The organism is Mycobacterium sp. 852014-52450_SCH5900713, assembly GCF_001667075.1.
Lineage (GTDB): Bacteria > Actinomycetota > Actinomycetes > Mycobacteriales > Mycobacteriaceae > Mycobacterium.
On sequence record NZ_LZIL01000009.1, the window covers coordinates 55,735 to 170,582 of the forward strand.

Below are 114,848 nucleotides of genomic sequence, written 5' to 3' on the forward strand. Positions count from 1 at the left end.
CCGACGGTCACGAAACGTCGTGGGGTGTTACCGGCTTGCGCGGCAGAAATGCGGCCGGGATGATCGTGAACGCCACCAGGACGACGGCCAGCACGAACACCAGGGTGTAGACCTGGGAGAGGTTATGCGTGACATGGCTGGCGAAATCCGGGGACAGGGCCTGGCGTGGGATTGCCGCCGGATCAACCGGCAGCCCGCGTCTGTCGGCCTCCTCCTGCAGCGAGGCCATTTTGCTCGCGGCGGCCAAGGTTTCATCGCTGGTGAACTGGTTGGTCAAGACCACCGCCATCAGGGCGGCACCAATCGAGCCGCCCAGCTGCTGGTTGACGCTTACCAGCGTCGTACCGCGGGCGATCTGATGCGGCGCGAGTGACTGCATGAGGGCTGCAGAGAGCGGCGTCGTGGTGCAACCCACACCCAGGCCTGTGATCGTCAGACCGGCGAGCAGGATCGGCGAATAATGAGCCTGCCTCGCCACGCCCAGCGTGAAGATCCCAAGGCCTATGGCCATTACCGGGAGGCCAAGCAGCACTATTTTGCCCGCCCCGTATCTGTCCATGTACACCCCCGCGATCGGCAGGGTTATCAGGGCGCCGAGTCCCACCGGCGCGAGGTGCAGGCCCGCCTGCATGGGCGTCTCATGCAATACGAGCTGGAAGTAGCTGGGTATGAGCAGCGTGGCGCCGACTGAGGCGGCGGCGAATACCAGCAGCGTCACGTTGACCTCGGTGACCACCGGGTTCTTGAACAGCCGAAGGTCGATGAGCGGATGATCCGTGCGGAACCGGGCGTGCAAGACGAAAGCGGTGATGAGCGTCACGCCAATGACCATCGGTACCCACACGTAGGGGTCGGCAATCGTGTGTCGTCCGGGGATGGACGACACCCCGCATAGGAATATCGCCACCCCGGGAGACAGCAACAGCAGCCCGGTGACGTCGAGTGCTTCCGACGGGGACGGGCGGTCTTTCGAAAAGAGGATCGCGGCAAGGACGAACGTGGCCAGGCCTATCGGCAGGTTGACCAGGAAGATCCACTTCCACCCGTATGAGTCGATCAACCACCCGCCCAATATCGGTCCACCGATCGGCCCCAGCAGAATCGGAATTCCCCCGATTGCCATCAGGCGACCGACCCGCTTCGGGCCGGCCTCGCGAGTCAAGATCGTCCAGCTCAGCGGCAATAGCATGCCGCCGCCAATACCTTGCAGGACGCGGAAAATGATGAGAAGCAATATGTTTGGCGCTATCGCGCATAGTAGCGAGCCGACCGTGAACGACAGAATCGAACCCATGAAGAGCCGTTTGGTGCCGAATCGGTCGGCTGCCCACCCGGTTATCGGAATTACAGTAGCGAATGCCAACATGTAGCCGGCCATCGTCCACGAGACGATGGCTTGGGTCGAGCCGAATTGGTCGATAAAGGTGCGTTGCGCCACAGCGACGACGGTGTTGTCGAGAATCGCCATGATGCAGGCCAACCCGCAAACCCCGGCGATGCGAAGTAGTGCGGGGTCAAGCTTGTCGGGGTATTCACGTGCGGCGTCGTCGTCTAACTCTCCGGTGTCAGCGGTGGACACCAGAGCGTCGGACAAGCCGGAAGAGGCCTTCTGCATTGTGTCGCCGAGCATAGCGATATCGGTACCCGCAAGCGGACGCTTTTAGGCGTTTGGCTCGGCCGACGCCGCTAACCTGCTGCGTGCAGGCGTTTCGGTTGTCGTTCCCACAACGACAGCGCGCGCGCATCGACCCGGTCCGGTAAGACCTCCCACCATCGGAGCAGGTAGCCCGCGGAACGAGCGCGCGGGCACCCGTAACGGCCGCCGACGCCGGCCTTTCTCCTAGGTGCGATTTGCTGAGATAGCGAATTGCGCTAATTACCGACGGTTTGGCTCGCCGGCTTTTTCGGTAAAAAGGACGCCGGAATGATCGTAGAGACCACCAACACCACCGCGATCGCAAATACCGCCGTATAGGCGTGAGAAAGGTCGTGTACGACGTTGGCCCAAAAACCGGCGTCGAGCGTCTGACGCGGTATTGCGGACTGGTCTACCGGCACCCCGCTGACGGCGGCTTTCTGCTGTAACGCCGCAATCTTGTTCGCCGCGACGATGTTCTCACTGCGATTGAACTGATTGGTGAGGATCATCGACATCAGCGCGGTGCCCACCGACCCGCCCACTTGATGGCTGACGCTCATCAGCGTCGTGCCCCGGGCTATCTGGTGCGGGGCCAGCGCCTGCACCGCGGCGACCGACAGCGGCATCATGGTGCAGCCCATGCCGAGGCCCATGATCGCCAGGCCGATCAGCAGCGTGGGCAGGTAGTCCGCCTGCCTGGCCACGCCAACGGCGAACGTGCCGAGGCCGGCGGTGATCAGCGCGATACCGACCAGCACGATCTTGCCGGGCCCCCGTCGGTCCACCAATGGCCCGGTCAGGCGCATGGTCAGCATTGCGCCAAGTCCCTGGGGGATCATGCGCAGGCCCGCCTGCATCGGCGTCTGGTGCAGCACCTGCTGGAAGTAACTCGGCAGGAGTAGGCCGGCACCGAAGAAGGCGCCGGCGAATACCAGCATCGTCACGTTGGCGTGGGTGAGCACCGGATTACGGAACAACCGCAGATCGATGAGGGGGTGATCGGCGCGGTGCCACGCGTGGGCGACGAACCCCGCGATCAGGGTGAGGCCGACGATGGCCGGTATGAGCACGTGGCGGTCGGCCACGGTGCCGCATCGCGGGATCGACGACACCGCGAACAGGAACATGGCCAGGCCGGGTGACAGCAGCAGCACGCCGACGAGGTCAAAGGTTTCCGACCGCGACGGGTGGTCACGGGGAAAGATGATCGCCCCTAGCGCGATGGTGACGAGGCCGATCGGCAGGTTGATCAGGAAGATCCACCGCCAGCTCGAAGCGTCGATCAGCCAGCCGCCCAGGATTGGGCCACCGATCGGGGCGAGCAGCATCGGGATGCTCAGGATCGACATCAGGCGACCGAGCCGCCGCGGGCCCGCTTCACGTGTCAATATCATGAAACTCAGGGGCAGCAGCATGCCGCCGCCGATCCCTTGGGCCACCCGAAAGACAATGAGCTGCAGGATATTTGCGGCCAGCGCGCACAGGAGGGAGCCTAGCGTGAAGGCGAGCACGGAGCCCAGGAAAAGCCGTTTGGTGCCGAACCGGTCGGCCGCCCACCCGGTGATCGGTATGACCGTCGCCAATGCCAGTGTGTAGCCGGTCATCGTCCACGCGACGACGGCCTGTGAAGACCCGAATTGGTCGATGAAGGTGCGCTGCGCAACGCTGACGACGGTGACGTCCACGATCGCCATGACCGTGGCGAGGATGCACACGCCGGAAATCCGCAACAGGCCGGCGTCCAGCTTGTCGGGATAGTCCCGCTCGCCCGCGCCCGCGCCCGGCTGCGGGGCGGGGTCGTAAGGCAGCGGTATGTCGGCCGCTACATACGGGGCCTGATCCATGGCGTTGCTTAGCATATCGAACCGATTCCCCCGCCGTCCGCCCGCGGGACCCTTTCCGGCTGGCGCGCAGCCCGCCCGACCTGCGGTCCAGCGGTATCGATATACGCCTGCCGTCTGCGTGTCCTTCACCATTCCGAAACCTGAGATCGTCAAACTGCGGGTGTGGCTGGAAAATTGATCGTCTCGGTCTCGGGGATAGGCGAACGCACCCTGAGTGACGTCGAGGCGTTCTGCGCTCAAATGGATGCCCGAAATGTCCCAGTGTCCCTGTTGGTGGCACCGCGGCTCAGTGGTGACTACCGACTCGACCACGACCCGCGCACCGTCGAATGGTTGACCGACCGGCGGTCCGGCGGCGACGCCATCGTGCTGCACGGCTACGACGATGCGGCCACCAAGAAGCGCCGCGGTGAGTTCGCGATCCTTCGGGCGCACGAGGCAAACCTGCGGCTGATGGCCGCCGACCGGGTGCTCGAGCACCTCGGGCTGCGCACGCGGCTGTTCGCGGCACCCGGCTGGGTGGTTTCCCCAGGAGTCGTCAAGGCGTTGCCGGACAACGGTTTTCGTCTGCTTGCCGACCTGCATGGCATCACCGACCTGGTTCGGCACACCACCGTGCGCTCCCGGGTATTGGGTATCGGGGAAGGCTTCCTCACCGAACCGTGGTGGTGCCGGATGGTGGTGCTGTCGGCCGAGCGGATCGCTCGGCGCGGCGGGGTGGTTCGGGTTGCCGTCGCAGCTCGTCACCTGCGTAAACCCGGCCCGCTGCAGGCGATGGTGGACGCCGTCGATTTGTCGCTGATGCACGGCTGCGCGCCCGCGGTCTACCGCTGGCGGCGCGACAGGGCGATTCTCGACGCGGCCTGACCAAGCGTCCCCTCAATCCGCCCGGCGCGGGCACTACCCTGGTCCGACATGAGCGATTCTTCGGCCGCGGGGTTCGGCGCCGATGCCATCATCGTGGGGGCGGGACTCGCAGGGTTGGTGGCCGCCTGCGAATTGGTGGACCGCGGCATGCGGGTGCTGATCGTCGACCAGGAGAGCAGCGCCAACCTGGGTGGGCAGGCGTTCTGGTCGTTCGGCGGCCTGTTCTTCGTCGACAGTCCAGAGCAGCGCCGTTTGGGAATCCGCGACAGCCACGAACTCGCCTTGCAGGACTGGCTCGGCACCGCGGCGTTTGATCGGCCGGAGGACTACTGGCCACGCCAATGGGCGCACGCCTACGTCGATTTCGCCGCCGGGGAGAAGCGCCGTTGGCTGCGTGACCGGGGGCTCAAGCTCTTTCCGTTGGTGGGTTGGGCCGAACGTGGTGGGTATGACGCACGGGGCCACGGCAATTCGGTGCCCCGCTTCCACATCACCTGGGGCACCGGGCCCGCTTTGGTCGAGATCTTCGCCCGTCAGCTGCGGGACCGCTCGACGGTGCGCTTCGCGCACCGCCACCGGGTCGACGAGCTGATCGTCGAGGGCGGCGCGGTAACCGGCGTGCGGGGCACGGTGCTGGAGCCCTCGGCCGCACCCAGGGGTGTGGCGTCGTCACGAACGGCGTTGGGGCAATTCGAGTTCCGCGCACCGGCGGTGATCGTCACCAGCGGTGGAATCGGTGCAAACCACGAGTTGGTGCGCAAGAACTGGCCGAAGCGGATGGGCCGCATACCCGAGCAGTTACTCAGCGGCGTGCCCGCTCACGTTGATGGCAGGATGATCGGCATCTCCCAGCGGGCGGGAGCGCGGGTGATCAATCCGGACCGGATGTGGCACTACACCGAGGGCATCACCAACTACGATCCGATCTGGCCACTGCACGGCATCCGGATCATCCCCGGGCCGTCGTCGCTGTGGCTCGACGCGACCGGCAAGAGGTTGCCCGTGCCGCTGTATCCCGGTTTCGACACCCTCGGCACGCTGGAATACATCACCAAATCCGGGTACGACTACACGTGGTTTGTGTTGAACGCCAAAGTCATCGAGAAGGAATTCGCGCTGTCCGGTCAGGAGCAGAATCCCGATCTGACCGGGCAGAGCCTGCGCGAGCTGCTGCGTAACCGGGCACGCTCCGGCCCCCCGGGGCCGGTGCAGGCGTTCGTCGACCGGGGAGTGGACTTCGTCAGCGCAAACTCGTTGCGGGAATTGGTCACCGGGATGAACAAGTTGCCCGACGTGGCGCCCCTGGACTACGCCACGGTGGAGGGCGAGGTGACCGCCCGCGACCGCGAGGTGGCCAACAAGTTCAGCAAGGACGGCCAGATCACCGCGATCCGCGCCGCCCGCGGCTATCTCGGCGACCGGCTCGGCCGGGTGGTGGCACCGCACCGGCTGACCGATCCGAAGGCGGGGCCGATGATCGCGGTGAAGCTGCACATCCTGACCCGAAAGACGTTGGGCGGCATCGAAACCGATTTGGCCGCCCGCGTGCTGAAAGCCGACGGCACCCCCCTGAACGGCTTGTACGCCGCCGGTGAGGTGGCCGGCTTCGGCGGAGGTGGCGTGCACGGCTACCGCGCCCTGGAGGGCACCTTCCTGGGTGGCTGCATCTTCTCCGGCCGGGCCGCCGGCCGCGGCGTGGCCGACGACATCGCCTAGCGCGGTAGCGCATCGCCCAACGTCACGCGCGCGCAACCCTGGCACGCGAGCGTCACTCTGGCGCGACACTCGAGGTGAGTAGCGGTCAGAAGGTGACCGCGTCCTCCTCGGGCAGCACCTGAAAATCGGTCGTGGTCATCTCGGTGAGCCGGCCATAGTAGATGCCCCGCGCGTCCGGAGCGATGATCCCTTGGTGGATGGGCACCGCGCGCGCGGGTGCCACCGCGCGCAGGTAGTCGACGGCCTCGGAGATCTTCATCCACGGGGCGGCCGCCGGTGTCGCCAATACGTCCACGGGCTCGTCGGGCACGAACAGCGCATCGCCGGGGTGCATCAGTCTGGCGCGATGATCGCCGTCGCCCACCAGGAATGAAATGTTCTCTATCACAGGGATTTCGGGGTGAATGACGGCGTGTCTGCCGCCGACCGCGCGAACCGTCAGCTCACCGATGCTCAGCTCGTCACCGACGTGCACGGCCTGGCAGGGCGCGCCCAGCTGGGCGGTGGTTTGCGGATCGGCGAACAGCGCGGCATCCGGGTTGCCCTCGAGCAGCGCAGGCAGGCGGGTGCCGTCGACGTGGTCGGGGTGCTGATGGGTGATCAGGATGGCCGATAACCCCGTTATGCCCTCAAAACCGTGCGCAAACGTTCCAGGATCGAAGAGCACGCGGGTGTGGTCGAATTCTGCAAGTAGACAGGAATGGCCGAAATGCGTCAGCTGCATGACTACGATTGTGCCCCGACGGGGGTGATGCCGATGCGGGTGATCCTGGCGACCATGGTCGTGGTCGGCGGCCTCGCGGTGGCTCTCATCATCGCCGTGCCCGCACACGCCGAACCGCAGGCCTGTCCGCCCGTGTGTGACCAGATCCCCGACTCCGCGTGGATCCAGCGCCGAGCGGTGCCGCTGGATCCGGTTTACAGCTGGCCCCCGCTGGCTGGCCTGGCGGCGCAGGTGACCGGGTCGACACCCGGCCCTCGATTCCGGTTCGAGGAGGTGTGTTCCACGCCGCCGGTGCCGCGTGACCCCCGCGACTCGGCGGTCGTGGCACGCGCCACGGTCGCCCACCCGGATGGGCAGTGGCAGTTGCAGGCGCAGATCCTGCACTGGCGCGGCGATACGGCAAGCGGCGGCGCCATCGTCGGGTCGGTGTTCAGCAACGCCGTCGCCGCGCTGCGCTCCTGCCAGCAACGTGCGCCGTTGCAATCACCATCGATCACCAGCGACGAAACGAGCCGGATGGCCGCCGTGATCAGTGGTCCGGTCGTCATGCATACCTACCTGCTCGCCCACCCGGCCAGCAGCACGATCAGCGAGCTCACGCTCTGGTCGTCGGGCCCGCCGCAGGTCCCGTGGCCGGCAATGGCCGACGACCCCGTACTGAACGCCATGACCGCGCCCCTCTGCGAGGCCTACATTGCCTCGTGCCCGTAACGGCCGAGCCGCACCTACGCCGGTAGAGTTGGCGCGAAGACAGATCTGAGGAGGAGCGCCGGTGGGCCGGGTAGTCGTTCATGTGATGCCCAAAGCGGAGATTCTCGACCCGCAGGGTCAGGCCATCGTCGGCGCGTTGGGCCGACTCGGCCATCCGGGAATCTCAGATGTCAGACAGGGCAAGAGATTCGAACTCGAGGTGGACGACACCGTCGACGATTCGGTGCTGGCCGACATAGCGGAGACTTTGTTGGCGAACACGGTGATCGAGGACTGGACGATCAGCCGGGAGACCAAGTGACGGCAAGAATCGGCATCATCACCTTTCCGGGGACCCTGGACGACGTCGACGCCGCCCGGGCGGCGCGGAGTGTCGGGGCCGAGGCGGTCAGCCTGTGGCACGCCGACGCCGACCTCAAGGGCGTCGACGCCGTGGTGGTGCCGGGAGGGTTCTCCTATGGCGACTACCTGCGGGCGGGGGCGATCGCCCGGTTCGCCCCAGTGATGGGTGAAGTGGTGGCCGCCGCGAATCGCGGCATGCCAGTCTTGGGCATTTGCAACGGATTTCAGGTGCTCTGCGAGGCCGGGCTGCTTCCCGGGGCGCTGACCCGCAACATCGGGCTGCACTTCGTCTGCCGCGATGTGTGGTTGCGGGTGGCGTCGATCTCGACGGCCTGGACGTCGCGTTTCCAGTGGGGTGCTGAGCTGCTGGTGCCGCTGAAGTCCGGCGAGGGCCGCTACGTGGCCCCCGACGATGTGCTCGACGAGCTGGAAGGGGAGGGCCGGGTCGTATTCCGCTACCTCGACAACCCCAACGGCTCCCTGCACGACATCGCCGGAGTCAGCTCCGCCAACGGCCGTGTCGTCGGACTGATGCCGCACCCCGAGCACGCCATCGAAGCGTTGACTGGCCCCTCCGACGACGGCTTGGGCCTGTTCTATTCGGCGCTGGACGCGGTGCTTTCGGTCTAGGCGGAAATCCCTGCGGCTGACCGTAATTCGGCGAATGCTGCGCTGATGGCGTCGGTCGCTTCGTGTGGGTCGTCGAACGTCTGATCGTCGGTGAGCACGGCGACGCCGAGCTGGTCGACGTAGCTCCACACGGTGATATTGACCGGGGCGCCCGGCGACAAGACCCCGGTTGAGTAGATCTCGCTGACCGCCGCGCCGCCGAAGTGCCCGCGCTCACGCGGGCCCACCACGCTGGAGACAGCGACGTTCATCAGCTTGTTCGGCGCGTCGCGCCGCCCCAGCCACCGGAAAGCGGCCGGGGCAGCGGCGGTCGGCAGGTAGGCCATTAGTCGCCCGTAGAGCTGCGGGCCGAGGATCTCGTGGTCTTCCTTGGCAATTCGAGTTGCCAATGCCACCAGCCGCGCCCGGTCGGCGGCATCGGCAACGTGTACCGGCAACGAGATCATCAGGCCGCTGATCTCATTGCCGGTGATGCGGTCCGACTTGTCGGTCGCCGTCGGTACGGACGCGATGATCGGCCGGTCGGCCGCGCCGTCATACGCCAACAGCAGCGTGCGCAGGCCGCCGGCGGCGGTCGCAAGGATCAGGTCGTTGATGGTGATGCCCAGCGCCTTGGCCGTCGCCTTGGCGTCGGCCAGCGGCAGCGTCGTGCTGGCGAACCGCCGCTGAGGCGAGACGACGTGGTTCAAGAACGTCGGCGGGGCGTCGAACGCATCGGCCAGGTCCGGGTGGTCACCGCGTTGTTTGGACCGGCGGCGCACTCGCGTCAGCCCTACGGCGGCGTCCCTGACCAGCCCCGGCAGTTCGGCGATTTGCCGGGCATGGTCGCGGGCCGCGGCGCGCAGCAGGTCGGCGGTCGAAGCGGTGACGCCCGTTTCGTCGTTGTCGCGTTCGTCGGTTGGCCCGTCCTCGAGATCCATGGCGCGGGACAGCAGGTTGACGGACGCCACGCCGTCGGCCAGCGCGTGGTGAATCTTGCCGACGAGGGCGAATCGCCCACCGGCCAGCCCCTCGGCGAAGTGAAACTCCCACAGCGGCCGGCTGCGGTCCAGCGGCGTCGAGGCGACCTGGCCGATCACCTGGTCGAGCTCTCGCCGGCCGCCCGGCGGGGGCACCTGCACGCGCCGCAGGTGGTAATCGAGGTCGACCTCGCAGTTCTCCTGCCACATCGGGTGATGAAGCTGCCAGGGGATGTCGACGAGCTGGTAGCGCAACGGTTCCAGCAGGTGCAGCCGGCGACGAACGTGACGGCGGAACGCCTCGAAGCCGAACTCGGCTTCGGCGGGGTCGATGACCGCCACTTTCAACGTGTGGGTGTGCAGATTGGGCGTCTCGCTGTAGAGCAGCATGGCGTCCATGCCGTTGAGCCTCTTCAACCGCCACCCCGCCGTGGAATCAGCTTGTGCTGTCGCGACTTTCGCATGGCGTCTCGCCTTCAGTCATCGGACGTCAGCCGAGGATGGGGAGTCGGCGCTGACCGGCGAGTCGCTTGAGCGCCGATTCCATGACCGCGCGCACGTGCGCGTCGACCTCGTCGATGTCGGGGTCGTCGCCGAACTGGGCGGTGACGTCGATCGGTTCGAGCACCTCGGTGACGATCTTGGCGGGTAGCGGCAGGTTTGGTGGGAAGATCACGCTCAGCCCGAACGGGAACCCGAAGCTCACCGGGAAGATATCCATGCGCGCCTTCGTCAGCCCCAATTTGCGCGCCAGCCAGTTGCCGCGGGTCAAGAAGAGTTGGGTCTCCTGGCCTCCTATCGAGACGGTGGGCACGATCGGCACCCCGGCCTCGATGGCGGTCCGCACGTAGCCGGTGCGCCCGTTGAAGTCGATGGAGTTGGCGCTGAAGGTAGGCCGGTAGGAGTCGTAGTCACCGCCCGGAAACACCAACACCACCGCGCCCGAATGCAGTGCCGCGGCAGCGTTTTCGCGGCTCGCCTCGATAACCCCGAGGCGGCGCAGCCAGCCGTCCAGGGGGCCCATGAACAGGCCGTAGTGGCCCAGGGTGTAGACGGGCCGGTCGTAACCGAACTTCTGGTAGAACGCCGGGGAGAAGATCAACACGTCCGGGGTGAGCATGCCTCCCGAGTGGTTGGACACCACCAACGCTCCGCCGGACGGCGGGACGTTGTCGAGATTGCGCACCTCGGCCCGATACCACCGCTTGATGACCGGCCCGAGGGCATTGGCGACCTGCTCGGTAAAGGCCGGATCCCACTTGGCGGTTTCGTGGTTTTCGGCCGCCTCAACACCGCTGCCCTTCATGGCTTCCCCGTTGTCGTGTTCTTGCCGTTTGGTATTGATTGCCGGTGTGACGCAGATCTCAAACCTGAGTCCCGGATTGGCATGTCCTACTCTCCGTATAAGAGAATGCCATATTCGTTCGCTGACGACGCCGGACGGTATCCGAGAAAAGCCTGTGGCTCTCGCCCGCTGACAACGGGTGGCACCGGCGCGCGAGGATCAGCCGGCGTCGCGCAGCAGTGGATGCGCCGTCGGCAGGTCGCCGGCCGGGCTCAAGTCGTAAAAGAGGTCGGTCGCGTCCGCGATCGTGCGGTCGACGAAGGCGGCGAAGTCGTCGAAGGAAACGTTCTGCCGGATCCAGTGCGACCTGCGCGCCACCACACCGATTCGCTGTGGGTCGGACGAGCCGTGCACGATCGCGGTGACTTCGCGTTCCTGGCGGTTCCAGGTGTCAGAGAAGTGCACCAACCAGGAGCGCTCGGCGGCGGGGAAGAAGCACCCCGGAGTCACGCGAATGATCAGCACGTCGCCGTGCTCGGGCGAGATCTCGAGGTGGACGTGCAGGCGCCTCGCGACGGACGTGCGGGCGCTGGTGACGAAGAAGTATTCACCGTCGTGGTGGCCACGGAAATAGCGTCGCCCGCGGGTGCGCAGGTAATGTTCGACCAAGTTTGCGCACGTGGGCTCGTTCGTCATGAAAACATGCTGCGGCCAGTGGCTTTGCGGATGCTGGGAGACAAGCCATGGGCCACCGAAGAATCTGTTGAGAATTGGCTGAGTCGAGGCGGCCGTTCAGCGCCGCTCGACAATCCCCGCACCGGGCGCCGGCATGGTCCGGGGCAGCATTACCGAGAACCGGTACCGCTCGGGACGATAGTGGAACTCCACGACCTCCAGGGGCTTGTCGTCATTGCCGTAGCTGATGCGTTCAAGCACGAGCACTGGGGAGCCCAACGGCAGATTCAACGCGCCGGCCACCTCGACGGAGGCCCCCGCCGCGTGGATCTCATAGCCGGCCCGGGCGACGGGGATGCCCAGTCGCCGCTCCCACATCGTGTAGGTGCTTTCCATCGCCCGTGCGGGTTGCGTGTCCGACACGCTCGACAGCAGCGGTTCGACGGCCTTGCCCAGTCCCGGCGGCAAGTAGGCGATCATCAGCGCCAACGGCACGTCCCCGTCGCGAAAGCGCCGGTGGATGCAAAGGACTTTGGACAAGCCGAGCGTTTCGGCTATTCGTTGCGGGGGCTCATCGACGCGATGGGACAGCACGTCGACGTGTGGAGTGATCCCGGAGCTCGCCAAGACCTCGGTGATCGTCCGCACGCCGGAGCCCAATTCTTGTCTGACCGGGTTGGTCACGAAGGTGCCCAGACCCTGGCGCCGCACCAGCCAGCCCTGGCGCTCGAGCAGTCCGACTGCGGCTCGCACGGTTACCCGGCTCAGACCGGATCGATCGATGAGCTCCCGCTCGCTGGGCAGGCGTCCGCCGCGGGGCACGCGTTGCTTGATGATCGCGGCCTTGAGCGCTTCGGCGAGCTGAGTGCTCGCGGGCACGCTGCCGCGCCTGACTCGCAGATCGGCGGACTCGAGGTCGAGCGACCGGGTGGTCATAAGACGTATTAAAACGTCTGGTGGGTGGGGCGTAAAGGCCGCTTGCCGCGCCGTTGCCGCCCACAACCGACAACAGCCGTCGGATTACTCTGGCGCCGAGCGATTTTCGGCTGCACACCACAGGAGGCTGACCGTGGCATTCGCAGTGGAACGGATTGATCATGTCGTGCTGAACTGCACAGACGTCGAGGCCACCGCCGCGTGGTACGAGCGGGTTCTGGGCATGCGGCGAGAGACGTTTGGTCCCGCTGGCCGGATCGCCCTGCGCTTCGGGGAGCAGAAACTCAACCTGCGGCCGGTCGGGGCGCTGGCCGCCGACCCCGAGTGGATTACCGGGTCGGTCGAGGCGGCCGGTTCCGAGGACCTGTGCTTCATCACCCGCAGCGGCCCGGACGAGGTCCGCGCCCACCTCGCCGACTGCGGAGTTCAGATCGTTGCGGGACCGGTCGCCAGAACCGGAGCCTTGGGACCGATGACCTCACACTACTGCCGCGACGTTGACGGGAATCTCATCGAAATCGCGGTCTACTGAAGGGGATACAACGTCGGCAGATTCACCACGATCGCCTCTTGAGTGCTGCGCGCGATGACGACCTCCGCCGGTGCGTCTGGATCAGGGTTTTCCTCCCGGTGCGGCAAGTGTGGCGGGATGAAGACGTAGTCCCCGGGCGAAGTCGAGATGCGCACCTCTTGGGCGCCGTCGTGAAAGACGAATTCCGGGTGGCCGCTGCGAACGTAGATGGCGGTCTCCGAATCGCCGTGATGGTGATTGGACGACACGGTCGACGGCATTGCGTGTGTCTCGCCCATCCAGAGCTTCTCGGCTCCGACCGACGCGCCGCTGAGCGCTGCGAACCGACGGAGTCCCTCCGATTGCGCGGTGTCGGAAGTGATGTCCGATGCCCTGACGTGATGCACCCGGTTATGGGCGGCTTCCAATGTTGTCTCGTCGAAATCGGGATGGAATCCGTCTGCGGTGGCCATACGTCAATTATGGTCCGATGCATCCCGATACGCCTCGAGGAGCCGCAGCCACAGCTCGCTGACCGTTGGGAAGCAGGGCACGGCGTGCCACAACCGCTCGATGGGCACCTGGCCGGCGACCGCGATGGTGGCGGAGTGCAGCATCTCGGTGACCCCGGGCCCAACCAGCGTGACCCCGAGCAAGTGCCCGCGATCGAGGTCCACCACCATCCGCGCCCGGCCGCTGTACCCATCGGCATAAAGCTTGGCCCCCATCACCACATCGCCGATCTGCACGTCGACCGTGCGTACCCGGTGCCCGGCCCGCTCGGCCTGCCGGGCCGTAAGGCCGACCGCGGCGGCTTCGGGAGTGGTGAAGAAGGCCTGCGGCACGGCGTAATGGTCGGCGGTGGTTGCATGCCTGCCCCAGGGTGCGGTGTCCAACGGGCTACCCGCCGCGCGCGCTCCGATCGCCGCTCCAGCAACGCGGCCCTGGTACTTGCCCTGATGGGTCAGCAAGGCCCGGTGATTGACGTCGCCCGCGGCGTAGAGCCAGCCATCTTCTATCGCCCGCACTTGGCAGGTGTCGTCGACCTCCAGCCAGTCGCCGGGTGCCAGACCGACGGTGTGTAGACCGATGTCGTCGGTGAGCGGAGCGCGGCCCGTCGCGAAAAGCACTTCGCTGACTTCCAATTCGGAGCCATCGTCCAACTCGAGGGTCACCACTCCGCCGTTGGGCCGGTGCAGCGCGCGGACCGATACTCCAATGCGGACATCCACGCCGGCATCGGCGAGGCCGCGGCCGACGAGCTCGCCAACGAAGGATTCCATCCTCGGCAGAAGGCCCGAACCTCGCGCGAGGAGGGTCACCTGGGACCCCAATCCTTGCCATGCAGTTGCCATTTCAACGCCCACGCCGCCGGCGCCCACCACCGCGAGCCGCTCGGGGACGTTGCTGCTGTCGGTGGCTTGGCGGTTGGTCCACGGCCTGGCTTCGTCGATGCCGGGCAAGTCGGGCAGGACGGGCCGGCTTCCCGTGCAGATCACGACGGCGTGCCGTGCTGTCAACACGGACGTGGCTCCGTCGGACGCGGTGACCGCGACTCGTCGCGGGCCATCCAACCGGCCATGGCCGCGCACCAGGGTGGCGCCGATGCCGCCCACCCAGTCGGCCTGGCCGGTGTCGTCCCAGTCGCTGACGTAGCGGTTACGGCGGCGGAAAACTTTGGCGGCATTGATGGGGCCGCTGACCGCCTCGCGCGCGCCGTCGACGTGGCGGGCTTCCGAGACGGCAATCACCGGACGCAGCAGGGCTTTACTGGGCACGCAGGCCCAGTAGGAACACTCGCCGCCGACGAGTTCGCGCTCGACCAGCGCGACGCTCAGGCCCGCCGCCCGGGCGCCCTCTGCGGCGTTCTGCCCGATCGGCCCGGCCCCGAGCACAATGACGTCGTAGCCGCTTTCTTCGTGTGCTGCCATCGTTGTCGTCCTCCCCGTGATGCGTCAGCTGGCGACGAGCTTCGCGGCCAGCTGGCGCAGGTCTTTCGCCACCAGATCCGGTTGGGGCAGCCCGTCGACGGGCAGCGGCGGATTGCCGGGCCGGGTGATGAGCGCACCGCTGAAGCCGACCTTCTGGGCGCCGAGGGTATCCCACACGTGGGCGGCCACCATCATGCAGTCGGCCGGGGCCACTTCGAGCGTCTCGCACGCGTATCGGTAGACGGCGGGCGCCGGCTTGAAGGCGTGGCAGGCGTCGACGCTCAATTGCACTTCGAAGAATTCGGCCAGCCCGGAACTCTGCAGCGCCGTTGGCCCGTCCGGGTTGGGCGGTGAATTCGTCAAGGTGACCAGACGAAAACCGTTGTCACGTAGGGCGGCTAGCCCTGGCGCCGCGTCTGGGTGGGCGGGCATCGTGAGCAAGCCTGTCTTCAGGCGCTGCAGGTCATCGTCGGAGACGTCGACGTGGTGGATGACGCCCACCATGCGCAGCACGCCTTGGGCGAGGGTGGAGAAGTTCACATAGCTGTCCGCCAACGTGGCGGACATCGAGTACATGATCAGCTGGGCGAACCACTCGCGAAGCACCCGCTGATCAGCGAAAAGATCACTGAAAAGCGGTGCGAGGGAATCGATATCGACCAGTGTCTCGTTGACGTCGAAAACCAGGACTGACGGTACGCGCATGGTCACGGCTTGTCCTTTTTCAGAGTTGGAGCATCCGGCCGGAGATACCCGATCAAACACAAACAAATCAAAGCCATCCCCACAAAGGGCCACCAAAGCGCGGCCACGCCGGCCGTTGTGAAGACGCCGATCGTGATGAATGACCTCATCCGCAACAACCTGCGCATTCGATCCGTGACTTCTTCAGGAGCGGGCCGGTCGACCACTTCCCAGCACAGTGCGAGATACGTGATGTTTACGAGCACGAACACGAACGCATATGAGGCCACGGGGGCAGCGGCGAACCTACTGTCGGCGATCCACTCGGTGGTTATCGGGATGAGCGAGACCGAGAACAAATGCGCGAAGTTCGACCACACCAGCCGCGGCGTCGCCAGCTCCGCATAGCCGAACAGGTGATGATGGTTGACCCATACGATCGCGATGAACAAATAGCTGACCACATAGCTCAGGCCGGTGGGCCATAGCGGGATTAGGGCGCTGAAGCTGTGGGCGGTCGGAGGCTTGAGCTCCAGCACCAAGATCGTGATGAGCACCGCGAACACACCGTCGGAGAACGCTCCCACCCGGTCGGGACTGGATTTGCGCACAACCACTGCGCCCCCTTCAGGCTCGTTGATGGTTTCGTTCCTGCAACACCCACGCATTACCGTCGGGATCGCGGAAATCCGCAAAGCTCGCATAGTCAGTGCGGCCGCTAGCTGGGCCAGGAAGAAACCCGCCGCGCCAGCCACCGCACGTGTCCTTGTGCCGGGTGTCGCTGACCGTCACCCCGCGTCCCACAAGCTCCGCCCGGTAGCCTTCGATGTCGCAAACGACCAGGTAGAGACCTTGCAGCGAGCGATCGGGATCCGTAACAGGCACGACGACAACTTCGAGGGAAGCCTTCATGGGATCCCCGCGGTTGGTGTCTTCCCTAAGACCTCATCTGTGTCCAATCCGCGGTCGATGCCGTGGGGAATGACGGTCTGGCCTGGCTCGAGTTCAAGCTGTTCGCCGTCGAGGTAGACATCAATCTTATCCGGCTCGAAGGAAACCCAGTTCGCCACCCGCCTCACCTCGCGCCATGCGCTGAGGTAGGACCACGCCGCGCGTTTCCGGTCGCCGATATCGTAATAGGAGCAGATACCTTTGTAGGGGCAAAAGGTTTGCGTCTCAACAATTTCGAGAGCAGACTCGTCAATATCCTCGCGGGGCACATACCAGCGTGGCGCAAATCCTGACTCATAAAGCGCCAGCGGGTGCTGGGTATCGGCGATCACCCTGTCACCAGCACGAACAATCAGATGCCGTGCCGTGGAACGGATGTCGATGCGATGATAGGCGTCCGCGGCATGCCCGACGATGCGCTCGTCCTCTTCGTAAAAGGCGTCCATGGCGCGCCAGGCAAACGCGAGACGCCCGTCGAGGTCCGATGCATAGGGCGGCAGACAAGTATGCCGCCAAGCTGCGTGGCTGGCCTCCCGCTCCGCGACCTTGATGGTGAACCACTGCGTGCCACCAAGGTCCTGATGCTCTGTGACGCGATCCTCGGCCAACACGATGCCCGCCTCGATGTCGCCGAGCGGGAAGTAGGCGACCGGATAGCGACCCGGCTCGTGCAACAGAACCACGTTCTCGCTGTCAGCGATCCACCTGTCCGCGAATTGCACTCGCATTCGCCTTCGCAGCGGCTCGGCGTACAGCAGTCGTCGTGGTAACGGCTGCTCGGTCAGGAATCGTCCCGCTGATCCGGTCGCAAGCGGACCTTGCTGCCATGCCAGCCCCATCGTCTAGTCCCTTCCCCGCGAATTTCTTTGCTGGAACAGGCTTCTCTTATTGCATCACCACGACCATCTTGCCGCCGGCCTCCCCTGATTCCATCACGCGGTGCGCCTCGCGGATCTCGTCGAAGGCGAAGACGCGGGACGGCGTGGCCTCCAGCGTGCCGTCGGCGACCTGGCGTGCGATGTCTTGCAGGGGGACATCCGAGAGCGGAAAGCCGGGTGTCCCGAACACGAAGCTGCCGAAGAAGTTCCAGTTGACCCCGCTTGGCATGCGCAACAGCGGGTTGAAATTCCCGATCGGGTCCAGCCCGCCCAGCCATCCCGCCAGGCAGGCCGTTCCCTCGCGGCGCAGCATGTCGAGGGAATCCAGGATGGTGCTGTTGCCGACCAAGTCCAGGACGACATCGACCTGTTTGGCCTCCAGGAGATGGTCGGCCAGGTCGCGCCTTTCCAATTCGACGCGCGATGCGCCGAGCTCCTCGAGCATGGGAAACCGGCCGTGACTTCGCGCGGTGGCGATGACGCGCGAGCCGGCGGCGACGGCCATCTTGAGCGCGGCCTGCCCGAGCGACGAGGTCGCGCCGCGCAGGACCAGCGTCTGTCCCGACCTCAGGCCGAGGTTGCGGAAGAGGCATGTCCAAGCGACCGCGTAGGTTTCGGGCAGCGCGGCCAACTGTGCCCAGGGCAGCTCGGATTCGATGGCGGCGACGTTCGCCGCGCGCACGCGGGTGTACTGCGCGTAGCTGCCATTGATGGTTCGGCCGAGGCCGCCCATCAGCGCCGCCACTTTGCGCCCACGCGGAACTCACCGCTCGGGCACGAGTCGACGATGCCGACGCATTCGATGCCGCTGACCTCCGCGGCTTCGGCCCATTCGCCCCGGCGCATGTGCAGCTCGGCGTGATTGATGCCGAAGGCCTTGACTTCGATCACCACTTCGCCGTCCTTGGGCAACGGCTTTGGGATGTCGGTGTAGACCAGGCTGTCCAGGCCGCCGAATCCCTCCAGGATGATCGCCCGCATGGTTTCCCCGCCGGGCCGCTCACGGACTACGGCGGGTGCGGAGGGTAGCTCAGGTGCATTGGTGGTGGACACGTGGCGCTCCTCCCAAATATCCAGCGGGGGCGTGGGGATATCGGCGCGCCACCAGAACCGGTGAGCTGCCGCAGACCTCACTGGGCCAACCAACCCAATTATTATGGGCTAGCTATCCCATTCTGTCCAGAGAAGCGGTGCGCTTACTTGGATCGGGACGTGCCGCGGCGCCGCGTCGAGGTGGCTCGGCTCGCGCGCGTCTGCGCTGTGAAGGAGCGGACGTAGTCGACGCCGGCGTTGACGGCGGCCCGCAGTGGTTCCCCATCCCCGGTGGCGTACGTCAGCATGGCGCCGCCTTGGTGGGCGACAACCAACGACACCGCCAGGTGCCGCGGATCGGCGTCGGGGCGCAGGTCGCCGCGCCGGCGCATCGCCATAAGACCGGTCTCGAACAGCTCAATCCACTGGTCATAACCTCTGGAGAGATCGTCGTGAATTTCGTCGTCGGCGTCGATCAGCTCGCCCGCCAAGGAGCCGTAGACGCAACCGCCGACGCGGTAGACGGCGTCTATGTCGGCGACGCAGGCGTCGGCCCAGGCCTGCAGGGCGTCGACGCTGTCCAGGGCGCCGAGCGGTGGCTGGGTGTGAAATGCCCGCACGTCTTCGCGGCGGGCGGCAACGACCTGACGGGTCAGCTCGCGTTTGTCGCGGAAGTAGTGCGCGATCTGTGAGCCGCCCACTCCGGCCGCGCGCCGTACCTGGTCGATGCTGGTGTTGGCGACGCCACGCTCGAACGTGAGCCGCGCGGCTGCATCAACGATCCGTGCGCGCGTCGCCAGTCCCTTGCGGGTGAATCGTCCCGGGCTTTCGGCATTCACGTGGCGGCCCTCGCGCGGCGCCGGGTACGCCGCGCCGGTCGCGGGGTTCGCTCGTCCGGATCGGTTGCGAAGGTGCGCAGGTAGTTGATCGCGAAGCGCACCGCGTCGGCGTGCGGCCATTCCGCCCGGTAGGTGAATGCCAAAGTGCCTCCGCCCTGATGGGCGGCGACGATGACCATCGCCAATCGTCGAGGGTCGGCGTTCGCGACCAAGGCGCCGCCATCCTTCATCCGCTGGATCGCTGCCTGGAGCAGATCGACCCACTGCCAATAGCCCGCCGCCAGCGTTTCACGCGTCGCGTGGTCGGACTTCGCCAGCTGGGCGGCAAGCGCGTGGTAGGTGGGTGTGCCGAAATATCCGATGCGCCTGAGGTATCGCATGTTGAGGTCGATCCACCGCTCGAAGTCTCCGAAAGAAGCCAGGCCACCCAGCTGGGGCTGCCGGTGGAAGTCGAGCACCACGCCGATCTGACGCCTGAGGACCGCGCGAATGAGCGCGCTCTTGTCGGCGAAGTAGTGGGCCAGCTGCGAACCGCTGACCGATGCCGCCTTGCGGACGTTTTCCATGTTCGCCGCGGACAGGCCCTCGGTGACGATCAGCTGGGCGGCCGCTTCCACGATGCGGTCCCGGGTGGCGCGCCCCTTGGCGGTCAACCGTTGTTCGTCTTGAACATCGGAATGGGCCATTGCGTCAGGCTAACCCGCGAGCCTTGGGAACTATGGGATATCCAACCCATTGATCCCGGAACCGGTCAGGCGGTCATGTCAACCTTGGTTAGGAAGCCGCGAATCAGCGCGGCGACGTCGTCCAGTGCGGACTCCAGCAGGAAGTGGCCGCCCTCAAGCAGGCGGATCTCGGCATCCGGCAGGTCGTCGGCGAACGCCTCGGCGCCGGCGGGACCAAAGATCTCGTCGCCGCGGCCCCACACCGCCAGCAGCGGTATCTGGCTGGCGCGCAAGTATTCGTGCAAGACCGGGTAGAGCGGCGCGTTGGTTGCATAGTCCCGCAACAATTTCAGCTGCACCAGGTCGTTGCCCGGCCGCGATATGAGCGCGTAATCGTGGTGCCACGATTCGGGGTCGACGAGGGTCTCGTCGGCAACGCCGGTGACGTATTGCCATCGAGTGGCGTCCAGCGTGAGGAACTGCCGGACCGCGGCCTCCGTCTCCTGCGTTTGTTCGCGTTGGTATGCGCGCACGATCTTCCAGAAGCTGTCGACGAATCCCGCGTCGTAGCCGTTGCCGTTCTGGGTGATGATCGCGGTGATCGCCGACGGGTCGCGCAGCGCCAGCCGCCAGCCGATCGGCGCGCCGTAGTCCTGGACGTACATCGCGTACCGGTCGACGTCGACGGCGCGCAGCAATGCGGCAGTGAGGTCGGTCAGCGCGTCGAAGGTGTAGTCGAACTCCTGGACGGACGGCGCGTCGGAAAGCCCGAAGCCCAGGTGATCCGGTGCGATGACGTGGTAGCGGTCGGCGAGCATCGGGATCAGATGGCGGAACATGTAGGAGCTGGTGGGAAACCCGTGCAAAAGCACCAGGGCGGGATGGTTCGGGTCGCCCGCGTGCCGGAAGAACAGCCGGTGACCGTCGACGGTGGCGTAACGATGATGGACAGCCGGCATTGTTTTCCTCCTGGGATTCGCCCTCAAACAGCACGCGGCACCGGGCACACGTTCAGGAATCCACTGCCGCGCCGTTTTGGGTTGTGTCGCCCAGTATGCACCTGAGCGGGCACCGCGCAACAGTCCCACCTCCTGTTGCCCTCCGGCACGGAGCGGCATATTCTGGGCCGGCCGTCCCACTGGCGAAGCCCGGAGGTGAATAGTGGGCAAGCTGGTTTCGGTGAACGTCGGCCGCCCCAAGAACGTTCAGTGGCATCACAAGACCGTCTACACCGGGATCTGGAAAACTCCTGTCGAGGGGCCGGTCATGGTGCGTCGCCTGAACATCGACGGCGACGGTCAGGGTGATCTCGGCGGCCACGGCGGCGAGCAGCGCGCTGTCATGGTGTATCAGACCGAGTCATATGACTTCTGGAAGAAATACCTGGGCCGCGACGACCTCGTGCCGGGCCACTTCGGGGAGAACTTCACCATCACTGGGCTGCCCGACGACGAGGTGTGCATCGGTGACCGCTACCAAATCGGTGAAGCCGAGTTCGAGGTCACCCAGCCCCGCGTCACCTGCTTTCGGGTCGGAATGCGCCTCGACGAACCAAGGATGCCGAACCTCCTTGTCTCCCAACGCCGGCCGGGATTTTACTTTCGGGTGATTTCCGAAGGACAGGTGCGTGCCGGCGATGACGTCGTGCGTACGCGCCGTGGTCGCCACGAGCTCAGCGTCGCCGACGTCGATGCGCTGTTGTACTTGCCGGACCGCGACCTCGAGCTACTCCACAAGATTGTCGACGTCCCCGCGCTCAGCCCGGGCTGGCAGCAGTCGTTCCGGGACATGCTCGCCTCACCGCAGGGACCGGCGTCCGAGCCTCCGACCGTGATACCGGCGTGGGATGGGTTTCGGCCCTTACGGGTTAGGGGAGTGCGCCGGGAAAGCCCACAGGTGATGTCCATCGAACTGGAAGCCGAGGACCGTTCCGCGCTACCGGCGCCGCTGCCAGGGCAATATCTGACGGTGCGAATCCCCGGCGCGGGAGCCCCGGCGCCGCTGCGTAGTTACTCCCTCTCCGGGGACCCCGCCGCGGGGTACTACCGCATCAGCGTCAAGCGGGAAGAGCACGGACTGGTCAGCTCGTGGCTGCACTTGCACGTTCAGCCGGGCTCGGTCGTCGAGGCCGCCGCCCCGCGCGGAGAGTTCTGCCTCGCCGACGGCGGCGGCCCGGTGCTGCTGATGTCGGCGGGAATCGGCATCACACCCGTCTTGGCCATGCTGCACACGCTCGCCGAGGCCTGCAGCAGGCGCGACATCTGGTGGCTGCACACCACCCGTAACCGCGAAATGCAAGCTTTCGCAACCGAAGTCGCCAGCTTGATCAAATCTCTGCCGAGTGCTCGGCAGTCGGTGTTCTACACACAGACCCAAGGCCGTTTGGACCGCCCGGCCATCGCGGCGCTAGGTATCCCGGCCAATGCCACGGCATACCTGTGCGGCCCAACCCAGTTCATGAGCGACATGCGCGACGCACTCACCGCGGAGGGCCTGGCTCCTGAGCGGATCCACAGCGAGCTATTCGGCGCCCTGCCGTCGATCAATCCGGGTATCGTCGACGGCGCTCCTCGCACGCCGCCGCACCCGCCGGCCGGACTTGCGGGAACGGGCCCGTCGATCACCTTCGCGCGCAGCGGCCTAACGGTCAACTGGTCATCCCAGTTCGGGAGCATCCTCGAGTTGGCCGAAGCTTGCGACGTGCCCACCCGGTTCTCCTGCCGCAGCGGCGTGTGTCATGTGTGCGTCACCGGAGTTGTCGCCGGCAGGGCCAGTTACGTGCAGCCGCCGCTGGAGCCGCCCGAGCAGGGGACCATACTCATCTGCTCGGCGGCCCCGGAGACCGAGCTGGTGCTGGACCTGTAGCGAAAACCGTTGCGTCAGGCGGTGATCGCGCGTTGACCGCCGCTCACGGGCACCACAGCGCCGTTGACATAACTGGCGTCGGGAGAGCTGAGAAAGACGATTGCGCTCGCGATTTCACTCGGCTCGGCGGGCCGGCCGATCGCGGTGCTGGCCGCCACCGCCTCCAGCATGCCGGGTGTCGCGGTGGTGCCGGGGGTGTCGGTTGGTCCCGGCGCGATCGCGTTCACCCGCACTCCGGACCGGCCGAACTCGTCCGCCCAGACACGCGTCAGCAGCTCCAGGCCGGCCTTGGTAGCGCCATAGATGCCCGCGCCGCTGGCCGGCACCGACGCCGCGACGGTGCTCACGTTGACCACCGCGCCACCGCCGCGCTCCATCATCCCCGGCGCCAATTGCTGGACCAAAATGTAAGGGGCGCGCAGGTTCACATTCACGTGCTCGTCGAAGGCGGCGTCATCCGTCTCCACGGTGGTTCCGAATTTGTAGATTCCGGCATTGTTGATCAAGATGTCGACCGGCCCCGCCTCGGCCGCCAGGCGGCGCACGTCGTCGGGGTCGTTGAGGTCGGCCGCGACGAAACGGGCTCTCCCGCCGGCATTTTCGATCTCGCGGACGGTCTTCGCGCCGCGTTCGGCGTCGCGGCCGTGTACCACGACCTCAACCCCGCGTTCCGCGAGCTGGAGCGCGATTTCCTTGCCGATACCGGACGTGGCCCCGGTCACCAGCGCGGTGGAGCCGGCCATCGTTGCTGCCATCGGATCCTGCCTCCAGGTGAGAAGTTCACTTGCCTCACCGACAGCAGCCGCATCCCGGCTTTTATTCCTAGGAGCTCAGCGGGACCGCCGCCTCGGCGGTGTAGCACAGGAATGTCAGCGTCTCCTGCAGATACAGCCGCACGGTGTCCGCATCATGGCTCGTGTAGCCGATCGACACATCGGTCCCGAGTTGCAGATCGAAGTCACCGCCGCGGGTGGTAAGCACGAAAGCACCGTCGATGGCCGGCGCCCAGATGATGTCTCCCGGAACCAGCCGGTCGATGTGCTCGAGGATCGGATATCCGTGTTCGGTGGTCTCGCTGACCTTCGTATAGACATCGGCGGACAGCAACACCGAGTACGGGCCGTCGACCCCGGCCAGCCGCAATTCGGAGATCGCCTGCGTGATGACATCCGGAATTTCGCGAGGATCGGCCAGCAAGGTCAACGGCTTGTTCGAGCTGGCGGAGCGGATGCCCTCGATCGATGCGGCGGCGTAACCCTCGAAGATCGCCCGGTCTTCCACAAACGCCAACTTCTTGGCGGCCTCCTTGACCGGGTCCCAGTCGGAGTCCTGCGCACCACGCTCGACATTGTCGATCTCGTAACGTGAGAGAGTGAACGGAACCCGCAGCCGGACAAGGGGTTTGCTCGCCCGCAGGTGAGCCTCCACGCCGTCAGACGGTGCCGCCACGTCGATCAGGCGGCCGGTGCTGACCGCCGCGGTGACCGGACCGCCGGGGCCGCTGACGTCGACTACCCGGCGCCCGGCGACATGGCGTTTGAATGTCCGGGTCGCCTCCGTTTCGATTTCGTCCCAAGCGGCTTCGGTGACCGGTGCCAGGTCGCGGTAGAGGTTGTTCATGAAGGGGTTCCTTTCAGGCTGCCGATCGAAAGTGAGCCGTCTTGTGCAACAGACGTTTCCGCCACCGGCGCTGCCGGCAGTGGCGGTGGATCATCAAGGAAGTCCACGGTGGGGGAGAAGAACAAGCCACCGGTGACCGCGGTGGAGAACTCGAGGATGTGGTCGGTGTTTCCGGGTGGATCACCGAGAAACATGTTGCTCAGCATCTGTTCGGTGACGCGCGGCGTGCGGGAATAGCCGATGAAGTAGGTCCCGTACTCGCCCTTGCCGAGTTCGCCGAACGGCATGTTGTGCCGGACGATCTTCAGCTCGGTGCCGTCGTCGTCAGTGATGACGTTGAGGGCGATGTGGGCGTTGGCCGGCTTTTGGTCGTCGTCGAGTTCGAGGTTCTCCAGTTTGGTCCGGCCGATCACCAACTCCTGCTCGCTGACCGACAGGGCGTTCCACGATGACATTTCGTGCAGATACTTCTGCACGTGTACGTAGCACGAGCCCTCGAATTCGGGATCCTCGGCGCCGATGGCAGTGGCGCTGACGGCCAAGGGGCCGTCGGGGTTTTCGGTGCCATCGACGAAGCCCAACAGGTCGCGGTTGTCGAAATAGCGGAATCCGTGTACCTCGTCGACGACGGTGACGGCACCGGCCATCGACCTCAGGATGCGGTCGGCCAATTCGAAACACACGTCCAAGCTTTCGGCCCGGATGTGGAACAGCAGATCCCCGGGCGTGGCTGGGGCGGTGTGCCGCGGGCCTTCCAGTTCGACGAACGGGTGCAACTCGGCGGGACGCGGACCGGAGAACAAGCGATCCCAGGCTCGCGAGCCGATGGAGGTGATGGCGGACAACCGTTTCGGCGGCTCGCGGAAGCCGATCGCGCGCACCAGGCCGGAAATGTCGGGCAGCGCGTCGTGTACCGCCGCTTCTCCGCCGTCGTCGATGGTCACTACCAGGAAGACCGCCGCAGGCGTCAACGGCTCGAGGATCGGCTGCGGCTGGACGAGAGGCACATGGGCGACCCTAGCGTGGCGACGGCGAGCGCAGGAAGTGCGCGAGCAAGGAGCCGCGCAATCGGACCTAGCGTGAACTCCGTTGTCGTCGACAGCCATGATGTTGGACATGTCGGCCAACGCCGCAGGCCTCTGCGATTTCATCGACGCCTCTCCGTCGCCGTTTCACGTTTGTGCCACGGTGGCGGCGCGGCTGACCGCCGCCGGATACACCGAACTGAGCGAGGCCCAACGCTGGCCGGACGAACCGGGTCGCTACTTCACCGTGCGGGCCGGCTCGCTGGTCGCCTGGAATTCCGACGGGCCCGACGGCCCGTTCCGGATCGTCGGCGCACACACCGACAGCCCTAACCTGCGGGTCAAGCAGCATCCGGATCGGCTGGTCGCCGGTTGGCGCGTCGTGGCGCTGGAACCGTACGGCGGGGCATGGCTCAACTCCTGGCTGGACCGCGACCTGGGCATCAGCGGACGGTTATCGGTGCACTCGAATCAGGGCACGGGGATCGAGCACCGGCTGGTCCGGATAGACGAGCCGATCCTGCGGGTACCCCAGCTGGCCATCCACCTCGCCGAGGACCGCAAATCGCTGACGTTGGACCCCCAGCGACACGTCAACGCGGTCTGGGGCGCTGGCGCCGAAGCTAGGTCGTTCATCGACTTCGTCGCGGAACGCGCCGGGGTGACGCCGACCAGCGTGCTGGCGGCCGACCTCATGACCCACGACGTGACCCCGTCGACGGTGATCGGCGCCGACGGCGACCTGCTCAGCGCCCCCCGGCTGGACAACCAGGCCAGCTGTTATGCCGGGATGGAGGCTCTGCTGGCCGCCGAGCCGCGTGGCGTCCTGCCCGTGCTGGTGGTCTTCGACCACGAGGAAGTCGGTTCGTCTTCGGATCACGGTGCGCAGTCCAACCTATTGAGCACCGTCCTCGAGCGGATCGTGCTCGCCGCCGGCGGCACCCGGGAGGACTTCCTGCGTCGGCTGCCCGAGTCATTGCTGGCCTCGGCGGACATGGCGCACGCCACCCACCCCAACTATCCGGAGCGGCACGAGCCCGGCCATCTCATCGAGGTCAACGCCGGGCCGGTGCTCAAGGTGCACCCAAACCTGCGTTATGCCACCGACGGGCGCACGGCCGCGCCCTTCGCGCTCGCCTGTCACCAGGCCGGGGTCGCCCTGCAGCGTTACGAGCACCGCGCTGACCTGCCCTGTGGGTCGACGATCGGGCCGCTGGCCTCGGCCCGGACTGGTATCCCCACCGTCGACATCGGCGCCGCACAGCTCGCGATGCACTCCGCGCGCGAGTTGATGGGCGCCCACGACGTAGCGACCTACTCTGCGGCGATGCGCGCGTTCCTTTCGCCTGAATCATTCTGAGGTTTCCGAGGCCTAGACGGCGGCGGGGTGGGCGATCAGGGTGAGTGCGAAGGTCGCGGCGTTGAGCGTGAGCAGGAACCCCGCGAAGACGAACTGACCGGAAATATCGTTGGCGAGTACATGTGTGTACATCGCGCAGATGAAGAAGATAATTAGCCCGGCCGCCGCCGCGACGCCGATTGCCGGAATCCAGAGTCCGGCCACAAGCCCAAGCGCGCCTAGGGTTTTCAAGGTGCCGATGGGAAATCTCAGCCAGGACAGGGGAACCCCGGCCCGTCTCATCGGCGGAATGATGGGCGCGAAATGGAGCAGCGCGCTCACGCCCGAAAATCCGTCGAGGGCAATGGCGATTATCGTCACGACAAGGTACGCGGTGTGCATGTTGGTGGCTTCCGGGGATGGTCGACCGATAGTGGAATCGTCCGGCGTTAGCTCGCCGGAATGGGGTCTAGTCGAAACACGGCGATCCGGCCGGCCAGCGCCTCGACCTCTTCGGGATGGCCGTGACGCACCAGGCCCGAGCGCTTCAAGAAGGCGACACCGACCGGCACCTCGTTCGGGTATTCCCGCAACACCGGGCGGGCCTGCTCGGCGGCCAGCTCAGTTATCCTGACGCGTTGCACCTTTCGGCCCTTGCGGAGCGTCCCGGCGCCGGCTGCGCGTGCATTGCGTGCCCAATCGGCACCGGGGAATCCGGCCACGGCAAAAAGCTGTCCATCCAGCCTAAAGGGTGTCATGGGCGTGCTGCGCGCCTTCCCGGTTTTGCGGCCGGGCACCGTCAACACCATGGGCGGTCCCGTGGGTACCCCGAGCTTTTGCATCGCGATCATGAACTTGTTCATCGGCTTCAGCCAGCGGGGCGGCGTCGGGTTGGACATCATTTCTCCTTGGTGTATTCCGTTGCGGTGAGCGTGGAATCGGCTGTGACGGGACACCGCCGGGGTAGCAACCGACGCCCACTCGCAGCTCGTAATTCAAGGACGGTTCGGCAGCGCCGAAAGTTACAACTGCGTGCGTAACTTTTCGCAGCGTCGTCTCGTCGTCATTCCTGAGCCCGGATGTCCGACGCCATGACGAAGGAGAACCATGACAGCCGCCAAACTGTATGCCGCGGTGACCCTTAACCGAGCGGGTGTGCCGCGATGACGGCGGATAACTCGGACGGCCGACGCTGGCCCCGGGTAGTCGCCCGTGCTACCAGCGCCACATTGGCGATCCTGGCGGTCGCTCAGGCCGCATTCGCCGGCAGTTTCCTGGGCGGGCAGTACGACGCACTGATGCTGCACTCGATCGGCGCCAGGGTGACCACGATGCTCTCCGTCGTGCAGGTGGTTGCGCTCGTGGTCGTCAGCAGAACAGGCGGGCCGCGGTGGCCGATAGCGGTCGGTACGCTCGTGACAATTCTTTTCGTTGCCGAGTTCGCCTCGGGCGAATTGCGGCTGACGGGCCTGCACGTTCCGCTCGGGGTTCTGCTCATTGCTGGAATCGTGCAGCTGACCGCATCGGTTTGGCGTCTGCCGCTGACCGCACACCCTCTCGCGGAACAGCAGGATGTGGCTCGGTGAATCGGCGCAGCGCGTTGCGGTTGGGCGCCGCCGCGGCAGGGATCAGCGTCGTGGGCGCCAGCTGGCCAATGTCGCACGCACTGCTGGGCTCCGCCGAGTCGGGGCGGCTGATTCGCAGTGAGCCCAAACTGCCCGCCCCCTATCAAGTCCCGCTGCCGATCCCGGAACAATTGACGCCAGTCAGCACCGATGCTCACACCGATTACTACGAGATCACACAGCAGGTCACACAGTTGCGCATCCTGCCCGAGATGACCACTGCGGCATGGACTTACAACACGAGCTTCCCGGGCCCCACCATTGCGTCACGGACCGGCCGACGCACCGTCGTGCGGCACCGCAACGGTCTGCCGGTGCCAGTGGTGGTACATCTGCATGGCGGGCACACCCCGCCAGACCACGATGGATATCCGACCGATTTCATCTTGCCGCAGGGTCAACCCGCCGCGATGGACATGGCACGCAACAGCGTTGTCGGACAACGTGAATACGTTTATCCGATGGATCAGCGGGCCGCAACGTTGTGGTACCACGATCACCGCATGGGCTACACCGGTGCCGCGGTGTGGCGCGGGCTAGCCGGATTTCACCTGGTTCATGACGACGAGGAAGATGCGTTGCCGCTGCCTCGGGGCTCTCGGGATATCCCGCTGATGATCACCGATCGTGCGTTCGCCGCCGATGGCTCGTTTCGCTACCCGGCCGCTGAGTCCGGTGGGGTGACCGGCGACTACATGAACGGCGTCCTGGGTGACGTCATCCTCGTCAACGGTGCGCCATGGCCGGTGCTGCAAACCGATCCGGCCCGCTATCGCCTGCGGCTACTCAACGCATCCAATGCCCGTCGCTACCGGCTGCAATTGGACCCGCAGCCGCCCGGAGGGTCGGCGCTGGTGCAAATCGGCAGTGATGGGGGATTGCTCGCGCGGCCGGTAAGCCATGACTTCATCGACATCGCTCCGGCCGAACGCTTCGAGGTCGCGGTCGACTTCGGCCGCTACCAAAGCGGAACACGCGTGCGTCTACTCAACCTGTTGGGTGCCGGAAGCGCCGCCGAGGTTATGCGGTTCGACATCGTCGGCACCGACCGTGCCGATGATTCGGCGATCCCCGACCGGCTCAGCACAAGCGCCCCCCTAAGCCGAGAGCAAGTGGTGGGCACTCGGACCTTCCTCTTCCGCCTAGGCAGAAGAGGGGTATGGACGATCAACGACCTGCCATATGAACCGGGCCGGCCGCTGGCGCGCCCGAGGATCGGCACGACGGAAATCTGGCGGTTCATCACCGAGTTCCACCATCCCGTTCATGTGCACCTGAACTCCTTCCAAGTGCTGTCCCGCAACAACCGCGCACCCGGACGTTTCGATATGGGCTGGAAAGACACCGTCGACGTCCGCCCGGCCGAGGCGGTGGAAGTCCTCACCCGATTCACCGACTACGCCGGCTCGTACCTTCTGCATTGCCACAACCTCGAGCACGAGGACATGGCCATGATGGCCGACTTCCTGACCATCGCTTAACCGCCGGATTACCGCGGCGATCCGCGCAGTCCTTTCACCCGAGTCACTCCGAGGCCTAAGGTCTGGCGGTATGGCGCTCAACGTGGAGATGATCACTTTCGACTGCAGCGACCCCGCGATGCTGGCCGGATGGTGGGCCGAGCAGTTCGGGGGTACGACGCAGGAGTTGCTCGCCGACGAGTTCACCGCGGTGAGCTTGTCGGAAGGGCCCCGGCTCGGATTCCAGAAGGTGCCCGATCCCACGCCCGGGAAGAACCGGGTGCACCTCGACTTCGGTGCCGCCGACGTTGACGCCGAGGTCTCCCGGCTGACGGCCGGCGGGGCCACGGAGGTCGGCCGGCACACATTCGGCGACAATTTTCGCTGGGTGGTGCTGGCCGACCCGGAGGGCAACGTCTTCTGCGTCGTCGGGCAATAGCCACGCGGCGCCCCACGGCGATGGCGGCGTCGCCCTAGACTGTCTGGCGTGACTGTCTCCGGGACGAGCGCCCGCACCCAGGCGACCGACACCGTCGAGCACGCCGCTGCCAGCCCCGACCAGCCGCAGCCGTTCGCCGAGCTGGGCCTCAAAGAGGACGAGTACGAGCGGATCCGCGAGATCCTGGGCCGCAGACCCACCGACACCGAGCTGGCGATGTACTCGGTGATGTGGAGCGAGCACTGCTCGTACAAGTCGTCGAAGGTTCATTTGCGCTACTTCGGCGAGACCACCACCGACGCCATGCGTGCGGGCATGCTGGCCGGGATCGGCGAAAACGCGGGCGTGGTCGACATCGGTGACGGCTGGGCGGTCACCTTCAAAGTGGAGTCGCACAACCACCCGTCCTATGTCGAGCCCTACCAGGGTGCGGCGACCGGCGTGGGCGGCATCGTCCGCGACATCATGGCCATGGGCGCGCGGCCGGTCGCGGTGATGGACCAGCTTCGGTTCGGCGCCGCCGACGCCCCCGACACGCGCCGGGTGGTCGACGGGGTGGTCCGCGGCATCGGCGGCTATGGCAACTCGCTCGGGTTGCCCAACATCGGCGGCGAGACGGTCTTCGATGCGTGCTACGCCGGCAATCCGTTGGTAAACGCGTTGTGCGTCGGCGTGTTACGCCAGGAAGACCTGCACCTGGCGTTCGCCTCTGGCACCGGAAACAAGATCATCCTGTTCGGCGCGCGCACCGGCCTCGACGGCATCGGTGGGGTATCGGTGCTGGCGTCGGAAACCTTCGACAGCGAAGGGTCCCGCAAGAAGCTCCCGTCGGTGCAAGTGGGCGACCCCTTCATGGAGAAGGTGCTCATCGAGTGCTGCCTCGAGCTCTACGCGGGCGGCTTGGTGATCGGCATCCAGGATCTGGGCGGGGCCGGATTATCCTGTGCCACATCGGAATTAGCATCGGCCGGGGACGGCGGGATGGCGATCGAGCTCGATGCCGTCCCGTTGCGGGCCAAGGACATGACGCCCGCGGAGGTGCTCTGCAGCGAGTCGCAGGAGCGGATGTGCGCGGTGGTGGCGCCGGAGAACGTGGACGCCTTCCTGGCGGTCTGCCGCAAATGGGAGGTGCTGGCCACGGTGATCGGCGAGGTCACCGACGGCGACCGATTGCGGATCACCTGGCGCGGCGAAACGATCGTCGACGTGCCGCCGCGCACCGTGGCGCACGAGGGCCCGGTGTACCAGCGGCCGCTCGCGCGGCCCGAATCGCAGGACGCCCTGAACGCCGACCGGTCCACCGGCCTGCCGCGGCCAACGACCGGGCAGGAGCTGCGCGCGACTCTGCTTGCACTGCTGGGCAGCCCGCACCTGTGCAGCCGTGCCTTCATCACCGAGCAGTACGACCGCTATGTGCGCGGCAACACCGTGCTGGCCGAGCACGCCGATGGCGGCGTGCTCCGTGTCGACGAAACCACCGGCCGCGGCATCGCTTTGTCGACTGACGCGTCGGGGCGCTACACGCTGCTCGACCCCTACGTCGGAGCCCAACTCGCGCTGGCCGAGGCCTACCGCAACGTCGCCGTCACCGGCGCCACCCCCGTCGCGGTGACAAACTGCCTCAATTTCGGCTCTCCGGAGGATCCCGGGGTGATGTGGCAGTTCTCTCAGGCGGTGCGGGGGCTGGCCGATGGTTGTGCGGCCCTTGGCATTCCGGTTACCGGCGGCAACGTCAGCTTCTACAACCAGACTGGGTCGGCGGCGATTCTGCCCACGCCGGTAGTCGGCGTGCTCGGTGTGCTCGACGATGTCGGCCGGCGCATCCCAACCGGTCTGGGCGGCGAACCGGGCCAGGCCCTGATGCTGCTGGGTGATACGCACGATGAACTCGACGGTTCCATCTGGGCGCAGGTGACGGCCGACCACCTGGGTGGGGTGCCGCCCGCGGTGGACCTGGCACGCGAAAGATTATTGGCCGAGGTGCTGACCGCGGCCTCTCGCGACGGACTGGTGTCCGCGGCGCACGACCTGTCCGAGGGCGGGCTTGCGCAGGCGATCGTGGAGGCGGCCCTGGCGGGCGAAACCGGTTGCCGCATCGTGCTTCCCGAGGGTACCGATCCGTTCGTCACGTTGTTTTCCGAGTCGGCGGGCCGGGTCTTGGTGGCGGTGCCGCGCACCGAGGAGAGCCGGTTCCGGGCGATGTGTGAGGCGCGCGGGCTGCCCGCGGTGCGCATCGGCGTCGTCGATCAGGACTCGGACGCGGTGGAGGTTCAGGGCCTATTCACCGTGTCGCTGGAGGAACTGCGCGAGACGTCCGAGGCAGTGCTGCCCCGCCTCTTCGGATGAGACCCAGCAGCGAACCCTGATGGGCCGAACCGGTTTTCGCCGGGCGCAAGCGTTCTCTTTGGCCGCCGCCCTGGTTGGCTGGAGCTTCTTGGGCCCGCGACTGCCCCCGGCGTGGCGCGCCGCGGTCCAGGCCGGCGCGGCCGGCCTGCTGGTGCTGGTGACGCGTGCTCCGCTGGGTCTATCTCCGCCGCGGCTGTGGACGGGGCTGCGGCTTGGGTCGGCGGCCGGAGCGGCGGCGGCAAGCGTGATCGCGGCGACGACGGCGGTGCCGTTGGTGCGGGCATCGATGGCCGAGCGGGAACCGCCCGGATCGGTGCCCGGCTGGTTGCTGCTGCGCATCCCCGTCGGGACCGTCTGGGCCGAGGAGGCCGCGTTCCGCGCCGCGCTCACCGCCGCCGCTTCCGGGGCGTGCGGCCGGTCGGGTGGAATGTTATTGCAAGCGGCGTGCTTTGGGCTCTCCCACATCGCGGATGCGAGGTCGGCGGGCGACCCGGTGGTGGGCACCGTATTGGTGACGGGCATCGCGGGCTGGTTATTCGGTTGGCTGGCAGACCGTTCCGGCAGCCTCGCCGCGCCCATGTTGGTGCATTTGGCCATCAACGAGGCCGGCGCGATCGCCGCGCTGGGCGTGCGGCGTCACGGGTTGATGGTGTAGTCGCCCAGCTGCCGACCCCACACATGCTCGACGAAAAGTGGTGAGCCGAGTTCGAAGTGGTTGTAGGGGGCCATGCTTGCGCCGGTGTCCATCACCAGAAACGGCGCCGGCCACAACTGCCGAGTGATGGTCTGCCAACAGCCAGGCAGACCGCCGGGACCGCCTCTGGCGTTGGTCCGGGGCAGATTCTCCGGCCAGATGTAGGGATTGGGCGCCCCGGCGATTGCGCCCGCGGCGTGGGCGCCCAACGAGTAGCCGTTGTCGCCGAGGGCGTTGTGGATCTTGGGTCCGACTTCGTTGAAATTCCGAATGGTGCAAAAGATTTCCGGACTGTACTCGTCGAGCAGCTGGCTGGAGCTGACCAGATCGGCGGCCCCCCGCGCCAGGTACGGCCCGCCGCGACCGAATACGTCGGCGCCCGCGCCGCCCAGTCCGGCCGCCGCCAGCAGCGCCGCGTCCAGGTCGGCTTGCTGGCGGTTGAGCGTCCGCGCCGTGGTCACCGCGTGGTCGAGCGCGTCCCACAAGTCCGGCGAGGCGTTGGCGTACGTGTCACCGAGCGCGGCCAACCGCTGGACGTCAACGCGGATTTCGCGCATCTGGGGATTCACGTCGTCGAGGATCGTGTTGCCGTTGACCACAGCGGCGCCGAACTTGTCGCCCAATCCCGTCAGGGCTTGCGCGGCCGCGCTGAGCGTCAGATTCACCTTGACCGGGTCGACTTTCTCCGCGATCGAGATGAGTGTCTCGAACACGGTGTTGAATTCGGTCGTCACGGACCTCGCATCGATCACGGTCGACGGTGTGATCGCTTGGGCTGCGGGCTGGGACGGCGAGTTCAACGCGACGTATTTGTTGCCGAATACCGTGGTCGCCTTGATGGCGGCCGCCACGTTGGCCGGGATCATCGCGACGTACCGGGGGGTGATGTCCAGGACCACCTTGGCGGCCGGCTTGCCGTCGCGGGTGATCTCGGAGATGCTCGCCACCCGGCCGATCTGCACTCCGTTGTAGGTGACCTTGGATCCCGGATCCATCACCAGCCCGGCCCGGGTGGCGACCATGGTGAGCTTCGTCGTCGGCGTGAGGTCGCCACGGAACTGCAAGTACAGGAGCGACCCGGCCAAACCCATGATGATGACCGTCACGAGGCCGACGGTCTTGTACGGTGGCCCGCGCCGCAAGCGACGACGCTCCATGAGTTTGAGACCCTAGGGTATGGCCGCCCGTGAAAAGGCCGATCCGGCAAAGACTCGGCAGGCCGTGTTGGCCGTGGCGGATTGGTTGCGCGACGAATCCCTGCCGGGGCCCGACCGCGAGGGGCTGGCCGCGGCCGTCCGGCTCACCGCCCGCACTCTGGCCGCCGTGGCGCCCGGCGCCAGCGTCGAGGTGCGTATCCCGCCGTTTGTGGCGGTGCAATGCGTCGCCGGGCCGAGGCACACCCGGGGCACGCCTCCCAACGTGGTGGAGACCGATCCGCGGACGTGGCTGTTGCTGGCGACCGGGATGCTGTCCTTCCAGGACGCGAAGGACGCCGGTGCGCTGAGCCTTTCCGGCGCTCGGGCGGGTGAGATCGAACACTGTCTGCCCTTGTTCGGTGTCGGCTGAATGACAACTCTGAACTGCAGGTTTAGGGTCGGCTGCGGGAATTTTCGCCGCCCAACACGCGCTGTTAATTCGCGGTCGCGGGCGTCGGACCCGTAGACTCCGTTTCGTCACCAATCGTTCCCCAGGGAGCCGCCCAATCGTGACCGCCGGAGAACCTGAGCAGGACCTGAACTCGCCTCGTGAAGAGTGTGGTGTCTTTGGGGTTTGGGCCCCGGGCGAGGACGTCGCAAAACTCACCTATTACGGCTTGTACGCCCTGCAGCATCGCGGGCAGGAAGCCGCGGGTATCGCCGTCGCCGACGGATCGCAGGTCCTCGTCTTCAAAGACTTGGGCCTGGTCAGCCAGGTGTTCGACGAGCAGACGCTCGCGGCGATGCCGGGCCATGTGGCCATCGGGCATTGCCGCTACTCCACCACGGGCGACACCACTTGGGAGAACGCGCAACCGGTGTTCCGCAACACCGCCGCCGGCACCGGCGTCGCTCTGGGGCACAACGGAAACCTGGTCAACACCGCTGAGCTTGCCGCCCGCGCCCGCGACGCGGGCCTGATCGCCCGGCGCGCCCCCGCCCCGGCCACGACGGACTCCGACATCTTGGGCGCGCTGCTGGCCCACGGTGCGGCCGATTCCACGCTGGAGCAGGCGGCCCTGGATCTGCTGCCAACCGTGCGCGGCGCGTTCTGCCTGACGTTCATGGACGAGAACACGCTGTATGCGTGCCGCGATCCGCATGGGGTGCGGCCACTTTCACTCGGACGGCTGGATCGCGGCTGGGTGGTGGCCTCCGAAACGGCAGCCCTCGACATCGTCGGCGCGTCGTTCGTGCGCGACATCGAGCCGGGCGAGCTGCTCGCGATCGATGCCGACGGGGTGCGCTCCACGCGTTTCGCCAACCCCACCCCCAAGGGCTGCGTCTTCGAATACGTCTACCTGGCGCGTCCGGACAGCACGATCGCCGGCCGGTCCGTGCACGCCACCCGGGTGGAGATCGGTCGCCGGCTGGCCCGCGAATGCCCGGTCGACGCCGACCTGGTGATCGGGGTCCCGGAGTCGGGTACCCCCGCCGCGGTGGGATACGCGCAGGAGTCCGGCATCCCGTACGGACAGGGCTTGATGAAGAACGCCTACGTCGGGCGGACCTTCATCCAGCCGTCCCAGACCATCCGCCAGCTCGGTATCCGGTTGAAGCTCAACCCACTTCGCGAGGTCATCCGAGGCAAGCGGCTCATCGTCGTCGACGACTCGATCGTGCGCGGGAACACCCAGCGCGCGCTGCTGCGCATGCTGCGCGAGGCCGGCGCCGTCGAAGTCCACGTGCGTATCGCGTCGCCGCCGGTGAAGTGGCCCTGCTTCTATGGCATCGACTTCCCGTCGCCGGCCGAACTGATCGCCAACGCCGTGCAGGACAAAGAGGAGATTCTCGAGGCGGTGCGGCACGCCATCGGCGCGGACACCCTCGGCTACATCTCGCTGCGCGGCCTGGTGGCGGCCTCCGAACAACCCGCGTCGCGGCTCTGCACCGCCTGCTTCGACGGCAAGTATCCGATCGAACTGCCCGAGGAGACTGCCTTGGGCAAGAACGTCATCGAGCACATGCTCACCAATGCCGCCCGCGGAGCCGGTCTCGACGATCTGGCACCCGACGAAGTGCCGATCGTCCACTGAGGGACGTCCGGCGCGCCCCTTCCAAGACGTTTGATAACGGCGGTCGGCGGCGCCCGGTAGCCTTTATCGCGATGACGGATCCCGGAAAAAGCCCCGGACGAAGCCCGGGCACCCACGGCATCACCTACGCGTCGGCCGGGGTGGACATTGAGGCCGGCGACCGCGCCGTTGAAATGTTCAAGCCGCTGGCGACGAAGGCCACCAGGCCCGAGGTGCGGGGCGGCCTAGGTGGGTTCGCCGGACTGTTCGCGTTGCGCAACGATTACCGCGAACCGCTGCTGGCGGCGTCCACCGACGGTGTCGGAACCAAACTGGCGGTCGCCCAGGCGATGGACAAGCACGACACCGTCGGCCTGGACCTGGTTGCGATGGTGGTCGACGACCTCGTGGTCTGCGGCGCCGAGCCGCTGTTCCTGCAGGACTACATCGCGGTGGGCCGGACCGTGCCCGAACGCCTCAGCGCGATCGTGGCGGGTATCGCCGAGGGGTGCGTGCGCGCCGGCTGCGCGCTGCTCGGCGGCGAAACGGCCGAGCACCCCGGCCTGATGGAACCGGACCACTACGACATCTCGGCGACCGGTATCGGCGTCGTCGAGGCCGACGACGTGTTGGGTCCCGAACGCGTCAAACCCGGCGACACCATCATCGCGATGGGCTCCTCCGGCCTGCATTCCAACGGCTACTCTCTGGCCCGCACGGTGCTGCTCGAGATCGACCGGATGAACTTGGCGGGTTATGTGGAGGAGTTCGGCCGCACGCTGGGCGAAGAGCTCTTGGAACCCACCCGGATCTACGCCAAAGACTGCCTGGCGTTGACCGCCGAAACCCATGTCCGCACGTTCTGCCATGTCACCGGCGGCGGATTGGCCGGCAATCTGCAACGCGTCATCCCGCACGGCCTGGTCGCCGAGATCGACCGCGGGACCTGGACGCCAGCACCGGTGTTCGCCATGATCGCCCAGCGTGGCCGGGTGACGCGCGAGGAGATGGAGAAGACGTTCAACATGGGCGTGGGCATGGTCGCCGTCGTCGCCCCGGAGGACACCGACCGGGCCCTGGCCATCTTGACGGCCCGCCACCTGGACTGCTGGGTGTTGGGAACCGTCTGCAAAGGCGGTAAAGAGGGCCCGCGGGCAAAGCTCGTCGGGCAGCACCCGAGATTCTAAAAACCGGGAGCCGGGCTAGCGCCGTGCCGAAGCGGATGGCACCGGCGCAGTGGTGCTGGTCTTAGCGACGCCAGTCGTCGCTGTCTGCCCAGGAGTCGGCGACGCCGTCGTCCTCCAGGTCGGTGGAGTCGTCGGCACCCGTTCCTGCCAGCTCTTGCTGAAGCCGCTGGAAGTCGGTCTGCGGGGAACTGTATTTGAGTTCTCGAGCAACCTTGGTCTGCTTTGCCTTAGCCCGGCCGCGGCCCATGGGGGAACCCCCTCGCGCAATAACGGAGCGGCCTAACGAGTAGGCGGCTCCGATCTCCTGGTGTCGTTATTGTCCTGCTGACAGTTTACCGTGCCTTACGGTCGGGTGTCGGTCCCCCCTGCCGCTGTGGCGGACGTCATTCACAATTATCTCGCACCGCCCCGCAAGCGTTCAACGGCCAGCCGTCCCGCGCCGATCTGCTCTGCGGCCGGCAGCGAATCCGGGTCGATCACCGCAGCCACCGAAGCCTGCGGGCCGGTCGCCAGTTCCGTGTCGGCGGGCACCCCGCGTTTGAGTAGCGCCAGGGCCACCGGCCCGAGGTCCACGTGGTCCACCACGGTGCCAAGGCGACCGACCGCGCGACCGCCGGCGAGCACCGGGTCACCCGTCGAGGGCCGCTCGACCGAACCGTCGAGGTGCAACAACACCAGCATCCTGGGCGGTTTACCGAGGTTATGCACCCGCGCGACTGTCTCTTGCCCCCGATAACAGCCCTTGTCCAGGTGGACGGCGCCCCCGCCGGGACCGCCGATCCACCCCACCTCGTGCGGAATCGTGCGCTCATCGGTGTCGACGCCCAATCGCGGGCGCAGCGCCGCCACCCGGTGCGCTTCGTACGCCCACACCCCCGCAGGTCGCAGGCCCGCCTGCACCAAACGTTCCTGCCAGCCCGCGGACTGGCCGCGCGGGACCACCAAATCCAGTTCGATCTGGCCGGCGGGACCGCCGGGCATCCGTCGCAGAAAGCCCCCGCCGGCCACCGGGATCGCCGTCAGCTCGGCGGGCAGGGCGTCCACGCCGAGCGTGTCGAGCACCGCCCGGTCGCACAGGCGCGGCCCCAACAGCGAAAGCACCGCCATGTCGGCGGCAGCCGGGGTGACATCAGACCAGAAGACCATCTTGCGCAGGTATTCCAGCAGCGGTTCGCCGCGCCAGGGTTCGGTATCCAGGTAGGTGGTGCCGCCGAGTTCGGTTTGGACCCAGTGGTCCTCGACGCGGCCCTGACCGTCGAGGCTGAGGTTCTGCGTGCTGGCGCCCTCGGCGAGGTCGCTGACGTGCTGAGTGGAGATGCTGTGCAGCCACTTCTGGCGATCGCTACCGGTCAGGGTGAGGACGGCGCGGTGCGAGCGGTCCACCACGACCGCAGCGGTTTCGGCCGCGCGCTGCTCGCCCAGGGGATCGCCGTAATGCCAGACGGCGCCCGCGTCGGGTCCGGCATCGGGCGCGGGGACTGGATTCATGTGCGCCGCTCCTCTCCCCCGCAAGCGGGAGGTACCCCCACATCGCTAGGCTCCGCATCGTCGCCGGCGCGATTCACACGTCAACTCTACGGATTAGCCGCGACCGCGTCGCCGAGCGTGCGGCTGGCCGCACACCCGCCGCCGAGCGTGCGGCGGGCCGCACACCCGCGGCTAGGCTTTACCTCCATGGCAGGCCAGGCGGGTGTGATCGTCACGCTGGACGGCGCGATTCATCCGCCGGACGCGCCTCTGCTGCACGCCGACGACTTGGCGGCGGTTCGCGGCGACGGCATCTTCGAGACGCTGCTGGTTCGCGACGGCAGACCCTGCCTGGTCGAGTCCCATCTGCAGCGGCTGACCCAGTCGGCGAGGCTGATGGACCTGCCCGAGCCCGACCTGCCGAGCTGGCGCGATGCGATCGACCTGGCCGCTCGGCAGTGGGTCGCGGACACCGCTGACGAAGGCGCGATGCGGCTGATCTACAGCCGCGGCCGGGAGGGCGGGACGACGCCGACCACCTACGTGATGGTCAACGCCGTCCCCGAACGAGTGACGGCGGTCCGGCGCGAGGGCCTGGCCGCGATGACGTTGGACCGTGGACTGCCCGCCGCCGGCGCCGACGCGATGCCGTGGCTGCTCGCCGGCGCCAAGACCCTGTCCTATGCGGTCAACATGGCCGCCCTGCGTCATGCCGCCCGGCAAGGCGCCGGCGACGTCATCTTCGTCAGCTCGGACGGCTACATCCTGGAAGGACCGCGCTCGACGGTGGTGATCGCAACGGAGGCCGGTGGGGACCTGTGCCTGCTGACACCGCCGCCGTGGTATCCGATTTTGCGTGGCACCACGCAGCAGGCCCTCTTCGAGGTGGCGCGGACCAAGGGCTACGACTGCGACTACCGCGCGTTGCGGCTTGCCGATCTCAATGCGGCGCAGGGGATCTGGCTGGTCTCGAGTATGACGTTGGCTGCCCGCGTACACACGCTCGACGGTCGGCCGCTGCCCCGGTCTCCGCTGGCCGCCGAATTCGCCGCACTGGTCGACTCGGCGATCGTCAGTGATCGCTAAGCGCTGAATTGTGTTGTCGGCTTGCGGAATCCCGGGTACGGTCGGCCGTACACAAGAAGGGAGGTGGTCCGCGAAATTGATAGCTTCATGGACATGTGAGGTGGCTGCGCGCTAGCAGCAGTGGCTTTCGAAGAGCCGGCGATTTACGCGCGCTGGCGAATTCCCCGTAGCCACCCGGCCCCCGAGCTTCCGGTCTGTCCAACCAGGAGCCTTGCTCGGGGGCCGCTCCATGTCACGACACCGGAGAGCCGTGCGCGTTCACTTCACGTTGGCGGCCATCGCATCGGCGATCTGACCGCCTTGGTCCTGGATGCCCACTTCGCAGGCCATGACGTCGAGCACAACATCAGCTACCGCGCTCAGCACGCGCTCGCAGGATGCACGGCTGGGATCTCCCGGCTTGCGCGACAGGGTAATTCTTGACGGAGCCTCGACCACGTTCCCGAAGGTCCAGTTGGCCTTGTTATTGAACCGCACGGTTAAGCCATTGCAAGCCTTCCATTTCTGGGTCGATGCCTTCAGGAAATCATTGGCTTCCGCTGCGCTTTTGAAGCTGACCGCGGCTTGGTAAACGCGGTAGCTGCTGTCCGCCGTATCCAAGCCCTGCCCGCTGACTCCCGTCGGCGTGAAGCCTTGGTAGGCGGACTGCCGAATCGGATCGAACGCGGCGAAGCAAGCCGGATTTGACAAGTTCTCGTCCGGACGTAGCCGCGTGGTCGTCTCGCTGCTCGCGATTTCCAGGGTTTGTGGCGCTGCCATGATGGTGGTCACCTGCCCAGCGTCGAGCAAAAGCGAGTCCAGCCGCGCGTTCGGCTCCGGCGCGGGCGCCGCCTGCCCGGTCGCCCCCTGTGGGGGCGCTACCGTGGCCGCCCCCGTCGCCGTAGCACGTGTCCCGGCCGGTGCCTTCTTCGAAGTTGATCCCTGGCTCATGACGACAACCCCCACCACGATTGCGACGACGACCGCGAGCGCGGCTCCGCCGATGATGATGAGCCGCCTCTTGGAATCGCCGCCGGCCGCGGCAGGGACCGCGGTCGCGGTTGATGCGCCGCCTGGTGTCGTCGCAGTGGCCGTGCCTTCCGAAAAGGTCTTCGGCGCCTGCGCCTTGGCGTCGGGTGTCGTCGGCGACTCTTCCTGGTCAGAGTCGATCGACGCCAGCACATTGTCGATGTCGTTTCGGGTGCGGTAGGTGACGTCGTGGCGCAGACGCAGCATCCGCAACAGTTGGGCGATGTCGCTGCGGGCGCTCGGGTCGTCGCCGTCCTCATCGAGTCCGGATCTGAGTTCGACCAACAATTGGAGCTGCTGCTGCGGGCTGAGCTCCTTCTCGGCAAGCATGTCGCCCAACCGTGTTATGTAGCCGAACGGGACGGGCGGCTCGTCGGGCAGCGGATCGGGCAAGGGGTGGGGCTTAGCGGTGAGCGAGTGCACGGCGGTGACCAGTTGAATGCCGGCGTCAACGGTCGGATTCCGGTAGTCGATGATCTGCAATGCGGCAAGCGGATTCACGCGCATGCTGCCTATGTCGCCGATGCGAACCGGAAGGATCGGCTTGTTCAAAGCCTGCGCGTAGCGCAGCTCGGACTGACTGGGTTTGGACTGTAACCAGTTGCTTGAGAGCGCGACGAGGAACAGGTCGCAGGCACGGATCTGCTCGAGGATCTTGGCCCACCAGGAGTCGCCGCCGCCTAGCTCTTGGTCGAACCACACTTGCTGTTGGGCGCGGCGAAGGGCGGCCGCCAGGGCATCGACCGTTGACCTGTCCTGGCTCGAGTAGCTGAGAAACAGCGCCATCACAGTCTCCTAAGGTGAGGCCGAGCGAACCAAGTTGGCCATAGCCCGCATGCGACCTTCCACATGCGCCGATACCGTATCAGTGCTAGACCCTTTCGGGATGGCCAATTCAGCGCCATTCGAGTCGATTGCGCCCTCGACGCTTATCGCTCGTCGCCATTCAAAATATGGCTTTCTTGGGTGGGCTGAAATTCGGCGTAGCGCCGCCCGAATTCCTCGCCGGGAACGGGCCATTGTTCGCCGGTCTCCCCGCGTACGATCCAGTCGCCCTCGGCGGCGATGGTGGGGCCCTCCAGGGTGTTGACCGTTTCACCAGCGTGCGCGGGACGTGCCTGAACGCAGCCCCTGCGTTGCCATTTCCCGTCAATTGCCGGTTCATACGTGTCGCGGAAAATGGCGTCGCGCACGGACCAGATCTTTCCGTCTTCCTGGAGCGCCCAGTCGCCGGCGTCGGCGCGCATGGTGTGCCCGGAATCCGACGTCCACGTCCACGGGGCGTCGCGTTGTTCCGCGCTGACCGTACCGACCCGAGTGAAGGATTGCCACATCGGGCGCGACCGGAAGCCCAGCTGGCGCAGGCTCCACAAAGTACCCGCCAAGCTCCGCACAGCGGTATTGAGCAAGTCCGGCGTGGTTTCCACCACCGACCAGTCGACCAGCTTGTCGTGGATCTTTCGTGAATCATCGCGAGGCGAACCGTATTTCCAGCCGTGGTCGCGGTAATAGCGACACCAGTCCTCGTGCTCAGCCCGCGCCATGCTCATCGCGGAATCCCGGTCGAAGCCCATCAGAGCAAGCTGCTCCAATGGCGGCAATCCCACCATGTCGTTCCCGGAAAGTTGCGCCGGTGGGCTGCCCCACGTATTCCAGGTGTGCCCCGCGATGTTTTCCACCATCCACAGGGCGTTGCGTACCTGACGTCGGTTGGACCCGCGGTAGAACTCATTGAGGTCGGCCCACGGCATCGCGGCCGGCGACCGCGGCCCCCCCGGGTCGATCGTCGAGACATAGCGCTCGTGAATCAGCCTCGCCGCACGCTCCCAAGCATCCTGGACTCGGCCCTCACGACTGTCGAGCACCAGCGAGTACGACTGCAGCATTCCCACGACCCGGATCGCGTCGTCAGCGAGGTTGGTGTTGAGATCCGATGCGTAAACTGGCATCTCGGGGAAGCGCGCAGCCAGCCTACTTGCCATCGCTGCCTGAGTGTCGACCAAAATCACCGCGCTGGTCTTCGGGTCGGCATCGCCAATCAAACGCAGCATGGTGGGTACCGTTGCTGCCTCCGATACCGCATCGATCGCCGGTCCATCCGACATGAAGCCGGCCTGCTGGCGATGAAAGTCGTGATCCCGCAAGTAGTCGTCGGCGTCGCGTTCGACGAGGGTGAGCGCCGGTAGCGGGAGTGCATCCGGAGGCGTATAGAAGTCACGCTCGAGGGCGCGGCGGGTCAGGTCCGCGCACAACGCCAGGGTTAATTGCGAAGTGCCGCATACGAATACCCGCTGAATTGTCTGGGCGTCGATGATGCTGTCGAGGAGCCGGGCTGCGGTCACCTCGTACTTTCCGATCACGTCGGCCGCCCACCGGGTGTCCGATCCACCGAATTGCTGGGCGCGCCACGCTTCGGCCAACCACGGGTCGTCCATGCGCACGATGAGCGGCAACCGCTGCTTGTGACCGACCTCGGCGAGCCGGCGACCGATCAGGTCAAGCCACAACAGATTGATCGCCGGATCGGGCGCCATCAAGTAGAGCCGTGCGAGGTGGCGCCACAGTCGCAGCGACACAAGGGTGGACGGCGTGCTGAAATCGACCAGCACCACTCGGGCACCCTGCCTGCGGGCCCGCTGTACGTGGTCGTCACCCGCGTTGGTGATCACCACCAAGGTGTTGCGACGGTCCAACGTCTCCGCGATCCCGCTGATCATCGCCTGGGTCTCGTCGTCAATGCCCACGATGACAGTGACGGAGTCTGCGAGGTTCGCCCGTAATCGGTCCACCTGGGACCGAAAGGCCGCGATAACAACGCCACCCAATCCAGTGAAGATCGCGGCCAGGGCGGTCACCCGTGCCACCTCCAAGGCGATTGGGGTGGGCACAGGGCAGGGTTGTCCGCTCAGCGAGAAATCACCGGTGCTGCCCTTGACTAACGAGGCGGTAGCCATCAGCGGGGTGAACAGCGCCGGGTGGTTTGCATCGTGGCAAGACCAATAGGAGCTGAGGCCGAGTATGGCGGTCAAACCGATCAGGGCCGCGATAACGGTGAACGAGATACCTGTTGCGCGGCCGCCGCCCGTCGATCGGAACGCCATGACGAATAACGCCAGGATCGCCAAGGTCACCAACAGCGTCGGCCCCGAGCCGGGCTGACCGAACCACCTCAACCACGCCGGCAATGCGTCCCTGCTCAAAGGCCGCAGCGCCAAGAGGCACAGATAGCCAAGGAGAAGCAGGCCGGCAACGGACGCGATACGGCGGACAGGACTGGACGTCGTCACACTACGACGCATCCGCCGACCTCCTCAGATCGTGGTTGCACGCACATGATGACACTGGAGACGACCGCTTGGAGGCTGAATGAGCTGGGCGGTTACCCGGCGTACCGCGAGAGCCGCGCCGAAAGGTGGGGAACGAGGCCGCCGTCGGCGTCCACCCGTTCCTCGACATAGGCCAGGTCGCCGCCCTCGACGATCCCGTAGAGCCGTTTGGCACCGCCGACCAGCACACCCGATCGGCTGCGGGCCAGCGCATCGGTCACCAGCTCCCACGACGACTGGGTACGGGGCCGTCCGTAGAACAGTTCCACGTACCCGGCCGAGTGGGCCAACAGCAACTCGATGGCCTGAGACTCGGTGGGGTCGTCGGGATCGCTGACAAAGCGCCAGAAGCCCGTTTCGCGCAAGCCGTGTGCCTGGTAATCGCCCGTCTCGTCGAGCCGCCACGAGCGGGATTCCCAGTTCAGGTAGTCGCCGCCGTCGTGCGAGACCACAATCTGCTGGCCGAAACGGTAATCCCCGTCGTGTCCGCGGCCCTCGCCTTCTCCGCGCCACACACCGACGAGCGGCAGCAGCGCCAGCAGTGCGTCATGCAGGTTGGCGCCTTCGCGCAGGTTGGCGGTGTCGGCGGGAAGCGGCAGGTCGTCGAAGGCGGGAATGTTGCGGCCGGCGGTCAGCTTGGCGCGCTCAGCGGCGGCGGCCACCGCGCGATCGCCGGAGCTCGCAGAAGAACCCAGGTCGTCAGCGGTCACGATTCGTCGGTGATGAGCCGGTACAGCGTGTAGAGCGCGAACCATGAGATCACCACGACGGCGACGACCAGCATGATCTCGAAGAAGAGCACCACGGGGACAAGTCTATTCGCCGCGGGAGATCCCGGTCAGGGCAGCCGGGGTCTCAGGCGATCTTGACGTCCACCTCGTGGATGCCCGCGCCCGACGGGGTCACCACGGCGTTCCCGTTGCCGGCCGCCGACAACGCCCGCAGCGTCCAGGACCCCGGCGCCGCGAAGAATCGGAAGTCGCCCGTGGCCGACGCGACGACCTCGGCGGTGAACTCGTCCGACGAGTCGAGCAAGCGGACGAACGCGCCACCCACCGCCTGGCCGTCGCTGTCCACGACCCGGCCGGTGATCACCGTTTCCTTCTCCAAGTCGACGCTGGCGGGCAACGTCACTCCTTGCTTCGGGGCAGAGCACATATCAGCTTCCCAACTCAATCGGGGCACCCACCAGGGAGCCGTATTCCGTCCAACTTCCGTCGTAGTTCTTGACGTTTTTGTGGCCGAGTAATTCCCGGAGCACGAACCAGGTGTGCGACGAACGCTCTCCGATGCGGCAGTACGCGATCGTTTCCTTGGTGCCGTCCAGTCCGGCGTCGGCGTAGAGCTTGGCCAGCTCCTCGTCGGATTTGAAGGTCCCGTCCTCGTTGGCGGCCTTGCTCCACGGCACGTTGATCGCTCCGGGGATATGGCCGGGACGCTGGCTCTGCTCCTGCGGCAGATGCGCCGGCGCCAGGATCTTGCCGGAGAACTCGTCGGGTGAGCGCACGTCGACCAGGTTCTTGGCGTTGATGGCAGCGATGACCTCGTCGCGGAAAGCCCGGATGCTGTTGTCCGGGGCGGCGGCGGTGTAAGAGGTTGCGGGCCGGGTGACCGTGTCGCTGGACAGTGCACGCCCATCGAGTTCCCACTTCTTACGGCCGCCGTCGAGCAGCTTGACCTTGTCATGGCCGTACAGCTTGAAGTACCAGTAGGCGTAGGCGGCGAACCAGTTGTTGTTGCCGCCGTAAAGGATCACGGTGTCGTCGTTGGAGATGCCGCGTTCGCTGAGCAGTTTCGAGAATTGCTGCGCATCGACGAAGTCCCGCTTCACCGGGTCCTGCAAGTCGGAACGCCAGTCCAGCCTGATCGCGCCGGGGATGTGGCCGGTGTCGTATGCGCTGGTGTCCTCGTCGACTTCGACGAAGACGACACCGGCTGCGTCGAGATTGCTCTCGGCCCAGTCCGCGGAGACCAGGACGTCGGAGCGTGCCATGCGGGGGATCCTTTCGATCGCTTTCTATGAACAGGTCATGTGGTGCGCGCGGCTCCTCGGAAACGCGCAACCAGTGGGTAGAGCTGGCAACCCAGGCAGGTGCCGAAGGCGGCGTTCAGGAACGCGGCGACCAGCGCCCCGGCGGTGGCGATGACGCCGACCAAGAAGGCGCCCGCGGCGAACGCGACGGCACCCACGAGCGCAAAGATCAAGCCGACGAGTTGGGCGAACTTCAGCGGTGCGACCGGTTCGCGCTCGGTGACGGGACCGATCCGGGGTGCAACGACGAGGGCGAATATCCGCCCATAGGGATGCTTGCGCGGGCCGCCCGCGGCGCCGATGGCGAAGACAATGGCCTGCACCCCCAGAATGACCGCCGCCGCCAGCGGACTCGCGGCGGACACGGCAAGCGTGAGCACCAGGACCGCGGTGGTCACCCAGGCGGCGAACCTGGGGCCGCGCACGTCGACGGTGTCCGGCTGGGTGTTGGTGTTGCTGATCGGCACGGTACTACTCCTGAATACGCCTGCTGCTGAGGGAACGAACGACGGGAGACGGGCCACGGTAACGTTCCGAGGCTGCTCCGAGTGCGGCGCGAAAGTGCGCGGCGACTCAGCAGCTACAGCGACAGCAACAGCCCGCGGTGCGGCACAGATCGACTGCGCGGCGTTGGGTGAGCAGGGGCTCAATGCGGGCTAGCACGTCGGCAAGCTTACCGAATGACGTTCAGTGATCAAATCCAGCGGCGGTCGCCCCGCGGACCGCAAGCCGTCGGCGATGGCGGGGTCACGACTGCTTGAAGCCGTCCAGATCGACGGTCACTCCATAACTGATGCCCTCGATGATCACGTCTGAGCCGCGCGCGCCCTCGGTCTTCGGTGCCACCCCGAACGGGAGCCGCTGGTTGGGCACCCGGGTGGTGAAGGCGCGCAGCACCGCATCCCGCTTGTCATCCGGAACGGCTTGATCCGCGGTGTCCGCCCCGGTCAGGACGCCGGTCGGAGTGATCACCAGCGTCGACTGGTCGTCCGGGGCGATGGAAAGGTCCACCGAGACGCTGACCCGGTGCTCGAAGTTGGCCGAGTGCGGGGTGCCGCTGAACACCAGACCGTGGCTGTCGGAGATGCCCGACGCGGTGACGCCGCCGGTGGCGGTATTGGTCTCCTTCGGCGGCGCCTCGACCATCAGGTCGCTGATGCCCAGATAGCGGCCCAGGTGGGTCGAGCCGATGATGATGCGGCTCTCCAGTTTGCCCACCGGCAGCTTCGCGGCAGGTTCGATCAGCCAAGACGTGTGGGTCAGGTCGACCGCGTACATGGTGGCTTCGAGGGTGGCCTTGCCGACCGTTGCATGGTCGACGGCGTTGGCTTTGATCTCCACCTGGTTGTAGTGGTGGCGCATCGCCTGCGGGATGAAGGGAAACGCCACGATGGCCACGAACGGGTCGGACCTCAGATTGGCCGCCTTGCGCACGCTGCAGGACAGCCGGTATTCGGCGTAGATGCTGCTTCCGTAGTCGACAACAACGGCACCGACCACAACAGCGGCCAGCGCGATCGCCACGGCCACCACCCCGATCAGGACCTTGCGCACCCGCATATTGTCGCGTAGCCCCCTGCGCGCCGTGCCGCGGACCACCCGGGTGGCGGGGCTCACACTGCATCGTCACCACGCAAAAATGGCAGGTGGCAAGTTATCGTTAGGTGGCCTGGCAACTAACGCGTCGTTGCGTTGCGAATTGTGGAAGATGCCGTTCCCCCGAGCTGGAGGGGCTAGTTGGAGCTATTACTGCTGACCTCGGAGCTGCATCCCGACCCGGTCCTGCCGTCGTTGTCGCTGCTTCCCCACACCGTCCGCACGGCACCGGCGGAGCCGTCCTCGTTGCTCGAGGCTGGGACTGCGGACGCCGTGCTGGTGGACGCGCGCACCGATTTGTCGTCGGCCCGTGGCCTTTGCCGGCTGTTGAGCACCGCGGGCCGGTCGGTCCCCGTCTTGGCTGTCGTGAGTGAAGGCGGTCTGGTGGCGGTCAGCGCCGACTGGGGGCTGGACGAGATCCTGCTGCCGAGCACCGGGCCCGCCGAGATCGACGCCAGGCTGCGGCTGGTGGTCGGGCGCCGCGGCGGGCTGGCCGACCAGGAAAGCGCCGGCAAGGTGAGCCTGGGTGAGCTGGTGATCGACGAGGGCACCTACACCGCGAGACTGCGGGGCCGCCCGCTCGACCTGACCTACAAAGAGTTCGAGTTGCTCAAGTACCTCGCCCAGCATGCCGGGCGGGTATTCACCCGCGCGCAGCTCCTGCACGAAGTCTGGGGATACGACTTCTTCGGCGGCACCCGCACCGTGGATGTCCACGTGCGTCGGCTGCGCGCCAAACTCGGCCCCGAATACGAGGCATTGATCGGCACCGTCCGCAACGTCGGCTACAAAGCCGTCCGGCCTGCACGTGGCCGCGCCCCGATCGCCGACGCCACTGACGACGAAGCCGCCGCCGACGTCGAGTCCGACTCGGAGGAAATGCAAGAACCCCTGGGCGACCCGTTGCGCAGTCAGTGACCGCGCCCGAGTGGCGCTCGGCGCTGACCGCGGACGAGCAGCGGCAAGTGCGCGAACTAGTCACGGCGACAACGGAATTCGATGGGGTGGCGCCCGTCGGTGAACAGGTGCTGCGCGAGCTCGCGCACGATCGCACCGGGCATCTGCTCATCACCGAGACCGACGGGACCGTCGGTTACCTCAATCTCTCGCACGACGCAGAAGCCGCGATGGCGGAACTCGTCGTGCATCCGCGGGTCCGCCGGCACGGCTTCGGGACGGCGCTGGCGCGTGCGGCCCTGGCCGAGACCGGCGGACGGAACCGGTTCTGGGCGCACGGCACACTCGAGCCGGCCCGGGCCACCGCCGACGCGCTGGGCCTCGTCCCGGTACGCGAATTGCTGCAGATGCGCCGCACGCTGCGTGACACCCACGACTTGGTCCGGCCCGTTCCCGGCGTGCGGGTCCGCACCTACGCGGGAACGGCCGACGACGCTGAACTGCTGCGAGTCAACAACGCCGCCTTCGCCGACCATCCCGAACAGGGCGGCTGGACCGAAACGCAGCTGGCCGAGCGGCGCAACGAGCCGTGGTTCGACCCGGACGGCTTGTTCCTCGCTTTCGGCGTCTCCGAAACCGATCAGCCGGGCAAGCTGCTGGGCTTCCATTGGACCAAGGTGCATCCCGATCAACCCGGCCTGGGGGAGGTCTACGTCGTGGGCGTCGACCCGTCGGCGCAGGGGCGGGGTCTGGGACAGATGCTGACGGCCATCGGGATCGGGTCGTTGGCGCAGCGGCTGGCCGGGGCGGCCGAACCGACCGTGCTGCTCTACGTGGAGTCGGACAACGTCGCCGCGGTGCGCACCTACCAGCGCCTGGGCTTTACCACCTACAGCGTGGACACCGCCTACGCCGTCGCCTCCGACTGACGGACGCGTGGGCGCGAACCGAATGCGCGGGATGCGGCAGCGCATATTTTCGCGACGACCTGGCAACCTGTTGGGAGATGGCCGGCGAGGCACACGCGGGCCCGTAGGGGGCAGGAAGCTAGATCGGTGAGGCTCGACAGGGGTGGTGGCAGAGCGCTGGCGGTGCTGGCGGTGGTGGTCGCAGTCGGTATCGGCGCATTGACCGGCTGTGGCAGCGACCAGAACCACCGCGACGCTTCGGCGGCAGCCGTCTCCGGGCCCACCGGCACGGCGGGATGCAGCGGCAAAAACAAGCTGACGGCGGAAGGCTCGACGGCCCAACAAAACGCGATGGCGTTGTTCAACCAGGTCTGGGGCCAGTACTGCCCGGGCAAGAGCGTGTCGTACAACCCGACCGGTTCGGGCGCCGGCCGCGAGCAGTTCATCGCCGGCCACGTCGACTTCGCGGGCGCCGACTCGCCGCTGGCCTCCGATCAGATCGGTCCGGCCGCCGCACGATGCGATGGAAACCCGGCGTGGGACTTGCCGCTGGTGTTCGGGCCGATCGCATTGGTCTACAACCTGGCCGGAGTGCCGGCATTGGTGGTGAGCAGTGACGCGTTGGCCAAGATCTTCAGCGGACGGATCACCGCCTGGAATGACCCCATCCTGGCGGCCCTCAATCCCGGCGTCGTGCTGCCCGATACCAAGATCGCACCGATCTACCGGACGGACTCGTCGGGAACGACCGACAACATGCAGAAATATCTGACGGCCGCCGCGCCGCAGAGCTGGACCAAAGGCGTGGGCACCGAATTTCAGGGCGGGGTGGGCGAAGGCGCCATGAAGTCGGCCGGCGTCGTCCAGGCCGTGCGGGCGACGCCGGGCGCGATCGGATACGTCGAGAAGGGCTTCGCCGACCAGGGCGGTATGCCGTACGCCCAGATCGCCACCAATAAGGGCGTCGCGGTCCCGCTCACCAACGAGACGGCCGGGAATGCGGTGAAGGCTGCCAACTTCGTGGCCGACGGCAACGACCTGGTGCTGGACCTCAACTCGATGTACCGCTCCCAGGAACCGAGTGTCTATCCGCTGGTCCTGGCGACGTACGAGATCGTGTGTTCGAAGGGCTCCGACCCGGACACCTCCGGCGCGATCAAGTCGTTCCTCACGGTCGCCGCCGGCAGCGGGCAGACCGAGCTTCCCTCGGCCGGCTATGTCCCGCTGCCCGATAGGGTCAAAGAGCGACTGGTTGCCGCGATCAACGCTCTGCAGTGACCAAGTGGCCCCGCGCTTAAGGAGCGAGTGAACTGTGCTGGGATCACAGTGACTACGCCAAACCCGATCGACGCCGGCTCGGGCGCGACCGTTGCCGCGCCGTTCCCGGAGGCGCCGACGATACCGATCAACCCATGGGGTGATGCGCGCCCCCACGTCGGGGATCGCGCGTTCCGTTGGCTGGCCAAGAGCTCAGGCTTGCTGATCGTCGTCGTCATCGGTGCAATCGGCGGCTTCCTGCTGCTGTGGGCCATCCCGGCCCTGAGGCGCGATCGGGAGAACTTCTTCAGCTACGGCGGCAACTGGATCACCACCGACACCTCGGCCATGCACTTCGGCATCTCCGACCTGCTGAAGGTCACCATGTTCGTGTCGGCGTTCGCGTTGATCCTGGCCATGCCCGTCGCGTTGGGCGTCGCCATCTTCGTCACGCAGTACTCGCCGCGCCGGGCCGCCGCCTCCTTGGCCTACGCTGTCGATCTGCTGGCGGGGGTGCCGTCCATCATCTACGGCGTGTGGGGCCTGCATGTGCTGGCGCCGCAACTGCGACCCGTGGCCACCTGGCTGAACCACTCCCTGGGCTGGTGCTTCCTGTTCGCCGACGGCAACGCGTCGGTGGCCGGCGGCGGCACCATCTTCACCGGCGGCATCGTCCTGGCGGTGATGATCCTGCCGATCATCACCGCCGTCACCCGCGAGGTTTTCGTCCAGACACCGCAGGATCAGGTCGAGGCCGCGCTGGCCCTCGGCGCCACCCGTTGGGAGGTGGTGAAGACGATCGTGCTGCCGTTCGGGCGGTCGGGATACATCAGCGCAGCGGTGCTGGGACTGGGCCGCGCGATGGGCGAGACGGTCGCGCTGCTGATCATCTTGCGCGGAACCCAGGGGGCGTTCGGCTGGTCGCTGTTCGACGGCGGCTCCACCGTCGCGACCAAGATCGCGGGGACCGTGGCGCAATTCAACGACCAATACAAGGCCGGCGCGTACATCGCGGCGGGGCTGGCGCTGTTCGTGCTCACCTTCCTGGTCGATGCCCTGGCGCGCGGCGCCGCCTCCAGAACCAGATGGGGCGCCGGGCGATGACCTCGATGTTGGACCGCCCGCTGAAGCCGCGCACGTTCGCTCGGCCGAGCCGGCGCCGCCGGGTCGCGGATCATGTTGCGATGGTGCTTGTTTCGCTGTCGATGGTGATTGCGGTGACGCCCCTGCTGTTGGTGCTCTACTCGGTGATCGCCAAGGGCTTCAAGGCGATCGCGTCGACCGTTTGGTGGACTCACTCGCAAGCGGGCATGACGGCCTTCGTGGCCGGCGGCGGCGCCTATCACGCGATCGTCGGCACCGTGTTGCAAGGAGTGGTATGCGCGCTGATCTCCATCCCGATCGGCCTCATGCTCGCCATCTATCTGGCCGAATATGGGGGCGGCACCCCGCTGGGGAGGCTTGCCACGTTCATGGTGGACGTCCTGAGCGGAGTGCCCTCGATCGTGGCGGCGTTGTTCGTCTACGCGCTGTTCGTGGCGACGTTGGGCCTTCCTCGCTCCCAGTTCGCGGTGTCCCTCGCGCTGGTCCTGTTGATGCTGCCGGTGATCGTGCGAGCCACCGAGGAGATGCTGCGGATCGTCCCGGTTGACCTTCGCGAGGCCAGTTATGCGCTGGGCATCCCGAAGTGGAAGACGATCGTCAGGGTCGTGCTTCCCACCGGGGTGTCCGGAATCATCACCGGCATCATGCTGGCGGTGGCCAGGGTGATGGGCGAGACGGCCCCATTGCTGATTCTCGTCGGTTACTCGCAATCTATGAGCTTCGACATCTTCAGTGGATTCATGGGGACGCTACCCGGCATGATGTACAACCAGACCAGCGCCGGCGCCGGCGTTAACCCGGTCCCCACGGATCGGTTGTGGGGTGCCGCCCTAACCCTCATCCTGGTGATCGCCACCCTCAACATCGGGGCCCGAGTGACAGCGAAGTTTCTTGGCGCCAGAAAGTCATAGGCAGGAGCACTAAGTGGCAAAGCGGTTGGACCTCAAAGCCGTCAACATCTACTACGGTTCGTTTCACGCGGTAGGGGATGTGACGCTGTCCATCCTGCCCCGCAGTGTGACCGCGTTCATCGGCCCGTCCGGCTGCGGCAAGACGACGGTGCTGCGCACGCTCAACCGGATGCACGAGGTGGTCCCCGGCGGCCGGGTTGAGGGCAGCGTGCTCCTCGACGACGAGGACATCTACGGCGCCGGGGTCGACCCGGTCGGCGTGCGCCGGGCGATCGGAATGGTGTTCCAGCGGCCGAACCCGTTCCCCGCCATGTCGATTCGCGACAACGTGGTGGCGGGTTTGAAGCTGCAGGGCGTGCGCAATCGCAAGGTGCTCGACGAGACCGCTGAATACTCGCTGCGCGGCGCGAACCTGTGGGACGAGGTCAAGGACCGGTTGGACAGGCCGGGCGGCGGATTATCCGGCGGCCAGCAGCAGCGGTTGTGCATCGCGCGGGCGATCGCCGTGCAGCCCGACGTGCTGCTCATGGACGAGCCGTGCTCCGCGCTGGACCCGATCTCGACGATGGCCATCGAGGAGCTGATCAGCGAGCTGAAGCAGGACTACACGATCGTCATCGTCACCCACAACATGCAGCAGGCGGCGCGAGTCAGCGACTACACCGCGTTCTTCAACCTGGAAGCCGTCGGAAAACCGGGGCGGTTGATCGAGGTCGACGACACCGAGAAGATCTTCTCCAACCCGAGCCAGAAGGCGACAGAGGATTACATCTCCGGCCGCTTCGGCTAGCCCGGCCCCGGTTTCGCTTACTGCGAGGTGGGTTTCGTTTCTTCTTCGGGCAGCTTGCCGGTCGCCTGGAAGATGACGCGCCTGGCCACTTCGACCGCGTGGTCGGCGAAGCGCTCGTAGAACCGGCCCAGGAGCGTCACGTCGACGGCGGCCGCCACACCGTACTTCCATTCGCGGTCCATCAGCACCGAGAACAAATGGCGGTGCAGGTCGTCCATGGCGTCGTCCTCTTCGCGGATCCGGGCGGCTTTCTCCGGATCGCGTGACATCACCACTTCTTGCGCGCTGTTCCCCAATTCGACTGCAACCCTGCCCATTTCGGCGAAGTAGCCATTGACCTCTTCGGGCAGCGCGTGCTGAGGATGCCGACGTCGGGCGATCTTCGCGACGTGCAGGGCCAGCGCGCCCATCCGGTCGATGTCGGCCACCATTTGAATAGCGCTCACGATGGACCGCAGATCACCGGCGACCGGCGCCTGCAAGGCCAGTAGCACGAAGGCGCTTTCCTCGGCTCGGGCGCTGAGGGTGGCGATCTTCTCGTGGTCCGAGATCACCTGTTCGGCCAGCACCAGATCGGCCTGCAGCAGGGCTTGGGTGGCCCGCTCCATGGCGATGCCCGCCAGCCCGCACATCTCGCCGAGCCGCTCGGATAACTCCGAGAGTTGCTCGTGGTAGGCGGTCCGCATATCGCCAAGCCTACGTTCTCGGCTGAGAAAAAGAGCGGTGGAGCGCCGCCAAAGGCGCTTACTCGCAGGTGGTGTCGGCGGCGTTGGTGACGGTCAGGTCCTCGGGCAGCTTGGCCGGCGCGCTGCCCGAGCCGCGTTCGATCTGCAAGCTGATCGACGAGCCGCTCGGTTGGGGAGTGGCGACCGACTTGAAGTCGGGTCCGAGCACCACCTGAACGACCTGCCCGTAGCCGGACACTCGCTGCACCTTCGCATTGGCGAAGGAAGACGCCACGGTCGCCGCCGCCTGCTCGTTGCCGGGCGAGAACAACACCGTCGTCGTGTTCACTGAGCTCGGGTAGTCGTCCGGCGTCATCACGTTGAAGCCGTCCCGCTTGAGCTGGGTGGTCGCGGTGGCCGCGAGGCCGCTCTGGGTCGTCGCGTTGGAGACGCGCACCGTGACATCACCGGGCGTGGTCGTGGTGACCTGCTCATGCCGGGCCTCGGGCGCCGCGGTAGGGGCGGGTGCCTTCTTGGTGGCGGGTGCCTTCGTCTGCCCGCCGGACTTGTCGTCAGAGGTCCCGAGATTCTTTGCGTTCTGGTCGTTTTCCTCGGGCAGCGGATCGTCGTTGATGATGGCGTCGAACAGCGCCCGCATGTCGGCCATGCGCGGCGGTTCGTCGCCGTTCTGGTCGGTGACGCCGGTCGGCACGGTGACGAACGTGACGTGCCCGGCCGCCATGCCTTGCAACGACTGACCGAGTTGGATCAAATCCTTCGACTGCACGTTGTCGACGACGGTGTCGCTGATGAACATGTTGACGACATTGTTGAGCTTGTTCAGGTCGAGCAGCGTGTCCTCGGAGATCAGCGAGCGCAGCAGCGAGGACAGGAATAGCTGCTGGCGTTTGATGCGGCCGTAGTCTCCGTTGGTTTCGGTGGTGACCTGACGGGCTCGCACGTAATTCAGTGCGGTCGAGCCGTCCAGGACCTGGCGGCCGCCGTGGTCGAGCACGGTGCCCAGCTCGTAGTCGTGCAGCGCGGTTTTCGAGCACACCTCCACACCGCCCAGCGCGTCGACCATTTTGGCGAACCCCGCGAAGTCGACGGCGATGAAGCGGTTGATGCTCAGACCGGATAGCTTCTGGATCTCCTTGACCAGACACTTCGGGCCGCCGAAGGCGAATGCCGAGTTCAGTTTGGTCTCGGTGTAGATCATCTTCGGACCCCAGGATTTGGTCTTTGCGTCGTAGAGGGGCCCGTACTTACCCGTCTCCGGGTTCCACGCCTCGCACTGCATCGGGGTGATCGCCAGGTCGCGCGGGAACGACACCGCCACCACGCGTTTGCGGTTTGCCGGAATGTTGACCAGCATCACGGTGTCCGACCGGGCGCCGTCCGCGTCGTCGGTGTTACCGGCGCCCATGTTGGCGTTGTCGCCGGCGCGCGAGTCGAGGCCGACGATCAGGAAATCTTCGTCCCCGTACTGGCCGTTGCGGTCGCGGATGTCGCTGGAGTCCTGGTCGAGAGCGTTGATCGTGTTGAGCCGGGCATTCTTCGACGTACTCCATTGCCACGCCCCGCCGGTCATGGCCAGGGTAAGCGCCGCGAGCACCGCGGCCACCGCGCGCGCGGCCAGCAGCATCGGCCGGCGGCGGCGCCGGGGCGTCCGCCGCTGGGCGTCCGAATCTTCGCCGGATACGGGTCCCTGGCCGCTCGGATATTCGGCGGCGTCGAGGTCGGGGAGCTCCGAGACCGCGTCGAGCGAATAGGCCAGGTCCTCGATCACCTGGGTTTTCTGCAGCTCCACCGGCAGGTCCGATTCGGCTTGGGCCGGTTCGATGGCGGGTTCGACGTCCGGCTCGGCGCGGCGGTGAGTGGACCGGCCGGTCGAAGGGGCACCGAGTTTCGCGATCAGGTCGGCGACGCTGACTCCGCCCGCCGTATGGGATCCGGATTCTTCGTCGTCGGCGGCCCGGGATTGGATGGGCTCGACCGCACTCTCGGTCTGCCAGAGGTGCCGACTGTAGTCAGCCGGCGGCTCGGAGAACCGCTCCCAGGGGGCGGCGCCAAGCGCAGCGCGTCGGGCGTCGCGAGTGGCGTCGTCCTCGGCGTCACTCATGTCTTACCGGCCTCCGAAGCTCTGATGCGGATGTCAGCGTATCCGTGCGCAATGTCGGCCCAGCGCCTGGCGTATCCGCGCAGCGGTCATGCCACCCGTGGGTCGCACTCCTTTGTCGCGCTCGGGCGGCGGCGCGTTACCGATCCGCCGCAGCAACGCGCAATGCAGCAAGGTCCACATCGTACTGAGTTATCTGCCCGGACGCGATTTCGCGCGGTCGATCAGCCTCCGGAGTGCATCACGTCGGCGCCGGCCGGCACAGTGCAGTCGTCCGGGTCGGTGAGCCAGCCTTCGGGCAGTGCCACCCGCGCGGGTGAGCCCTGCCGGCCCCGGGGGCCGCTCGCTGCGTCCGGGAAGGGCACGGTGCCGTCCAATTGGCTTAGCAGCGAATCGAGTTCGTCGAGCGTCTTGACCATCGCCAGCGCTCGGCGCAGCTCCGAGCCGGCCGGGAAGCCGTGCAGGTACCAGCCGATGTGCTTGCGGATGTCGCGCATCCCCTTGTCCTCGCCGAAGTGCGCGGCCAGCAACTGCCCGTGCCGGCGGACGATGCCCGCTACCTCGCCCAACGTGGGCGGCACGGGGGCCGGGCTGTCGGTGAATGCGGCCGACAGTTCGGCGAAGAGCCAGGGCCGGCCCAGGCAGCCGCGTCCGATCACGACGCCGTCGCATCCCGTGCTGGCCATCATCGTCAGGGCGTCGCTGGCGTCGTAGATGTCACCGTTGCCCAGCACCGGGATCGTCCGCACGTGCTGCTTGAGCAGGGCGATCTGCTCCCAGTCTGCGGTGCCCGAGTAGCGCTGCGCCGCCGTGCGGGCGTGCAGCGCGACCGCGGCGGCACCCTCCATTTCGGCGATGCGGCCGGCATCGAGATGCGTGTGGTGCTCGTCATCGATGCCGACGCGGAATTTGACGGTCACCGGGATGTCGGTGCCTTCGGTTGCGCGCACGGCCGCCCCGACGATCTGCCCGAACAGCCGCCGCTTGTACGGCAACGCGGCCCCGCCGCCGCGTTTGGTGACCTTGGGCACCGGACAGCCGAAATTCATGTCGATGTGGTCGGCCAAGCCCTCGTCGGCGATCATCTTGGCCGCGGCGTACGTGGTCGCCGGATCGACCGTGTAGAGCTGCAACGAGCGTGGCGACTCGTCCGGCGCGAAGGTGGTCATGTGCATGGTGACCGGATGCCGCTCGACGAGCGCGCGCGCCGTCACCATCTCGCAGACATAGAGCCCGCTGACGGTGCCGACCTTCGACTGCTCGAGTTCACGACACAGCGTCCGAAACGCGACGTTGGATACGCCCGCCATCGGTGCCAGCACCACCGGGCTGGCGAGCGTGATGGGCCCGATGCGCACCGCGTGGTTACCGCCGGCTCATGGTCAGCGTGCCCGCGGTCTGGTGCAGCTCGAGCGCGGTGGTCCTCTTGCCGGTGCGCGCTTCCCGGTCGAGCTGACGCTGCTTCGAGATCTCGAACTTCTCGCAGGTTTGCTCAAGCTCCTTGATCAGCAGCGCAAGGTCGTCGCGCATGGCGGCGGCCTCTCCGGTGAAGTCCTCACGCTCGAAGATGCGCCATTTCTTCAGCACCGGCATGACCACGTCGTCGAGGTGGATGCGCGGGTCGTACACGCCGCCCACGGCGATGAGGACGGCCTTCCGGCGGAACTCGGGTACCTGGTAGCCCGGCATCTGGAAGTTGCGCAGCACCTTGTGCAGCGACTTCATCGCCTGGTTGGGGGCCGCGGTGAACCCGGCGTCGCTGACATCGCGGTAGAAGATCATGTGCAGGTTTTCGTCGGCCGAGATCTTGGCCAGCAGCTGGTCGGCGATCGTCTCGTTGCACGCCTTGCCGGTGTTGCGGTGGGAGATCCGGGTGGCCAGCTCCTGGAACGTCACGTAGATGACCGAGTCGAACAGGCTTTCGGCAAACAGGTCGGCTCGAATCTGCTGGTTCTGGCCCGGGCTGAAGCCCCGGTTCACCACCTCGACGCGCAGCTTCTCCAGCTCGATCGGATCCACCGCGCGAGTCACCACCAGGTAATCGCGCAGCGCGATCCCGTGCCGGTTCTCCTCGGCGGTCCACCGGTTGACCCACTGGCCCCAGGGGCCGTCCAGGCCGAAGTTCATCGCGATCTCGCGGTGGTACGAGGGGAGGTTGTCTTCCGTCATCAGGTTCTGCACCATCGCCACCTGGGCGAGGTCGGATAGCTTGCTCTGCTCGGGTTCCCAGTCCTGACCCCCGAGCGCGTAGAAGTTCTTGCCGTCTGACCACGGGATGTAGTCGTGCGGGTTCCAGTCCTTATGCATGCTCTCGTGCCGGTTGAGGTAGGTCTCGACGAACGGTTCGAGCTCGTGCAGCAGCTGTAGGTGTGTCAGCTCGGCTGACATAAGGCCTCCAGTTATCTGTGTCGACGGGTAGCAGTCAATATATCTGTGTACATCAGTAGCATCAAGCTGCCTGGCCGCTCCCCGCGGTAACGGTTAGATGCCATATTTTGCTCTTCTCGCGGCCATCAAGTTCACGTTTTATTGAGTTGCCGCCGCGCCAGGCCGACAAACAGTTAGTCGCACTTACCCCAGGTCCGGCGCGGGCACGTACGGGGCCGCCGTGGTGTACAGGATGTCGACGCAGTAATCGATGAATTGTTTGCGCGTCGCGCCGAGCTGTCCGTTCAGGTATGCGGTGAACAGGCTGGACAGGCCACCGACCAGGCTGGTGGCGATCATCTTCTGCAGCGCGGGATCGCCGATCCGCGACAACTTGCGCTGCAGCAGTTCGATGAAGCTGGGCATCCACTCCGCACCCGAGCGCGTCAATACCGGCTCGACCGCCGGTGCCAGCAACAACACGCGCCCGCGGACCGGGTCGTCGACCATCAGCTCGACGAACCTCTCGACGGCCTCCCGCGGGGTATTCGCGGAGGTGAGTGTGTTCATTGCGCGCGTACATACGTCGTCGTAGACCGCGCGCACGAATTCGTCGCGATCCGAGAAGCTTTCGTAGAAGTAGCGTTCGGTCAACGCGGCCTTGCGGCACACGGCACGCACGGTCAACGCCGGTCGGCTGTCGCTGCCGAGCAATTGCACCCCGGCGGCGATGAGGTCGTCGCGGCGGAGGGCAAGGCGATCCCCCAAGGGGACGCCGGTCCAACGGCCCCGTCGTTGACCGGACTGCACACCGCTCCTAAGCTTGAAACTGACAACGCATGTAGTCAGTTTTGCAGATACCTACAGGAACCTAATAGTGCCTCAACATACGTCCGGACCCCGTCCGCTGACCAGCGACGTCGTGCGCGACGCTGCAACCACGGCGGACTCGTCGGCCGGTGTAGCCGGCGGCTGCCCGGTGTCGCCCCTCGGTTACGACGCGCCACCAGTCCCGCTCGGCCCCGAATCGCTGACCTGGCGGTACTTCGGCGACTGGCGCGGCATGCTGCAGGGCCCGTTCGCGGGATCCATGCAGAACATGCACCCGCAGTTGGGCGCCGCTGTGGAGCAACACTCGACGTTCTTCCGGGAACCGTTGCCGCGGGTGATGCGGTCGCTTTACCCGATCGGTGGGGTGGTCTTCGACGGAGACCGGGCTCCGACGACGGGTGCCGAGGTCCGCGACTACCACACCGACATCAAGGGCGTGGATGACCAAGGGCGTCGGTACCACGCACTCAATCCCGACGTCTTTTATTGGGCACACAGCACGTTCTTCATGGGCACAATCCTGGTGGCCGAACGGTTCGGCGGCGGTCTGACCGAAGCCGAAAAGCGCCAACTCTTCGACGAACACATTCAGTGGTACCGGATGTACGGCATGAGCATGCGTCCGGTGCCGAAGACCTGGGAAGAGTTTCAGGTCTACTGGGACCACATGTGTCGCAACGTGTTAGAGGATAATTACGCGACGCGGGCAGTGCTCGATCTGACCATATATGACAAGCTGCCGATCGCTCCGTGGCTCCCGGATTGGCTGTGGGGCGGCCTGACCAAGCTGTCACGGCCGTTCTTCGTCTGGCTCACAGTCGGCTTCTATCACCCAGCCGTTCGCGAACGGTTGGGCTTTCAGTGGACCGGCCGCGACGAGTGGTTGCACCGACGCTTCGGCAACATGGTGCGGCTGATCTTCGCCGTTGTGCCGCCCAGGTACCGCAAGCACCCGCGAGCCCGTGCCGGCCTCGACCGCGCATCCGGGCGCATCCCGGCCGACGCGCCGCTGCCGCAGACGCCGGCACGCAATCTGCCGCCGCTGGACAAGCGCGGCGATCCCATGCACTACTGCCCTCGGGTTTAGCGCCCTCTAGTGCGGGTGACCGTGCACGTCCTCCAGGCCCGCCTGGTGCACGTGCTGATGGCTGTGCTCGGTGCCGTCGGCGTGGCCGTGGGAGTGCTCGTGCTGGACGTGGTCGTGCTCGTGCGCGGTGTGCGTGTGCGCATGAGTGACGTCGCCGTGCCCGTGTTCGTGCGCGTGCGGCGTGTCATGGGTGTGCTGCTCGGTCATGGTGTGACTCCTTGGGTCAAAAGCGTTGTGCCGATCCCTTATTCACTTGGTGCCGCTGTCCCGCCGGCCCGGCAAGGGCGCTGATTCGGCGACGGCCTTCAGCCCGCCGTCCGTGCGGTGATGACCGGGCACGCCCGGACCCGCATGCTCGGCGTTGAAGACCGCGTCCATGACGAGCTGACGGACGTGGTCGTTCTCGAGGCTGTAGAAGATGGTCGTTCCCTCCCGGCGGGTGCGGACGAGGCGCGCCATTCGCAGCTTCGCCAGATGCTGGGAGACCGACGGCGCCGGCTTACCCACGTGCTCGGCGAGTTCGTTGACCGCCATCTCGCGGCCGGTCAGCGACCAGAGCACCTGCACGCGGGTGGCGTCGGCGAGCATCCGGAAGACCTCGACCACCAGACTCGCCTGATCGTCCGGTAGCCGGCCTTCGCTACTATCTGCATGCATACGCAAATAATATTCAAGTTCGGCGGCGCTGCCAACGGCTGCCTTCCTAGGGTGACGGGACGACCGTGGACCGGCGCTGACCCCCGTTGCGCTCGTTCCAGAGCCGGTAGACGTCCACCGCGCCTTCTTGTGGCTGGTAGCGCATGGGCAGGCGCCGCCGGTCCCAACTCTTGGCGAATTCGTCGTAGAAGGTGGACACCTCGAAATACTTGCGGTCGTCGAGGTAGTACTGCTCGTAGGCCTCGCGAGTAATAAGGAAGACGACTTCCTTGGGTGAGCAGTAATACAGCGAGCCGAGGCACATCGGACACGGATGGGCCATTACGTAGATCGTGCAGTCGACCAGGTGCTCGGTGCCCAGCTTCATGCACGCATCCCGGATGGCCAGGATTTCGGCGTGGGCGGTCGGGTCGCTCGTCTGTGCCACTTTGTTGGCACTCTCGGCGAGGACATCCCCGTCTTTGACGATCACGGTCGCGAACGGGCGACCGCCCTCCGCGACGTTGCGCCGGGCCAGGTCGATCGTCCGCTGGGCGAAGTCGGTCATAGGCCGCAGGGTAGTCCCGCGGGATTTGGGGAGGAGTCCTGTGATACTGACTAGATTGTCTATTTAATTTTGGTCGGGATGAGGAGCACCATGGCGCGCACCGATCGTGATCGTTGGGATTTGGCGACGAGCGTGGGGGCGACGGCGACGATGGTCGCCGCGCAGCGGGCCCTGTCCTCCGACGCGAAGCTGATCGACGATCCCTATGCGGCGCCGCTCGTGCGCGCCGTCGGGATCGACGTCTACGTCCGGCTGGTGAACGGGGAGATCCCGGCCGGTGGGGCTTCCGAGTTCGATCCGTACCGGATGGCGCGAGGGATGGCTTGTCGCACAAGGTTTTACGACGACTTCTTCCTGGACGCAACCCGGAGCGGAATCGGCCAGGCGGTGATCCTCGCGTCGGGGCTGGACGCGCGCGCCTACCGCCTGCGGTGGCCGGCGGGCACCGTCGTCTACGAGGTCGACATGCCGGAGGTCATCGAATTCAAGACTCTGACCCTCGACGATCTGGGCGCCGAGCCGACCGCCGAGCGGCGCACCGTGGCCGTCGATCTGCGTGACGATTGGGCCACGGCGTTGCGCGATGCCGGATTCGACCCGCAGGCTCCCTCCGCGTGGAGCGCCGAGGGTCTGTTGGTGTATTTACCCGAGGAGGCCCAGGACGCGCTGTTCGACAACATCACCGCGCTGAGCGCCCCCGGCAGCCGCCTGGCCTTCGACTTCGTGCCTGACACCGCCATTTTCGCCGACCCGCGCTGGCGGGCGCACCACGACCGGATGAGCGAGCTCGGCTTCGAGGTCGACTTCAACGACCTCGTCTATCACGGCGAGCGCAGCCACATCGTCGACCACCTCGACCAGCGCGGCTGGCGGACCTCGTCGCAGACGGTCGCGGAACTGCACGCGGCCAACGGCTTTGTCTACGCCGATGATGAGGTCGCCCAAGCCTTTGCCGATGTCACCTACAGCAGCGCGGTGCTCGGGCGCTGAGCGCCGATCGACGCGGCCAACTAGCCGCTTTGGTGCCCCCACTAGGACTCGAACCTAGGACCTGCGGATTAAAAGTCCGTAGCTCTACCAACTGAGCTATAGGGGCCGCGGAGATTCAGGATACTTGGGCCCGAAAGCCGGCTCGTTTGAGGATTGGGCACACAGTGACCTAAGCTGACGTGGCTCCTAACGAAACCACGTTGCGAGTACCCCGGAGTGATTCGGTTCTGGCCCCCATCGTCTAGTGGCCTAGGACGCCGCCCTTTCACGGCGGTAGCACGGGTTCGAATCCCGTTGGGGGTACGCGACGCGGTGACGCGGAGCAGCAGCAAGGCCCTGTGGCGCAGTTGGTTAGCGCGCCGCCCTGTCACGGCGGAGGTCGCGGGTTCGAGTCCCGTCAGGGTCGCCAACTCGGCGAGGCACTACATGCCTTCCGGCCAGGTAGCTCAGTCGGTACGAGCGTCCGCCTGAAAAGCGGAAGGTCGGCGGTTCGATCCCGCCCCTGGCCACCAGTCTTGAGGACAGGGAATTGTCCTTTAAGCCACCGCGTTAAATCCGGCACGCTCTCGGTGCCGGGACTGCTAACCCACATACTTGGCGGTCTCACGGGCCGTCGGCGCTTGCGTCCGCAGGATTGCTCGATGGGCGGACCCTGACCTCGTGGCCGGGCATCCGCGACGACCTGGTAAAGGTCGGCGCCACCTGGCTCGACCGGGAGGCGGTGCGCGACCGGAACCTCGTCCCGAGTCGGGCGCCACAGAACACACCATCGTCTTGGCCGACTGGACGGATAACGATTCGTTCCACCCGTACCCGTATGCGCGCTGCGACGGTGAGCAGCAAACATCATGCTTGCTGGGCTGCAGCGCGGGTACTCGTCTGAGCACGATGACAGTGAAATCCGACCTGCGCACTGATGAAATCGACTCATGTGTGCGCGTTTACGGGACGCGGGTCCACAATCTACGTGGTGTCGACGTCGTAGCGCCCCGCGACGCGCTGGTCGCGTTCACCGGGATCTCCGGATCCGGCAAATCGTCATTGGCGTTCGGGACCATCTATGCCGAGGCCCAGCGTCGCTACTTCGAATCCGTCGCCCCGTACGCCCGTCGGTTGCTGCTGCCAGCCGGCGCGCCCAAGGTGGATGACATCACGGGCCTACCGCCCGCCGTCGCATTGCAGCAGCGCCGCGGTTCGGCAACGTCGCGGTCGACGGTCGGCACCGTCACCACCCTGTCGAACCTGCTGAGGATGTTGTTCTCGCGCGCCGGAACCTACCCTCCGGGGGCCACTGAACGACTGGACTCCGATGCGTTCTCCCCGAACACCGCGGTGGGGGCGTGTCCCGAATGCCACGGATTGGGGCGAATTCATCGGGTGACGGAGGAGTCACTTGTACCTGACCCGTCGCTGACCATCCGTGAAGGCGCCGTCGCCGCATGGCCGGGCGCGTGGCAGGGCCAGAACTTACGTGACATCCTCATCACGTTGGGGTACGACATCGACAAGCCATGGCGGAAACTGCCCAAGCGTCAACGCAATTGGATTCTGTTCACCGATGAGCAGCCAACGGTCGAAATTGACCCGCGCCAGCACCCGGTGCAGGCCGACTATTACTACAACGGGACGTTCTCCAGTGCCGAGCGCCACGTCCGCCACACGTTGGCCAATTCCCATAGCCCGATGATGCGCCGTCGCGTACTGCAATTCGTCGACACCGTCGAATGCCCGGTATGCGACGGTTCCGGGCTGCGACCGGAAGCGCTGAAGGTAACATTCGCCGGGCACACCATCGCCGACTACGCGGCAATGCCGCTGGCCGATCTTGCTGACACGTTGCGCCCGACGGCTTCTCGGACCGATGCCGCCCCCGCGTACGAGTCAACGGAATCGGGCGAGTTGACAGAAGTGGCGACGATGATCGCCGCCGATCTGGTCGCACGCCTTCAGGTACTCGTCGACCTCGGCCTCGGCTACCTCACACTTAGTCGCCGCACCCCGACAGTGTCACCGGGCGAATTGCAACGGTTGCGGCTGGCCACCCAACTGCGCGCCGGGTTGTTCGGCGTGCTTTACGTGCTCGACGAGCCGTCGGCCGGGCTGCACCCAGCGGACGCCGAACCGCTGCTCGAGGTGCTCGATCGCCTACGGCGCGCCGGCAATTCGCTATTCGTGGTCGAGCACGACATGAATGTGGTACGCCGTGCCGATTGGGTCGTCGATGTCGGACCCGGGGCCGGGGAGTTTGGCGGCAGTGTGCTCTACAGCGGGCCGGTGCCGGGTCTCGCCGACATCGAGGGATCGGTCACTCGCAGGTACCTCTTCGATGGGGCCAGGCCGGCGCCCCGTGAACCGCGGACGCGGTCCGGGCAGTTGCGACTGCGCGGGATCTGCTTCCACAATTTGCGCGACCTCGACGTGGACCTGCCGCTTGGTGTGTACACCGCGGTCACCGGAGTGTCCGGTTCCGGCAAGTCAACGCTCGTCGTCAAGGTCCTCGGCGACGTTGTGCACAGCCATCTCGGTACGGGACGCGCAGCCGAGCCGGGCGAATCTGGTAACGACGAAACCGACACCGAGATCGTCGATCTCGATCACGACGCGAGCGTCGGCGTGACGGCAGAAGGTGTCGAGGAGATCAATCGGCTGGTATCTGTCGACCAGCGCCCGATCGGACGCACGCCGCGCTCGACGCTGGCGACCTACACCGGCTTGTTCGACGCCGTGCGCCACGAATTCGCCGCGACTGCCAAGGCTCGTCGGCGCGGTTGGACAGCGGGCCGGTTTTCGTTCAATGTGCCCGAAGGGCGGTGTCCCACCTGTCAGGGGGAGGGGTTCGTCTCCGTCGAATTGTTGTTTCTGCCGGGCACATACGCCACCTGCCCGGCGTGTCAAGGAGCGCGTTACTCGGACGAGACACTCGAGGTGCGGTACCGCGATCGCACGATCGCCGACGTGCTCGCGATGACCGTCGACGAGGCCTCGGGCTTTCTTGCCGACGTGACAAAGGCGGCGCGGAGCTTGACTACGTTGCGAGACGTCGGACTGGGGTATCTCCGTCTCGGACAGCCCGCGACTGAGCTATCAGGTGGCGAGGCGCAGCGGATTAAGCTCGCCTCCGAACTCCAGCGACCGCGCCGAGGGCATACCCTCTACGTCCTCGACGAGCCGACGACCGGGCTTCATCCCGCAGATGTGGATCTGCTCGATCGTCAACTGCACCGCCTGGTCGAGGCGGGCAATACCGTGGTGGTGGCCGAACATGACATGCGGATGGTCGCGGGTGCGGACTGGGTGATCGACCTAGGGCCTGGAGCCGGCAGCGACGGTGGACAGGTTGTCGCGGCGGGCACGCCGAATGAGGTTGCACGTACGAAACACAGCCGAACGGCGCCGTATTTGGCGAAGCAGCTGATGCCGTCTCCTACTCGGTGAAAACCTTGTCGGTTTTGACGAAAACCACTCGTAGCCACGGCCAGGCGGGCTGTCGCCGGTACCGCTACGAGCCCACCTTGCTGCTGGGCAGGCTTACCGAGTTGAACGTCGAGTTCACGCCGGTGGGCTGAGCACCGGAATCAACAACCGCGACGACGAGCGCACGGTGTTAAGGCTGGAGGTGCCGACGCTGGCATGCCGGAAATTCATGATCGCCGGCGTCGACGGGTCCTGGTCGTCGCTGGTGAGCGTCAGCCGAATGCGGTGGCCCGCCTTGAACCGGCGTGCGTTGGGAACCAACGGGATTCGATACTCGATATCCTCTCCCGGCGGCACCGCTTGCGGCGTGCGGCAGGGCAGCACCGGCGCACCGGGCCGGCTGGACGCGTCGTCGACCTCCCGCAGGCTGGCGCGCAACCAGCCCGCGGTCACGTCGGTCGTCTTCCCGTCGGGCGCCACGTCCTGCAGCGTCGCGATCCACGCGGTGTCCATCGCCGTCGCCGAGGCCACCAGCCGCAGCTCGATATCACCGACCACATCGACGTCCTGGCTCAGCGGCTCGCTGGTCCACACCAACAGCGACGACGGATCGATCTCGCTGGCTTTGACGCGGCCCAGACCTGACCCCAGCACCATGAATTCGCGACCTCCCGGCTCGCCCTCGTCCGCATCCAGACCGCCGTCGGCACGCAGGGCCAGCTCACGATGCAATGCGTTCGGCGGCCAGGAGTCGGCCGTTCGCCACTCGTCGGCGCCTGGCAAGAAGTAGCGGATCGGCGGCCCGTCGGTGATCCCGGTGTCGCGGCCCTTCAACCAGTGGTCATACCAGGCCAATGCCTCGGTGTGCATGCTTTCCCATGGCCAGGTCAGCCCGAACTCACCGAGCATGCCCATTCGCACACACCCGTTGTCCGACAACGCGTTCCAGGCGGCGAAGGTCGACGGCAGGTGCAGCGGCACGTTCTGCCAGTCGCACCCCAAGTAGACCGGGATGTCGATTTCCTTGAGCAGTGGCAGCAGGTTTCGTTCTTCCCACCACTCGTCGCGCGTCGGGTGCTTGACCGCCGCCTCCTGCCATAGTTCGTCCCACGGGTGGGGGTTGTGGGGCAGCCTGAGCAGTTGGCGCAGCATGGTGACCGCCGCCTCGCCGTTCATGGTCTCGAACTTCTTGTGTACGCCCGGACTGTTGAGGACGCGCCGCGCCAACCCGACAGGCTTGCTGCGCCACAGCTTGTCGCTGCGGTCGGACGTCAGGCCCATCATGGCGAGAAACGGGGTGATGAACGACGAACTCAACAGCCCGTGGTGGTTGGCGCCCTCGTACAGGTCGCTCGTCACGGCAAGGGGAAAGATCGCTTTGAGGTGCGGCGGCCGCTCGACGGCCGCCTCGAGTTGGGTCATCGCGAAATAACTGATGCCGATCATGCCGACGTTTCCGTCGCACCACGGCTGCGCCGCAACCCACTCCACCAGGTCATGCACATCCCGGCGTTCCTGCGCGTCGAAGAAGTTGAACGTGCCCTCGGAGCCGCAGGTGCCGCGGAGGTTGGCGATGACATGCACATAGCCGCGTGGCACCCAGAAGTCCGTCTTGCCGGCCTCGATGAAACCCGCCGGGGCGCCGAGGTCCTGCATCTGCCGCGGATATGGCGAGGCGGCCAACAGCGCCGGGAACCGGCCGTCGGCATCGGGCCGGTGCACGTCGGCCAAAAGCGTTGCGCCGTCCCGCATTCTGATCGCGGTATTGATGTCGGTGCGCGACGCGTATCGCGGCTCGCTGAGGTTCCGGTATTCCCGACCGGTGGTCTGCGGGCCGTTGAGAATGGTCATAGTTTCACGCTACGTTGAAACTAGTCTCAACGCAAGATGAAACTTCGGGTATGGTGGGGCGGTGCCGCAGCGATCGATCACCCCCGGCCCGCGCGACGAGCGCGGCGTGCTTGCGGCGCGCATTCTGGCCGCTGCCCGCGACGAATTCGCCGAACATGGCTGGGCCGGCACGGCCATTCGTGCCGTCGCGCGGACCGCGGACGTCGACCCGGCGCTGATCTATCACTATTACGGATCCAAGGAGGGCCTGCTCGGCGCCGCCACCACGCCGCCGCAGAAGTGGCTCGATGCGGTGGCCGCGACGTGGGCGACGCCCACGGCCGATCTGGGACGGCAATTGATCCGCACCGTGCTGGACACCTGGACCGATGACGAAGTCGGGCCGATCCTGCGGGCGGTGGTGCTGACCGCCGCCCATGAAGACAAGACCCGAGACAAGCTGCGGCTGATCGTCGAACGCGGACTGATCGGCGGTTCCACCCTGGGCGCCGACGAGGACGAACGACTGCGGCGCAGTGGCTTGATCGCCACTCAACTGATCGGCTTCGCATTGTTGCGTTACGTCTGGAAGATGGAGCCGATCGCCTCGATGCCCGAGGACGAGGTGGTGGCGGCGATGGCGCCGAACCTGCAACGCTACGTCGAGGGCGACATCTCCTAACAGATAACGCGACTCGGCGCGGCCAACCGCCACAATGACCGGATGCGTCACTTGCGCCCCGCCCTTGCGCTAGCGGTCGCGGTCTGCGGGATGGGGACCGCCCAGGCGAGTCCCGATGTCCCGCCGGTAAGCGATGCGGCGCGCGCGGCTGGATTCGTCGACGTCCGCAGCGTGGTCCCCGACGCCGTCATCGACCTGCGCTACGCGACGACCAACAACTTCACCCACACACAGCTGTACCCCTCCGACTCCCGATGCCTGGTGCACCAAACGATGGCCCCCGGGCTGGCGGCGGCCGCCACGGCGCTGCGCCCGCAGGGGCACCTGCTCGTGTTTTGGGACTGCTACCGGCCCCACGACGTTCAGGTCAAGATGTTCAACGTCGTGCCCAACCCGGCGTGGGTCGCCCGGCCCGGGCAGTATGCGCACAGCCATGAGTCGGGGCGCTCAGTGGACGTGACGTTGACGACGACGCAGCAGCCGTGCGCGTCCGGCCTGCACGCGGACGGGCTCTGCTTGGCCGACATGGGCACCGACTTCGATGATTTCTCTTCACGCGCAAACGCTTTCGCAACCCAGGGGGTCAGCACCGACGCCCAGGCGAACCGGGCGACCCTGCGGGACGCCATGAAGTACGGCGGGCTCGCCCCGTACTCCGGGGAGTGGTGGCATTTCGATGGCCCCGGTGCCGCGGTCGACCGCCCGATCCTCAACGTTCCAGTGGATTGAATCTCATATAGTGAAATACAAGTTTCATATTATGGAATCTCGGCTTACGCTTCGGGCATGACGGACGAACGCGGGCCCACCTACACGCACGGGCACCACGAGTCGGTGCTCCGCAGTCACCAGCGGCGCACCGCGGAGGACTCGGCGGCCTACCTGCTGCGCCACCTGAAGTCCGGCTTGTCGGTGCTGGATATCGGATGCGGGCCCGGGACGATCACCGCTGACCTGGCCGCCCGCGTCGCGCCGGGACAGGTGACGGCCGTCGACCAGTCGGCCGACGTGCTTGGCGTCGCCCGCACCGAGGTCCAGCAGCGTGGCTTGTCGAACGTGTCGTTCGCGACCGCCGACGTGCACCGGCTCGACTTTCCGGACGGCGCATTCGACATCGTGCACGCACACCAGGTGCTGCAACACGTCGCCGATCCGGTAGGGGCGCTGCGGGAGATGAAACGGGTGTGCGCCCCCGGCGGCGTTGTGGCGGCCCGGGACGCCGACTACGCGGGATTCATCTGGTTCCCGCAGTTGCCGGCGCTGGAGCTGTGGCGCGAGTTGTATCAGCGGGCCGCTCGTGCGAACCGCGGCGAACCCGATGCGGGGCGGCGGTTGCTGTCCTGGGCCCAGCAGGCGGGCTTCGACGACGTGACGCCGACGGGCAGCGTGTGGTGCTACGCGACGCCGGCGACGCGTGAATGGTGGGGCGGCATGTGGGCCGATCGGATACTGCACTCGCGGGTCGCGCGAGACCTGCTGGATCTGGGGGTGGCCACGGCGGCGCAACTCGAGGAGATCTCCGCGGCGTGGCGCGCATGGGCCGCGGCGCCGGATGGCTGGCTGTCGATCCCCCACGGTGAGATTCTCTGCCGGCGATAGGCCGGATCAAAGCCCGATCGGGTCCGGAGCACCGCCAAGCTGCGCTTGTTTCCCCAGCTCAAGTATGTGGTATTGGCATTCTCTTTTTTTGCAAGTACGTTATTCATCGATGGATAACGCTGCTCAGACACCATCCGGCATTCCGCTTGCGCCGGTGTACGGCCCGGGGGACGTCAAGGCGTCACCCGCGGCGCCCGGGGAGTTCCCGTTCACCCGGGGTAACTTCGCGTCCGGCTACCGCGGCAAGCTCTGGACCTTCAGGCAGTACTCGGGATTCGGCACCGCCGAGGAATCCAACCGCCGGTACCGCTACCTGCTGGAGCAAGGCGGGACCGGGTTGTCGGTCGCGCTGGACCTGCCGACCCAATGCGGATATGACTCCGACGATCCCGAGTTCGGCGAGGAGGTCGGCCGGGTCGGCGTCGCGGTGGATACCCTGGCCGACTTCGAGATCCTGTTCGACGGCATTCCCTTGGACAAGCTCAGCACGAGCATGACGATCAACGGGACGGCGGCGATCCTGCTGGCGTTCTACGTCGCCGCGGCCGAGAAAAAAGGCATACCGCGGGCGAAACTCACCGGGACCATCCAGAACGACATCCTCAAGGAGTACGCGTCCCGCGGCACGTGGATTTGGCCGCCGGAGCCGTCGCTGCGGCTGATTGCCGACACCATCGAGTTCTGCGCGGCCGAGGTGCCGCGATTCAACGCGATTTCGGTGGCGGGCGCGCACTTTCGCGACGCTGGAGCCAACGCGGTGCAAGAGATGGCGTTCACCCTGGCCGACGGGGTGACCTACTGCGACACCGTGGTGGAACGCGGCCGGATGACCATCGACCAGTTCGCACCGCAGATCTCGTTCTTCTTCTACACCCATGGGGACTTCTTCGAAGAGATCGCCAAATACCGTGCGGGGCGGCGGCGTTGGGCAACCATCGTGCAGGAACGTTACGGGGCGACGACGGCCAAGGCGGCGATGTTCCGCTTCGGCTGCGTCTGTGGTGGCGCATCGCTGTACGCGCCGCAGGCCCACAACAACATCGTTCGGGTGGCCTACGAGGCGATGGCCGCGGTGCTGGGCGGGGTCCAGTCGATGTTCACCGCGGCCTGGGACGAGCCGTTCGCCCTGCCCACCGAGGAAACCACGACACTGGCGCTGCGCACCCAGCAGATCCTGGCGCACGAGACCGGCGTGGCCAGCGTCGCCGACCCGCTCGGCGGCTCCTACTTTGTCGAGGCGCTGACCGACGCCACCGAGGCCCGCATCATCGAGATCATGGATGACCTGGAGCGGCACGGCGGAATGGTCCATGCCATCGAGGACGGCTACCTGCAGGGCCTGATCGCCGACGAGGCCTATCGGGTGCATCAGGACATCGAGTCCGGTGCCCGGCCCGTCGTCGGGGTCAACCGGTTCGTGAGCGAGGAGCCCGAACCGGATGTCGTGACGTACGAACTGGACGCCGAGGGCCGCGATCTTCAGCTCAAGCGACTCTCCAAGGTGAAGGCCGAAAGGGATTCGGCCGCTGTCAAATCCAGTCTCGCGGCACTATCGCGTTCCGCCGAAGGAGACGACAATCTGATGCACAGGCTGATCGACTGCGCCAACGCATACTGCACGGTCGGTGAAATGGTCTCCGCGCTCAAGGCAGTGTGGGGCGAATTCCAGCAACCGGTGGTGTTCTAGTGGCCGCCCGGATTCTGGTCGCCAAGCCGGGCCTGGACGGACACGACCGCGGCGCCAAGATCGTGGCCCGCACGCTGCGTGATGCCGGCTTCGAGGTGATCTACACCGGCATCCGGCAGCGCATCGAGGACATCGCTTCGATCGCCGTCCAGGAGGACGTGGCGGTCGTCGGCCTGAGCATCCTGTCCGGTGCTCACCTGGCGCTCACCGCCCGCACCATCGAGGCACTGCGTGCCGCCGACGCCGCGGACATCGCTGTCGTGGTCGGGGGAACGATCCCGCACGCCGACGTGCCCAAGCTGCTCGACACCGGTGCCGCCGCGGTATTCCCCACCGGGACATCGCTCGACGTCCTCGTGCGTGAGATCCGGGCATTGACCGGCACCCCCGAACCCGTTGTGGAGGACCAGTGCGCGTCGGAGTAATGATCGGCGCCGAGCGTGGCGACATGGCCCGCAAGGTGGACAAGCTAGCCTCGGACATCGAATGGGCGGAATCCGCGGGCCTGGACACCGCCTGGATGCCGCAGGTGCCCAACGACTTCGACTGCCTGACCATGGTGTCGCTGATGGCCGCGCACAGCTCGCGCATCGAGCTGGGCACCGCGGTGGTGCCCCTGCAGGCCCAGCATCCGATCGCACTTGCCCGCCAAGCGCTCTCGACGCACGCCGTGGCCGGCGGACGGTTGGCGCTGGGAGTCGGACCGTCGCACCACTGGATCATCCGGGACATGCTCGGACTGCAGTATGAGAAGCCGGCCGCCTACACCCGCGACTACCTGCAGGTGCTCAACGCCGCGGTCTCCGGACCGGGACCGGTTGACGTCGAGAACGATTCGTTCACGGTGCACAATCCACTGGCGATCGGCGCCGATACCCCGATGCCGGTTCTGGTCGCTGCGTTGGGGCCGGTGATGCTGCAGATCGCCGGTGAACTCGCCGACGGCACTGTGTTGTGGATGGCCGACGAGCGAGCCATCGGTGACCACATCGCACCCAAGATCACCAAGGCCGCCGCGGATGCCGGGCGGCCCGCGCCGCGAATCGTCGCGGGCATCCCGGTATGTCTCTGTGCGCCTGGACAAGTCGACGAAGCCAAGGAGCGCGCCAACCGCATCTTGGGCGAGGCCGAGGTGTCGCCCAACTACCAGCGCCTGCTGATGCGCGGCGACGCCCGCGATGTCGGCGATCTGTGTGCGGCCGGCGATCCGGAGGCAATCCTTGCCCGGATGCGCCGTTTCGCCGATGCCGGCGTCACCGACCTTTCAGTGCGGCTGCTGCCAATCGGCGACAACCGTGACGAGCTGGTCGCCTCCAAGCGGCGGACACGCGAGATGATCGCTTCGCTCGCAACGGAATTGCGTTGACCCCGACGTCCGCCGGACCGCTTGAGGGGATACGCATCCTCGAGGTCGGCACCATGCTGGCAGGCCCGTACGCGACCATGTTGCTCGCCGACCTGGGCGCCGATGTCACCAAGATCGAGCCGCGCGGCGGGGAGATCTCGCGCGGCGTAGGGCCCAGCTACTTCGCCAGCCTCAACCGCAATAAAGCCAGCATCTGCCTGGACCTCAACTCCGACACGGGACAGCAACGGCTGGGTGAGCTGGTAGCGGAATCCCATGCGCTGCTGGTGAACCTGAAGCCGTCGGCGATCCGCCGGCTGGGCTTGACCTATGAGCAGCTGCGCCGGCACAACGAGCGGATCGTCTGCGTAGCGATCACCGGGTTCGGCCTGCACGGCGGCGACGATCCCGCCTTCGACTACGTGGTGCAGGCGGGCTTCGGGATCGCCGCACTGACCGGTGACCCGGATGGCCCGCCGACGCTGCCCGGCTACTCCTCGGCCGACAACTCCACCGGAATGTGTGCAGCGCTGGGACTGTTGGCCAAAATCGTCTCCGGCACCGGCGGGCAAGTGGACGTCTCGCTGCGCGACGTCATGCTGTCGCAGCTCAACTATCACGCCTCCGCCTACCTCAACGAGGCTGTCGAACCGCAGCGAAGGCCCTACGGTGCCCATTCGTATTATGTTCCGGCGCAACTCTTCCCGACCGCCGACGGCTATCTCGCACTGTTCATCACGCACGACGGCTTCTGGAAATCATTCGCGACCGAGGCGGGTATCGGCGGCTTCGAGACGATGGCCGAACGGGTGTCCCGCCGCGACGAGGTGCTCGCGGTGGTCACGGCGATGCTGGCGACCGACACCGCCGCTGATTGGGAACGTAGGCTGCGTCCGTTGGGGGTTCCGGCGGCTGCGGTGAGGACGCTGCCTGAGGCGCTGGAAGCGACCCCCGAAATCGTTGTGACTGCCGGCGATTTCCGCCTCGTCGGGAGTCCGATCAACGTTTCTGGTTACCAGCCCGAGTACCGGCCACCGCCTGAGCTGAGCGGGTAGGCCGCTGCGGAGCATGCCGGCAGCGACTACGCCTTGACCGGGCCGGTGAGATGCGCCTCAGCGAGCTTGCGGAAGGCCGTAACCAACCGGCTGCGGTCGCCGGCACGAGTCGCCAAAACGACATGGCAGGGTTCGATGCCTCGCAGCGGCACCGTTGTGATGTCGGGCCGCAGGGCGGTGCCGTGGAAGCCGGCCGTGATGGCCACCGCCTGCCCGGAGGCGATGACTTCGAACTTGTCCTCGAGCGCGTCGATGAATGGTCCATCGGGCGCGCGGCGGCCGCCGGGCCGAGGATCGATCCGCCAATAAGCACTCCAGGCCGGGTCGGAGTTGCGCACGCGCGGCATGGGCTCGTCGGCGATGTCGTCGAGTGTCACGAAATCCCGGCCCGCAAGGCGGTGGTCGACGGATAGCGCCAGCACTCGTGGCTCGTCGTAGAGGATCGTCACGTGCAGCCCATCGGTCGGGAACGGTAGCCGGGTTACCACCGCATCCACCCGATGGCCGAGCAAGGCGTCCAGGGCCTCGCCCCAATTCAGGTGCAAGACTTGCACTTCGGCGTCCGGGTGCTCGCGGCGCATCTCGCGCACCGCGGGGGTGACGATCATGCCCGTCGTGTACCCGATCGTGATGCGGCTCGGTTCGGCGGCGGCCCGGGCCTGCGCGACCGCTTGCGCGGCCGAGCGCAGCAGCGCCTTGGCCCTGGGCAGGAACACCTCGCCGGCCCCCGTGAGCCCAGTGCCCTGCGGCGTGCGATCGAGCAGTCGGACTCCGAGCTGCTGCTCGAGGCGGCGGATCTGCCGGCTCAGCGACGGCTGCGCGATTCGCAGCGCGGTTGCGGCACGGCCGAAGTGCCGCTGGTCGGCCACCACCACGAAGTAACCGACCAGTCGCAGGTCCAGGTCGATCACCTGAGATGCGGACTCGGTCATGCCGACAGTGTATCCGTAAAGAAGCCCGCTCCGCCCAATGGTGTACCGGTTGAGATGCGGTGATACCTATTTGGTATCGCGTCATCCGGAATAGGTCTTGGACGCCCGGCCCGGTGTGGCCGTTGACTGGATACCGCGAAAGTCAACGCAAGCGAAGGGACCATCCATGCATGTCTTTGTGACGGGCGCGACCGGACACATCGGTTCGGCAGTCGTCGACGAACTCTTGGAGGCCGGGCATCACGTCACCGGGCTGACCCGCTCCGACGAGTCCGCCGCGGCACTTGTGGCCAAGGGCGCCGGCGTGCACCGGGGCGACCTCGACGACCGCGACGGCCTGCGGGCCGCCGCTGCTAAGTCCGACGGTGTGATCCACCTCGCCTTTAGGCATGATTTCGACGACTTCGTGGCCGCGGCCGAGACGGATCTGCGCGCCGTGGAAGCGATAGGCGACGAACTCGTGGGGTCTGACCGGCCGTTTGTCAGCACGTCGGGGACGCTCCTGCTCTCGCTCTTGGGGCAGGGCGGACTCCGAACCGAACAGGACACCGTGCCCGGCGGACCGCGGGCCGACTCGGAGAACGCCGTGATCGCGCTCGCGGAACGCGGTGTGCGATCGTCGGTCGTTCGCCTATCCCCGCTGGTGCACAGCAACCTGGATCATCACGGCTTCACCAACCACCTGATCGACACCGCCCGCAGCACCGGGGTGTCGGGCTACATCGGTGACGGCGCCAACCGCTGGCCCGCGGTGCACACGCTCGATGCCGCGCACCTCTACCGGCTGGCTCTCGAAAACGCGCCAGCGGGAACTCGTTTGCACGGGGTGGCCGATGAGGGGGTGCCGCTCCGCGACATCGCCGCCGTGATCGGCCGTCATCTGGGGGTGCCCGCGGTGAGCATTCCGGCCGAAGAAGCCGGCCACTTCGGATTCCTCGCGCTTTTCGCCGCCTCGGACAACCCGACGTCGAATGCGCTGACGCAGAAAGTGCTCGACTGGCACCCCGAGCACGCCGGGTTGATCGAGGACCTCGACGCCGGCCATTACTTCGGTGAGTGAGCGACGCGGTGGGCCGCCACCGCGCGAGTGTGAAGCTAGCCGCACACTCGGTGCCGATTGTGAAGCTAGCCGCACACTCGGCGTCACCTACGCGTGGCTAGCCGCCCTGCTACGGCAGCTCGGCGAGCTGCTTCTCCTGATAGCGCCGGGCCCATTCGGCGCGCGACCGAATCGACACGTCCACGTCAACCGCATTGGCGCGCAAGGATTTCACGGTCGCCCGGTCGCGGGGGGTTCGCGCGAACGGATCCCAGCTGAAGAACCGGCAGGCGTTGCCCCAGGTGATCTTGTTGATGTCGTTGTCATCGGCACCAGCGGCATTCAGCTCGGCCAGCACCTGCTCGGGCGCGTCCGGCCAGAAGCAGTCCGAGTGCGGGTAGTCGCATTCCCAGGCGATGATGTCGATGCCGATCTCGTGACGCAGCTTCAACGACGTCTTGTCGGTGACATAGCAGGCCAGCGAGTGTTCGCGGAAGACCTCGCTGGGCAGCTTGTCCCCGAAGTCGCGGCGCAGCCATTTCTGATTGGTGTAGTGGCGGTCGCTGCGGTCCAGATAGAAGGGGATCCAGCCAATGCCGCCCTCGGAGAACGCGAACCTCAGGTCGGGATACTTGCGCATGGCGGGTCCCCAGAGCAGGTCCTGCGCGCACATCGCCGAGACCTGGGTGGCCAGGATGATCAGGTTGTCGATCGGCGCGTTGGGCGCCATGCTGATCGCCCCGAATCCGGTGCCGATGTGCAGGCACATAACCACGTTTTCCTCGGACAGCGTCCGGAACACCGGGCCCCAATAGTCCTCGTCGTGGTAGCTCGGAAGTCCTTCCAGGTGCGGCAGTTCCGGCATCGTCACCGCCCGGCAGCCCTTGGCCGCCACCCTGCGGATCTCGGCGCACATGGCCTCGGGATTCCACGTCGGCAGGATTGCGATCGGAATGAACCGATCCGGGTATGAGCCGGCCCACTCGTCGATGTGCCAGTCGTTGTAGGCGGACACCATTACCAGGGTGACGTCCTCGCGCGTCATGTTGAGGTGCCGGGCCGAAAAGCCGGTGAAGGTGGGGAAGCACATCGACGCCAGGATGCCGTTGCGGTTCATGTCCCGCACGCGTTCGTGGACGTCGTAGACGCCCGGGCGCATTTCGGCGAAACCCGCCGGGTCGCGGCCCCATTCCTCGGCCGGCCATGAGACGACGGCGTTGAGCCCGCTCACGCCCTGCGGCCTGCCCTGGTACATCCACTGGTCGACGCCCTGGTCGTCGACCACGACGATCGGGGCCTCCGCCTTGTACTTGGCGGGCACATGGCGCAGGAACATGTCCGGCGGCTCGACGACGTGGTCGTCAATGCTCACCAGGATCAGGTCATCGACATTCATCAGGCTCAACGGCTCTGCTCGCTGGTCGTCTCTAGCAATCGGGGGACAGGCGCAGGATCTAACAGCAACGCATCGGACATGTGCAGCTGGCCGGCGTTGGCGATCATGTTGTCCAAGATGGCCTGCAGATCGTCGCCTTCGAGTTCGTAGATGGCGACGTAGGGGCCCTGCCCGTCAAGCGGGCGCAGCCGGCGTGCCGCGACGATTCCGTCGAGCGCCAGCAGTTCGGGTATGTGCACTTCGTCGTACCAGGTGTTGTATTCCTGTTCGCGCTCGGGCGAACTGGGCCGGCTTTCGACGTACATGATTCCCTTGGCCATCGTCGCCACCTCTCTTCGGGCCGCTACTCGTAGCGCACCGTGACCGAATCCGTGTCCGGCACGCCCTGGCACGTCAAAATGTAGCCCTCGGCGACCTCGTCATCGTCGAGAGCGTCGTTGACCCGCATGGTCGCATGGCCCTCTTCCAACTTGGCCATGCACGTGCCGCAGTTACCCGCCTCGCAACTGAACGGCGGTTCCAGGCCGGCCCGCCGCGCGCTCTGCAATAGCGTCTCGCCGGGGACCAGCGGCACCGAGACCTTCTTCCGGTCCATGTGGATGGTCACGGTGCCCGCCCCAGAGCCGATTGACGGATTTGTCACCCGTGCGGTCTCCTCGATGCTTCGGGCGATTGTCACTGCGACCGCCCCTCCCGTATTTGCATTCTTCACTATAGAGAATACTATTCTCACAGAGCGATAGGATCTTCTCAAGCCTGTGGGGATGTCAGGTCAGCCCGGCCTGTCAGGGAAGGACGGGACGTGACCGAGCCGGCTGCGGTCGTGTTCGAGGACCGGCGTTTCAGCCTGCCGGAGCTCGATGCATTGGCCGCAGGCTGGGCTGCGGCCCTCGCCAAGAACGGCGTCGCCGCAGGTCAGCGGGTCGCGGTCATGGCGTCCAACCGGCCGGAATTCGTCGCCGTCGTGCTCGCGATCTGGCGGCTGGCGGCGACGGCGGTGCTGATCAGCCCGGCATGGAAGCGTGACGAGGTCGACCACGCGCTCGCGTTGACCCAACCCGCCCACGCCGTCGGGGACCATCCCGTACTGGCCGGCGCGATGCCGATGCTGCACCTCGACGAGCCGGTCACGCCCGGGGAGCCGACGGCCGCGATACCACCGTCGAGATCCGACGCGGTGCTGGTGTTCAGCTCCGGCACCACGGGGCTGCCCAAGGCGGTCCGGCACACCCACGCTGCGCTGGAAGAGGCCGCGCGGCACTGGCGCGAAGCGCTGCGACTGACGCCGCGCGATCGGATTCAAATCGCCACGCCGCCTTCGCACATCCTCGGGCTGCTCAACATTCTGACGGCGCTGCGCACGGGTGCGTGCGTGCGGCTGCATAGCCGGTTCGACATCGACCGGATGCTGCATCACATCGAAAGCGACCGCATCACAGTCGAAATGGCGGTCGCGCCCATCGCGCTGGCCATCGCCTCGCATCCCAGGCTCGAGTCTTACGACCTGTCCTCACTGCGCTACATCATGTGGGGGGCGACACCGGTCAGTGCCGACGTCGCGGAGGCCGTGACCCGGCGCACCGGCGTCGGCTGGGTGCCCGCGTACGGGACCACGGAACTGCCTGTCATCGCATGCAATCCGATCGAGGGCGCCCGGTTGGACGCTGTCGGGCGTCCGGTGCCAGGCGTCGATCTGCGGGTGGTCTCGCTGGAGACGGGTGAGCCGGTCTGTCCCGGAGAGATCGGTGAGATTCAGGCCCGGTCTTCGTCGCTGATGGCCGGGTACCTCCCGGCCGAAGCGACCGCCGAGGTAATTCGCGATGGCTGGTACCGGACCGGCGACGTCGGGTGGATCGACACCGGAGGTTGGCTGCGAATCACCGACCGCCTAAAAGAAATGATCAAGGTGCGCGGCTTTCAGGTTGCGCCCGCCGAAATCGAGACGGTGCTGCACGGTCATCCGGCCGTCAAAGACTGCGCGGTGTTCGGCGTACCCGACGGGATCAACGGGGAAGCGGTCGTCGCCGCGGTCGCGACGTGCGCACCCGTCGACGCCGGTGAGCTCACCGCCCGGGTCGATCAGCGGCTGGCTTCCTACAAACACCTGAGCCGGATCGTGTTCGTTCCCGACATTCCGCGCCTGCCGTCGGGCAAGGTATTGCGCCGAGTCCTAAAGGAGCGCTATGGATGTACGTCTGACAGCTGAACAACAGCAATTGCGCGACGCGGCCGCCAAGCTGGCCGACGACCTTGGTCCCTCGGCGGTCCAGGACCTCGACGACCAGGGCCGGATTGCGCGCCTGGACAGGCAGATCGCGGGAACCGGCTGGAGGTCGCTGCGGTCCGATGGGGCTTCGGGTGTCGAAGTCGCCATTGTCGCTGAGGAATTCGGACGCCGGCTGGTCGACACTCCGTTTCTCGGCCCGGTCCTGGCCGACGACCTCGCCCGCCGTGTCGACGCCGACAGCGCCGGCGCGACGATCGCGGTCGACGATCGCGCCATCGACGCGCGCGGCGCCCGGCGGGCCCTGAGCCTCTCGGACGGGCGCGTCCTCGCCGCCGATGTGCGGGACTTGACCGATGGCGCTGACCTGACTCGGGCCGATGCCACAATCGCGGAAACGGCGGCGACGCTGGGCCAAGTCTCTTCCGACGTGGCGGGGCAATGGCGGGCGCTCGCGCTGGTCACCACGACGGCGGACCTGGTGGGCGTCGCGCGGGGCGCCCACGCGGTCGCGTGCGACTACGCCAAAATCCGGGAGCAATACGGCAAGCAGATCGGGTCTTATCAGGCCGTCGCGCACCTGCTGGCCGAAAGCCTTGCGCTGATTGAAGGTTCGATCAGCGTAGCGCGGCACGCCGCGTGGGCGGTCGACGAGCTGCCGCCCCCCGAAGCCATCCGCGCCGCGCAGGTGGCGAAGGTCTACTGCGCCCGCGCCGCGAGAACCGTCTGCGAGACGGCCATTCAGGTGCACGGTGGCATCGGCAACACCTGGGACTGCCTGGTGCACGTCTACCTGCGCCGCGCCCTGACATCGACCGAGCTGTGGCCCGTCGCGTTGAAGGAGATCGATCTTGGACTTTCGTGACTCGCCAGACGAAGCCGCCTTCCGGGAGCGGCTCAGGTCCTGGCTTTCCGTGAACGCCAAGGGGTTCTCCGGATCCGGCGACGAGTACTGGGCCCGGCAGGCCGAATGGCACCAGGCCTTGTACCGAGAGGGCTTCTTCGGGTTGTCGTTTCCCCGCGAATACGGCGGGCAGGAGTTGCCGCCCGTGTACGACGTCATCGTCGACGAGGAACTCGCTCGAGCCGGGGCCCCGCCTCGGCCAAGCGTCGGCTACTTGATCTATGGGATCGGCCGCCACGCGAACGACGAAGTGCAGCAGCGGTTCCTGCCCGGCATCATCAACGGCACCGAGCGCTGGTGCCAAGGCTTCAGTGAGCCCGGCGCCGGTTCCGATCTGGCCTCGCTCACCACCACCGCCCGTCTCGAGGGCGACACCTATGTGGTGAACGGACACAAGATCTGGACCAGCTACTCCGATGTCGCGGACTGGTGCCTTCTGCTGGCCCGCACCGACCCAGAGGCCAAACGCCACCGTGGCCTGTCGGCCTTCGTACTGGAGATGAAACAACCTGGCGTGCAACAGCGCCCGCTGCGCATGATCAACGGGGTGACCAACGAATTCGGTCAGGTGTTCTTCGACGGTGCCAAGGTACCGGCCGACCGGATGGTCGGCGCGCCCGGCGATGGCTGGGCGGTCGCCATGACCGTCGTCGGGCATGAGCGCGAGCCGTCCACTCTCGGTTACGCGGCCCGATACGGCAAATTGGTGCGAAGCCTTTACGCCCGCAACGGGAGTTCTGGTGGTCCGGTTCCCGAGGAGCTCTCGTGGGCCGCGGTCCAGTCGGAGATGCTGACCCATCATGTCCGGCGGCGGTTGTCCGAGCAGCTCGACGGGGTTTCGCACGGACCCGAAGGGTCGCTCGACAAGCTGCTGATGACCTGGGTCGAGCAATCTGTCGGACACGCCGCGCTGGCGGTCACCGGCACCCGCGATGCGGACCTGCTCAGCGCCTATCTGTACAGCCGCGCGCAGAGCGTAATGGGCGGGACATCGCAGATACAAAAGAACATCATCGCTTCACGCATCTTGGGATTGGGAGTCTGACATGTACGACATGCCTGCCGAAATCGACGTCCAAGCCGACGGCCCGCTGCGGATCATCACCTTGAACCGGCCGGATTCCCTCAACTCGGTCAACGACAATTTGCATGTCGGCCTTGCGCGACTGTGGCAGCGATTGACCGACGACCCCGCGGCTCGCGCGGCGGTGATCACCGGGGCCGGCAGGGCTTTTTCGGCCGGCGGTGATTTCTCGTATCTCAAGGAGCTGTCGACCGACGCCGACCTGCGCGCCAAGACCATCCGGGACGGACGCGAGATCGTTTTGGGCATGGCACGCTGCCGAATTCCCGTGGTGGCCGCGGTCAACGGCCCGGCCGTCGGGCTGGGCTGCAGCCTGGTGGCGCTGAGCGACATCGTCTACATCGCCGAAGAGGCCTACCTCGCCGATCCACACGTTCAAGTGGGGCTGGTGGCCGCCGACGGCGGCCCGCTGACCTGGCCGCTGCACATCAGCCTGCTGCTCGCCAAGGAGTTCGCGTTGACGGGCACCCGCATCAGCGCGCAGCGTGCCGTCGAGCTCGGGCTGGCCAACCACGTGGCGGCCGACCCCGTCGCGGACGCGATCGCCTGCGCCAAAAAGATTCTCGAGCTGCCCCAGCAAGCGGTCGAAAGCACCAAGCGGGTCCTCAATATCCATCTGGAGCGGGCGGTCCTGGCCAGCCTCGACTATGCGCTGTCCGCTGAGAGCCAGTCGTTCCTCACCGAAGACTTCCGGTCGATCGTCACCAAGCTGGCGGCCGGCAAGAACTGATCGCGGTCACGCGCGCGACGAATCGTGTTGCCGCAGGAAGTCACGCATCACGGAGTCGAACTTGGCCGGTTCCTCAATGAAGGGCATGTGAGCGCTCTTTTCAAAAAACACGAACCGTGAGCCGGCGATGCGCTGGTGGATGTCCCACATGTGTTCGGGCACGCATTCGTCGAACCTGCCCGCGAGGATGAGCGTGGGCAATGTGATTTCGGCCAATCGGTCGAACACGTCCCATTCCTTGATTGTTCCGACGATGTGAAAATCACTGGGGCCGAACATCGTCTCGAAGATGTCGGTGCCCATCTTGGCGAAGGCTTCCAAAAGCTCTGGCGGCCAGGGGCGCACGCGGCACAGGTAGGTTTCGTTCCAGGTGCGGATGGCGTCCTGGTATTCGGCGGTGTACGTGGTCCCCGCGGCTTCATGACGTTCGATGGCGGATTGCGTTGCCGGATCGAGCTCCGATTTCAACCGCGCCACCATCTCCGAGAACTGCGGTATGGACGCGATGCTGTTCGAAATGGTGAGGCTGACCGCCCGCGACGGCACGTCGAGGGCGTACTGCTGAGCCAACATCCCGCCCCACGAGTTGCCGAAGATGTGGAAGCGGTTGAGGCCGAGGCCCGCTACGACGGCATCCATTTCGGCCACCGACCGTTGCATGGTCCACAGTTCGCGGTTCGACGGGCGCTCGGACTTGCCGCACCCGAGCTGATCCCAGTAGATGACTTCGCGCTCGTCAGCCAACCGCTCCAGTGAACGCAGATAGGTGTGGGGCAGGCCGGGACCGCCGTGCACCACCAGCAGGGGAAGGCCCGCTCCGGCACCGACCCGCTTGAACCACACGGTGCCGCCCGGGACCGCGATCGTTCCCTCCATTGCCGACGATGCCTCCTGGTTGGCGAGCAGACGCAAAATCGCAGCCTACGACCCGGTTCATGCGATCTTCCGTCTGCTCGCCAGTTCGCCGCTCCTTGCAACGCTGACTCTCGCAATGAGAGAATATTGTTCTCATAGCTGCGGGGGCTCTCGAGCACTCGCGTCGCGCTCGCCGAAGTGGAGAATACCGTGCCCGAAGCCGTCATCGTGTCCGCCCTGCGCACTCCCATCGGCACCGCCCGGAAGGGCACGCTGCGCGACACCAGCGCCTTCGACCTGGCGCACCACGTGGTCTCCGAAGCGGTGAAGGACCTGGACCCGGCACAGGTTGACGACGTGAACCTGGGGGAGGGACTCTACGGCGGCGGCGTGATCGCACGGCATGCGGCCATCACCGCCGGCCTGACCCAGGTGCCCGGTCTGGCGAACAATCGCCACTGCGCGGCCGGACAGGCGGCGGTGCAGAGTGCGGCGGCAAGCGTGCGTGCCGGGATGGATCAGCTCGTCATCGCCGGTGGTGTGAACTCCGCCTCCACGTCCCCACGATCCCGGATGCAGGTGGACGGCGAATGGGTCGACTGGTTTCCCCCGACCCATCCAGACAGTCCCGAGGCGCCGAACCTCGACATGTCGATCACGGTCGGCTGGAACGCCGCGGTCAAAGCCGGTGTGAGCCGCGAGGAGATGGACGCGTGGGCGCTGCGTTCGCACCGCAACGCCATCGCCGCGATCGACGAGGGCCGCTTCAAACAAGAGATCGTCCCGATCGAAACGCCGCACGGACTGTTCGCCGTCGACGAACACCCGCGCCGCGACACCACCATGGAAAAGCTGGCCGCCCTCAAGCCGCTGCATCCCGAGATTGAGGGCTTTTCCATCACCGCCGGCAATGCCTGCGGCGCCAACGACGGCGCGGCGGCGCTGACGATCGCGAGCGACGAGCTTGGGCTACCGGCGCTGGCCACGGTTCGGTCCTGGGCATCCGTCGGGGTGGACCCGGCGATCACCGGTTTGGCGCCGGTGGAAGCCATCCCGAAAGCTCTTGCCCGCGCCGGCCTCTCGCTCTCGGATGTGGACCTGTTCGAGATCAACGAGGCCTTCGCCGCAATGTGCGTGGCCACCGTCAAGCTGCTCGACCTCGACCCGGACAAGGTCAACGTCAGCGGCAGCGGATGCTCGCTGGGCCACCCGGTGGCGGCGACGGGAGCGAGGATGCTCGTCACGCTGATCCACGAATTGCGCAGTCGTGGCGGCGGAATCGCGGTCGCGGCCATGTGTGCGGGCGGCGGCATGGGTTCCGCCACCGTCATCGAGGTCCCAGCTCCCTAAATGGAGATCGCCGACTTGCTCGCCGGCGCGCGCAACGGATCTCCGCGCGCGGTGGGTCGGCTACTGTCTCTCGTCGAGGGCGAGCGCCGCGACGAGGTGCTGGCCGCTATCGAGCCCTCATCGGTGAGCGTAATCGGCATCACCGGGCCGCCGGGCGCGGGCAAGTCCACGACGATCGCCGCCCTGGTCGGCGCCTACCGCGAGCGGGGGGACCGGGTGGCGGTGTTGGCGGTGGACCCGTCGTCGCCGTTCAGCGGTGGTGCGCTGTTGGGTGACCGGATACGAATGGCCGCGCATATCAACGACTCCGACGTGTTGATCAGGTCGGTGGCGACCCGCGGTCATGTCGGGGGGCTGGCTGCCGCGGTCCCCGCAGCCATCCGGCTGCTGGGGGCGATCGGTTACCACGTGGTCTTGCTGGAGACCGTGGGGGTGGGGCAATCCGAGATCGAGATAGCCGCAGTCGCCGATCCCACCGTCGTCATCCTCAATCCCGGTGCGGGCGACGCGATTCAGGCGGCGAAGGCGGGGGTGCTCGAAGTCGCCGACATCGTGGTGGTCAACAAGGCCGACCGCGAAGGTGCCGAACGGACCGTTCGGGACCTGCGGGAGGAGACTGATGCCCCGATCGTCAGCCTCATCGCCGCTCGCGGCGAAGGCATCGCGGAGTTGATGGCCGCCATCGAGGCCCACCACCGCGCCGACAGTCGTGCCCGTCGACTGGCCCGCGCCCGCGCGCAGATCCTGTCGCTGGCGCAAACCCGGCTGCGGAGCCGGCCGGATCTCGACCGGCTGGCCGAAACGGTCGTGGACGGGCACCAGGACCCCTACTCGGCGGCCGAGCAGTTGCTGTCACCGACCGATCGCCCGCAGGACTGACCATCCGTCTTGTCCCCCAATTGGGGGAATGGGGATTCATCCCCTTTGCGGACCGATCGGCGGAGGTCGCGCCGCGCCACTGTCCCTACGTTGATCTTGTGTACAACACGGCGGTCACCTCGACGCCGCCACCCAGGATCAGTTAGGAGACCCGCACATGGCTCGCACACCCGAATTGTCGGCCGTAAACCTCGGTGAACAGCTGGAGCTGTACCGCCGGATGTGGGCTATGCGACTGCTGGACATGGCGCTGGAAGAGCGGAGCATCGGCGGTCTGCTCAAGGCGACGACGGTTGCCGCATTCGGCCAGGAGGCGGTGGCCGTCGGCGCCGTCGCGGCGCTTCGACCGGGCGACGTCATGAGCACCGCGATCCACCACTTCGAGCGCGCCCAGCGGGTCGGCCGCGCCCTTCCGCTGGGTCCGGCCATCGCCGAGATGATCGTCCCGAGCCGGGCTGCGACCGGCGGGGCGAAGGAAAGCCCGTTCGCGACGGAGTGGAAACAGTTGTTCGCCACCACCGACCCTGTGCGGCAGTCGATCTTGTTCGCGTTGGGTGATGCCTACGCGCAGCGGCATGCCGGCGACGGGAAGGTGACCCTGTGCGTCATCGGAGACGAAGCCGTGAACTCCGCCGAGTTCAAGTCGGCCGCGCAGATCGCGCTGTCGTGGCGACTCCCGGTGGTGTTCGTCGTCGAAAACATCCGCGATGCGTCCGGAGTGCGCCGGGGCCCGCGCGAGCACCATGGCCTGCCCGTGCTGTCGGTGGACGGCAACAGCGTTGGGGCCGTGCATGACTCGGTCGCCGAAGCGGTGGAACGAGCGAGCGCCGGCGGCGGTCCTGCGATGGTGGAAGCGGTGACCTTCCGGACCAACCACCCCGCCGCGGTCGATCCGTTGGTTTCCTTCAAGCGACAGCTGACCCGTGCCGGGGTGAGCGCCGGACACCTCGACGAGGTGGAACACCGGGCTCGCCGGCTGGTGGCCGAGGCATCGGCCTTCGCGAACGCGCTGCTGCGGGCGGATCGGCCGGCGTCGGTCGGACCCGACCACCGGTCGGCCGCTAGCTGAGCAGACCTTGCCGCATCGCCTCGGCAACGGCGGCCGCGCGATCGCTGACGCCGAGCTTCTCGTACAGGCGCTGCACGTGGGTCTTGACCGTCGACGGAGCCACGTACAGCTCGCCCGCGATCACCGGGATGCTTTGACCACGCGCAATCCGGTTGAGCACCTCGCGTTCTCGCGCACTGAGCACCGGACCCGTCGGCTCCGCCCGGTGCCGGATCTCCGCGGTAAGGCCTCCCACCAGAGCCGGTGCCACCACGTCGCGACCCTGCGCGCAGTCGAGCACGGCCTTGACGATTTCGCTGCGGGTCGAGTCCTTGAGCACGAATCCGGCTGCGCCCTGCTGCAGCGCCTGGTACACGATGGCGGGCTCGTCGTGCGCCGAGATCAGCAGCACGCGGGTCGGCAACTCCTGGCTCCGCACCGCCGCCGCCACCTGGCCACCGTCCATGCCGGGCATTCGGTAGTCGAGCAGAGCGATGTCGGGCAGGTGCTCCTTGATCAATTCCAGCGCCGCCGAGCCGTCCTCCGCCTCGCCGACGACATGCACCGAACCGCTCGACGAAAGCGCACGCACCACGCCTTCGCGGAAGAGCGGATGGTCGTCGCCGACAACCACCCGCACCTTTTCTGGCGTTGCCGGCCCGGCCATGGCGATGAGTGTAGCGGTCCGCTCAAGAGCGCCGTTCTCAATTTCCGGGCAAGCTGATGGGGAATCTGCCGGTTTGCTTCGGCGGGGCCGAGGCGGATTACTACGGTGATCGGGTGGCCGATAGCAGCGACACAGAACTGGACCGGGTGCGCAGCGTGCACCAGTTGCGCTCGTATCGAATCGTTTCGGTGCTCCGGATCTGTGTGGTGGGCCTCATGGTTGCCGCCATGGTCGTCGACACCCCGCGGTGGGAATGGCCGCAGCAAAGCGCTCTCGTCGTCGCGTACGCATTCGTTGCGCTCTGCGCGTTAGTGCTGGCTTTCACCCCGGTGCGTCGTTGGGTTGGGTTGAGCGGCTCGGCCGGGGTCGGCCGGCTGGAGCCGTTTACTTTCACCATCCTCGACGTGGTCGCGTTGACGGGCTTTCAATTGCTGTCCGCCCTTGGGATCCTGCCGCTGCTGATCATGGTGCTGCTGCCGGTTCTGGTGGGCGTGGATGTGTCGTCGCGGCGTGCGGCGGTGGTGCTCACCTTCACGCTCGTCGGCTTCGCCATCGCCGGCACTCACGACCGACTGCTGATGAGTCCGGGGCACTGGCCGAGCACGGTTTTTCTGCTCGGGCTCTACGCGTTTCTGTGCGCCACGGCGTTCGTCGTCGTCCGGATCGAGGAACGACACGTGCGATCAGTCGCGGGCCTGAGCACACTGCGTGAGGAGTTGCTCGCTCAAACGATGACCGCGTCCGATGTCGAGCAGCGGCGGATTTCGGAGTCCATTCACGATGGACCGCTGCAGGACATCTTGGCGGTGCGCCAAGAACTCGTCGAGTTGGACGCGGAATTGCCCGGCGATGAGCGTGTCGGGCGGGCGCTCACCGGCCTCCAGATGGCATCGGAACGCCTGCGGCAGGCGACTTTCGAGCTGCATCCCGCCGTCCTCGAGCAGGTCGGCCTCGCGGCCGCGGTGCAGCAACTGGCCGTATTCGCCGCCCGGCGTTCGGGCATCGATATCTCCACCGACATCGATTACCCGATTCGCAATGCGATCGACCCGATCGTGTTCGGTGTGGTGCGCGAATTGCTGTCCAACGTCGTGCAACATTCCCGGGCTCGCAGCGCTTCGGTCATGCTTGGAATTACCGACGACAGGTGCGTCCTGAACGTGGTCGATGATGGCGTGGGATTTGACGTCGGGACCGTGGCCCGCCGCCTCGGTGAGGGACACATCGGATTGGCGTCGCACCGGGCGCGTGTGGACGCCGCCGGGGGAGATTTCGTCTTCCTCGATGTCCCGGTCGGAACTCACATCTGCGTCGAGGTGCCGATCGCGAAATAGGCTGATTGGCCGACGGCAACCGCAAGTAATCGCCCACGCTCGATGCCCAAGGTGGTGCGCGGCTCGCTACTTCAGGTCGACGGACTTTCCGGTGGCGGCCGCATACCCGGCGCGGTAACCGAACACCATTGCGGGACCCAACGTTCCGCCGGCACCGCCGTAAGCGCGTCCGGTCACACCGCCCATCGCATTTCCGGCGGCGTAAAGACCCGGGATGGGCTCACCGCCCACATGCAACACGCGGCCGTCGCGATCGGTCCGGGGACCGCCCTTGGTGCCCATCGCGCCGATGCACACCGGCACCGCGTAGAAGGGGGCGGTGTCGATCGGGCCGAGGGTTTTGCCGGCCAGCGTGGTCGCACTGTCGTCACCCCAATAGCCGTCGTACGCGCTGGAGCCGCGCCCGAAGTCGGGATCGGCGCCGGCGGCCACGTGGCGGTTCCAGGCCTCGACGGTGCGGATCAGGCCGTCCGCGTCGATGCCGGTCTTGGCGGCCAACTCGGCGAGGTCCGCCGACTCACAGAACCAGTCCGGAACGGGCTGTCCGGGTTCGATGCCCAGGAACCCGTAGCGCTGCAGGTGAATTGAATCGAACACCATCCACCCGCGGTCGTTGACGTACCCGCCGCGTGGATCGAGGTAGTGGAACGCACCGGCCATCGAGTTGTAGTCGCAGGCCTCGTTGACGAATCGACGACCTGCCGAGTTGACGATGATGCTCCTTGGCCGCGTCCGTTCCAGCCGTACACTGCGGCTGCGTGGCTTGCCCTCGATGGTGTCGCCGGGGATTTGGACGATCGGCACCCACCAGGCCTCGCCCATGTTCGCCAGGTCTGCGCCGTGCGCCATCGCCATGCGCAGGCCGTCGCCGGTGTTATTGGGCGGCGAGACCGCGCCGTGCATCGGGCCCCGCAGAAAGGCTTGCGCCAGAGCGGGATCCCACTCGAATCCGCCGGTGCCGAGGATGACGCCGTTTCGGGCGCGAACGTCGATGCTGCGGCCCTGCAGGCCGATTCGCACCCCGGTGATTTCTCCGTCCTCGGCGATGAGTCGTTCGGCCCGCGCGTTGGTGTGTGGGGTGACGCCGGCGTCCAGCAGTCCCTTGAGGAGCCCGGCGATCAGGGCGGTGCCTGCAACGCACAGGTGGCTCGTTCGTTCATCGATCGCCGCGTGCAGACGGGCCCTGGTCTCGGCATCGAATCCGACGTTGGACCAGTCGGCGGGAAACGACGTGATCCGAGTGGCCCACTCGCCCAACTGCGCCAGATCGAAGGGAGCGGCACTCAGTGAACGGCCGCCGGCCGGTTGCCCTCCCGGCAATTCGGGCCGGTAGTCGGGGAAGCCGGTGGCGATCTCGAAGCGCAAACCGCTGTGCGCCTCGACGAAGTCGAGCATCGCCGGGCCGGTGTGCACGAATGTCTCGACCGACTCGTCGTCCATCGAGCCCAGGGACTGCGCGCGCAGGTATCGCAACGCGTCGGCGGTCGTCAATTCGCCGTCGGGCGAACGGTTATGGGCCGGGATCCAGACGACGCCACCCGACACCGCGGTGGTCCCCCCGACGGTCGGCGCCTTCTCGAAGACCTCCACCGAGGCGCCGGATGCGGCCGCGGTGAGGGCGGCGGTAAGCCCGGCGCCACCACTGCCGAGCACGACGACGTCGACTTGCATGTCCCACGACATTGATCGTTATCCCTTCAGCCCAGCAGCTCGGACAACTGCTTCGCGGCTTTGATGACCGCATCTTTTCCACGCATCACGACGTCTTCTCGGTGGGAGATGAGGTTGATGCACGTGGGCGGGGAGGGCGGGTGGCGGCGCACCGCCACGGCCAGGCCGTAGGTGTTCGGCTCGATCTCCCCGTAGGTGCTCACCCAGCCGCTCTCGCGAGCGCGGGTGACCAGGTCGCGTTCCCCGGGACGCGGCGGCATGCTCGCGAGCAAGGCGATTCCGGCCGCACCCCGTTCGAGCGGATATCGACTTCCTTCGTGGAAGGACAGTTGGTAGGCAACATGGCTCGGCACGATGACCGCGATCGCCACCTGCTGGTCCCCCTCGGCCATGAGCAACGACACCGTGGTGCCCAGCTCGTCGGCCAGCGCGCGCAGGGTCGGCAGGCTGACCTGGCGCACGTTGCGGTCGAACGAAGCGCCGAGAACGGCGAGCCCGGAAGCCGGCCGGTAGCGCCCGTCCTCTCCCTTGGCCACCAATCGGAATTCGGCCAGCGTTGAAAGCAGTCGATAGGCGATGGTGCGATGCACCCCGACCTGTTCCGCGAGCTGTTGCACGGTAAGCCCACCTGGGGCATCCGCCACCATCTGCAGCGCGGTCAGCCCCCGGGCCAGCGTTTGTGAACCTGTCACCGAACCTGCCACAGCCTTGACAGACCTCCTTGCGAGAGCGAAGCTCTATTAATAACGCACGCTAGTGTGCGATATTAGCACACCAAGTTCGTCAAGAACGAGAATACGATTTCCACGATCTGAAGGCCAGAGAGGAACCGTGGCGGAGTTCGAAAGCATCTGGAGCGATCTCCAGGGCGTCGCGTTTGAGCAGGGCTACCTCGACGCCGGGGGTGTGCGGACCCGCTACCTGCGGGCCGGCGACCCCGGCAAGCCGGTGCTGATGCTGTTGCACGGATCCGGTGGCCACGCCGAGGCCTACGTCCGCAACCTGGGGGCGCACGCCGAGCACTTCTGGACCTGGTCGATAGACATGCTGGGCCACGGCTACACCAGCAAACCGGGCCACCCGCTGGAGGTCCACCACTATGTGGAGCACCTGATGGCCGTCCTGCGCACCATCGGCGTCAATCGCGCCAGCATCAGCGGTGAATCGCTGGGCGGTTGGGTGGCCACCCGCGCCGCCATCGACCATCCCGACGTGGTCGACCGCCTCGTCCTCAATACCGCCGGCGGCTCCCAAGCCGACCCGGTGGTGATGAAGCGCATCATCACGCTATCCATGGCGGCCGCGGAAGACCCGACGTGGGAAACGGTGCAAGCGCGGATCAAGTGGTTGATGGCCGACAAGTCCAAGGGCTACGACGACCTCGTCGCCAGCCGCCAACGCGTCTATCGCCAACCGGGATTCGTCGACGCCATGCGCGACATCATGGCCCTGCAGGACCCCGAGATTCGGGCGCGCAACATCATCGGCCCGGACGAATACGGTGCGATCACCGCGCCGACGCTGGTGTTGTGGACCAGCGACGACCCCACCGCGGACGTGACCGAGGGCCGCCGCATCGCGTCGATGATTCCCAACGCCCGCTTCGAGGTGATGCCCGGCTGCGGGCACTGGCCGCAGTACGAGGACCCCAAGACTTTCAATCGGCTGCATCTCGACTTCCTGTTGGGGCGGTGATGGTCGACGCGGGGCGCCAGCCGGCAGGAATCGAGACCGACGTCGTCGTGGTCGGCGCCGGCCCGGTCGGCCTGACTTTGGCCAATATCCTTGGGCTGCGGGGCATCCGGACCGTGGTGGTCGACGAACGCGACACGCTGATCGACTATCCGCGCGGGGTGGGGCTCGACGACGAGGCGCTGCGGACCTTCCAGTCGATCGGGCTGGCCGATCGCATCGTGCCGCATACGGTGCCCAACCAGATCCTGCGGTTCGTGGACGCGAGGCGGCGGGTGCTCGCCGAAATGGCGCCGCCCGATGCGCGGTTCGGGTGGCCGAAGCGCAACGGTTTCGTGCAACCGCTCGTCGACGCCGAATTGCTGGCCGGGCTGGAACGATTCGGGCACGTCGAGGTGCGGTGGGGACGACCGATGGTGGCGTGTCAGGACGACGCCGACGGGGTGACCGTCGAACTCGGGGGCGAGCGCGACCATGGAACGTCCAGCCTCCGAGCGCGTTACGTGGTGGGATGCGACGGCGGTCGCAGTATGACCCGCCGCATGATGGGCGTATCTTTCGACGGGACAACTTCGTCGACCCGCTGGCTGGTGGTCGACATCGCCAACGACCCGCTCGGTCACCCCAACAGCGAGGTCGGCGCCGACCCGGAACGGCCCTATGCCTCGATCTCGATCGCGCACGGAATTCGCCGCTTCGAGTTCATGATTCACGCCGACGAGACCGACGAGCAGGCTGAGGATCCGGCGTTCCTGACGCGGATGCTGGCCCGGATGGTGCCGCACCCGGACCGCGTCGACGTGATCCGGCGCCGGGTCTACACCCATCACTCGCGGATCGCCGGCGCGTTCCGCAAGGGCCGGCTGTTGCTGGCCGGGGACGCCGCGCACCTGATGCCCGTCTGGCAGGGCCAGGGTTACAACAGCGGCATCCGCGACGCGGCCAATCTGGGTTGGAAGCTCGCCGCGGTCGTGAGCGGGCGTGCCGGCGAGCACTTGCTGGACACCTATGACATGGAGCGCCGCAAGCACGCGCGGGCCATGATCGACCTTTCCACCATGGTGGGGCGAGTGATTTCGCCCACCAACCGCCGGGTGGCCGGCGCGCGAGACCTTTTGGTGCGGTCGGCGTCAATTGTGCCGTCGCTCAAGCGGTATGTCCTGGAGATGCGGTTCAAGCCGATGCCGCGCTACGAACAGGGGGCCGTCGTTCACGAACCCGGCACCGGCCGGGCGGATTCAGCGGTGGGCACGCTGTTCATCCAGCCCCGGGTCGACACCCGGGATCGGCAGAACGTGCTGCTGGACGACGTGCTCGGCGACTGGTTCGCGGTGCTCTGCTGGAACAACAACCCCCGCAACATTCTCGGTGACGCCGCCTTCGCGAACTGGAAAGCCCTGGGCGCCCGATTCATTGCGTTGCGGCCACTGACCCAACTGCACTGGACCGGCCACGACGATCCCGACGTCGTCGTCGTGGGAGACCGCGACGGTGCGGTCAAATCCTGGTTCGACACCCACCAGGAATCGGTGTTGTTCCTGCGTCCCGATCGGTGCATCGCCGGTGCGTGCATCGCTCAGCGCGCCCCCGACCTGAGCGCCGCGCTCATCGATGCACTCACACTCACGCCGCGAGGGGGTGATCCGCAAAGTGGCACTGGCTCTGTGCTGTATGTCGCACAGCCCGCTCCTGAATCTTCCGGGGCCGTCGCAGGACCTGCTTGACGACATCGAAGGCGCGATCGCCGGCGCGCGACAATTCGTCGCCGACTACGACCCCGAACTGGTCGTCACCTTCTCCCCGGACCACTACAACGGGTTCTTCTACAAGATGATGCCGCCCTTCTGTATCGGCACGGGCGCCAACGGAGTTGGTGATTACGGCACCCATGCGGGCCCGCTCGACGTTCCGGAAAGGCTGGCCACCGAGTGCGCGAAAGCCGTCCTCGACGCGGGGGTCGACGTCGCGGTCTCGGCCTGCATGGACGTGGATCACGGAACCGTTCAGCCCCTCGAAAAGTTGTTCGGCGAGGCCACCTCACGCCCGGTGATACCGATCTTCATCAACGCGATCGGCGTCCCACTGGGGCCATTGCATCGTTGCCGGGCGCTCGGTGCGGCCGTCGGCACCTATCTGACCACACTCGACAAGCGGGTCCTGGTGCTGGGATCCGGTGGGCTTTCCCACAGCCCGCCGGTACCGACATTGGCGACCGCACCGCCGCCGGTACTGGAGCGCATCGTGCACGGCCGGCCGATGACGCCCGAGCAGCGCCAGGCCCGGCAGGCGGCCGTGATCGATGCGGCCAAGCGCTTCGCCGCAGGCGAGAACGAGCTGCAGGCACTGAACCCGGTGTGGGACCAGCGATTCCTCGAGATCATCGACGGCGGCTGGCTCGCCGAACTCGACCAGTGGTCGAACTCGTTCGTCGCGCACGAGGGTGGGGGCTCCGCCCAGGAAATCAGAACCTGGATCGCCGCATTCTCGGCGCTGGCGAGCGCCGGGCCGTACGAAACCGTGGGGCGCTACTACAAGCCGGCCGCCGAACTGATCGCCGGGTTCGCCATCAGAACGGCAGTGCTGAAATGACGGGCGGGGAGGACGGGTTCGACCACGTCGTCGACGTACTCGTCGTCGGGTCGGGCGGCGGCGGCATGACCGCCGCCCTGACCGCCCAAGCCGCGGGCCTGGACGCGCTGGTCGTGGAGAAGTCGTCGTTCTTCGGCGGATCCACCGCGCTGTCCGGGGGCGGCATCTGGGTGCCGGGAGCGCCCGCGCAGCGCAGGGAGGGCTACGTGCCCTCACCCGAGGGCGTCGTCGAATACCTGCAACGGATCACCGAAGGATTGGTCAGCGAGGCCCGGATACGGCAGTACGTCGAATCCGCGCCGAAAATGCTCGAATTCCTCGAACGGCTCTCCGGGTGGTGTGAATTCGTCTGGAAACCCGGTTACGCCGACTACTACCCGGAACTGCCCGGCGGATCCGAACTCGGCAGCACGATCAACGTGCCGCCCATCGACCTGCGGAAACTGGGGCCCGACGAGCACAAGCTTCTGCAGCCCTTGGCGCTGGCCCCCAAGGGAATCTGGCTGGGGCCCAAAGAACTTCGGACCTTCTACCGCATCCGGCAATCGTGGGCCGGCAAAGGCGTGCTCCTCAAGCTGATTTCGCGGATGGTTCGGGCGCGGCTGTTCGGCGAACGGATGGCGGCGATCGGACAGTCATTGGCCGCGCGCCTGCGGCTGACCATGCGTGAACGCGGCATCCCGCTGTGGCTGGACTCGCCGATGACCGAGTTGCTCACCGACGCGGACGGGACCGTTACCGGCGTGTCATTGGAAAGGGGTGGTGAAACGCAGCGGATCGGGGCGCGCCTCGGGGTAATCCTGGCGTCCGGTGGCTTCGACCACGACCTCGCGTGGCGCAAGGAACTACTACCCGTAGTGGATCAGGACTGGAGCTTCGGCAACCCCGCCGCCATGGGCGACGGCATCCGGGCGGCGCAAAAGGTCGGCGCCGCAACCGAGTTGCTCGACGAGGCGTGGTGGTTCCCCGCCATCCAATGGCCGGACGGTCGCATGCAATTCATGCTCAACGAACGCATGATGCCTGCGCAGTTCATCGTCAACGGCAACGGCACGCGCTTCATCAACGAGGCCGCGCCCTACATGGACTTCGGTCACGCCATGATCGACGGCCACAAATCCGGAGTTACCCACATCCCCTGTTGGCTGCTCACCGACCACAGGTCGTGGAATCGCTATGTCATCGGCGGCCATCTGCCGATACCGAAAATCCCGGGCGCGCCGGTCCCCACCGGCCGCAAGGTCCCTTCGGCTTGGCTGGAATCGGGCGTGGTCAAGGCGGCGATGAAGTGGGAGGAGATGGCGGACAGGATCGGCGTTCCCGCGCAGAATCTGTCCGAAACCGCCAGGCGCTTCAATGAACTCGCCCGCAAGGGCCACGACGACGACTTCAACCGCGGCGACAGCGTCTACGACAACTACTACGGTGATCCGACCCTGCCCAACCCGAACCTGTACCCGCTGGGCGATCCGCCGTACTACGCATTCCGGATCGTCCTGGGCGACCTCGGGACATCCGGCGGCCTGCGTACCGACGAATACGCGCGGGTGCTGCGGGACGACGACACCGTGGTGCCGGGGCTGTACGCGGTGGGCAACACGTCCGCGCCGGTGATGGGACGCAGCTATGCCGGCGCGGGGGCGACGATCGGCCCCGCGATGACCTTCGGCTTCGTCGCGGCGAATCACCTTGCCGCACAAGCCGCCAACCGAACCCTTAATTCTCATAGGAGGTAGCAATGAAAATATCGCTGTTCTACGAGTTCGCCCTACCGCGGCCCTGGGCGCCCGACGACGAGCACGTCATGATGCAAGACTGCCTCGACGAGGTCGAGGCCGCCGACAAGGCAGGATTCTCCACCGTCTGGCTGACCGAGCACCACTTCCTCGAGGAGTACTGCCACTCGACGGCACCGGAAATCTTCCTGGCCGCGGCCAGTCAGCGGACCAAGAACATCCGGTTGGGGTTTGGCATCATGCATCTGCCACCCGTGGTCAATCACCCGGCCCGGGTCGCCGAACGCATCGCCACCCTCGACCTGCTCTCCAACGGCCGCGTGGAATTCGGCACCGGGGAGTCGTCCTCCGTCGGTGAGCTCGGTGGATTCAACATCGATCCGGCCGACAAACGGGCCCAGTGGGAGGAGGCGCTCGAGGTCTCGATCCGCTGCATGATCGAGGAACCCTTCGCGGGCTTCAACGGTGAGCACGTCCAGATGCCGGCACGCAACGTCGTCCCCAAGCCGCTGCAAAAGCCGCACCCGCCGGTCTGGGTCGCCTGCACGCGCCCGGCGAGCGTGCAGATGGCTGCCCAAAAGGCCATTGGTGCATTGAGTTTCGCCTACACCGGACCCGGACCGCTGACCGAACGGGTGAACGGTTACTACAAGGAGTTCGAAGAGAACGGCGTGCCCGTTACACCGCGGATCAATCCGAACATTCTGGCCATCGGCGGCGACCTGTCGATGATGGTCGCCAAGTCCGACGAGCAGGCGCTGCAACGGCTCGGTCAGGGCGGCGGCTTCTTCTCGTTCGGCATCATGCACTACTACATGACGGGCGTACACACTCCCGGGCGGACCGGGGTTTGGCAGCGGTATCTCGAAGAGGTCGAGAAGGATCCGACGCTGGCTTACGGCCCCGGCCGGGGCGCGATCGGTTCTCCGGCCACGGTGCGGGAGTTCCTGCGCGGTTACGAGGAAAGCGGCGTGGACGAGATCATCCTGCTGCTCAACCCGCGAAGCCACGAGGGCACCATGGAATCCATCGAGCTGATGGGCTCCGAAGTGCTGCCCGAGTTCATCGAGCGCGACGCGAAAGCAACGGCCGAAAAGGCCAAGCGGTTGGAGCCCGTCATCGAGAAGGTCGAGGCGCGGCGGCCGGCATCGACCGCGCCGCACTTCGACGAGCACTATTCGTTCGGTGGCCTGCCGACCGGCCGGGGCGGTAAGTTCACCGCCAGCGAGATCCCCGAAGCCATGGCGGAGATCAACGAGGGCCGCGTCCAGGCGGCCCAGCGGTTGAAAGAACAGCAAGGCAAGTGACACCGAAAGCCGGTTGAGTCTTGGGACGAATCGACGAGCTGTGGCGCTATGACGGCCGCCGGGCGCTGGTGACCGGCTGCGCCTCGGGCATCGGCGAACATGTGGTGCGCCAGCTCACGGAGTTGGGGGCCGAAGTCGTCGGTCTGGACAAGCGGCCGCCCGCCTTCGAAATCAACGACTTTCACGAGGTCGACCTCGCTGAGCAAGGATCGATCGATGCCGCGGTCGCCGCCGTCGACGGGCGCGTCGACGCGCTCTTCAACGTCGCCGGTGTCTCGTCGGGCATCGGCAATCCGCCACTGGTCGTCACCATCAACTTCCTTGGGCTGCGGCACATCACCGAGGCGCTGATTCCGAGGATGCCGGCGGGGTCTTCCATCGTGAGCGTCTCGTCACTCGCGGCGGCGGCATACCGCGACCATCTCCGGTCGGTGGCGCCGCTACTGAACACCGCGACCATGCGGGAAGGCATCGACTGGTGCCACGCCCACCCCGACGCGCTCGCCGGCCGCGGCTATCAGTTCTCCAAGGAAGCGATCATCCTCTACACGATGCGAAGCGCCACGGTCCTCGGCGGGCGGGGAATCCGCATCAACTGCACCGGTCCCGGGGTCACCGAAACCCCGATCCTCGACCAGCTTCGCGGCGCGTACGGGCAGGCCTTCCTCGACGACATCCCCAAACCCCTGGGGCGGGTGTCCGGGCCCGCCGAACAAGCCTCGGCCCTGCTCTTCCTGAATAGCAATGCCGCCAGCTATATTTCGGGCCAGGTGTTGTGGGTCGACGGCGGGAACGTGGGTGCCGCCATCGCCAGAGAACTGGAGGAGGGAGCGCCGTGGCCAGCGTGACCGACTTCCGCCGGGCCGCTCGCGAAGTCTCCAACTGGGGGCGGTGGGGCGCTGACGACGAGCTGGGCACGCTGAACTTCATCACCGCGGACAAGGTTGCCCAGGCCGCCGGCCTGGTCCGGCACGGCAAGGTGTTCCCGCTCGGAGTGGATTTCGGTTCGTCAGGCCCGCAGGGCGCCTTCGGTTTCCGGCACAATCCGATACACGTCATGACGGTGGACGGCGGCGATGCCAACTCACTCCCGCAGTACGGACCGGGTTGGGGGCGGAATCCGACGGCGGCGCAGATGGGCCCGTACTTCGTCGACAACCTGTTCCGCTTCAACGACGACATGATCATCATGCCGCTTCAGGCCGCCACCCAGTGGGACGCGCTGTCGCACGTGTACTACGAAGACAAGCTCTACAACGGTTTCTCGGCGAGTTCGGTCACCAGCCTGGGGGCCTTTCACCTTGGAATCGAGAAGGTCGACGGCAAGGGCATCACCTCGCGTGGCGTGCTGCTGGACCTGGTCCGCCACCGGGGCGCCGAGGTGTTCCTCGAACACGGAAACCCGATCAGCCCCGAGGAACTGGACGACGTCGTTCGCGCGCAGCGTGTAACGATCGAACGCGGCGACATCGTGCTCATCCGAACCGGTTGGTGGACAAGGTTTCTCATGACCGGCGACAAGACCGAGCCGTACTCGGGATTGGACTGGCGGTGCGCCTCGTGGCTACACGATCACGAGGTCGCCGCCGTGGCCTCCGACAACCTGCAGGTCGAAGACCCGGTGTCCGGTGTCGACGGAGTGTTTCTGCCCTTCCACCTGCTGACGCTGCGCGACATGGGAATGATGCTCGGCGAGTACTGGGACCTTTCCGCGCTGGCGGCCGACTGCGCCGAGGACGGGGTCTACGAGTTCCAGCTCGTCGCGCCGCCCCTGAGATTCGTTGGGGCCGTCGGCTCACCGGTGAATCCGATAGCGATCAAGTGATGCAGATCCAGCGCAGAACCACGACGGTCGACGGGCTGGCCACCAGCTATCTGGAAGCGGGCGACGGCGACCCGGTGGTGCTGCTGCACGGCGGTGAGTTCGGTGCCGGCGCCGAACTCGGCTGGGAACGCAACATCGCCGCCCTCGCCGCGCGATACCGAGTGCTGGCGCCGGACCAGCTAGGCTTCGGAGAGTCGGCAAAGGTCATCGACTTCGTTGACGGACGCGGGATGCGGATCCGGCACGTGGCGCGGTTCTGCGAGCTGCTCGGCATCGCCTCGGCGCACTTCGTGGGCAACTCGATGGGCGCCATCAACTTGCTGACCGACGCCACCTCGGACGCACCCCTGCTGCCCGTCCGCACCCTGACGATCATCTGCGGGGGCGGCGAAATTCAACAGAATCAGCACTTCGAGGCGCTACAGCAATACGACGCAACGTTGCCCGGCATGCGGCGCATCGTCGAGGCCCTGTTCCACGACCCGGGCTATCCCGCCGACGACGATTACGTGCGGCGCCGCTTTGAGTCGAGCACCGCGCCGGGGGCGTGGGAGGCCGTCGCCGCGGCCCGGTTTCGTCGCCCGGGGGCCACGCCGTCCGGCACACCCTCGAGCGCTCGAGCCTACGAGCGCATCACCGCGCCGACGCTGGTCGTCGAGGGTGGACACGACAAGCTCCTTCCGGCCGGCTGGGCCGCGCAGATCGCCAAGGAGATCGACGGCGCCCGTTCGGTCGTGGTCGACAAGGCCGGCCACTGCCCGCAGATCGAGCAGTCAACGACGGTGAACCAGCTGCTGCTCGACTTCTTCGCCGCCGCCTAGGTCTAGAAGACGTACTCCAGGCGGGTCTGCATGCCGGCCTCCTGGTGATAGGTGTTGTGGCAGTGCAACATCCACACGCCGGGATTGTCGGCCACCAGCACGGCGAGCAACTTCTGCTTGGGCAGCACCATGAGGGTGTCCTTGCGCGCGCCGGGGCTGCCGTCGGGCTTGATCAGTTGGAACGTGTGGCCGTGCAGGTGCATCGGGTGATACATCATCGTGGTGTTGTCGAACGTGAGGGTGGGCCGTTCCCCCTCTCGGATGTGCAACGGTTCCGTGGCGCTGTAGGGCTTTCCGTTGATCGTCCAGTTGTATTGGGTCATGTTGCCGCCCAGCACGACCGGTAGGTCGAGTCCGGACTGGGGCCGGCCCAGATTGACGGGCGTTGTCGCCGTGAACATTTCCACCGTGCCCACCCGCCGGTTGAGTTCGGGCGGTTGAAACCCCGGATCGGGTGGGCTGCCCGCTCCGGTCGACAACAGCGCCCGCCCCACGGCATTCTTTCCTTCGGCGAGTGCGACCAGCGGAAAAACGCCGTCGGCCGCCGTCACGATGACGTCGTAGCGCTCCGCCATGCCGATGAGCAGGGCGTCGACTTGGGCCGGCACCACCGGGTAGCCGTCGGTATGGGTGACGGTCATCGAATGACCGCCCAGCGCCACACGGAACGTGGTGTCGGAACCGGTGTTGATGAAACGGATCCGGATACGCTGGCCGGGCTTCGCGCTGAAGGTCATGGGAGCGGCGGGAACTCGGCCGTTGACCAGATAGTAGGGGTAAGCGATGTCTCCGGCGTCGCCCCCGAGCAGATCACTTCTGCCGACGCTCCCGGCTGCCGGGGTGGTCGGACTGGTCGACGTGGTGGGGCTGGTCGACGTCGTCGAGGTTTCGCTGGTGGACGAGGTCGTCGAGGTCTCACTGGTTGTCGTGGTTGTCGTGGTGGTCGGCGGTGTTGTCGACGTGGTCTCGGGGGCGCTTGAGGGGGCGGGCTTGTTCGGGTTGGTCAGCTCGGTGTAGAGCTGCTGAGGTGACTTTCCGACACCATCGGTCCAATCATCAAGGACCACAATCCATTCGGCGTCGTAGTTACCCTCGGTGGGGTCGTCTACGATTACCGGTAGGTATAGGCCCATGTCGGCGTCCAGACCGGTGTGCGGATGGGCCCAGTAGGTGCCCGAATTCGGGACCGAGAACCGGTAGGTGAAGTCCTGGCCGGCAGGAATGTTCGGGGTGGCGGGGGCGGCACCGTCCATGTCGTTGCGCAGCGCGATGCCGTGCCAGTGCACCGAAGTCGGATGGTCGAGCCGGTTGCTCACCGTCACGACTAGTTCATCGCCGATCCTGGCGCGGATCGGCGAGCCCGGGATCGTGTTTCCGTAGGCCAGGGTGCGGACGACCGGTCCACCCAGGTCGACCTGGACCTGCTGGACGGTCAGGCTGGCGGTGACGGTGCGGCCACTATGCGGCCGGGCGGCCTCGGCCGCGGCGATGGCCGCGGACATCTGGGCGTTGCCCGATAGCGCGGGCTTGGACTGACTGCACGCCGCCAACGCGAATCCGCCCGCGATGCCGGCGGCCATGAATCCGCGTCTGGTGAGGACCGATTTGTCGACGGGGGCGCCGGGTCTGGGTTGCACAGGCATTGATCGCTCCTCGTCGTCATAGATCTCCGGCGTCTTACACCGTGCTCGGCCGCGGGGCTCAGCGCAACCACCTACGTAGTGGATGTCGAGATTGCCGCCAGGGCCGTGCGGTCGATGACGAATCACCGCCCTCACGGCAATTTCGAAGTGCTGTTTTCCTAGCGGGTGTCGCCCGCCGCGCTGGAGGCCATCCAGGCGCTGAATGTGGTGGGGTAGACGACCACGTCTTCGCCGTCGATGGGGACGATGCTGCGGTCGTCGAGCACCGCACCGTAATAGCGGGCGTCATTGTCGGTGATCACCTGGCGGTCAACGCCGGTTGCGGCGAACCGAGTCCGGATGAAGTCGTCCATGCCCTGCTTCTCGGGGCCGGCGATATTGATCACCCCATTGACCGGGTCGCCGCTCGCCGCGCGGGTCACGGCCGTGGCGACATCCGCGGCGGCGATGGGCTGGAACGCCCCGTGCGGTGCGCGAACCGTGTCGCCGTCCGCCATCGAATCGGCAATGCCCTCAACGAATTCGAAGAATTGGGTCGCCCGGACGATCGAATACGGAGATCCCGATTCCACGATCTCCTTTTCCTGGGCAACTTTTGCCCGCATGTAACCACTTTCGGCCGTCCGGTCGGCTCCCACGATCGAGAGTGCGACGTGGTGCTGCGTTCCCGCGGCTCGCTCCGCCTCGAGGAGGTTGCGGGTGGAGGTGGTGAAGAAGTTCAGGACATCGTCGTCGGCCCAGGATGGCGAGTTGGAGACGTCCACCACCGTGTGGACACCGGCGAGAGCCTCGGCGAGGCCTTCGCCGGTGATGGTGTTGACCCCCGAACTCGGCGAGGCGGGGACGGCCTCGTGTCCCAGCTCGTTGAGCTGGGCGACGACCTGCGATCCGATGAGTCCGCTGCCGCCGACGACCAGAACCTTCATGTGCAAACCTCCCGAGTTTCCCGATGCACTGGCCCCTCAGCATGGCGCGTGCGCGGGACGAGGGGAACCCCTAAGGCCGTACCGGCCCGCACGGGCCGCTTAAATCAATTGCTTGACTTAACGCGCTCGCCGCCGATTAACTCATCGGGTGGTCAACGAATTGGATGGCAAGGTTGCCATCGTCACCGGCGGTGCGTCCGGCATCGGTCGCGGAATAGTGGAACGGTTCGTGGCCGAGGGGTCGCGAGTCGTCATCGCCGACATCGAGACCGACCGGGGAGAGGAGCTGGCCGCAGCGTTGGGCGCCGGCGCCGCGTTTCGGCGCACGGACGTCTCCGATCCCGAACAGGTCGGGGCGCTGATCGCCACCGCCGTCGAGAAATTCGGCGGTCTGCACGTCATGGTGAACAACGCCGGCATCTCGAGCCCGCTGCGCCCTCTGCTCGACGACGACCTGACCGATTTCCACCGGGTGATGGGGGTCAACGTCCTGGGAGTGATGGCCGGTACCCGAGATGCCGCCCGGCACATGGCCGAATCCGGGGGCGGATCGATCATCAACCTGACGTCGATCGGCGGCATCCAGGCTGGCGGCGGGGTGATGATCTACCGGGCATCCAAAGCCGCGGTCATCCAGTTCACCAAGTCCGCGGCAATTGAGTTGGCGCGCCACGAAGTTCGGGTCAATGCCATCGCGCCGGGCAGCATCCCCACGCCGATCCTGGCTTCGTCGGCGGTCGACGTGGACCCCGATGAGCTCGCGCGGTTCGAAGCGCGGATTCGCCAGGGAATGCGGGACGACCGGCCACTGAAGCGGGAGGGCACTCCCGAGGACGTCGCCGAGGCGGCGCTGTACTTCGCCACCGATCGGTCCCGCTATGTCACCGGGGCCGTGCTACCGGTAGACGGGGGGACATCCGCCGGGAAGGTGATTCGCCCACGCAACGAGTCGCGCAAGGGTGAGTGAGGGTGACGTCATGGCCCTTCGGCGGGATGTCCGGCGTGGGTTTCGAGCCGTAGCTTGGCCAGTGCCTCCGCGCGCTTAAGGTCTTCCACGCCAGCACTTTCCATGATCACGCTGTGGGAATGCGCCAGCACGCTGAGCACAGCCTCGAGGGGAAGGTCGGGGAACTGGCGCCCCAGCACCTCGGCAGCGCTCCTCAACTCGAGCAGTTTCGGATACGCGCGGTCGGTGGGCGCCGGCGGCACGACGCGGGTGATGTCCTGGGCATGCTGCAGCACGGCAACGGTCTTCTTGCCCTCTTTGATCGGGGAATTCACCGGCGTCCAAACCTTGTAGACGAACTCGCCCGGATTCCGCCAGTCGGGAATGTCATACCGCTGCACCCCCAGCCAATGCCGGATCCCGCGACGAAGGACCAACTCCAGCGACGCGGAAGCGTTGGCAACTCCGTCCGCTTCCGGATCGCGCGGGTTATCCGGGAAGACGTCGAACAGCTGGTGGCCGAGCAGGCCCTCCCGCGGGTGTCCCGACACGCGCTCGCAGGCCGGGTTCACCGCGCGGATGCGCAAATCCGCATCGGTCAACAGGTAGGGAGCCCACTTCGACTGAAACCACGCCGATTCCTCGATCGCCGAGACCCGGCTGGCTGACAACATCCCTACCCCCGCAATGATTCACCGTCCTGACACCGCCACGTTGCCGCCGCGCAAGAAGCCATCGTCACCCAGCGGAGCGACTAGGGGCGAGGGACCTTTGTCACCGGTTGGCCGCTATGTGGCACCGAAGTGGAGAGCGCCGAACTAGACTTTCCCGAATTAAATCAATCGCTTGACTTAATCGCCGGCCCGCGGTTGACTAACCGGGTGACCACCATCGGCCGGACGGTTCGCACGGAGCGGGCCAGCTCCACCCAGGAAGCGATCCTGGTCGCGGCCGAGCGGTTGTACGCCGAGCACGGCATGTTCGCGGTATCGAATCGGCAGGTGAGCGAGGCCGCCGGGCAGGGCAATAACGCCGCCGTGGGCTACCACTTCGGCACCAAGGCCGACCTGGTGCGCGCGATCGAACAGAAGCACCGCTTGCCGGTCGAGCGGCTGCGCGAGCAGATGGTGAGCGAGCTACGCGAATCGGGTGGTTCGACCGAGATGAGGGACTGGGTGGCGTGCCTGGTGCGCCCGCTCACCGATCACCTCGAAGTGCTCGGCAACCCCACCTGGTACGCGCGTTTCGCGGCGCAGGCGATGACCGATCCCGCGTACTACAACATCATCGTCAAGGGCGCCCTCAGCTCACCGTCGCTGGTTCAGGTCGTCGAGGGCATCAACCGCTGTCTGCCCGACCTGCCGGCCGAAGTGCATTTCGAACGAAACATCATGGCCCGCAACCTGTTGATGCACACTTGCGCCGATCGGGAACGAGCGCTTGCCGGGGGTGCCTCGCCCCCCCAGCGATCCTGGCGGGCCGCCGCATCCGGTCTCATCGACGCGATCGTCGGCCTGTGGCTGGCGCCCGTGACGCCGTACGAGTGAAGGGTCTGCAGATGAAAGTGACTGTCGACCAAGACGTCTGCGCTTCGTCGGGAAACTGCGTGATGAACGCCCCCGAGGTGTTCGACCAGCGCGACGACGACGGTGTCGTCGTTCTGCTCAACCCCAATCCATCATCCGAACAGGCCGAGGGCGCACGGCGAGCCGCCGCGGCGTGCCCCGCGCTGGCCATTCACATCGAGGAATGACATGTCAGAGACGCTGACGAACACTTCTGCGGCCGAGGTGGCCCCCGAAATCCCCGATTATCCGATGCCGAGGCAGGCGGGCTGCCCCTTCGCCCCGCCGCCGGGCGTCATGGCGCTGGCCGACGCGCGACCGCTGTCCCGAGTCCGGATCTGGGACGGCAGCACACCGTGGCTCGTCACCGGCTACGAGCAAGTGCGGGAGCTGTTCTCGGATTCGCGGGTCAGTGTCGACGACCGGCTGCCCGGGTTTCCGCACTGGAATGCGGGCATGTTGTCCACCGTGCACAAGCGTCCGCGATCGGTTTTCACCGCCGACGGGGAAGAGCACACCCGATTTCGGCGCATGTTGTCGAAACCGTTCACGTTCAAGCGGGTTGAAGGGTTGCGTCCGACCATTCAGCAGATCACCGACGACCACATCGACGCGATGCTGGCCGGACCCCGCCCCGCCGACCTGGTCACCGCGTTGGCGCTGCCCGTCCCGTCCCTGGTGATCAGCCAGCTGCTCGGCGTTCCGTACGAAGACGCCGACATGTTCCAGCACCACGCCAACGTCGGCCTCGCGCGTTATGCGACGGGCGAAGACACCGTCAAGGGCGCCATGAGCCTGCACAAGTACCTTGCGCAGCTGGTCGAGGCCAAGTTGGAGAACCCGGCTGAGGACGCGGTTTCCGACCTTGCCGAGCGGGTGAAAGCCGGTGAGCTCAGCGTGAAAGAGGCCGCCCAGCTGGGCACCGGTCTGCTGATCGCCGGGCACGAGACCACCTCGAACATGATCGGACTCGGGGTGCTAGCGCTGCTGGTGAACCCGGACCAGCTGGCAGTCATCCGCGATGCCGAGGATCCCAAGGTCGTCGCCAGCGCGGTCGAGGAATTGTTGCGCTACCTCAGCATCATTCAGAACGGCCAGCGCCGCGTCGCGCTCGAGGACATCCATATCGCCGGGGAGACGATCCGTGCCGGCGAAGGCATCATCATCGACTTGGCCCCGGCCAACTGGGATCCGCACGCGTTCGCCGAACCCGATCGGCTCTACCTGCACCGCTCGGGGGCCGACCGCAACGTCGCCTTCGGCTATGGCCGGCATCAGTGCGTGGGGCAGCAGCTCGCCCGCGCCGAGCTGCAGATCGTCTACCGCACCCTGTTGCGCCGCGTGCCCACGCTGGAACTCGCCGTCCCGGTCGAGGACGTACCCCTCAAGGACGACCGGCTCGCCTACGGCGTCTACGAACTTCCGGTGACCTGGTAGCCCGCAGGTCACTACTGTGAAAATGCCGATCCGAATGGAGGGTCAATGATGACGACTCACACAAGCACCGTTTCGCTTTACCCACCCGAAGGCTTCGGCGCCCCGAAGGACCGGCGCGGTCACGCCTCTGGCGCGGAAATCGGCCTGCCGGCGGGAACCGTGGTGTTCTCCGCGGACAATCACATCTCTCTGGCGGACGACATCTTCTACCAACGCTTTCCGGACGATCTCAAGGACAAGGCGCCGCGAATCTGGTACGAGGATGGCGCCTACCAGGTCGGCCGCAAGGGACAGTCGTTCCTGCCGGGTGACTTCAGCGCGGTGCTGATGCAGTACGACGACTTGCCCGGGGCGGCGAGCACCAACATCGACGCCCGCATCCAGGAGCTGCACGACGACGGGGTCGACAAGGAGTTGGCCTTCCCCAACGCGATTTTGGCGCTCTTCCACTACCCGGACAAGGATCTGCGTGAGCTCGCGTTCCGGATCTACAACGAGTACATCGCCGAACTCCAGGAGCGCTCCAACGGCCATTTCTACGGCGCCGGGCTGATCAACTGGTGGGACCCGCAGGGCACGCGCAAGACCCTGGAGGAACTGAAGTCGTTGGGCCTCAAGACCTTCCTGATGCCGCTGAATCCCGGCAAGGGTGATGACGGTAACCCGATCGACTACTCCAGCACCTCCATGAGGCCGGTCTGGGACGAGATCGAGGCCGCCGGTCTTCCGATTACGCACCACATCGGGGAAACGCCGCCGAAGAGCCCGACCGAGTTCAACAGCGTCGTCGTCGGAATGATGATCAACATCGATGGCTTCCGGGAGACCTTCTCCAAGTACATCTTTGGCGGCATACTCGACGACCACCCGGGCCTGCGGATCGGTTGGTTCGAGGGCGGCATCGCCTGGGTCCCGTGGGCCCTGCAGGACGCCGAGCACCTGGTGGCCTCATACCAGCACATGTTCAACCGCCCGTTGCAGCATGATGTGCGGTACTACTGGGACAATCACATGAGCGCGTCGTTCATGGTCGACCCGCTCGGTCTGCAGCTGATCGACAAGATCGGTGTGGACAAGGTGATGTGGTCCAGCGACTACCCGCACAACGAAAGCACTTACGGCTATTCGGAGAAGTCACTGGCCGCCGTCGTCGATGCTGTCGGGCCCGCGGATGCGGCGAAAATCGTGAGCGGCAATGTCACCAAGTTCCTGGGCTTGTAGGGGCGGGACCGATGACGACGTTCGCGCACGCGGGTGCGCGCACCAGTAGCCTGCTGATCCCCGAGACGCCCGACCTGGGCCGCATGCGCCGCGAGACCGGGACTCGGCTGCGCTCGGCGATGGCCGAACGCGGCGTCGATGCACTGATACTGCTGGGCAACAGCGCGGTGGTCTATGCCACCGGAACCAGCTGGCCGCTCGGTGATGCAGGCTTGTCCTATGTGGAGCGGCCGGTGGCCGTGGTGCTCGCCGGGGATGAGTGGCCGCATTTGTTCCTGCCCTTCCGCGAGGGCGCCGCGTCGGAGTCGGATCTGCCCGCCGACCATCTGCACGGGCCGGTGTATCTCGAATTCGACGAGGGCGTCGAGGATTTCGCGCGACTGCTGGCCGAGTTGATTCCGGCGCAGGCGGTGATCGCGGTCGATGAGTGCACCGGTGCCATGTCGCGCGCCGCGAAGTCGTTGTTCCGCGGCGGTGCGCCCATCGATGCCGCGGCCATCGTCAGCGCCGCGAAGGCGGTGAAGACGCCGGACGAATTGTCCTGCATGCGCACCGCCATCCGGATCACCGACGAGGCGATGGTCGAGGTCCAGAAGCGGCTCGCGCCAGGTGTTCGCCAGATCGATCTATCCGCAAGCTTTTTGCGGCGCGCCTTCGAGTTGGGTGCCACGGCCAGCATGCTGGAGCCGATCTGGCAGGTGATGCCGCCGAGCAAGGCCGATGGCGTATGGACCACACACGGCGACCTCGCGCTGCCCCTGCTGAGTACCGAGCGCGAACTGGCCGAAGGCGACGTGCTGTGGACCGACGTCAGCATCACCTATCACGGTTACTGTTCGGACTTCGGACGCACGTGGATCGTCGGCCGGGACCCGTCACCCCGCCAGCAGGCGCAGTTCGACAAATGGTTCGCGATCATGTCCGCCGTGCTGGGTGTCGCCAAGGCCGGCGCCACGGCGGCGGATCTGGGCCGGGCCGCCATCAACGCCAACGGCGGTAGCAAGCCATGGCTCCCGCACTTCTACCTGGGCCACGGCATCGGCGTGAACGCGGCCGAAATGCCCATGATCGGAACCGATCTCGGCCAGGAATTCGACGAGAATTTCGTCCTGCAACCCGGCATGGTGCTGGTCTTGGAGCCCGTGGTGTGGGAAGACGGCACCGGCGGTTACCGCAGCGAAGAGGTCCTGGTAATCACCGAGGAGGGCTGGATCCGATTGACCGACTACCCCTATGACCCCTATGGCTCCCATGTCAGTTGAAGTTTGCCCCGACGACCGCGCGCTGCGCACGGGACGCCGCCGGCGTGTGCTGGATCAGATGGCGGCGCACGACCTCGACGTGCTGGTCCTCGGCCGCCAAGCCAACGTCCGCTACGTCACCGGAGCACCACAGTTGTGGGTCGCCGGGACCCGGCCGTTCGGCCCCGCGTGTGTGCTGGTGCGTGAGACGGGGGCGATCCATCTCCTCAGCACCTGGGATGAGGGCATCCCCGACGAGATTCCACATGAGAACCTGTACGGCATCTCGTGGAACCCGACGAACACCATGTCGGCGCTGCGGCGCATCGACGGCGCATCCACCGCCCGGCGTGTTGGAACCGACGCGATATCACCGATTTTCGCACAACTGCTGCCGACGGCGTTTCCCAATGCAGAGCTCGTGGACGGCGAGCTGGCGATGCGGGCCGCCCGGCGTATCAAGACGGCCGAAGAAGTGGTTGCGTTGCGGGAGGCGATCTCGGTCGCCCAATCGGGTTTGGCCGCCGCCGTTTCCGAACTACGGCCCGGGGTAACGGAGCAGGCGCTGGCCGGTGTCCTGCTGGAGGCCGTCGCGGCCGGCGGGGTGAGTACCCCGTCGAACCAGGATGTTGCGTGGGTGACGTCCCCCGATCATCCGTGGCGGCGGGCGACCGGTGACGGCCGGGTCAAGGTCGGCGACCTGGTGGCGTTTTCGGCCGGTGTGCTGGCCGGTGGGTACACCGGCGAGGTTGGGCGCACGTGGCCGGTGGGCGCCGTGCGCGGCGCGGCCACCCTGTATCGACGCTGGGACAGCCTGTGGGGCAGGCTGCTGGCCGCATGCCGCCCGGGCGCCGCCGCGAACGAATTGCTGGGTGCTTACCAGGCCGCCGGGGAGGCGCCGCCGCCGATGCCGGTGGCCCGCGGGCTGGGCATGGGCTTTGATCCGCCCGTGATCTCGACGCACCTGCCGGTGACCGCGACCGGGGAACGGTTGGATCCGGGCATGGTGCTGGCCGTGACGGGCTACGTATGGGAACAGGGAATCGGTGCGGTCTTCGGACGGGAAGCCGTATTGATCACCGCCGAGGGCTCCGAGGTGCTGACCGACAGTCCTGCTTGGCGCGAATAGCCATGGCCGGCAAGCCTAAACCTCCAGCGGAGGAGATCGTCAGGTACGACAAGGACGCCGAGACCCGCATCGCCACCATTACGTTCGATCGGCCGGGCCAACTCAATGCACCCACGATCGCCGCCAGGCTGCGCTACGCCGACCTGTTACACCGCGCCTCGATCGACGACGAGGTCAAGGTGTTGGTGGTCCGCGGAGCCGGCGACGATCTCGGCTCGGGTGCGGACCTGATCGAGGAAATGGCGGCGCAGAACTCCGCCGACCAGCAGCACCGGCTCGCCGAGTATCGGATCGGCGACGACGACGTCAGCTTTCCGCCCGAGGGTTCGTTTCGGCGGGGTGCCACCCTGGGCCAGTGGTACGCCAACCCGAACTCGGGGATAAGGGGCCTGCAGGACTTCAAGAAGATCAGCATCCTCGAGGCTAAGGGCTACTGCTACGGCTGGCATTTCTACCAAGCGGCCGACGCGGACCTGGTGATCTCCAGCGACGACGCGCTCTTTGGGCATCCCTCCTTCCGGTATTACGGCTGGGGTCCGCGAATGTGGTGGTGGGCGCAGACGATGGGGATCCGAAAGTTCCAGGAAATGGTGTTCACCGGACGGGCTTTCACCGCCGCGGAGATGTACGACTGCAACTTCCTCAACAGCGTGGTCCCCAGAGCAGAGCTGGAAGCGGAGGTGGAGAAGTACGCGCTGGCCTGCGCGCGCAATCGCCCAACCGACACGGTGTTCATGCAGAAGGTCTTCTTCGAGATCATGAAACAGTTTCAGGGCGAGTACATGGGCAGCATGCTCAGCGGATTCTTCGAGTCGGTGGGCAGTGCGGTCCGACCCGACGGCGACGACTTCATGCTCGGTGATGCCATCGATCGGGGTCTTGGCGGAGCGGTGAAAGACAACGACGACAAGTTCCCCCAGGAATGGCGCCTAAGCAAGAAGGGACGCAAGAGCGGGGCCGCCAAGAATGGAAAGCGGAAGCGGTAGTGACGGAGTCCGCCATCGAGCCACCGCTGGCCGGCTGTACCGTGGTCGAGCTATCCACCGGAATCGCGGGCGCCTACTGCACCAAGTTGCTGGCCGACGGTGGAGCAGACGTCGTCAAAATCGAGCCGCCCGAAGGCGATCCACTGCGTTCTTGGTCCGCCTCTGGCGCCGTCATACCACCCGGCGGCGACGGGGCGTTGTTTGGCTTTCTGGCCGGGTCGAAGCGCAGCGTCGTTGTGGATCCACGGCTCGACGTCGACGTCGAGCTGGTCGACAGGCTGCTGGCAGCCGCGGATGCGGTGGTGTGGTCCGTCGGCTCGAGAGTCGCTGAGCGCCCCGAGTTCGCGCCCGCGGTCATGCACCGCCGCCATCCGCACCTCACCGTCATGTCGATCACGCCATTCGGCCTGGAGGGGCCCTGGAACGACAGGGCGGCCACCGAATTCACGTTGCAGGCGTGGTCGGGCGGGATCATCGGCCTCGGACGTGGCGAGGCGGACCGCGCACCGGTATTCGTGGGAGGGCAAGTCGGTGAGTATCTGGCCGGGGCCTACGCGAGCGCGGCCATGCTCGCTTCGCGACACGGCCGAAGCGGCGATGAACCGGGGGAACTTCTCGACCTGTCCATGCTGGAAACGCAGATCCTTTCTCTCACCTACTATCCCGTCACCTATTTCGAGATGCTCGGGCGGCCCTGGCGGGATGCGCGCCGCGTCACCGTACCGGGTGTGGCGCGCGCCAAGGACGGACTGGTGGACGTCGGATGCGGGACCGCGCAGCAGTGGTTCGACTTGTGCGCGATGGTCGGCCACCCCGAATGGATCGACGAGGACTCATCACTGACGATCACCGAGCGGGCCAACCTCAATGCCGACGCAATCTACGCGTGGTTCGAAAGCAACACGGTCGACGAGATACGCGAACTCGCAACCGCCTTCCGAATCCCCAACGCCCCGGTTGCCAACGGTGCCAACGTCGCATCGCTCGACCAGTTCCGCGAGCGCGGTTCGTTTGTCGAGAACCCGGGCGGCCGGTTCCAGCAGCCGGGCCATCCCTACCGGATGACGCCCGCGCGGCTTCGCCGGCCGCAACCGGCACCGCAGCTGGGCGAGCACACGGCGCAGTACCGGACCGCAGAATTGATACCCCGGCCCACGCCCACCGAAGACGGGAATCGACTGCCCCTGAGTGGGATTCGTGTGCTGGACATGACGACGTTCTGGGCCGGCCCCTGTTGCACCCACTTTCTGGCGATGCTTGGTGCGGAAGTCATCCACGTGGAATCGACCCGCCGTCCGGACGGGACCCGGCTGATCGCGGGCGTGCCCGCCAGCGAGAACCAGTGGTGGGAGAAGTCGCCGATCTTCGCGGCGCTGAACACCAACAAGAAGGGCCTCACGCTGGACTTGCAGAGCCCGCGCGGCCGAGATCTCCTGCGCCGTCTCATCGCGACCTGCGACGTGATAGTGGAGAACTTCACGCCACGCGTGCTCGACCAGATGGGCCTGGATTTCACTGCGGTCCAATCGATTAAGCGCGACGTCGTGATGGTGCGGATGCCCGGCTTCGGACTGGAGGGCCCGTGGCGCGACAACCCGGCATTCGCGTATGTCATCGAGGCCGCGTCCGGATTGACGTGGCTGACCGGATACGCCGACCGCACACCGTACGACCCATACTCGATCGGTGACCCGAACGCGGGCATGCATGCCGTGAATGCGTTGCTGCTGGCGCTGGAGCACCGGCGCCGCAGCGGCGAGGGTGTGTTCGTCGAAGCGGCGATGGTGGACGCCGCGCTCAGCATCGCCGCGGAGCAGGTCATCGAATATTCCGCGTACGGGGCATTGCTGGAACGCGCGGGCAACCGGGGACCGACGGCGGTGCCGCAAAACCTCTACCGCAGCAACGACATCGACGAGTTCGGCCGGCCCGACAGCTGGGTCGCGGTCGCGGTAAGCACCGACGAACAGTGGAAGGGGTTGTGCGCCGCTATCGGGTCACCCCCATGGGCAAGGGATCCCAAGCTGGCCAGCGCACGGGGTCGGAAAGAGCATGAGGACGCCATCGACGAACGGTTGGCCGCGTGGTGTGCGCGACGCAGCCGCGACGAGATCGTCGCTACTCTCTGGAACGCCGGCGTTCCGGTGGCCAAGGTCATGCAACCGCACCGCCAAACAGAACTGGATCAGCTGGCGTTTCGTGGCTTCTTCGAGGAGGTCGACCACCCGGTCAACGGCCCGGCTAGGCTCAGCACCGTGCCGATGAGGCTGTCCGCAGGGCCGTCGAAGTTCCACACCCAGCACGCGCCGCTGCTGGGGCAGCACAACCATGAATTGCTGGCCGGGCTGGGGTTGGACGGCTCGGAAATCGCTGACTTGGAAGCCGACGGCGTTATCGGTTGCGCACCGGTGATGTGACCGACGATGGCAATTGATCCCTCGGACATCATGCTCACCGGCCGCGTGGCGGTGGTCACCGGCGGGGGAGCGGGCATCGGTCGCGGCGTCGCGGCCGGTCTCGCCGCCTTCGGCGCGACAGTGGCGATCTGGGAGCGCGACCCGCAAACCTGCGCTCAGGCCGCGGAATCCATTGGCGCCCTGGGCATCGTGACCGATGTCCGGGACAGCGGCCAGGTGGACGACGCGCTGCGGCGCACGAACGCCGAACTCGGCGCTCCGACGATCCTGGTCAACAACGCCGGAGGGGTGTTTTCGTCACCGCTGCTGGAAACCAGTGAGAACGGTTGGGATGCGCTCTACCGGGCCAACCTGCGCCACGTGCTGC

At 66.4% G+C, this 114,848-nt stretch carries 112 protein-coding genes, 4 tRNA genes and 1 pseudogene (1 of these 117 running past the window's edge); 64 read left to right on the forward strand and 53 right to left on the reverse strand.

Translation table 11 applies throughout. The features are described 5' to 3' along the window. Positions 1–7: 7 nt before the first annotated feature. Positions 8–1,630: a DHA2 family efflux MFS transporter permease subunit gene (locus A5773_RS02915; RefSeq protein WP_066955017.1), complete on the reverse strand. Its 1,623-nt coding sequence runs from the start codon at positions 1,628–1,630 to the stop codon at positions 8–10. A gap of 242 nt (positions 1,631–1,872) precedes the next feature. Continuing rightward, complete coding sequence (locus A5773_RS02920; protein ID WP_066955015.1) at positions 1,873–3,498, reverse strand: DHA2 family efflux MFS transporter permease subunit; 1,626 nt, start codon at positions 3,496–3,498, stop codon at positions 1,873–1,875. A gap of 147 nt (positions 3,499–3,645) precedes the next feature. On the opposite strand from A5773_RS02920, the gene A5773_RS02925 reads away from it, so the two are divergent. After that, positions 3,646–4,350, forward strand: a complete 705-nt coding sequence (locus tag A5773_RS02925) for a DUF2334 domain-containing protein (RefSeq protein ID WP_066955012.1) — start codon at positions 3,646–3,648, stop codon at positions 4,348–4,350. A 48-nt stretch (positions 4,351–4,398) separates the two neighbouring features. Continuing rightward, a complete protein-coding gene (locus A5773_RS02930; protein ID WP_066955009.1) occupies positions 4,399–6,066 on the forward strand; it encodes an FAD-binding dehydrogenase in 1,668 nt (555 codons plus the stop codon). A gap of 85 nt (positions 6,067–6,151) precedes the next feature. Here the strand turns inward: A5773_RS02930 and A5773_RS02935 are convergent, their stop codons facing one another. Further along, a complete protein-coding gene (locus tag A5773_RS02935) occupies positions 6,152–6,790 on the reverse strand; it encodes an MBL fold metallo-hydrolase (RefSeq protein WP_066955007.1) in 639 nt (212 codons plus the stop codon). Here A5773_RS02935 and A5773_RS02940 point away from each other — a divergent pair. The 3 genes from A5773_RS02940 to purQ all read left to right on the forward strand — a co-directional run bounded on the left by A5773_RS02940 (position 6,767) and on the right by purQ (position 8,473). Continuing rightward, a complete protein-coding gene (locus A5773_RS02940; RefSeq protein WP_066955003.1) occupies positions 6,767–7,501 on the forward strand; it encodes an ATPase in 735 nt (244 codons plus the stop codon). The two genes, A5773_RS02935 and A5773_RS02940, sit on opposite strands and share 24 nt — an antisense overlap. A gap of 61 nt (positions 7,502–7,562) precedes the next feature. Next, positions 7,563–7,802, forward strand: coding sequence for a phosphoribosylformylglycinamidine synthase subunit PurS (gene purS / locus A5773_RS02945; protein WP_066955000.1), 240 nt, complete (start codon positions 7,563–7,565; stop codon positions 7,800–7,802). Next, positions 7,799–8,473: a phosphoribosylformylglycinamidine synthase subunit PurQ gene (gene purQ, locus A5773_RS02950; protein WP_067263706.1), complete on the forward strand. Its 675-nt coding sequence runs from the start codon at positions 7,799–7,801 to the stop codon at positions 8,471–8,473. Before purS ends, purQ begins: the two co-directional genes overlap by 4 nt. Here purQ and A5773_RS02955 read toward each other — a convergent pair. The 4 genes from A5773_RS02955 to A5773_RS02970 form a co-directional block, all read right to left on the reverse strand. Next, positions 8,470–9,849, reverse strand: coding sequence for a wax ester/triacylglycerol synthase family O-acyltransferase (locus tag A5773_RS02955; RefSeq protein WP_197505817.1), 1,380 nt, complete (start codon positions 9,847–9,849; stop codon positions 8,470–8,472). The two genes, purQ and A5773_RS02955, sit on opposite strands and share 4 nt — an antisense overlap. Before the next feature lie 73 nt (positions 9,850–9,922). Continuing rightward, positions 9,923–10,738: a lysophospholipid acyltransferase family protein gene (locus tag A5773_RS02960; RefSeq protein ID WP_066957849.1), complete on the reverse strand. Its 816-nt coding sequence runs from the start codon at positions 10,736–10,738 to the stop codon at positions 9,923–9,925. Positions 10,739–10,936: 198 nt separating this feature from the next. After that, positions 10,937–11,413, reverse strand: coding sequence for a hypothetical protein (locus A5773_RS02965; protein WP_066957851.1), 477 nt, complete (start codon positions 11,411–11,413; stop codon positions 10,937–10,939). A 96-nt stretch (positions 11,414–11,509) separates the two neighbouring features. Beyond that, positions 11,510–12,328 (reverse strand): GntR family transcriptional regulator, encoded by an 819-nt coding sequence (locus A5773_RS02970; protein WP_066957854.1) that lies wholly within the window; start codon positions 12,326–12,328, stop codon positions 11,510–11,512. Between the two features lie 133 nt (positions 12,329–12,461). On the opposite strand from A5773_RS02970, the gene A5773_RS02975 reads away from it, so the two are divergent. Further along, the gene (locus A5773_RS02975; RefSeq protein WP_066957856.1) at positions 12,462–12,860 is read left to right on the forward strand and encodes a VOC family protein; all 399 of its coding nucleotides are present in this window, start codon (positions 12,462–12,464) and stop codon (positions 12,858–12,860) included. Here A5773_RS02975 and A5773_RS02980 read toward each other — a convergent pair. The 9 genes and pseudogenes from A5773_RS02980 to A5773_RS03020 all read right to left on the reverse strand — a co-directional run bounded on the left by A5773_RS02980 (position 12,854) and on the right by A5773_RS03020 (position 20,778). Continuing rightward, positions 12,854–13,312 (reverse strand): cupin domain-containing protein, encoded by a 459-nt coding sequence (locus A5773_RS02980; protein WP_066957859.1) that lies wholly within the window; start codon positions 13,310–13,312, stop codon positions 12,854–12,856. The two genes, A5773_RS02975 and A5773_RS02980, sit on opposite strands and share 7 nt — an antisense overlap. A 3-nt stretch (positions 13,313–13,315) precedes the next feature. Then, positions 13,316–14,770, reverse strand: coding sequence for an NAD(P)/FAD-dependent oxidoreductase (locus A5773_RS02985; protein ID WP_066957861.1), 1,455 nt, complete (start codon positions 14,768–14,770; stop codon positions 13,316–13,318). Positions 14,771–14,794: 24 nt separating this feature from the next. Beyond that, positions 14,795–15,475 carry a haloacid dehalogenase type II gene (locus tag A5773_RS02990; protein ID WP_066957864.1) on the reverse strand — a complete coding sequence of 227 codons (681 nt, stop codon included), beginning with the start codon at positions 15,473–15,475 and terminating at the stop codon, positions 14,795–14,797. A gap of 2 nt (positions 15,476–15,477) precedes the next feature. Next, entirely contained in the window at positions 15,478–16,209 is a 732-nt protein-coding gene (locus tag A5773_RS02995) for a TMEM175 family protein (RefSeq protein WP_231989200.1), read from the reverse strand. Between the two features lie 153 nt (positions 16,210–16,362). Further along, positions 16,363–17,244 (reverse strand): DUF427 domain-containing protein, encoded by an 882-nt coding sequence (locus A5773_RS03000; protein ID WP_066957866.1) that lies wholly within the window; start codon positions 17,242–17,244, stop codon positions 16,363–16,365. 46 nt (positions 17,245–17,290) lie between these two features. After that, a pseudogene (locus tag A5773_RS03005) lies at positions 17,291–18,336 on the reverse strand (zinc-binding alcohol dehydrogenase family protein). Positions 18,337–18,479: 143 nt separating this feature from the next. After that, positions 18,480–19,154, reverse strand: coding sequence for a TetR/AcrR family transcriptional regulator (locus A5773_RS26400; RefSeq protein ID WP_066957869.1), 675 nt, complete (start codon positions 19,152–19,154; stop codon positions 18,480–18,482). After that, the gene (locus tag A5773_RS26405) at positions 19,151–19,840 is read right to left on the reverse strand and encodes a TetR/AcrR family transcriptional regulator (RefSeq protein WP_066957871.1); all 690 of its coding nucleotides are present in this window, start codon (positions 19,838–19,840) and stop codon (positions 19,151–19,153) included. The genes A5773_RS26400 and A5773_RS26405 overlap by 4 nt, the downstream gene beginning before the upstream one ends. Positions 19,841–19,905: 65 nt before the next feature. Next, positions 19,906–20,778: an alpha/beta fold hydrolase gene (locus A5773_RS03020; protein ID WP_067789326.1), complete on the reverse strand. Its 873-nt coding sequence runs from the start codon at positions 20,776–20,778 to the stop codon at positions 19,906–19,908. A gap of 202 nt (positions 20,779–20,980) precedes the next feature. Here A5773_RS03020 and A5773_RS03025 point away from each other — a divergent pair, with 202 nt between their 5' ends. Next, positions 20,981–22,684 carry an MOSC and FAD-binding oxidoreductase domain-containing protein gene (locus tag A5773_RS03025; RefSeq protein ID WP_067789330.1) on the forward strand — a complete coding sequence of 568 codons (1,704 nt, stop codon included), beginning with the start codon at positions 20,981–20,983 and terminating at the stop codon, positions 22,682–22,684. A gap of 14 nt (positions 22,685–22,698) precedes the next feature. Here A5773_RS03025 and A5773_RS03030 read toward each other — a convergent pair whose 3' ends face one another. The 3 genes from A5773_RS03030 to A5773_RS03040 form a co-directional block, all read right to left on the reverse strand. Beyond that, on the reverse strand, positions 22,699–23,439 hold the full coding sequence (locus A5773_RS03030) for an SDR family NAD(P)-dependent oxidoreductase (protein WP_066957877.1): 741 nt from the start codon (positions 23,437–23,439) through the stop codon (positions 22,699–22,701). 67 nt (positions 23,440–23,506) lie between these two features. Beyond that, positions 23,507–24,304 carry a family 1 encapsulin nanocompartment shell protein gene (locus A5773_RS03035; RefSeq protein WP_067789334.1) on the reverse strand — a complete coding sequence of 266 codons (798 nt, stop codon included), beginning with the start codon at positions 24,302–24,304 and terminating at the stop codon, positions 23,507–23,509. After that, on the reverse strand, positions 24,301–25,311 hold the full coding sequence (locus A5773_RS03040; protein WP_067789336.1) for a Dyp-type peroxidase: 1,011 nt from the start codon (positions 25,309–25,311) through the stop codon (positions 24,301–24,303). The genes A5773_RS03035 and A5773_RS03040 overlap by 4 nt, the downstream gene beginning before the upstream one ends. Before the next feature lie 109 nt (positions 25,312–25,420). Here A5773_RS03040 and A5773_RS03045 point away from each other — a divergent pair, with 109 nt between their 5' ends. Continuing rightward, on the forward strand, positions 25,421–26,689 hold the full coding sequence (locus tag A5773_RS03045) for a M18 family aminopeptidase (RefSeq protein WP_082948073.1): 1,269 nt from the start codon (positions 25,421–25,423) through the stop codon (positions 26,687–26,689). Between the two features lie 12 nt (positions 26,690–26,701). On the opposite strand, the gene A5773_RS03050 is transcribed toward A5773_RS03045, so the two are convergent. Together A5773_RS03050 and A5773_RS03055 are read right to left on the reverse strand one after the other, a co-directional pair. Then, positions 26,702–27,070, reverse strand: coding sequence for a DoxX family protein (locus A5773_RS03050; RefSeq protein WP_066957883.1), 369 nt, complete (start codon positions 27,068–27,070; stop codon positions 26,702–26,704). Between the two features lie 47 nt (positions 27,071–27,117). Continuing rightward, the gene (locus A5773_RS03055; RefSeq protein WP_066958056.1) at positions 27,118–27,567 is read right to left on the reverse strand and encodes a nitroreductase family deazaflavin-dependent oxidoreductase; all 450 of its coding nucleotides are present in this window, start codon (positions 27,565–27,567) and stop codon (positions 27,118–27,120) included. Between the two features lie 330 nt (positions 27,568–27,897). On the opposite strand from A5773_RS03055, the gene A5773_RS03060 reads away from it, so the two are divergent. From A5773_RS03060 to A5773_RS03080, 5 genes are all read left to right on the forward strand, one after another. After that, positions 27,898–28,254 (forward strand): hypothetical protein, encoded by a 357-nt coding sequence (locus A5773_RS03060; RefSeq protein WP_066957885.1) that lies wholly within the window; start codon positions 27,898–27,900, stop codon positions 28,252–28,254. After that, positions 28,251–29,774: a multicopper oxidase family protein gene (locus tag A5773_RS03065; protein ID WP_066957887.1), complete on the forward strand. Its 1,524-nt coding sequence runs from the start codon at positions 28,251–28,253 to the stop codon at positions 29,772–29,774. Before A5773_RS03060 ends, A5773_RS03065 begins: the two co-directional genes overlap by 4 nt. 70 nt (positions 29,775–29,844) lie before the next feature. Continuing rightward, the gene (locus A5773_RS03070; protein ID WP_066957889.1) at positions 29,845–30,192 is read left to right on the forward strand and encodes a VOC family protein; all 348 of its coding nucleotides are present in this window, start codon (positions 29,845–29,847) and stop codon (positions 30,190–30,192) included. 48 nt (positions 30,193–30,240) lie between these two features. After that, a complete protein-coding gene (gene purL / locus A5773_RS03075) occupies positions 30,241–32,538 on the forward strand; it encodes a phosphoribosylformylglycinamidine synthase subunit PurL (RefSeq protein WP_066957891.1) in 2,298 nt (765 codons plus the stop codon). A gap of 19 nt (positions 32,539–32,557) precedes the next feature. After that, entirely contained in the window at positions 32,558–33,193 is a 636-nt protein-coding gene (locus tag A5773_RS03080) for a CPBP family intramembrane glutamic endopeptidase (protein ID WP_067789340.1), read from the forward strand. Here A5773_RS03080 and A5773_RS03085 read toward each other — a convergent pair. Beyond that, complete coding sequence (locus tag A5773_RS03085) at positions 33,175–34,389, reverse strand: MCE family protein (RefSeq protein ID WP_066957896.1); 1,215 nt, start codon at positions 34,387–34,389, stop codon at positions 33,175–33,177. The genes A5773_RS03080 and A5773_RS03085 overlap by 19 nt on opposite strands. A 19-nt stretch (positions 34,390–34,408) precedes the next feature. Between A5773_RS03085 and A5773_RS03090 the strand changes: the two genes are divergently transcribed. The 3 genes from A5773_RS03090 to purM all read left to right on the forward strand — a co-directional run bounded on the left by A5773_RS03090 (position 34,409) and on the right by purM (position 37,630). Further along, positions 34,409–34,798: a sterol carrier family protein gene (locus A5773_RS03090; RefSeq protein ID WP_066957898.1), complete on the forward strand. Its 390-nt coding sequence runs from the start codon at positions 34,409–34,411 to the stop codon at positions 34,796–34,798. 139 nt (positions 34,799–34,937) lie between these two features. Beyond that, a complete protein-coding gene (gene purF / locus A5773_RS03095) occupies positions 34,938–36,464 on the forward strand; it encodes an amidophosphoribosyltransferase (protein WP_066957900.1) in 1,527 nt (508 codons plus the stop codon). A 71-nt stretch (positions 36,465–36,535) separates the two neighbouring features. Further along, positions 36,536–37,630 (forward strand): phosphoribosylformylglycinamidine cyclo-ligase, encoded by a 1,095-nt coding sequence (gene purM / locus A5773_RS03100; protein WP_066957902.1) that lies wholly within the window; start codon positions 36,536–36,538, stop codon positions 37,628–37,630. A 61-nt stretch (positions 37,631–37,691) separates the two neighbouring features. On the opposite strand, the gene A5773_RS03105 is transcribed toward purM, so the two are convergent. Together A5773_RS03105 and A5773_RS03110 are read right to left on the reverse strand one after the other, a co-directional pair. Beyond that, positions 37,692–37,877, reverse strand: coding sequence for a DUF3073 domain-containing protein (locus A5773_RS03105; RefSeq protein WP_066957904.1), 186 nt, complete (start codon positions 37,875–37,877; stop codon positions 37,692–37,694). Between the two features lie 146 nt (positions 37,878–38,023). Next, complete coding sequence (locus A5773_RS03110; RefSeq protein ID WP_066957906.1) at positions 38,024–39,118, reverse strand: folate-binding protein YgfZ; 1,095 nt, start codon at positions 39,116–39,118, stop codon at positions 38,024–38,026. Positions 39,119–39,322: 204 nt separating this feature from the next. Between A5773_RS03110 and A5773_RS03115 the strand changes: the two genes are divergently transcribed. Then, complete coding sequence (locus A5773_RS03115) at positions 39,323–40,183, forward strand: aminodeoxychorismate lyase (protein WP_156744708.1); 861 nt, start codon at positions 39,323–39,325, stop codon at positions 40,181–40,183. A gap of 258 nt (positions 40,184–40,441) precedes the next feature. Here the strand turns inward: A5773_RS03115 and A5773_RS03120 are convergent, their stop codons facing one another. The 8 genes from A5773_RS03120 to lmeA all read right to left on the reverse strand — a co-directional run bounded on the left by A5773_RS03120 (position 40,442) and on the right by lmeA (position 48,109). Next, positions 40,442–41,977 (reverse strand): sensor domain-containing protein, encoded by a 1,536-nt coding sequence (locus A5773_RS03120; protein ID WP_067789346.1) that lies wholly within the window; start codon positions 41,975–41,977, stop codon positions 40,442–40,444. Between the two features lie 143 nt (positions 41,978–42,120). Next, positions 42,121–44,490 carry a hypothetical protein gene (locus tag A5773_RS03125; protein ID WP_067789349.1) on the reverse strand — a complete coding sequence of 790 codons (2,370 nt, stop codon included), beginning with the start codon at positions 44,488–44,490 and terminating at the stop codon, positions 42,121–42,123. A gap of 80 nt (positions 44,491–44,570) precedes the next feature. After that, a complete protein-coding gene (locus A5773_RS03130) occupies positions 44,571–45,227 on the reverse strand; it encodes an FABP family protein (RefSeq protein ID WP_066957915.1) in 657 nt (218 codons plus the stop codon). Positions 45,228–45,372: 145 nt separating this feature from the next. Further along, positions 45,373–45,675 (reverse strand): DUF1416 domain-containing protein, encoded by a 303-nt coding sequence (locus A5773_RS03135; RefSeq protein WP_003877205.1) that lies wholly within the window; start codon positions 45,673–45,675, stop codon positions 45,373–45,375. Position 45,676: 1 nt separating this feature from the next. Further along, positions 45,677–46,510 (reverse strand): sulfurtransferase, encoded by an 834-nt coding sequence (locus tag A5773_RS03140; protein WP_066957917.1) that lies wholly within the window; start codon positions 46,508–46,510, stop codon positions 45,677–45,679. A 35-nt stretch (positions 46,511–46,545) separates the two neighbouring features. Continuing rightward, on the reverse strand, positions 46,546–47,016 hold the full coding sequence (locus tag A5773_RS03145) for a DUF4395 domain-containing protein (protein ID WP_067789352.1): 471 nt from the start codon (positions 47,014–47,016) through the stop codon (positions 46,546–46,548). A gap of 106 nt (positions 47,017–47,122) precedes the next feature. Next, positions 47,123–47,212: an Ms5788A family Cys-rich leader peptide gene (locus A5773_RS26725; RefSeq protein ID WP_369816355.1), complete on the reverse strand. Its 90-nt coding sequence runs from the start codon at positions 47,210–47,212 to the stop codon at positions 47,123–47,125. An 84-nt stretch (positions 47,213–47,296) separates the two neighbouring features. Next, positions 47,297–48,109, reverse strand: a complete 813-nt coding sequence (gene lmeA / locus A5773_RS03150; protein WP_067789355.1) for a mannan chain length control protein LmeA — start codon at positions 48,107–48,109, stop codon at positions 47,297–47,299. A gap of 177 nt (positions 48,110–48,286) precedes the next feature. On the opposite strand from lmeA, the gene A5773_RS03155 reads away from it, so the two are divergent. The 6 genes from A5773_RS03155 to pstB all read left to right on the forward strand — a co-directional run bounded on the left by A5773_RS03155 (position 48,287) and on the right by pstB (position 54,012). Further along, a complete protein-coding gene (locus A5773_RS03155; protein ID WP_066957923.1) occupies positions 48,287–49,063 on the forward strand; it encodes a response regulator transcription factor in 777 nt (258 codons plus the stop codon). After that, a complete protein-coding gene (gene mshD / locus A5773_RS03160; protein ID WP_066957925.1) occupies positions 49,060–49,971 on the forward strand; it encodes a mycothiol synthase in 912 nt (303 codons plus the stop codon). Before A5773_RS03155 ends, mshD begins: the two co-directional genes overlap by 4 nt. Positions 49,972–50,097: 126 nt before the next feature. Beyond that, complete coding sequence (gene pstS, locus A5773_RS03165; protein WP_066957927.1) at positions 50,098–51,228, forward strand: phosphate ABC transporter substrate-binding protein PstS; 1,131 nt, start codon at positions 50,098–50,100, stop codon at positions 51,226–51,228. Positions 51,229–51,276: 48 nt separating this feature from the next. After that, positions 51,277–52,311 (forward strand): phosphate ABC transporter permease subunit PstC, encoded by a 1,035-nt coding sequence (gene pstC / locus A5773_RS03170; RefSeq protein ID WP_369817306.1) that lies wholly within the window; start codon positions 51,277–51,279, stop codon positions 52,309–52,311. After that, complete coding sequence (gene pstA / locus A5773_RS03175; RefSeq protein WP_066958061.1) at positions 52,308–53,222, forward strand: phosphate ABC transporter permease PstA; 915 nt, start codon at positions 52,308–52,310, stop codon at positions 53,220–53,222. The genes pstC and pstA overlap by 4 nt, the downstream gene beginning before the upstream one ends. Positions 53,223–53,235: 13 nt before the next feature. Next, positions 53,236–54,012 (forward strand): phosphate ABC transporter ATP-binding protein PstB, encoded by a 777-nt coding sequence (pstB, locus tag A5773_RS03180; protein WP_046186002.1) that lies wholly within the window; start codon positions 53,236–53,238, stop codon positions 54,010–54,012. Between the two features lie 17 nt (positions 54,013–54,029). On the opposite strand, the gene phoU is transcribed toward pstB, so the two are convergent. From phoU to A5773_RS03205, 5 genes are all read right to left on the reverse strand, one after another. Continuing rightward, positions 54,030–54,698 carry a phosphate signaling complex protein PhoU gene (gene phoU / locus A5773_RS03185; RefSeq protein WP_066957929.1) on the reverse strand — a complete coding sequence of 223 codons (669 nt, stop codon included), beginning with the start codon at positions 54,696–54,698 and terminating at the stop codon, positions 54,030–54,032. Positions 54,699–54,756: 58 nt separating this feature from the next. After that, positions 54,757–56,799, reverse strand: a complete 2,043-nt coding sequence (locus A5773_RS03190; protein WP_067263667.1) for an LCP family protein — start codon at positions 56,797–56,799, stop codon at positions 54,757–54,759. Positions 56,800–57,020: 221 nt separating this feature from the next. Next, the gene (dusB, locus tag A5773_RS03195; RefSeq protein ID WP_067789357.1) at positions 57,021–58,154 is read right to left on the reverse strand and encodes a tRNA dihydrouridine synthase DusB; all 1,134 of its coding nucleotides are present in this window, start codon (positions 58,152–58,154) and stop codon (positions 57,021–57,023) included. 7 nt (positions 58,155–58,161) lie between these two features. Then, positions 58,162–59,184, reverse strand: coding sequence for an acyl-ACP desaturase (locus A5773_RS03200; protein WP_067789359.1), 1,023 nt, complete (start codon positions 59,182–59,184; stop codon positions 58,162–58,164). Between the two features lie 183 nt (positions 59,185–59,367). After that, a complete protein-coding gene (locus A5773_RS03205; RefSeq protein WP_067789361.1) occupies positions 59,368–59,973 on the reverse strand; it encodes a TetR/AcrR family transcriptional regulator in 606 nt (201 codons plus the stop codon). A gap of 67 nt (positions 59,974–60,040) precedes the next feature. On the opposite strand from A5773_RS03205, the gene A5773_RS03210 reads away from it, so the two are divergent. After that, the gene (locus tag A5773_RS03210; RefSeq protein WP_082948068.1) at positions 60,041–61,081 is read left to right on the forward strand and encodes an oxygenase MpaB family protein; all 1,041 of its coding nucleotides are present in this window, start codon (positions 60,041–60,043) and stop codon (positions 61,079–61,081) included. Positions 61,082–61,087: 6 nt separating this feature from the next. On the opposite strand, the gene A5773_RS03215 is transcribed toward A5773_RS03210, so the two are convergent. From A5773_RS03215 to A5773_RS03225, 3 genes are read right to left on the reverse strand one after another with little or no spacing between them, the layout of a single operon-like run. Continuing rightward, complete coding sequence (locus tag A5773_RS03215; RefSeq protein WP_067789364.1) at positions 61,088–61,288, reverse strand: zinc transporter Slc39a7; 201 nt, start codon at positions 61,286–61,288, stop codon at positions 61,088–61,090. A gap of 42 nt (positions 61,289–61,330) precedes the next feature. Further along, positions 61,331–61,738, reverse strand: coding sequence for a metalloregulator ArsR/SmtB family transcription factor (locus A5773_RS03220; protein WP_082948069.1), 408 nt, complete (start codon positions 61,736–61,738; stop codon positions 61,331–61,333). Positions 61,739–61,784: 46 nt separating this feature from the next. Continuing rightward, positions 61,785–62,285 (reverse strand): nucleoside deaminase, encoded by a 501-nt coding sequence (locus A5773_RS03225; RefSeq protein ID WP_067789370.1) that lies wholly within the window; start codon positions 62,283–62,285, stop codon positions 61,785–61,787. Positions 62,286–62,375: 90 nt separating this feature from the next. On the opposite strand from A5773_RS03225, the gene A5773_RS03230 reads away from it, so the two are divergent. After that, positions 62,376–63,275, forward strand: a complete 900-nt coding sequence (locus A5773_RS03230) for a class I SAM-dependent methyltransferase (RefSeq protein WP_067789372.1) — start codon at positions 62,376–62,378, stop codon at positions 63,273–63,275. A 30-nt stretch (positions 63,276–63,305) separates the two neighbouring features. On the opposite strand, the gene A5773_RS03235 is transcribed toward A5773_RS03230, so the two are convergent. Beyond that, a tRNA-Lys gene (locus tag A5773_RS03235) sits at positions 63,306–63,381 on the reverse strand. Between the two features lie 124 nt (positions 63,382–63,505). Here A5773_RS03235 and A5773_RS03240 point away from each other — a divergent pair. From A5773_RS03240 to A5773_RS03255, 5 genes are all read left to right on the forward strand, one after another. Further along, positions 63,506–63,578: transfer RNA gene (locus tag A5773_RS03240), tRNA-Glu, on the forward strand. 29 nt (positions 63,579–63,607) lie between these two features. Continuing rightward, positions 63,608–63,684, forward strand: a tRNA-Asp gene (locus A5773_RS03245). 26 nt (positions 63,685–63,710) lie between these two features. Beyond that, positions 63,711–63,787 (forward strand) — tRNA-Phe (locus A5773_RS03250). A 41-nt stretch (positions 63,788–63,828) separates the two neighbouring features. Then, complete coding sequence (locus tag A5773_RS26730; protein WP_082948070.1) at positions 63,829–64,158, forward strand: DJ-1/PfpI family protein; 330 nt, start codon at positions 63,829–63,831, stop codon at positions 64,156–64,158. A gap of 5 nt (positions 64,159–64,163) precedes the next feature. Beyond that, positions 64,164–66,710, forward strand: coding sequence for an excinuclease ABC subunit UvrA (locus tag A5773_RS03255; protein WP_067789380.1), 2,547 nt, complete (start codon positions 64,164–64,166; stop codon positions 66,708–66,710). Between the two features lie 114 nt (positions 66,711–66,824). On the opposite strand, the gene A5773_RS03260 is transcribed toward A5773_RS03255, so the two are convergent. Continuing rightward, on the reverse strand, positions 66,825–68,540 hold the full coding sequence (locus A5773_RS03260; RefSeq protein WP_067789384.1) for a CocE/NonD family hydrolase: 1,716 nt from the start codon (positions 68,538–68,540) through the stop codon (positions 66,825–66,827). 61 nt (positions 68,541–68,601) lie between these two features. On the opposite strand from A5773_RS03260, the gene A5773_RS03265 reads away from it, so the two are divergent. The 7 genes from A5773_RS03265 (at position 68,602) to A5773_RS03295 (ending at position 74,887) form a co-directional block, all read left to right on the forward strand. Further along, on the forward strand, positions 68,602–69,201 hold the full coding sequence (locus A5773_RS03265; protein ID WP_067789387.1) for a TetR family transcriptional regulator: 600 nt from the start codon (positions 68,602–68,604) through the stop codon (positions 69,199–69,201). 90 nt (positions 69,202–69,291) lie between these two features. Then, on the forward strand, positions 69,292–69,930 hold the full coding sequence (locus tag A5773_RS03270) for a M15 family metallopeptidase (RefSeq protein ID WP_232001791.1): 639 nt from the start codon (positions 69,292–69,294) through the stop codon (positions 69,928–69,930). 57 nt (positions 69,931–69,987) lie between these two features. Beyond that, positions 69,988–70,800, forward strand: a complete 813-nt coding sequence (locus A5773_RS03275; protein WP_067789393.1) for a class I SAM-dependent methyltransferase — start codon at positions 69,988–69,990, stop codon at positions 70,798–70,800. A 109-nt stretch (positions 70,801–70,909) separates the two neighbouring features. Continuing rightward, a complete protein-coding gene (locus A5773_RS03280; protein ID WP_067789396.1) occupies positions 70,910–72,487 on the forward strand; it encodes a methylmalonyl-CoA mutase family protein in 1,578 nt (525 codons plus the stop codon). Continuing rightward, positions 72,487–72,912 (forward strand): cobalamin-dependent protein, encoded by a 426-nt coding sequence (locus A5773_RS03285; RefSeq protein ID WP_066957957.1) that lies wholly within the window; start codon positions 72,487–72,489, stop codon positions 72,910–72,912. The genes A5773_RS03280 and A5773_RS03285 overlap by 1 nt, the downstream gene beginning before the upstream one ends. Then, complete coding sequence (locus A5773_RS03290) at positions 72,897–73,853, forward strand: LLM class F420-dependent oxidoreductase (RefSeq protein ID WP_067789397.1); 957 nt, start codon at positions 72,897–72,899, stop codon at positions 73,851–73,853. Before A5773_RS03285 ends, A5773_RS03290 begins: the two co-directional genes overlap by 16 nt. Beyond that, the gene (locus tag A5773_RS03295) at positions 73,850–74,887 is read left to right on the forward strand and encodes a CaiB/BaiF CoA-transferase family protein (RefSeq protein WP_067263637.1); all 1,038 of its coding nucleotides are present in this window, start codon (positions 73,850–73,852) and stop codon (positions 74,885–74,887) included. The genes A5773_RS03290 and A5773_RS03295 overlap by 4 nt, the downstream gene beginning before the upstream one ends. Positions 74,888–74,913: 26 nt before the next feature. On the opposite strand, the gene A5773_RS03300 is transcribed toward A5773_RS03295, so the two are convergent. Beyond that, entirely contained in the window at positions 74,914–75,819 is a 906-nt protein-coding gene (locus A5773_RS03300) for a LysR family transcriptional regulator (RefSeq protein ID WP_067789399.1), read from the reverse strand. A 166-nt stretch (positions 75,820–75,985) separates the two neighbouring features. Between A5773_RS03300 and A5773_RS03305 the strand changes: the two genes are divergently transcribed. Next, on the forward strand, positions 75,986–76,879 hold the full coding sequence (locus A5773_RS03305) for an SDR family oxidoreductase (RefSeq protein WP_067789402.1): 894 nt from the start codon (positions 75,986–75,988) through the stop codon (positions 76,877–76,879). Between the two features lie 109 nt (positions 76,880–76,988). Here A5773_RS03305 and A5773_RS03310 read toward each other — a convergent pair whose 3' ends face one another. From A5773_RS03310 to A5773_RS03320, 3 genes are read right to left on the reverse strand one after another with little or no spacing between them, the layout of a single operon-like run. Continuing rightward, complete coding sequence (locus A5773_RS03310) at positions 76,989–78,254, reverse strand: amidohydrolase family protein (protein WP_066957967.1); 1,266 nt, start codon at positions 78,252–78,254, stop codon at positions 76,989–76,991. A 5-nt stretch (positions 78,255–78,259) separates the two neighbouring features. Beyond that, on the reverse strand, positions 78,260–78,574 hold the full coding sequence (locus A5773_RS03315) for a DUF4286 family protein (protein ID WP_066958067.1): 315 nt from the start codon (positions 78,572–78,574) through the stop codon (positions 78,260–78,262). A gap of 23 nt (positions 78,575–78,597) precedes the next feature. Continuing rightward, the gene (locus A5773_RS03320; RefSeq protein ID WP_066958069.1) at positions 78,598–78,933 is read right to left on the reverse strand and encodes a 2Fe-2S iron-sulfur cluster-binding protein; all 336 of its coding nucleotides are present in this window, start codon (positions 78,931–78,933) and stop codon (positions 78,598–78,600) included. 123 nt (positions 78,934–79,056) lie between these two features. Between A5773_RS03320 and A5773_RS03325 the strand changes: the two genes are divergently transcribed. The 4 genes from A5773_RS03325 to A5773_RS03340 are packed head-to-tail and all read left to right on the forward strand — an operon-like array spanning position 79,057 to position 83,196. Continuing rightward, positions 79,057–80,460, forward strand: coding sequence for a class I adenylate-forming enzyme family protein (locus A5773_RS03325; protein WP_066957969.1), 1,404 nt, complete (start codon positions 79,057–79,059; stop codon positions 80,458–80,460). Continuing rightward, complete coding sequence (locus tag A5773_RS03330) at positions 80,438–81,343, forward strand: acyl-CoA dehydrogenase family protein (RefSeq protein WP_066957971.1); 906 nt, start codon at positions 80,438–80,440, stop codon at positions 81,341–81,343. The genes A5773_RS03325 and A5773_RS03330 overlap by 23 nt, the downstream gene beginning before the upstream one ends. Beyond that, a complete protein-coding gene (locus A5773_RS03335) occupies positions 81,330–82,427 on the forward strand; it encodes an acyl-CoA dehydrogenase family protein (RefSeq protein WP_067789404.1) in 1,098 nt (365 codons plus the stop codon). Before A5773_RS03330 ends, A5773_RS03335 begins: the two co-directional genes overlap by 14 nt. Position 82,428: 1 nt before the next feature. Then, positions 82,429–83,196 (forward strand): enoyl-CoA hydratase/isomerase family protein, encoded by a 768-nt coding sequence (locus A5773_RS03340; protein ID WP_066957975.1) that lies wholly within the window; start codon positions 82,429–82,431, stop codon positions 83,194–83,196. 6 nt (positions 83,197–83,202) lie between these two features. Here A5773_RS03340 and A5773_RS03345 read toward each other — a convergent pair whose 3' ends face one another. Then, on the reverse strand, positions 83,203–84,072 hold the full coding sequence (locus A5773_RS03345; RefSeq protein ID WP_067789406.1) for a proline iminopeptidase-family hydrolase: 870 nt from the start codon (positions 84,070–84,072) through the stop codon (positions 83,203–83,205). A gap of 189 nt (positions 84,073–84,261) precedes the next feature. Between A5773_RS03345 and A5773_RS03350 the strand changes: the two genes are divergently transcribed. From A5773_RS03350 to A5773_RS03360, 3 genes are all read left to right on the forward strand, one after another. Next, a complete protein-coding gene (locus A5773_RS03350) occupies positions 84,262–85,401 on the forward strand; it encodes a thiolase family protein (RefSeq protein WP_067789461.1) in 1,140 nt (379 codons plus the stop codon). Beyond that, a complete protein-coding gene (meaB, locus tag A5773_RS03355; RefSeq protein ID WP_067789409.1) occupies positions 85,402–86,280 on the forward strand; it encodes a methylmalonyl Co-A mutase-associated GTPase MeaB in 879 nt (292 codons plus the stop codon). A 157-nt stretch (positions 86,281–86,437) separates the two neighbouring features. Then, entirely contained in the window at positions 86,438–87,349 is a 912-nt protein-coding gene (locus tag A5773_RS03360; protein ID WP_067789412.1) for a thiamine pyrophosphate-dependent enzyme, read from the forward strand. Here the strand turns inward: A5773_RS03360 and A5773_RS03365 are convergent. Next, positions 87,342–87,995 carry a response regulator transcription factor gene (locus A5773_RS03365; protein WP_066957983.1) on the reverse strand — a complete coding sequence of 218 codons (654 nt, stop codon included), beginning with the start codon at positions 87,993–87,995 and terminating at the stop codon, positions 87,342–87,344. The two genes, A5773_RS03360 and A5773_RS03365, sit on opposite strands and share 8 nt — an antisense overlap. Before the next feature lie 113 nt (positions 87,996–88,108). On the opposite strand from A5773_RS03365, the gene A5773_RS03370 reads away from it, so the two are divergent. Then, positions 88,109–89,329: a sensor histidine kinase gene (locus A5773_RS03370; protein ID WP_197505819.1), complete on the forward strand. Its 1,221-nt coding sequence runs from the start codon at positions 88,109–88,111 to the stop codon at positions 89,327–89,329. Between the two features lie 66 nt (positions 89,330–89,395). Here the strand turns inward: A5773_RS03370 and A5773_RS03375 are convergent, their stop codons facing one another. Together A5773_RS03375 and A5773_RS03380 are read right to left on the reverse strand one after the other, a co-directional pair. After that, positions 89,396–91,012, reverse strand: coding sequence for an FAD-dependent oxidoreductase (locus tag A5773_RS03375; RefSeq protein WP_067789415.1), 1,617 nt, complete (start codon positions 91,010–91,012; stop codon positions 89,396–89,398). Between the two features lie 14 nt (positions 91,013–91,026). Then, entirely contained in the window at positions 91,027–91,704 is a 678-nt protein-coding gene (locus A5773_RS03380) for an IclR family transcriptional regulator (protein WP_066957989.1), read from the reverse strand. A gap of 127 nt (positions 91,705–91,831) precedes the next feature. Between A5773_RS03380 and A5773_RS03385 the strand changes: the two genes are divergently transcribed. Genes A5773_RS03385 through A5773_RS03420 form a run of 8 tightly spaced genes read left to right on the forward strand, consistent with a single transcriptional unit; the run spans position 91,832 to position 100,970 of the window. Next, on the forward strand, positions 91,832–92,695 hold the full coding sequence (locus A5773_RS03385) for an alpha/beta fold hydrolase (protein ID WP_067263604.1): 864 nt from the start codon (positions 91,832–91,834) through the stop codon (positions 92,693–92,695). Then, the gene (locus A5773_RS03390) at positions 92,695–94,416 is read left to right on the forward strand and encodes a bifunctional 3-(3-hydroxy-phenyl)propionate/3-hydroxycinnamic acid hydroxylase (RefSeq protein WP_067789417.1); all 1,722 of its coding nucleotides are present in this window, start codon (positions 92,695–92,697) and stop codon (positions 94,414–94,416) included. Before A5773_RS03385 ends, A5773_RS03390 begins: the two co-directional genes overlap by 1 nt. Further along, entirely contained in the window at positions 94,364–95,281 is a 918-nt protein-coding gene (locus A5773_RS03395; RefSeq protein WP_067789420.1) for a 3-carboxyethylcatechol 2,3-dioxygenase, read from the forward strand. The genes A5773_RS03390 and A5773_RS03395 overlap by 53 nt, the downstream gene beginning before the upstream one ends. Next, positions 95,278–97,017, forward strand: coding sequence for an FAD-binding protein (locus tag A5773_RS03400; RefSeq protein ID WP_067789422.1), 1,740 nt, complete (start codon positions 95,278–95,280; stop codon positions 97,015–97,017). The genes A5773_RS03395 and A5773_RS03400 overlap by 4 nt, the downstream gene beginning before the upstream one ends. A 2-nt stretch (positions 97,018–97,019) precedes the next feature. Continuing rightward, positions 97,020–98,324: an LLM class flavin-dependent oxidoreductase gene (locus tag A5773_RS03405; RefSeq protein ID WP_066958000.1), complete on the forward strand. Its 1,305-nt coding sequence runs from the start codon at positions 97,020–97,022 to the stop codon at positions 98,322–98,324. 20 nt (positions 98,325–98,344) lie between these two features. Continuing rightward, a complete protein-coding gene (locus tag A5773_RS03410; protein WP_066958002.1) occupies positions 98,345–99,172 on the forward strand; it encodes a coniferyl-alcohol dehydrogenase in 828 nt (275 codons plus the stop codon). Next, positions 99,160–100,149: a cyclase family protein gene (locus A5773_RS03415; RefSeq protein WP_066958003.1), complete on the forward strand. Its 990-nt coding sequence runs from the start codon at positions 99,160–99,162 to the stop codon at positions 100,147–100,149. Before A5773_RS03410 ends, A5773_RS03415 begins: the two co-directional genes overlap by 13 nt. Next, positions 100,149–100,970, forward strand: a complete 822-nt coding sequence (locus A5773_RS03420) for an alpha/beta fold hydrolase (protein WP_066958004.1) — start codon at positions 100,149–100,151, stop codon at positions 100,968–100,970. The genes A5773_RS03415 and A5773_RS03420 overlap by 1 nt, the downstream gene beginning before the upstream one ends. Before the next feature lie 2 nt (positions 100,971–100,972). Here the strand turns inward: A5773_RS03420 and A5773_RS03425 are convergent, their stop codons facing one another. Next, positions 100,973–102,613: a multicopper oxidase family protein gene (locus tag A5773_RS03425; protein ID WP_066958005.1), complete on the reverse strand. Its 1,641-nt coding sequence runs from the start codon at positions 102,611–102,613 to the stop codon at positions 100,973–100,975. Positions 102,614–102,771: 158 nt separating this feature from the next. After that, a complete protein-coding gene (locus A5773_RS03430) occupies positions 102,772–103,539 on the reverse strand; it encodes an SDR family oxidoreductase (RefSeq protein WP_067789424.1) in 768 nt (255 codons plus the stop codon). A 148-nt stretch (positions 103,540–103,687) separates the two neighbouring features. Between A5773_RS03430 and A5773_RS03435 the strand changes: the two genes are divergently transcribed. Continuing rightward, entirely contained in the window at positions 103,688–104,506 is an 819-nt protein-coding gene (locus A5773_RS03435; RefSeq protein ID WP_067263585.1) for an SDR family NAD(P)-dependent oxidoreductase, read from the forward strand. Positions 104,507–104,514: 8 nt separating this feature from the next. Here A5773_RS03435 and A5773_RS03440 read toward each other — a convergent pair whose 3' ends face one another. Beyond that, positions 104,515–105,159 (reverse strand): PAS domain-containing protein, encoded by a 645-nt coding sequence (locus A5773_RS03440; RefSeq protein ID WP_067789426.1) that lies wholly within the window; start codon positions 105,157–105,159, stop codon positions 104,515–104,517. A gap of 207 nt (positions 105,160–105,366) precedes the next feature. Here A5773_RS03440 and A5773_RS03445 point away from each other — a divergent pair, with 207 nt between their 5' ends. From A5773_RS03445 to A5773_RS03485, 9 genes are all read left to right on the forward strand, one after another. Beyond that, positions 105,367–106,032, forward strand: a complete 666-nt coding sequence (locus A5773_RS03445) for a TetR family transcriptional regulator (protein ID WP_066958012.1) — start codon at positions 105,367–105,369, stop codon at positions 106,030–106,032. An 11-nt stretch (positions 106,033–106,043) separates the two neighbouring features. Then, positions 106,044–106,238 carry a ferredoxin gene (locus A5773_RS03450; protein WP_066958072.1) on the forward strand — a complete coding sequence of 65 codons (195 nt, stop codon included), beginning with the start codon at positions 106,044–106,046 and terminating at the stop codon, positions 106,236–106,238. 1 nt (position 106,239) lies between these two features. Next, the gene (locus A5773_RS03455; protein ID WP_067789429.1) at positions 106,240–107,487 is read left to right on the forward strand and encodes a cytochrome P450; all 1,248 of its coding nucleotides are present in this window, start codon (positions 106,240–106,242) and stop codon (positions 107,485–107,487) included. 159 nt (positions 107,488–107,646) lie between these two features. Further along, a complete protein-coding gene (locus A5773_RS03460) occupies positions 107,647–108,708 on the forward strand; it encodes an amidohydrolase family protein (protein ID WP_197505428.1) in 1,062 nt (353 codons plus the stop codon). An 11-nt stretch (positions 108,709–108,719) separates the two neighbouring features. Further along, complete coding sequence (locus A5773_RS03465; RefSeq protein WP_066958015.1) at positions 108,720–109,970, forward strand: Xaa-Pro peptidase family protein; 1,251 nt, start codon at positions 108,720–108,722, stop codon at positions 109,968–109,970. After that, entirely contained in the window at positions 109,960–111,078 is a 1,119-nt protein-coding gene (locus A5773_RS03470; protein ID WP_066958017.1) for a Xaa-Pro peptidase family protein, read from the forward strand. The genes A5773_RS03465 and A5773_RS03470 overlap by 11 nt, the downstream gene beginning before the upstream one ends. A gap of 2 nt (positions 111,079–111,080) precedes the next feature. Then, complete coding sequence (locus A5773_RS03475; protein ID WP_066958019.1) at positions 111,081–112,064, forward strand: enoyl-CoA hydratase/isomerase family protein; 984 nt, start codon at positions 111,081–111,083, stop codon at positions 112,062–112,064. Beyond that, a complete protein-coding gene (locus tag A5773_RS03480; protein ID WP_067789431.1) occupies positions 112,064–114,481 on the forward strand; it encodes a CaiB/BaiF CoA-transferase family protein in 2,418 nt (805 codons plus the stop codon). Before A5773_RS03475 ends, A5773_RS03480 begins: the two co-directional genes overlap by 1 nt. A gap of 6 nt (positions 114,482–114,487) precedes the next feature. After that, positions 114,488–114,848, forward strand: partial view of an SDR family NAD(P)-dependent oxidoreductase gene (locus tag A5773_RS03485; RefSeq protein WP_067789435.1) — the 5' end (the start) only. Its footprint extends 449 nt past the window's final position; only the first 361 of its 810 coding nucleotides appear in the window; it begins with the start codon at positions 114,488–114,490; the stop codon falls past the right edge of the window.

Coding starts and splice junctions, on each gene's coding strand:
- A5773_RS02915 (WP_066955017.1), bottom strand. CDS start 1,630: ATGCTCGGCGACACAATGCAGAAGGCCTCTTCCGGCTTGTCCGACGCT.
- A5773_RS02920 (WP_066955015.1), bottom strand. CDS start 3,498: ATGCTAAGCAACGCCATGGATCAGGCCCCGTATGTAGCGGCCGACATA.
- A5773_RS02930 (WP_066955009.1), top strand. CDS start 4,399: ATGAGCGATTCTTCGGCCGCGGGGTTCGGCGCCGATGCCATCATCGTG.
- A5773_RS02940 (WP_066955003.1), top strand. CDS start 6,767: ATGGCCGAAATGCGTCAGCTGCATGACTACGATTGTGCCCCGACGGGG.
- A5773_RS02935 (WP_066955007.1), bottom strand. CDS start 6,790: ATGCAGCTGACGCATTTCGGCCATTCCTGTCTACTTGCAGAATTCGAC.
- A5773_RS02960 (WP_066957849.1), bottom strand. CDS start 10,738: ATGAAGGGCAGCGGTGTTGAGGCGGCCGAAAACCACGAAACCGCCAAG.
- A5773_RS02965 (WP_066957851.1), bottom strand. CDS start 11,413: ATGACGAACGAGCCCACGTGCGCAAACTTGGTCGAACATTACCTGCGC.
- A5773_RS02970 (WP_066957854.1), bottom strand. CDS start 12,328: ATGACCACCCGGTCGCTCGACCTCGAGTCCGCCGATCTGCGAGTCAGG.
- A5773_RS02980 (WP_066957859.1), bottom strand. CDS start 13,312: ATGGCCACCGCAGACGGATTCCATCCCGATTTCGACGAGACAACATTG.
- A5773_RS02985 (WP_066957861.1), bottom strand. CDS start 14,770: ATGGCAGCACACGAAGAAAGCGGCTACGACGTCATTGTGCTCGGGGCC.
- A5773_RS02990 (WP_066957864.1), bottom strand. CDS start 15,475: ATGCGCGTACCGTCAGTCCTGGTTTTCGACGTCAACGAGACACTGGTC.
- A5773_RS03000 (WP_066957866.1), bottom strand. CDS start 17,244: ATGGGGCTGGCATGGCAGCAAGGTCCGCTTGCGACCGGATCAGCGGGA.
- A5773_RS26405 (WP_066957871.1), bottom strand. CDS start 19,840: ATGGCCCATTCCGATGTTCAAGACGAACAACGGTTGACCGCCAAGGGG.
- A5773_RS03020 (WP_067789326.1), bottom strand. CDS start 20,778: ATGCCGGCTGTCCATCATCGTTACGCCACCGTCGACGGTCACCGGCTG.
- A5773_RS03030 (WP_066957877.1), bottom strand. CDS start 23,439: ATGGCAGCAACGATGGCCGGCTCCACCGCGCTGGTGACCGGGGCCACG.
- A5773_RS03035 (WP_067789334.1), bottom strand. CDS start 24,304: ATGAACAACCTCTACCGCGACCTGGCACCGGTCACCGAAGCCGCTTGG.
- A5773_RS03045 (WP_082948073.1), top strand. CDS start 25,421: ATGTCGGCCAACGCCGCAGGCCTCTGCGATTTCATCGACGCCTCTCCG.
- A5773_RS03050 (WP_066957883.1), bottom strand. CDS start 27,070: ATGCACACCGCGTACCTTGTCGTGACGATAATCGCCATTGCCCTCGAC.
- A5773_RS03055 (WP_066958056.1), bottom strand. CDS start 27,567: ATGTCCAACCCGACGCCGCCCCGCTGGCTGAAGCCGATGAACAAGTTC.
- A5773_RS03070 (WP_066957889.1), top strand. CDS start 29,845: ATGGCGCTCAACGTGGAGATGATCACTTTCGACTGCAGCGACCCCGCG.
- A5773_RS03080 (WP_067789340.1), top strand. CDS start 32,558: ATGGGCCGAACCGGTTTTCGCCGGGCGCAAGCGTTCTCTTTGGCCGCC.
- A5773_RS03085 (WP_066957896.1), bottom strand. CDS start 34,389: ATGGAGCGTCGTCGCTTGCGGCGCGGGCCACCGTACAAGACCGTCGGC.
- A5773_RS03090 (WP_066957898.1), top strand. CDS start 34,409: ATGGCCGCCCGTGAAAAGGCCGATCCGGCAAAGACTCGGCAGGCCGTG.
- purM (WP_066957902.1), top strand. CDS start 36,536: ATGACGGATCCCGGAAAAAGCCCCGGACGAAGCCCGGGCACCCACGGC.
- A5773_RS03105 (WP_066957904.1), bottom strand. CDS start 37,877: ATGGGCCGCGGCCGGGCTAAGGCAAAGCAGACCAAGGTTGCTCGAGAA.
- A5773_RS03110 (WP_066957906.1), bottom strand. CDS start 39,118: ATGAATCCAGTCCCCGCGCCCGATGCCGGACCCGACGCGGGCGCCGTC.
- A5773_RS03120 (WP_067789346.1), bottom strand. CDS start 41,977: ATGGCGCTGTTTCTCAGCTACTCGAGCCAGGACAGGTCAACGGTCGAT.
- A5773_RS03125 (WP_067789349.1), bottom strand. CDS start 44,490: ATGCGTCGTAGTGTGACGACGTCCAGTCCTGTCCGCCGTATCGCGTCC.
- A5773_RS03135 (WP_003877205.1), bottom strand. CDS start 45,675: ATGTGCTCTGCCCCGAAGCAAGGAGTGACGTTGCCCGCCAGCGTCGAC.
- A5773_RS03140 (WP_066957917.1), bottom strand. CDS start 46,510: ATGGCACGCTCCGACGTCCTGGTCTCCGCGGACTGGGCCGAGAGCAAT.
- lmeA (WP_067789355.1), bottom strand. CDS start 48,109: ATGCGGGTGCGCAAGGTCCTGATCGGGGTGGTGGCCGTGGCGATCGCG.
- pstA (WP_066958061.1), top strand. CDS start 52,308: ATGACCTCGATGTTGGACCGCCCGCTGAAGCCGCGCACGTTCGCTCGG.
- phoU (WP_066957929.1), bottom strand. CDS start 54,698: ATGCGGACCGCCTACCACGAGCAACTCTCGGAGTTATCCGAGCGGCTC.
- A5773_RS03190 (WP_067263667.1), bottom strand. CDS start 56,799: ATGAGTGACGCCGAGGACGACGCCACTCGCGACGCCCGACGCGCTGCG.
- A5773_RS03200 (WP_067789359.1), bottom strand. CDS start 59,184: ATGTCAGCCGAGCTGACACACCTACAGCTGCTGCACGAGCTCGAACCG.
- A5773_RS03215 (WP_067789364.1), bottom strand. CDS start 61,288: ATGACCGAGCAGCACACCCATGACACGCCGCACGCGCACGAACACGGG.
- A5773_RS03220 (WP_082948069.1), bottom strand. CDS start 61,738: ATGCATGCAGATAGTAGCGAAGGCCGGCTACCGGACGATCAGGCGAGT.
- A5773_RS03225 (WP_067789370.1), bottom strand. CDS start 62,285: ATGACCGACTTCGCCCAGCGGACGATCGACCTGGCCCGGCGCAACGTC.
- A5773_RS03230 (WP_067789372.1), top strand. CDS start 62,376: ATGGCGCGCACCGATCGTGATCGTTGGGATTTGGCGACGAGCGTGGGG.
- A5773_RS03255 (WP_067789380.1), top strand. CDS start 64,164: ATGACAGTGAAATCCGACCTGCGCACTGATGAAATCGACTCATGTGTG.
- A5773_RS03260 (WP_067789384.1), bottom strand. CDS start 68,540: ATGACCATTCTCAACGGCCCGCAGACCACCGGTCGGGAATACCGGAAC.
- A5773_RS03270 (WP_232001791.1), top strand. CDS start 69,292: ATGGGGACCGCCCAGGCGAGTCCCGATGTCCCGCCGGTAAGCGATGCG.
- A5773_RS03275 (WP_067789393.1), top strand. CDS start 69,988: ATGACGGACGAACGCGGGCCCACCTACACGCACGGGCACCACGAGTCG.
- A5773_RS03280 (WP_067789396.1), top strand. CDS start 70,910: ATGGATAACGCTGCTCAGACACCATCCGGCATTCCGCTTGCGCCGGTG.
- A5773_RS03300 (WP_067789399.1), bottom strand. CDS start 75,819: ATGACCGAGTCCGCATCTCAGGTGATCGACCTGGACCTGCGACTGGTC.
- A5773_RS03305 (WP_067789402.1), top strand. CDS start 75,986: ATGCATGTCTTTGTGACGGGCGCGACCGGACACATCGGTTCGGCAGTC.
- A5773_RS03310 (WP_066957967.1), bottom strand. CDS start 78,254: ATGAATGTCGATGACCTGATCCTGGTGAGCATTGACGACCACGTCGTC.
- A5773_RS03315 (WP_066958067.1), bottom strand. CDS start 78,574: ATGGCCAAGGGAATCATGTACGTCGAAAGCCGGCCCAGTTCGCCCGAG.
- A5773_RS03330 (WP_066957971.1), top strand. CDS start 80,438: ATGGATGTACGTCTGACAGCTGAACAACAGCAATTGCGCGACGCGGCC.
- A5773_RS03340 (WP_066957975.1), top strand. CDS start 82,429: ATGTACGACATGCCTGCCGAAATCGACGTCCAAGCCGACGGCCCGCTG.
- A5773_RS03345 (WP_067789406.1), bottom strand. CDS start 84,072: ATGGAGGGAACGATCGCGGTCCCGGGCGGCACCGTGTGGTTCAAGCGG.
- meaB (WP_067789409.1), top strand. CDS start 85,402: ATGGAGATCGCCGACTTGCTCGCCGGCGCGCGCAACGGATCTCCGCGC.
- A5773_RS03360 (WP_067789412.1), top strand. CDS start 86,438: ATGGCTCGCACACCCGAATTGTCGGCCGTAAACCTCGGTGAACAGCTG.
- A5773_RS03365 (WP_066957983.1), bottom strand. CDS start 87,995: ATGGCCGGGCCGGCAACGCCAGAAAAGGTGCGGGTGGTTGTCGGCGAC.
- A5773_RS03375 (WP_067789415.1), bottom strand. CDS start 91,012: ATGTCGTGGGACATGCAAGTCGACGTCGTCGTGCTCGGCAGTGGTGGC.
- A5773_RS03390 (WP_067789417.1), top strand. CDS start 92,695: ATGGTCGACGCGGGGCGCCAGCCGGCAGGAATCGAGACCGACGTCGTC.
- A5773_RS03395 (WP_067789420.1), top strand. CDS start 94,364: ATGTCGCACAGCCCGCTCCTGAATCTTCCGGGGCCGTCGCAGGACCTG.
- A5773_RS03400 (WP_067789422.1), top strand. CDS start 95,278: ATGACGGGCGGGGAGGACGGGTTCGACCACGTCGTCGACGTACTCGTC.
- A5773_RS03405 (WP_066958000.1), top strand. CDS start 97,020: ATGAAAATATCGCTGTTCTACGAGTTCGCCCTACCGCGGCCCTGGGCG.
- A5773_RS03420 (WP_066958004.1), top strand. CDS start 100,149: ATGCAGATCCAGCGCAGAACCACGACGGTCGACGGGCTGGCCACCAGC.
- A5773_RS03425 (WP_066958005.1), bottom strand. CDS start 102,613: ATGCCTGTGCAACCCAGACCCGGCGCCCCCGTCGACAAATCGGTCCTC.
- A5773_RS03430 (WP_067789424.1), bottom strand. CDS start 103,539: ATGAAGGTTCTGGTCGTCGGCGGCAGCGGACTCATCGGATCGCAGGTC.
- A5773_RS03440 (WP_067789426.1), bottom strand. CDS start 105,159: ATGTTGTCAGCCAGCCGGGTCTCGGCGATCGAGGAATCGGCGTGGTTT.
- A5773_RS03450 (WP_066958072.1), top strand. CDS start 106,044: ATGAAAGTGACTGTCGACCAAGACGTCTGCGCTTCGTCGGGAAACTGC.
- A5773_RS03455 (WP_067789429.1), top strand. CDS start 106,240: ATGTCAGAGACGCTGACGAACACTTCTGCGGCCGAGGTGGCCCCCGAA.
- A5773_RS03465 (WP_066958015.1), top strand. CDS start 108,720: ATGACGACGTTCGCGCACGCGGGTGCGCGCACCAGTAGCCTGCTGATC.
- A5773_RS03470 (WP_066958017.1), top strand. CDS start 109,960: ATGTCAGTTGAAGTTTGCCCCGACGACCGCGCGCTGCGCACGGGACGC.
- A5773_RS03475 (WP_066958019.1), top strand. CDS start 111,081: ATGGCCGGCAAGCCTAAACCTCCAGCGGAGGAGATCGTCAGGTACGAC.